Here is a 115,343-nt window from a genome sequence, read left to right on the forward strand (position 1 = left end):
GGGCGAAGCGATCGCCGCGGTCGCGGCAACGCCGCACCTGTTCATCAATGCGACGCTGACCGGCGACCGGCTTGGCTACCCCGAGCTTTCGGGGCTCGACCTGCTCGAACTCTTCGCGTTCCTCTACCCCGCGCGCTTCGCGGTTCCGACCCCGGCCGGTATTGCGGCGGCGGTCGGCATCGCGGCGCCAAAGGCAGAGGAGGAAATCGCCGCATTCCTGCCGCTCGCCGCCGCAGCGATGCTGACCAGCCTTGGCGATCCCGACTGGCCCGAACGCGAGGGCTCCTGGCACGCCCTGCAGGCGCTGGCCCGCCAGCGCTGGCCGTGGACGCCGCTGGTCCAGCCGGCGCTCGCGGCGCCCGACAAGGCCGACCGCTGGCTGTTCGCCCGTCTGCCCGAGTGGGAAGAAGTTCCGCCACGCGCGCAGCCGCGGCAGGTGCGCATCGCCGAGGGCGATGTCGCGGCGCGGCTCGACCGGCTGACCGGCGACGGGGCCGAACGGCGGCCGGGACAACAGGATTATGCGCGCGCGACCGCCGCGATCTTCGAACCGCGCGATCGCAAGGACGCACCGCAGATGCTCGTCGCCGAAGCCGGGACCGGGATCGGCAAGACCCTGGGCTATCTGGCCCCGGCAAAGCAATGGATCGACCAGTCGGCGGGCGCGGTCTGCATTTCGACCTTCACCAAGGCGCTGCAGCGGCAATTGGCGCGCGAGACCGAAAAGCTTTACCCCGACGCCGCGACGCACCGCGAAAAGGTGGTCGTGCGCAAGGGGCGCGAAAATTACCTCTGCCTGCTCAACCTCGAGGATGCGCTGCAGGGCGGCTTTTCGGGCCGCGCCGCGATCCTCGCGCAGCTTGTCGCACGCTGGGCCGCCTATACGCGCGACGGCGACATGATCGGCGGCGACCTGCCCGGTTGGCTGCCCGCGCTGTTCCGCCGCAACGGCACCACCGCGCTGACCGACCGGCGCGGCGAGTGCATCTATGCCGGCTGCCCGCATTTCCGCAAATGCTTCATCGAACGCTCGGCGCGCGCCGCGACGCAGGCCGACATCGTCATCGCCAACCACGCGCTGACGATGGTGCAGGCGGCGCGCCCGCGTGATGCCGGGGCGGCGGCGACGCGGCTGATCTTCGACGAGGGGCATCATCTGTGGGATGCCGCCGACAGCATGTTCGCGGCGGCGCTGACCGGGCAGGAAGCCGTCGAGATCCGCCGCTGGGTGCTGGGCCCCGAGGGCAAGTCGCGCGGACGGCGGCGCGGGCTTGCGGCGCGGCTCGCCGATGTCGCGAGCTATGACGAGGCGGGCGACCGCGCGATCCAGGCGGCGATCGCCGCCGCGGCGGAGCTGCCCGGCGACGGCTGGCTGGGCCGGCTCGGCGAGAATGCCCCGTGGGGCGCGATCGAACAGCTGCTCGCCGAGGTGCGCGGGCAGGTCTATGCCCGCGCAGTCGACACGCGGACCGCCGACAGCGGCTATGGCCTCGAAACCGAACTCGCCGACCCCGACGCATCGCTCGTGACGGCGGCCGCGGGCGCGAGCGATGCGCTCGAAGCGCTGCTGCGCCCGTTGATGACGCTCGGCAAACGGCTCGACGCGCTGATCGAAGATCCGCCCGACTGGCTCGACGGGCAAGCGCGCGCGCGCGTCGACGGCGCGCGCCACAGCCTCGGCACACGGATCGATACGCTGGGCGGGTGGCTGTCGCTGCTCGGGCGTGTCGGCGGGCCCGCCGATCCCGATTTCGTCGACTGGCTGGCGGTCGACCGCTTCGACGGGCGCGAATATGATTGCGGCCTGCACCGCCACTGGCTCGACCCTGCGCGGCCGGTCGCCGAGGCCGTCTACCGCCCCGCGCAGGGCGTGCTGGTGACCTCGGCGACGTTGCGCAGCGGCAGCCATGCGGGCGGCAACGAGGGCTGGTCGGAGGCCGACATCCGCACCGGGGCGCGGCATATGGACGGGCCCGTGCATCATTTCGCGGTGCCGAGCCCGTTCGACTATGCGCGGCAATCGGAGGTGCTGATCGTCACCGATATCGCGCGCGGCGACCTGCCCGCGCTCGCCGGTGCGTACAGCCGGCTGATCGAGGCGTCGGGTGGCGGGGCGCTGGGGCTGTTCAGCGCGATCCGGCGGCTGCGCATCGTCCATGCGCGCATTGCCGACCGGCTCGCGCGTGCCGGGCTGCCGCTCTATGCCCAGCATGTCGATCCGCTCGACACCGGGACGCTCGTCGACATCTTCCGCGCCGATCCGCACGCCTCGCTGCTCGGCACCGATGCCCTGCGCGACGGCGTCGATGTGCCCGGCGATTCGCTGCGGCTCGTCGTGATGGAGGGGGTGCCCTGGCCGCGCCCGACGATCCTCCACGCTGCGCGGCGCGCGGCGCAGGGCGGCAGCGCCTATGACGATATGGTGATCCGCGGCCGCATCGCGCAGGCCTTCGGGCGGCTGATCCGGCGCAGCGACGATTTCGGGCAGTTCGTGATGCTCTCGCCCAGCTTCCCGTCACGACTGCTCGGCGCCTTTCCCGAGGGCACGCCGATCCGCCGCCTGCCCCTCGACGAGGTGGTCAATCATGTCGCCGCCGCGAACGTCGAACGGCGAAAAAGCGCTTTTGCCGCCTTTTCACCGTCATAAGTTTCCGGCACAAGGCGGCGAATTACCAAGCATCAAGTAGAGCGGTGGGGAAGATTTTGAAGAGTTTGACGATCCTGCGCCATGCCAAGTCGGGCTGGGACGCCACCGTGGAGCGCGATTTCGACCGGCCGATCAATGTTCGCGGCCAGCGCGGCGCCGAATTGATCGGGCAATGGCTGAAGCGCCAGAAGCTGCCCGTCGACCGCATCATCGCCTCGCCCGCGGTGCGCGTGACGCAGACGCTCGACATCTTCCAGCCCGCCGCCGACCTCGACGCCCTCGAACCGCAGTGGGACCGGCGTATCTACCTCGCGTCGGCCGCGACGCTGATCGACGTGATCCGCGACATCGGCGGCGATGCGACGAACCTGCTGATTTCGGGGCATAATCCGGGGCTGGAGGATCTGATCCTGATGCTCGTTCCCGAATCGGCGGACGATGAACTGCGCGCGCAGGTCGAACAGAAGCTGCCGACCTCGGCGCTCGCCCGGCTCGAACTCGATATCGACGACTGGCACGCGCTCGACACCGGCAGCGCCCGCTTCGCCGCGTTCATCCGCCCGCGCGATCTCGACCCGGCCCTGTCGCCGGCGATGGACGAGGATTAAAGCGCGATCGGGATTAACCGAGCGCCGCCGCGAGCCGCTCACGAAGCGCGACGAGCGCCTCGACCGGAATCGCCGCACTTTCTCGGGAAATCGCCTCATTTTCCGGCATCGGCGCGGCAACGGGAACCGGCTCGGCCAGTTTCGCGTCAGCGCCCGACAGCGCCTTGCGCGCGCCCTCGACGGTGAACCCCTGGACGTGCAGCAGATGGTGGATGCGCTCGGCGAGCGCGACATCCTCGGCGCGATAATAGCGGCGGCGGCCCGAGCGCTGGAGCGGCTTCAACTGCGGAAAACGCGTTTCCCAATAGCGCAGCACATGCGTCGGGACGCCGATGCGGTCGGCGAGTTCGCCGATGGCGAGCATGGCGCCGGCGCTCTTGCCGCCGCCATCTCCCGAAGTGTCGAACTCAGCCATGGCCGAAGCCCGGCCTATTTGCCGGCGACGCGGGCGCGCATCGTCTGGCTGGCGCGAAAGGTCATCACCCGCCGCGGCAGGATCGGCACCTCGATGCCGGTCTTGGGGTTACGGCCGATCCGCTGCGCCTTGTCGCGCAGGACGAAAGTACCGAAACCCGAAATCTTCACATTCTGACCGTCCGCCAGCGCGTCCGACATATGATCGAGAATCGATTCGACGATCGTCGCCGATTCGTTGCGCGACAGCCCGATCTGCTGGTTGATCCGGGTCGCGATATCGGCGCGCGTCAGTGTCCCTGCAGTCATGATCTTCCCTTCCCCCTCCTGAAGCGGATGCATGTGGAAATCCCCCGACAGCCCCCACCGTCACGAGTCCCAGATGCATCTTGTAACAAAAGCGAATTAATCCGCCAAACTGAAACGGATGGAGCGAGAAGTTGACGCGACGAATTTGGCCGCGCCGGACTCTACCGAACTCTAGACGCGAAGGACCGCGGCACCCCAGGTGAAGCCGCCGCCCATCGCCTCGAGCACGACGAGGTCGCCGCGCTTGATCCGCCCGTCGCGCACCGCGAGGTCGAGCGCCAGCGGCACCGACGCGGCGGACGTATTCGCATGCTGATCGACCGTCAGCACCACGCGTTCGGCGGGCAGGCCCAGCTTCTTCGCGGTCGCGTCGATGATCCGCTTATTCGCCTGATGCGGGACGACCCAGTCGATTTCCTCCGCCGACAGGCCGACTTCGGCCATCACCTCGCCGAGCACAGATGCGAGGTTGGTGACGGCATGGCGGAACACTTCGCGTCCCTGCATGCGGACATGGCCGACCGTGCCGGTCGTCGACGGCCCGCCGTCGACATAAAGCATGTCGCAATATTGACCCTCGGCATGCAACCGCGTCGCAAGAATGCCTTGGTCGTCATCGACATGCTTCGCCGACAGGACCACCGCACCCGCACCGTCGCCGAACAGCACGCAGGTCGTGCGGTCTTCCCAGTCGAGGATGCGGCTGAACGTTTCGCTGCCGATCACCAGCGCATGTTTCGCGGCGCCCGTGCGCAGCATCGAATCGGCGACCGACACTGCGTAGAGGAAGCCCGAACAGACCGCCGCGACGTCGAACGCGATGCAGTCGGGCGCGCCGAGTAGCGCCTGCACCTTGGTCGCGCTGGCCGGGAAGGTGTTGTCGGGGGTCGCGGTCGCGACGATGATCAGGCCGATGTCGGCGGGCTCAAGCCCCGCAGCCGCCAGCGCTTCCTTCGCCGCAGCCGCGCCGAGAGTCGCGGTCGTCTCGTCGGGTTCGGCGATATGGCGGAACCGGATACCGGTCCGCTCGACGATCCATTCGTCGCTGGTATCGACGCGGTCGGCCAGTTCGGCGTTCGAGACGCGGGTGCGCGGCAGCGCCGAACCGGTGCCGGCCAGAATCGCGCGCAGCGTCATTTCGCCGCCCCGTTGCCGAAATTGGCGAGATCCTCGGTCACCTGACGCGTGATATCCTTTTCGATCAGCTCGGCGCAAAGATGCACGGCCTTTGCCACGCCCTTCGCATCGGCGCTGCCATGGCTTTTGAGCACCACGCCGTTGAGGCCGAGGAACACCGCGCCATTATGATTATTGGGGTCGAGATGGTGACGCAGCAATTCGGTCGCCGGGCGCGAGATCAGGAAGCCGATCTTCGAACGCACCGACGAGGTGAAGGCGCGGCGCAGCAGGTCGGTGACGAAGCGCGCCGTCCCTTCGATCGTCTTCAATGCGATATTGCCCGAAAAACCGTCGTGGACGATCACATCGACATCGCCGCGCGACAATTTGTCGCCCTCGATAAAGCCGACGAACTCCATCGGCAGGCCCTGCGCTTCGCGCAGCAGCGCCGCGGCGTCGCGAATCTCGTCGGTGCCCTTCAGTTCCTCGGTGCCGATATTGAGCAGGGCGACGCGCGGGCGTTCGAGACCCATCGCTGTGCGCGCATAGGCTGCGCCCATCACCGCGAACTGGGTCAGGTTGTTGGCGTCGCATTCGGTGTTGGCACCGAGGTCGAGCATGACGACATCGTTGTCGCCGAGCGACGGCAGCAGCGCCGCGAGCGCCGGCCGGTCGATCCCCGGCATCGTGCGCAGCGCCAGCTTGGCCATCGCCATCAGCGCGCCAGTGTTGCCCGCCGACACGGCGCCGCCGGCATCGCCGCGCTTCACCGCGTCGATCGCGAGCCCCATCGAGCTGTTGCGTGCCTTGCGCAGCGCCTGGCTGGGCTTGTCCTCGCCCGTCACGACGCCGTCGGTGTGGATGATATCCGACGCTGCGCGCAGGTTCGGGTGGTTTTCCAGCGCCGCCTTGATCCGCGTCTCGTCGCCGACGAGCAGGAAGCGGAGGCCGTCATGCTGATGGCGCGCCATCGCCGCGCCGGCGCACATCACGCGCACGCCGACGTCACCGCCCATCGCATCGATTGCGATTCGCGGTGTCAGGCTCATGATGACGCCCTCCGGCTAATGATTAAGCGCCGACCGACACCACTTCGCGGCCATTGTAATGGCCGCAGGCGTTGCAGAGGTTGTGCGGGCGCTTCAGCTCGCCGCAGTTCGGGCATTCCTGGAAGGCTTCGACCTTCAGGCTGTCGTGGCTACGACGCATGCCGCGCTTCGAGGGCGAGGTTTTTCGCTTGGGGACGGCCATGATATTTCCTGCATTATCAAATGTTCATACGAATCGGCGAACCCGGACTTGTCATTTCCGTTGCCGGAAACGACTGGCCCGCCCGCCGTGCCGAAGCATGTTTCCTGCCCAAAAAGGCCGGAAAATCTTCCGCCGGAAGGTGCCTCAACGCCAGATGGTGTCGGGTGCCGGATCGGGCGCGGCTATAGCGTTTTTGCCCGTAAAGGCAAGCCCCGGCGGCTCGCCGCGTGAATAAGAAGCGAGGCCGCGCCCGAAACCCCGGGGTGGCATTCATATCACTATCGGCTAGAGCGTCTGCACTCGGGCTCCAGCAACAATCGCGGCGGGAATGATGAAGGTTCTACTGACAGGCGGCGCAGGATATATCGGCAGTCACGTTGCGGTATCGCTGGCGGCGGCCGGGCACGAGATCGTCTGTTTCGACAATCTTTCGAACAGCCGCGCCGATGTGATCGACCGGATCGAGTCGATCACCGGCAAACCCGTGCCGCTCGTCGTCGGCGATATCCGCGACCGCGACGGGGTGCGCGAAGCGATCGCAAGCCATGGCGCCAACGCCGTGATCCATTTCGCCGGGCTGAAGGCGGTTGGCGAATCGGTGACCGATCCGGTCAGATATTATGACAACAATGTCCGCGGAACGCTGTCGCTGATCGAAGCGATGCGCGATTGCGATGTCCGCACGCTGGTCTTTTCATCCAGCGCGACGGTTTATGGCGAACCGCAGTATCTGCCGCTCGACGAAGCCCATCCGACCTCGGCGACCAACCCCTATGGCCGCACGAAGCTGATGATCGAGGAAATGCTGGGCGACATCGCCGCCGCCGACCCCGCGTGGCGCATCGCGGTGCTGCGCTATTTCAATCCGGTCGGCGCGCACGACAGCGGCCTGATCGGCGAAGATCCGGGCGGCACCCCCAACAATCTGATGCCTTATATCAGCCGGGTCGCGGCGGGGCGCCTGCCCGAGCTTCCCGTGTTCGGAAACGATTATGCGACGCCCGACGGCACGGGCGTGCGCGATTATATCCATGTCGGCGACCTCGCCGACGGCCATGTCGCCGCGCTCGACCGCATCGGTGCCGCGACCGACCCTTTATCGGTCTGGAATCTCGGCACCGGCCAGGGATATTCGGTGCTCGAGATGATTTCGGCCTTCGAACGGGTCAACGACGTTCCCGTCGCCCACCGCATCGAACCGCGCCGCCCCGGCGACGTCGCCAGTTGCTACGCGAGCCCCGCACGCGCACGCGACGAACTGGGCTGGGAAGCGAAACGCGGGCTCGACGACATGTGCGCATCGACCTGGCGGTTCGAACGAACCGCCGCGATGCGCAACGCCTGACTTCGCCGCTAGCCGATCAAGCCCGCGGTCTGCGCCAGCACCCAGAGGCCGATCACGAGGAACAGGCCCGCCGCGACCATCCGCACCTTGGCAAGGTCGACGCGCTTCAACAGTTCGTGGCCGAGGAAAATCGCCGGGACGTTGGCGATCATCATCCCCAGCGTCGTGCCGGTCGTGACCGCGAGGACGTCGTGATATTGCGCGCCGAGCGCGATCGTCGCGACCTGCGTCTTGTCGCCCATCTCGACGAGGAAAAAGGCGACCAGCGTCGTCATGAAAGCCCCGAAACGCGGCTTCGGCGCCTCGTCATCCTCAAACTTGTCGGGAATCAGCGTCCACGCCGCCATTGCGACGAACGACAGGCCGATCGCATAGCGAAAGACCGGGCTGTCGAGGAACGCCGCCGCCTGCGCGCCGAGCAGCGCCGCGAGCGCATGGTTGGCAAGCGTCGCGACAAGGATGCCGAGGATGATCGGCACCGGCCGGTTGAAGCGCGTCGCGAGCAGGATCGCGAGCAGTTGCGTCTTGTCGCCGATCTCGGCGAGCGCGACGACCGCGGTCGAAGTCAGGATAGCGTCCACAAATTTTCTCCGGGGCCAGGCGGCGAGCAAGTTCCAACGGTCATCGCTCCCCGCCGCCCGGCCCGGACGAAAGGTGCGATGCCATTGGTCTCGCCCAAGCGGTAATCCCGCTTCCACCGCGCCACGGCCTCTCGACCGAGTATGTTGACGCGGCGGCCCGTCCTTGCGGACGGCTGGCTACTCCCCAGATGACGCAGGCTGGTTAGACGCGAAGGCGGCTCATGGCAAGCATTGCCGCATCGTCTTCGGTCACGCCGCCTGACGCCGCATCAACGTGCTGTGTTTCAGCGCGAGGGCAGGCTTTTCGACGAACCGCCATGACATGAGCGCAAAGACGGCCACGGCCGCGATGGCGAGCCAATTCGCCGCCGCGCCGCGGTCCGGCCACATCACCAGCACGAAATTGAACACCGGCATGTGGTAGATATAGAAGCCGTAGGAAATGTCGTTCCGCCGCAAAAGGCGATCGGCCAGCCAAGGCGCGGTAAAGGCGCCGGACAGGACAAGCCCCGCGATCATGACGACCCACGGGAAGGCGATCGTGTTGCCATGCGCCCCGATATCCCACGTCATATCTACAAGCGCGACGAGCACATAGGCCGCCAGCCACCACGCGAACCGGCCTTCGAACAAGCTCCGCAACCTGTCCCAGTGAAGACTGATCACGGCACCAAGAAGGAACATGTAAAACCACGGCAGGAAGGTGACCTCCACAAGCTTGATCACCACTTCGGGCAGGCTGGATTCATCGGCGAAGGGAAGGGCCGCGTTGATGGCCGCGAACGCGACGAAGGCCACATAGAACAGCCATCGCACGCGCATGAAAATCAGGACGAAGATCGGCGCGAGGACATAGAATTGCATCTCGACGGGAATGGTCCACAAGCTGCCGTTGACGACGCCGACACCCCATTCGCGCATGAAATCCGGATTGTAGAACTGGACGAAGGATAGCTGGGCGGCCGCCCAGAGCGCGAAATTCCCCGCCGGCGGCGGATTGCTCGCGAAATATCCGCTGACGGCGATCAGAACGATACTGACGAGAAAGCAGAGCCATAGCGCGGGAAACAGGCGCAGTGCGCGATTGCGGCCATAATCCCACAGCGACTTCGACCGGACGTAGGATTGCGTGATCAGGAACCCGCTGATCACGAAGAAGACCGGAACGCCGGGGAAGCTGTCCAGAAACGGCGCCGTGACCTCGTGGAACGGCAGCCGCAGGCCGAGATGGGTGGTCGCATGATGGATCGCGACCTGCGCCGCAGCGAGCAGTCGCGCGATATCGAAATTATTGAGGTGGAGTGCCGCTTTCGCAGCGGAAGCCGGGCTTTCCAGCCCCTTCGCCGGCAATGCTGTATCGGTCATGCCGGGCGACTAATGCAAAAGCCGGCCACTGACCAGCCATTCCATGCGGCCGGCCACGCGGTGCCGTCAGTCGTAGGCAGGCTCGGCCTCGCCCGCCGCGGCGTTGGCCCTGTTCGCCTTTTCGGCCGCGCTGATTTCGGCGTCCATCGCCTTGGCGCGCGCCTCGATTTCCTTTGCGGTCGCGTCATAACGATCGTCGAAGGCGGGCTCGCGCTCGCAGGCAGCGAGCAGCAGCAAGGGGGCGAGGATCAAGACACGATGCATCAATAATCCTTTCGATAACGGATGCTGAGGTTCGATTGCCCCGACCCGCCGGCCTGACTGAGGATCGAAAGGGCTTTCGACAGGCTGATTTCGAGCTGCGTCGCGGTGTAGCCGCGCGCGTCGGTGATCACCTCGAGATAGATGTCCTTCGAGATATATTGCCCGGCCGCCAGCGCGGTGCCGCGCCCGACGGCATCGTCGGGGCCAAGGACCCGCAGCCGGTCGATCCCGGTCGCCGACTGGAGCGCGCCGAGCGGGCTCAGTCCCCCGCCCCCGCCGCGCAGCGTGTTGAGCGACGAAGCGAGCTGCACCGCCTGCAGCGGCGACAGCGAGGTGATCGAATCGCCGAACAGGATGCGCGATACGATTTCGTCCTGCGGGAGGCCCGGAACGCTGGAGAAAGTGATCTGCGGGTTCATCGCACGGCCGGAGACATTGACGTTCACCGTCACCGTCTCGATCGTCTCGCTCGCGACGAGGCGGATCGACGGATCAAAGGCATCGCCGGTCGGGAAGGTTACGCGGCCTTCCTGCAATTCAAACGAACGTCCGGCAAATCCCAGCGTGCCGCGCACCAGTTCGACCTCGCCAGCAACGCGCGGGGCCTCTGTCGTCCCGGTTAGCGTGACGTCGGCCTGCCATTCGGATTCGAGCCCCATGCCGCTGACATAGATTTCGTCGGGGGCACGGAGGCGGACATTGAGCCGGATAAGATCGAACAGGCTGCCGCCGACCGCCGCAAGCCCGTCGCCGCTGACCCGTCGCCGCCCCGTGGGTGGCTTGCGCCGCACGCCGGTGAGGACGGGAACTTTTGCCGCGCCTTCGAGCACGACCTTGTAGCGCGTTTCGGGAAGCCGGAGGTCACCCGACAGCAGCGCCGCCTGCCCCGCGACCTTTTCGAGCGTCAGCGTCCCCGTCGCGCGCGCCGCGATATTCTCGCTCCGCGCGAGGCGGGCGTTGTCGAGCGTCGCCGAGATATTCATCGGATAGCCATCCGCTGACGCAAGGCTGATGTAGCCCTTGGCCTGAATGCTGCCGTCGCCGGCGGTCGCGGTGAGCTGTTCGATCTCCAGCCGGTTGCCGGTGAAGCGGCCGTTGACGGCCATGTTGGTCAGGCGGGTACCAAAGGTCTGGTTTTCATAGACCATGTCCTTGCCGCGCACGACGCCATTGAGGCACGGATCGGCAACGCTGCAACTGAAGTCGGCGGCGACCGCGATCGGCCCCGTCACATGCTGGTCGGCGGGGCCGAAGAAGGAATAGAGGGTGTCGGCGGGGCCGTTGTAGCGGATGCCACCGCCGAGCGGCGCGGCCTGCAGCCGTTCCATCCAGCTTCCGGCGCCGGGTCCGAGAGGACGCAGTGAGGCCTGCAGACGCCCGATCACGCTGCCGCGCTTGCGCATCACGGCACGCGCCTCGCCACCGTCGGTGAGCAGTTTGCCGACGAAATTGACGTCGACGGGCTGGCTGACCGACGCGGCAGTGGTGCGCGTAAAATCATCGATGGCCAGCCGCGCGTCGGCCCGAGGAAAGGCGTCGGGATTGGCCTGTTCGAAGTCGAGACTGCCCGTGGCGCGCCCGCCCAGCCCCATGTCGGGGTAAACAGTGTTGAGGATCGCCATATTGACCCGGTCGAGGCGGCTCTGAATCATGATCCCGTCGCCGAAGCGTCCTGCGACGCGCGCGTTGCTGCCGCGGCCGAGGTTGATGTTGGTCGGCAGCAGTTCGTATCCGTCGGCGCCGGGGATGATGCGTGCGGGCGAAGTGGTGCGGAAATTGATGCCGGTCGCGCGGCCCTGAACCGATGCACGCCACAGTTTCGGTTGCAGGTCGGCGTTGGCGGCGATCCGGAACGGCACGCCGCTCGTTCCCTCGACCAGCGCCTGCGCCTTGCCGCTGCCGTCGCGATAGTCGATCTTCACCCGCCCGACAGCGATATCGTAATCGCGAATTCGGGTGTCGGCGATCTGGATGTCGGCGACGATGTGCGGTTGTTCGTAGAGCGTGACGTCGGCATCGACGATCGCCGATCCGACCGCGAGCTTTGCCGGTCCCGGCAGCACGACATTATTGGCGCGCACATTGATCGCCGCCGCCTGATATTTTCCGGCTGCGCTCAGGCGGACAAGGCCGCCGAGGCCCTGCCCCGACGCATTGAGCTGCCCGGTGAAGGGCCCTGCGGCGCTCTGGACGAGGCGGCCGTTGAAGCCGATTCCCGACAAATCGCCGCGCTCGATATCGATCGTCAGCGGCCCGGCGGCGGTGAGCAACACGACATCGGCGGAGAGCGGACCGTAATCGGTGTCGCCCGTCGCGGCGAGGCGGTAGCCGTTCGGCGCGCCGTTGATCCGCGCGACGAGATTGGCGAGCCCAATGCCAAGCCCCGGCCTTGCGGCAGTGACCACCGCGCGCGGATCGCTGATCGTCCCCGCAAGCTGGAGGCCGACGGGGCCATAGTCGGTCGAATTGGCGCGCGCCGCGAGCTGGATCTGGCCGTTGGGCGAATAGCTCCCCTGCCCGCCGGTGACGCGCAGGCGCGGTGCGGTGAGCCGCAAATTGGCAAAGCGGATGATCCCGTCGGTGCCGTAACGCACGTCGCTCGACGCGGTGGCATTGCCGCCGAGGAAATCGCGCACGCCCGAATTGAACAGCCGCGTCGAGCGCGCACGGACGCGGCCGACGATCTCGAACCCGCCGCGCGGCGCGGTCTTCAGATCGGCGTCGGTGTCGATATCGAAAATGCCGACGCTCTCGATCCGGTAATCGTTGATCCGCCCGTCGATCGCGCCGGTATAGAAGCCCTTGTTCAGATCGGCGATGACGATTGCTTTGGCATCGATCCGCGGCGAACGCAGGCGCAGATTGTCGCTGAGAATGCGGCCATTGCTGTATGCAAGGTCACCGTCGAGCCGCACCTGCACCAGCCTGCCGCCCGCGACGGTATCGAGCCCGCGGATCCGCGCGGCGCGCCCGGCGACCGGAATGACGATCTGGTCGGCATCGACCCGCGCCTTGCCCGCAAGGCTCAGGCTTTCGACGATAATATCGTTGACAGCAAGGCTGTTGGCGTTCGCCTGATATTCGACCGTCGGCAGCGCGAAAGCACCGTCGAGCTTCGCGGTCGCGCGCAAGCCGTTCGCGCGTACCGCAGGCGCGATCGCACCGGGGCGCAGGATGTTCACGGCGAGTTGCAGGCCGTCGTAGCGGTTGGTCGCGAGGTCGATGCCGCCACTGATCCCGAGCCGCGCCGCATCCGACGACAGGCGCCCGTCGATCGCCGCCTTGCGCTCGGCGAGCCGCGCGGTGAGGTCGATCGCCGTTTCGGTGCCCAATATCTCCGCCGTAGGACCGGTGAGGAGCCGCGACGCCTGCGCGGTGCCTTTGATTGCGAAAGTGCCGTCGCGCGCCGTCAGCGCCAGCCGCGCGAGCGGCGCCGCGCCGAGATTGGCGGTGAGGTTGCCGTTCCACGCCTTCCAGTCGCCGCGCCCGTCGAGCTTGGCGGTCAGCGGTTCCTTGAAGCCGCCCATCGCGGCGAGCACGCCGCCTTGCGGGGCGTTGACGTCGAGCGTCATCGCGAGCCGGTTCGCCTCGGGCACCGCGTCGAGCAGCAGTTTCAGCGTATCGCCCTTGGCCTTCGCGCCGATCGTCTCGGCATCGGCGGTCACCTGCGCCCTCCGGTCGGCAATCGCGATCTTGCCGTTCAGGCGCGCCTCCTGCCGCTCGCCCGCAACGGCGGGCTCGAAGACGAAGCGGTCGACCCGCAGGGTGCCGACATCGATATCGATGTCGGGCAAGAGCGGCTCGCCGGTATCGGGAACGACCTTGAAGGCCGGTATCCGCTGCATGGTGATTGTCTGCGCGGTCGCCGAACGGACGTCGATATGGTTGGCAAGATAGCGCAGCGGCCGCCAGTCGACCTTGACCTCGGGCGACGCGAGGAAGACGCCCTTGGGATCGGACAGGGTGAAATCGCGGATCGTCATCGCGCTGAACAGCGACCCGTCGAGCCGGCCGATGCCGATCTTCATCCCGTTTTCGAATTCATATTTCTCGATCTGGGTGACGACGAACCGCCGTCCGGCGTCGCTGTTGAGACCCACGAGGAACAGCGCGAAGAGCAGGACGATGCCGAGCAGCGCAAGACCGATCCAGCGCAGGATGCGAAGCGGCCAGGATTGCGGCGGCGCCTTGTCGCTCGTGGCGATTTCGGGCGCGTCGTCGTCGGCCATCAGAACGCCTGCCCGATCGAGACATAGACGGCGACGAGCGCCTCGCCCGGCTTGCGGCCGATCGGCGTCGCGACGTCGAGCCGCATCGGCCCGAAATTGGTGTAATAGCGCGCGCCGATGCCGGCACCGAAGCGGAGGTCGGAGAAGGTCGGCGTCGATCCGCGATAGACCTGCCCTGCGTCGACGAAACCGACGATGCCGAAATTGCCGAAGCGATAGCGCGCTTCGAAGGCCGCCTCGTTGACGCTGCGCCCGCCGATCGGATCGTTGTTCGGATCCTTGGGGCCGAGCTGCTGGTAACCGAAGCCGCGCACCGACCCGCCGCCGCCGGCATAGAAGCGCCGCGACGGCGCGAGCCGTTCGCGCGCGGCGCCGAGGATCGAGCCGACCCGGACGCGCCCGGCGAGCACGATGCTGTCGGTCACCGGATAATAGCCGCTCGCGTCGATGCGCAGCCGCCCATAGGGCGAGAAGCGGCCGGCGAGCGAGCCTTCGGGCTGGATCAGCGTGGTGACGCGGAAGCCCTTGGTCGGATCGAGCAGGCTGTCGGTGCGGTCGATGCCGACCTGCCCCGTCAGGCCGAGGATCGTGTAGAAATCGCGATTGCGCCGGCCGAGGTTGAAATCATAGTCATCCTCGCTCGTCGCGATGAGTTCGGCGCCATAGGCATAGGTCAGCTTCTTCTGCCAGATCGGCGTCGAATCGCGGCTGACGCGGAACCCGACCCGACCGGTCAGCGCCTCGAACGCGTTGTAATTGCTGCGCGTCGCTTCGGCGACGATTTCGAAGGTGCGGTCGCGCTTGCCGGCATTCGAGCGGCGGAAGGTCGCACCGATACCCTGTTCCTGCGTCCCCAGCACGGCGCGGCCGATCAGAGCGCCTTCGGGCGGGAAGAAGTTGCGGTGGGTCCAGCTTCCCTCGATCCGGATCCCCTCGCCCGTGCCGTAACCGGCGCTCGCCGCGAGCGTCCGCGGCGGTCCCGCATCCTGCGTCACCAGCATCGTCACATATTCGGTATCGTCGCCCGCGCTTTCGCCTGTCGGCTGGGGCTCGGCGGCGATGCTCGAAAAAAGCCCGGTCGCGACGAGCGCTTGCCGGAGATCGTCGACCTTGCGGCTGTCGTAGAGATCGCCGCGCTTGAATCGCGCCAGCACATCGACATGCTCGGCGTCGAAGGCAAGGTCACCCGTCGTCTCGATGCCGCCGAAGCGCGACCGCTTCCCGATCTCGACCGGCAGCGTGTAAACCGCGTCGCCGGTCGCGCCGTCGAGCAATATGTCGCGCTGCCCGACCTTGGCGAAAGGATAGCCCTCTTCGGGGAGCTTGAGCGCGATCGCCGCTTCGGCACCCTGAACGCGGTCGGCGACGATCGGTTCGCCGACGGCAATCGGGAAATTATCCTTGATCAGCCCCGGCGGCACCGTCGCCGCGGCGTTGATGATGACGTCCGAGAATGTGTAACGTTTGCCGGGGACCACATCGATGACGGCGACCAGCGGCCCGCGATTGCCGCGATTGCCTCCCGCGCCCGCCTGCGCATTGCCGCCTTCGCCCTCGGCGCGCGCGGTGCGATCGATCCGCGTATTGACCGTGGCGTCATAATAGCCCTCGGACGACAGGATGCGCTGCATCAGTTCGCCGTCGGCGCTCAGCCGGGCGCGGACCATCGCCGCATTGTCGGCCTTGCCATCGCCGTCGTAGAGCGCCGACAGGTCGCCGAACAGATCGGCAAGATCGACGTCGGTGCTGTCATCGGCGGGCGCTAGGCCGTTGACCTGTACCGTATAGGCAACCTCGCGGTTGGCGTCGGGGTCCTCGGCCTCGGCAAAAACGACCGGTTCGACGTTGAAATTCTCGAGCGGCGGCAGCGGCGCGGCAAGTTCGGTGTCGGTGATCGGCGCGTCGCCGATGGGCTCGACGGTGTCGCCATCGGCCAGTGCCGGCAAGGGAACGCCGTCGACGAAGGGCGACTGCGCCTCGACGGTCGACGTGGCGGCCGCGTCGGCCGGCTTCTTCGCGGCCTCGGCCGCTTGGCGCTGCTCGAATTCGGCGATCGATTCGAGCGGGCGGTCGAGTTCGGGGTCGTCTTCGGCGCCGATCGGCGGGATCGCCTTTTCGAACTCGTCATCCTCGATGATCGGTGCGACTTCGGGCAGTACGGCCTCGGGCGGCGGCGGGCTCGGCACCGCGATCGGGCCGGCCGCCGGCGCCTCGACGGTCGGGACGACCTTTGGCGGTTCGACGTCCTGCGCCGCGGCCGATGCTGTCCAGCCGGCCGAAAAAAGCGAGGTCGAGATAATCAACAGACTGCGCAGGCGCGAAAATCGGCGCGGGTGCAATTGACGAGATTTTTCAGAAATTTGCATCTGTCCACAGCCGATGGCGCACTTGTGGCCTCGGCAGCGCTGCGGCGCAACCGGATTTTGAAAGGGACTTGTCCCGAAAACTACTCATGTCGCCCGATCCGCCCCTGCCCGGCCCATGCCCCTTCTCCCAACGACGCGGGACGCGATCAGGTTCCGCAAAAGGTTGTATAAGGCGCAGAATCTTTTGGCGCCGGCTCGGCAAACGTCTCCCACCCGGCGCGCGCGACATAGGGCTGGCGCACGACTTCGAGCAACGTCATCCACGGCGCCATGTCGCCGGCCTCGGCCGCCGCCAGCGCCGCCTCGACGAGGTGGTTGCGCGGAATATAGAGCGGGTTGACCGCATCCATCGCCGCCGCCCGCTCGACCGGCCCCGTGGCCTCGCGTTCCAGTCCGGCCCACCAGTCCGCGATCCAAGCCGCCATCGCATCGGGCTCGGGCAACAACGCTTCCATCATCGCCGCGTCGCCGCGCAGCAGCATCGCGAGAGCGCGGAAGAAGGAGGTGAAATCGACGTTCAGCCGTTCAATCTCGCCGAACAAGCCGTCGATCAGATCGGCGTCGGCTTCGTCGGCGCTGGCGAGGCCGAGCTTCAGACGCATCCGCGCGAACCACGCGGCGCGGAACCGCTCGGGGACCGCCGTCACCAATTCCTTCGCGCGTTCGACATCCTCCGGATCGACCGCATGGATCGCGGGCAGCAGCGCCTCAGCGAAGCGCGCCATGTTCCAGTGCATGATCTGCGGCTGGCGCCCATAGGCATAGCGGCCGTTAGCGTCGATCGAACTGAACACCGTATCGAGCGCGAAGCGGTCCATGAAGGCGCAGGGACCATAGTCGATCGTCTCGCCGCTGATCGCGACATTGTCGGTGTTCATCACGCCGTGGATGAAGCCGAGCCCCAGCCAGTGCGCGACCAGTTCGCATTGCAGGCCGATGACGCGGTCGAGCAGCGCCAGATGCGGGTTCGGCGCGCCGGCGAGCTCGGGAAAATGGCGGCGGATGCAGTAATCCGAAAGCTGGACGACATGGTCGGCACCGAAATGTGCAGCAAAGAACTGGAAGGTGCCGACGCGGATATGGCTGCTCGCAATGCGCGTCAGCACGGCGCCGGGGTGAGCGCGCTCGCGCTGCACCCGGTCGCCGGTCGCGACGGCCGCGAGCGAGCGTGTCGTCGGCACGCCCATCGCTGCCATCGCCTCCGACACCAGATATTCGCGCAGCACCGGGCCGATCGCCGCCTTGCCGTCGCCATTGCGCGAGAAGGGCGTCGGGCCCGATCCCTTGAGCTGGACATCGAATCGCGCCCCGTCCGGCGCCACGATCTCGCCGAGCAGCAGCGCGCGGCCGTCGCCGAGCTGCGACGAGAAATGACCGAACTGGTGCCCGGCATAGGCAAAGGCGAGCGGATTGGCGCCGCCGGGCAATAATTGCCCCGAAAAGATGCTCGCCAGCACATCGTCGCCCGCACCCGCAGTCTCCAGCCCGAGAGAGGCCGCCAGCGCATGATTGAAAATCAGCAGCTTGGGCGCGGGAGGGACCGCCGCCTCGGCAGGCGCGTAAAAGCCTTCCATCGCGGTGTAGAAACTGTTGTCGAACGCAATATCCACGCGGGGCTCCCCTAGGGTCAGGACCCTCGGGTCCTGACTTCAGCGGCCTTATGTCGAGGCTTCGCGGCGCGATTGCAAGTTTGCCGATTGCAGCCAGGCCACGCTTTTGCTAGCGGCCCGCCCCGTGACCTCAGGTTCCCCGGCAACGGGGATGAAAAGGGAAGTCCGGTGCAATCCGGCGCTGCCCCCGCAACTGTAAGTCGGCGAGGTGGATGCGACATAGCCACTGGGGCCCACGCCCCGGGAAGGCCGCATTCCCCAGTGACCCGACCAGCCAGGAGACCTGCCCGAGCGTCGCCGTTATCTGTCGCGGGCGGGGTGTACCGGCGGCAGGCGAGGTTCCTCGCGTGACGGCAAAGCCGTTACGTTGGAGGGACTATAATGAATATTGCTGTTTATCGTGCGAGCCTGTCGGCGCTCGCCATCGCCGCGGCATCGCCCGCATTCGCCCAGTCGAACCCCGACCTCGCGACCACCGACGAAGCCGGCGATACGATCGTCGTCACCGCGTCGCGCTCGGGCGAAGGCGCCCGCGTCGACCAGCTCGGCTCGTCGGTCACCGTGCTCGATGCCCGGACGATCGAAAACCGCCAGACGCGGGTGCTGTCGGACGTGCTGCGCGACGTGCCGGGCGTCGCCGTCAGCCGGCTTGGCGTGATCGGCGGGCAAACGCAGCTTCGCATCCGCGGCACCGAGGGCAATCATGTCCTGACGCTGATCGACGGCATCGAGGTGTCCGATCCGTTCAACGGCGAATATGATTTCGGCACCCTGATCGCCTCGCCCGCCGCGCGGATCGAGGTGCTGCGCGGCCAGCAATCTTCGCTTTACGGGTCGGATGCGATCGGCGGCGTCGTTCATTATATCACGCTGACCGGCGCCGAAGCGCCCGGGATCAGCGCCCGCGCCGAAGGCGGTTCGTTCGAGACCTTCTCGGGCGACGTGCGCGTCGCCGGCGTCGCCGGCGATCTCGATTATGCGGTGTCGGGCGCCTATCTCCATACCGGCGGATCGCCCACCGCACGCTTCGGCACCCGCGACATCGGGTCGGACAATGTCGGGGTCAGCGGCAAGCTGATCTGGTCGCCGTCGGAGAGCTTCAGGCTGACCGGGGTCGCGCGTTACGGCTATACCGACGCCGACTTCAACAACAGCGAGTTCGACGGCACCAGCCCGCTCTATGGCATGATCGTCGACAGCCCGGGCGCCTATTATACCAGCCAGTCGTTCCACGGCCTGCTGCGCGCCGAATTCACCGCGCTCGACGGCCGCTGGACCAACGCGCTGACCGGGCAGGTCACCGACACGGTGCGCAAGAGCTATTCGGCTTTCGGCCGTGACGGCGGCAGCGAAGGCCGACGTTACAAGGGCTCGTTCGAATCGAGCCTGCGCTTCGGCACCGATACCGTCGTCCACCGGCTGACCGCGGCGGTCGATGTCGAACGCGAGGAATTCCGCAACACCACCCCCTCGCCCTTCGTCTTCCAGGGCAAGCGCGACACCGACAATATCGGCTTCGTCGGACAATATGAGCTGCTCGCGGGCGACGCCTTCGCGCTCGGCGCCTCGGTGCGTCACGACGAGAACGACCGGTTCGACGACGCGACGACCTTCCGCATCCAGTCGAGCTACAAGCTGCCGACCGGCACGCGCATTCGCGGCGCCTATGGCACCGGCGTCAAGAACCCGGGCTATTACGAGCTTTACGGCTATTCGGACGGCGTGTTCATTGGCAACCCCGACCTCCGCCCCGAAAAATCGAAGGGCTGGGAAGCCGGGATCGAACAGACGATCGGAGACAATCAGGCAACGATCGGCGCCACCTATTTCGACAACAAGCTTAAGGGCGAAATCTACACGACCTACCCCGCCCCCGATTTCATCGCGACGCCCGCGAACCGCACGACGACGTCGAAGCAGCGCGGCGTCGAAGTGTTTGCCTCGGCGCGCCCGATCCCGCAGATCGAGCTCGACCTTGCGTACACCTGGCTGAAAGCGCGCGAGAATGGCGCGGTCGAGGTGCGCCGGCCGAAGCATGTCGCGAGCTTCAACGCGACGATCTTCAGCAAGGACGAGCGCTTTTCGACGACGCTGACGCTGCGCTATAACGGCCGCCAGACCGACGTCGCCTTCCTCGACCCGATCTTCTTCGCGCCGACCACCGTGTCGCTGAAGGAATATGTGCTGGTGAATCTCAACGCTAACTACAAGCTGACCGACGCCATCTCGGTCTTCGCCCGCGTCGAAAATCTCGCGAACGAGGATTATGAGGAGGTGTTCAGCTACCGCACCCAGGGCCGCGCGGCCTATGGCGGCGTGCGCGTCAGCTTCTGATGCGATCGGCGGCGGCTCTCGCGATGCTGGCAGTCCTCACGGGCTGTCAGCAGCGCGCGCCGCTGCCCGAACGCCGCGGCGTCGTCAGCATCGATTTCTGCGCCGACCAGATGGTGCTGGGATTGCTGCCGCGCGAGCGGGTGCGCGCCGTGTCGTTCGAGGCGGAAAGCGACGCCGGCTTCGCGGCGCCCCGCGCTCGCGGTCTCCCGCGGCTGCGCCCGCAAATCGAGGATATCGCCGCGCTTCGTCCTGCAATCGTCGTTCGCTCCTTTCGCGGCGACGCGCGGCTCGACCGGCAGCTTCGCGCGATGGGAATCCGCGTCGTCCAGCTCGGCTACGCCGGGACGCTCGGCGACGTCGCGACCGACATGCGGCGCGTCGCCGCCGAACTGGACGCGGAGACAAAGGCGACGGCGTTGCTTGCCGGCTATGATGCAGAGCTGGCGGCGGCGCGCAGCGCGGCGGTACCGACACGGAGCGCGCTCTATGTGACGCCCGGCGACGTCACCACCGGCCCGGGTTCGTTCGTCGCAGATGTCATCGCCGCTGCGGGACTGAAGCCCTATCGCGAACAGCCGGGGTGGGGCACGCTGCCGCTCGAGGAGATGGTTCGCCGTCCGCCCGATGTGGTCTTCCGTGCCTTCTACGACAGCGCCCGTTACCGGCAGGATCGCTGGTCAGCGTCCCTCCATCCCGTCGTCGCCCAAGCGTCGCGTCGGGCAATAGAGGTCGAAGTGCCGGGAAGCTGGCTCGCCTGCGGCAACTGGCTTGCGGGTCATGCCGTCGCAAGGCTCGCCGAAGCGCGAAAGGGAGGCTGATGCGGCGCACCAACATCCTGCTCGCGGCGCTGCTCGTCTTCATCGCCATGACGGCGCTGATGACCGGCCCCGACGGGCTTGCGCCGCGCCTACTGTTCGACTGGGCGACGGGAAGCGACCCGGCAGCAGCAACCATCGTCGCCGACATCCGCCTGCCCCGGGTGCTGAGCGCGGCGATCGTCGGAGCCGCACTGGCGGTTTGCGGCGCCGCGCTGCAAGCGCTGACGCGCAATCCGCTCGCCGAACCCGGCATCCTCGGGGTGTCGTCGGGTGCGACGCTCGGCGCGACGCTGACGCTCTATTTCGGCCTGTCGGCGCTCTGGTCGTGGGCGCTGCCGATGGGCGCGATCGTCGGCGCCGGGCTGGTCACCGCGCTGCTCGCGTCGGCGGCGGTGCGGACGCGCGGCATGGCGACACTGATCCTGATCGGCGTCGGCCTGTCGAGCCTGACCGGGGCACTGATGGCGCTGATCCTCAACTTCGCGCCCAATCCCTTTTCGCTGTCCGACCTCGTCACCTGGACGCTCGGTTCGGTCGCCAACCGCTCGCTGTCCGATCTCGGGCTGACGGTGCCCTTCATGGCGGCCGGGATGGCGCTACTCCTGACCCAGCGCCGGCAGCTCTCGCTGCTTTCGATCGGCGAGGAGGCCGCGATCGCGCACGGTCTCGACTTTCGCCGCACGCAGCTCATCGTCGTCATCGCCACCGGCCTCGCGACGGGAGCGTCGGTCGCGCTTGCCGGGTCGGTCGGCTTCGTCGGGATCGTCGCCCCGCATCTCGTGCGGCCATGGGCCGGACACGATCCCGGCCGGACGCTCGTCCCCGCGGCGCTGGCCGGCGCAATCATGCTGATCGCTGCCGACATGCTGGTCCGGCTGCTCCCGACCGACACCGAATTGCGGCTCGGCGTGGTTGCCGCGCTGGCCGGCGCACCGATCTTCCTGCTCATCGTGCTGCGACGGGGGAATGTGCGCCATGACTGATCTTGCCGCACGGAACGTCGCGATTGCCGGGCGGCTCGGCAGCACCGACTTCACCCTGTCGCCGGGGGAGCTGGTCGCCATCGTCGGCCCCAACGGTTCGGGGAAGAGCAGCCTGCTTCGCATTCTCGCGGGCCTGCTGCGCCCGGACAGCGGGACGGTTTCGCTAGACAATCTGGCCCTCGACAGCCTCGATCCGCTGACACGCGCACGCGCGCTTGCCTATCTGCCCCAGCGCGCCGAAGTGGCGTGGCCGATCCTCGTCGCCGATATGGTCGCACTCGGCCGCTATGCCTTCGGCGCGGAGGACATGAAGCGAAATATTGCGCCGGGGCACTGGCTGGAGGAGGTCGGCTGCGAGGCCTTGGCAGGCCGCTCGACCGCGACGCTTTCGGGGGGCGAATTGGCGCTGGTCGCACTTGCCCGTACATTCGCTGCCGAAACGCCGCTGTTGCTGCTGGACGAGCCGACCGCCGCGCTTGACCCCAAACGCCAGATCGACACGATGGCGCGACTTGCGAAGCGGAGCCGCGAGGGCCGCGGAATCGCCGTTGTGCTCCACGATCTCAACCTTGCCGCGCAGTTCGCCGATCGGATCGTCTGGATGAAGGACGGCCGCATCGAGGCCGAAACGCCGCCCGAACCCGCGGCGCTGACGGCCAACGCGGCAGCTATATTCGGCATCGAAGTGCACGTCGAAGTCGCTGACGACGAACGAGTCCGCTCCGTCGCGATCTGTGGCGGCTCCCGGAACGACTGAGCTCATAGCGCCTTCAAATAATCCGGCCGACTGTGCGCGAGATCACAGCAACGAAGCAATCACCATCTCATGACGATTCTACGAAACGAGGATCGGGCAGGAATTATTTCGCGGCAACGTACCAGAGGCGGGATCGTTTGCCCCCGTCGCGAGTTATACGTGCCGCAGAAGGCGATTGGGATGCGGGGGCAAGGTTTACCGTTACTTATTGAGTTATGTTACCGTGCCGTTTATGGGACGGGCATTGTTCGTCGTGAACTTGTCTCGATTTAACGCAGGGTCGCCGCAGGGAAATATGCCTGCAATCTGCTGTACTCTATCTCGCGCCTTCTGGCAGGGATCCATAGAAAGCGGTTGGCGATAGATGATTTCGGCAAAAGATGATCGGTGGCGCGACTGGCGCGCGAAGATGCTGGCCTTCGTGGTCGACCGGCCGCGTATCCAGCGCCAGATGGCCGCCGTCGCCATCGACGGATCGCTTTGCATCGCGGCAGTATGGATCGCCTTTTCGCTCCGGCTCGGCGTCTGGGAGCTGTTTTCCCAACCGATCCTGACCTTCGCCGCGATCGCATTGCTATTCTGGTATCCCATTGCCTGGAAAACAGGCGTCTATCGCTCGCTGATCCGTTTTTCCGGCGCGCGGACGATCGCCGACCTGGCGATCGCCTGCGCGGCGCTGGCGGTGCCGCTGTTCATCGTCTGCGTCGTCTTCCGCCTTCCTTCCGTGCCGCGCACGCTCTCGATGCTGCACCCGATCATTTTCCTGCTTCTGCTGGGTGCCAGCCGCATCGCCATACGCTTCGTGCTTCTCGACCTGTTCAAGGTTGTGTCGGTCAATGCCCGCCGCGTACTCGTTTACGGCGCGGGCCGTGCCGGACAGCAATTGGCGCTGTCGCTTCGCCATGAATCGCAGGTCCATCTCGTCGGCTTCGTCGACGACGACCTGCGGCTCGACGGCCAGCGCCTCGACGGCGTCCCTGTTTTCGGCGCCAACCGCCTGAAAGAGCTGCTCGAAGATACCGATATCGACGAGGTGCTGCTCGCCATCCCCAGCGCTTCGCGCGCACGCCGCCGCGAGATCATCGACACGCTGAAGAATGAAGAGGTCTATGTCCGCTCGCTTCCCAATCTGACCGGCGTCATCGAGGGGTCGGTGACGGTCAACGATTTGCGCGAAATCCAGATCGAGGAGCTTCTCGGCCGCGAAACCGTCGCGGCGAACCAACTGCTGATGAGCCGCACGACGGCCGGAAAGATCGTTCTCGTGTCGGGTGCCGGCGGCTCGATCGGCAGCGAGCTATGCCGCCAGATCCTGCGGTGCCGCCCGGCGCGCCTCGTGCTGCTCGAACAATCAGAATATGCACTTTATGCGATCGAGCAGGAGTTGATCGAACTCATGCGCGAACTGGCGATCGACGTGCCGCTCGTGCTCGAACTCGCGAGCGCGTCCGAACGCTCGTCGATGTCCCGCATCTACAACTATCACAAGCCCGAAACTGTGTTTCACGCGGCCGCCTACAAGCATGTCCCGCTGGTCGAGGCGAACCCGATCTCCGGCCTGCGCAACAATATCATGGGGACGCTGCACAGCGTGGCCGCCGCCGAGGCGGTCGGTGTCGCCAACTTCATCCTGATCAGCACCGACAAGGCGGTGCGGCCGACCAACATCATGGGCGCGTCGAAGCGCGTCTGCGAACTGATCCTGCAGGCGCGGGCCGAGCGGCCCGACGTCAAGACCGTGTTCAGCATGGTCCGCTTCGGCAATGTGCTGGGATCGAGCGGTTCGGTCGTTCCGCGGTTCAAGGCCCAGATCGAGGCTGGCGGCCCCGTCACGCTGACGCACAGGGAAATCACGCGCTATTTCATGACCATCCCCGAAGCCGCGCAACTCGTCGTGCAGGCGAGCGCGATGGCCAAGGGCGGCGAGGTGTTCGTGCTGGACATGGGCCAGCCGGTCAAGATTTTCGACCTCGCGACCAGCATGATCCACCTGTCGGGACTGAGCGTGCGCTCGGCCGACAATCCCGACGGCGACATCCAGATCATCGAGACCGGCCTGCGTCCGGGCGAGAAACTCTACGAAGAGCTTTTGATCGGCGACAATCCCGAAAAGACCAAGCATCCGCGCATCATGCGCGCCCGCGAGGGCCTGTGGCATTGGGAAGAACTCGAACGCGAGCTGCAGGAACTCGACGCGACGATCCGCGGCACCGGCGACAGCATCGCCGCCGTGCAGACGATCAGCCGGCTGGTGCCCGAATTCGTGCCCGATGCAGGGTGGATCGAACGGTTGAGCGCCAACAACGGATAGGCGGTGCCGCACCCCGCTCTCGCGGAAAGCGCGCCCGCCTGCCGATCCAGCTAGGCGACGCCCTCGCCGGCGTGCGCCGCGCTAGCGGCGGCGATGACCTCGCGGCTGACCTTGGCGGTCAGTTCGATCTGCTCCTGCGTCAGCGTCGGGTGAACGAGCCACATCAGACTGGTATCGCCCAGTTCGCGCGCGGCCGGCATCCGCTGCAACGGCCGCCAGCCGGTGCCGTCGAACGCCTTTTCCAGATAGACCTCTGAACAGCTTCCCTGAAAACAGGGCACGCCGTGCGCGTTGATCTCGGCAACGATGCGGTCGCGGTCCCAGCCCTCCGCAAGCCGGTCGGGGCGGACATAGGCATAGAATTTATACTCGGCGTGCACATTCCCCTCGCCGCCCAGCGTCGGCGTCCGGACAAGTCCGTCCGGCCCCGAAAAGGGCGCCAGCGCATCGCGAATGGTGGCGGCATTGCCGGTCCGCGCCGCGGTCCAGTCCTGCATGCGGCCGAGCTGGATGCGCCCGATCGCGGCCTGTATCTCGATCATCCGCCAGTTGGTGCCGAAGCTTTCATGGACCCAGCGGAACCCTGGCGGATGCTGGCGTTCATAGACCGCCTCCCAGCTCTTGCCATGATCCTTGAACGACCACATGCGCGACCAGAGTTCGCGGTCGTCGGTCGTCACCATGCCGCCCTCGCCGCCCGTCGTCATGATCTTGTCCTGGCAGAAGGACCACGCCGAAACATGGCCGATCGACCCGACGCTGCGCCCCCGATAGCGCGCGCCATGCGCCTGCGCACAATCCTCGATCACCTTGATGCCGCGAGGTTCGGCGAGCGCCATGATCGGGTCCATGTCGGCCGGCCAGCCGCCGATGTGGACAACGATGATCGCACGGGTCCGGTCGGTCAGCACGGGAGCGATCGTCGCCGCTGAAATATTGCCGCTGTCGCGATCGACGTCGGCGAAAACCGGGATCGCACCGGCGTTGACGACGCAGCTTACCGACGCAAGGAAGGTCCGCGGGGTAACCACCACCTCGTCAGTCGGCAAACCGCCGTTGACCGCGCCGACGCCCAGCCCGTGCAGCGCAAGGTCGAGCGCGACCGTCCCGTTGGTGACGGCGATGGCATGGGCGCTGTCCGCCCAGTCCGCGAATTCGCGTTCGAACGCCCGGCATTCCTCGCCGGTCCAGTAATTGACCCGGTTCGAACGCAGCACGGCGGTGACCGCGTCTGCTTCTTCGTCGGTGAAACTGGGCCAGGGAGCAAAGGGGGTGTTGAGCATGTTATTTCTATTTCTTTTCCAGAGGCCGTGCGGGATTGCCAATGACGGTTGCGCCTGGCGGGACATCCTTGGTGACGACGGCCCCCATCCCAACGACAGCCCCCGCGCCGATGACTAACGGCTTCTCCGGCGTACCCTGCTTCAGGATTGCACCGGTACCGATATATGCCCGGTCCCCGATATGTACATTGCCGTTGCACATCACACGCGGCGCAAAGGTCACAAAGTCCCCGACGACACAATCATGCGCGACGTAGCTGTAAATATTGGCATGAAAACAGCGTCCTATCACTGCATCGGACGTAAGCGTGACGAAAGGCTGCAATATTGAGCCGGCACCGACCGAAACCCGATCACCGACGAAGATATTTTGGGCGATGACATCGCACATGGGAATTCCCGCAGCGGCGCAGCGATCATGAAGCAATTCGCGTATTCGCGCATCCGCGATCGCGATCGTGACCGTCTTTTGGCTAGCCGGACGGGCCAGAAACGCGTCCCAATTCAGAACCTCATGCGGCATGTCATGCTGGCCCGTCAGCGCACCATCGTCGATAAAGACTATTTCCGCGCCTTGGGCTTCGGGAGATGCACGCAACACGGGCATAACTTCTCGACCGAAGCCGCTTGCACCATATATCCCTATCAGCTTGCTCATGTTTCCGTTCCCTTGAATGCCGCCATTGTTGCTTCTCCTTCCGCACTAATACCGTCTCGGACCAGCACCTTTCGAATTGTCAGGAACAGGATTTTGACGTCGAGCGCTAGCGTGCGATTGTCGACATACCAGACGTCCAGCGCAAATTTCTCTTCCCATGACAACGCGTTTCGCCCATTGACCTGCGCCCAGCCGGTAACGCCCGGTCGAACCTCGTGCCGTCTTGCCTGTTCGGGACTATAGAGCGGAATATAGCTCATCAAGAGTGGGCGAGGGCCAACAAGGCTCATGTCGCCTTTCAACACGCTCCACAGACCCGGCAATTCGTCGAGGCTGGTCGAGCGCAGGAACCGGCCGAGCGGGGTCAGCCGTTCGGCGTCGGGCAGCGGCTGTCCGTCGGCGCCGACGGCGTTACGCATCGTGCGGAATTTCATCATCTCGAACGGCTCGCCATGCAGCCCGGGACGGACCTGCCGGAACAGCGCCGGCGGCCCCATCTGACGCCGGATGAGCAGCGCGAGCACGATCAGCACCGGCGAAAACAGCAGCAGCGCGCCGCCCGCCAGCAAGATGTCGAGCAGGCGCTTCACGCCTTGCGCCCCTCGGTCACCCAATCGACCCATTGATCGGCGAGCTGCGACCGGTCGAAGCGCCGCTCGGCAAGTGCGGCCGCCCGGCCGCCCTTCGCCTTCAGCGCGGCGCGATCGGCTGCCGCCCGCTCGAGCGCGTCGGCAAAGGCCGGTGCATCGTCGGGTGGCACGGCGAAGCCGCAATCCTCACCCTCGATCATGTCGGCCAGCCAGCCGGGATAATTGTTCAGCACCGGCAGGCCCGCGGCGATATAGTCGAAGAATTTGTTCGGCGACGTGCCGTAATAGAAGGCGGGAATATTGGAGAGGATCTGGAGCCCCAAATCGGCGCCCGCCATCAGTCCGGCCAGCCGTTCCTTGTCGACCGGCGGATGGAACAGGACGTTGCGTAGCCTTTCCTGTTCGGCACGCGCCTGCAGCCCCGGCTTCAGCTTGCCTTCACCGACGAGCAGCAGCTTGATGTCGTCGCGTCCGCGATCCTGCAGCACGCGCGCCGCGTCGAGCACCGCGTCGAGGCCGTTCGCCATGCCGTGCGTGCCGGTGAAGACCGCCAGCAGGTCGCTCGCGGCGACGCCTTCGGGACGCCACGCGACCGGCTGGTTGCGGAAAATGCCGATATCGCAGCCGTTCGGGATCGTCGCGACGCGCGCTTCATCGACGCCGCGGCGCATGATCCCTTGCGCGATGCCGGGCGAGAGGCCGATGCAGCGCACCGCGCTGCGATAAGAGGTCCACTCCAACGCCGACAGCGCGGCGAGCACCGCGGGATTGGTGATCACGCCCATTTCGCGCGGCAGTTCGGGCCACAGGTCACGCACCTCGAACACGAACGGCTTGCCGCGCAGCCAGCGCGCGAAGATCGCGGGTATCCCGGCGGTCAGCGGCGTGGTGGTGGCGAAGGCGAGATCATATTTCTCTGTCATCGCGATCTTCAGGCTGTGCCAGGCATATTTGGCGAAGGTCGCGCTGCGTTTCAGGAAACCGTCGCGGTTCGAATAGGAGAGGTCGAGTTCGACGACCTCGATCCCGTCGACCGTTCCCCGCCGCACGCCCGCAGTGAAGGGACCGTCCAGCCCGGTCTTGCCGAGGCCATAACTGCCGCAGACCATGGTGACGCGATGTCCGCGATGCACGAGCCGCCGCGCCATTTCATAGGACCGGATGCCCGCGGCGCCGCGCGGCGTCGAAAAATGCTGATGGAAATAGAGGATATGCATATCAATATTCTATGATTGTCCGGATTGCCGAGGGAACCGGCACCCGGATTTCCAGGACGGGAAGCGAGGTCTTGCGGAGATAATATCGGGATTCGGCGCCTTCCACTATGCGGAGTTCGGCCGTCCCCGCTTCGCTTTCGACCGTCAGACGGCACATGCCGTCGCCGATCCGGTTGCCGTCGAGCTGCCAGTCGCCGGGACGGAGCCGCCAACGCAGGACGGCTTCCTTGGCATTACCATCGAGTTCGTCGCTGCAAATCAGCCTGTCTCCGTGCAGTTCCACCGTTCGCCTGTGTTCCGCACCCCAATGGTCGCGATAACCGGCCGCAGCGCGGCAGATATTGTCTTCGCATGACACCGGCGCGACATCGCGCGCCGCCGGCCAGCCGCCGAACAGGAAGCGGCCGAGACGCGGCATCTGGTCGCGCCCGTCGAACTGCACCGTGTTGTGCGACGCGACGCCGCCGAAATAATCGAGGTCGTCGTTCGACGAATTATAGCTATAGGTCCCGCCGTCGCGGAGGAGGTTTTCGCCGCCGACCCACAGGTCGAGATGAAGCAGGTCGCCTTGCCCCGGCCGGAAACGGAAGCGGGGATAACGCAGATAGGCCACCGCCCTGCCGGCGCGGAGAATGTGCAGGCCGCCCTCGCCGAACGTCCGGCTTTCGGGTGCGGACAACAGGGCATCGGGCGGCGGAATGAAGAGCCATTCGAGCTGGCGGTCCCATGGCCCCGGGCCGAAGGCGCGTGCGTCGGCGAACAGCACACTCGCCCACTGGAGCGACGGCCGGAAATCGCGATAGCCGCCGTCGGTCAGCACCATCAGCCTGGCGCCATCGTTTGCGCCCAAATTCGGCGTATCGCCCGTCCCCGGGTCGACCATCTGCTGCATCCATCGGACCGCCAGCCCCAGCCGCTCGCGGAGCCCGGCCGAAAAATCGGGCAGGCCGAACCGGCGGCGCCAAGTCTCGGCCAGCGAATAGGTGTCGAGCATCACGCGGTGATAGACGACCGAATATTGGCTGAAGGTTCCGTCGGGCTCGATCAGCGCGCGCGCCCGGTCCTCGAGCCATTTGCGCCCGGTCGCCGCCCAGCCCTGCCCCGCCGCGTCGCCCGTCGCGGCAAGCCAGCTTCCGCCGATGAAAAGCGCGGCGGCTTCGGACGTGCCGTGGTTATTCTGCTGGCCGATCGCATAGCTCATCGTCGGCGCGATGCGCGCGAGGTGCAGTTTCACGAGCGCGAGCAGCCCGGCTTCGGGCCGCTCGGCCTGCCCCAGCAGCAAGGCCGCGAGCGCCAGGTGCATCACCCGGATCGATGCCTCCTGCCCGCACTTCCAGTTGACGCCGCGGTAGGGCGGATTGTGCCGCGCCCAGTCGGTCAGCCACAGGTTGAGGCGATCGAGCTCGCCGCGGTCGCCCGACGCCGCCCGCTGCGCCATCGCCAGCAGCCAGTCGAACCGCGACGCCTCCCACACCGTCTTGATGTCGCCAAGTTCGGGGTCGAAATCGCCGATTTTGAACCAGTCGCGTTCGCCGTCGGCCCTGGCCCCCGAAAAGGGGTTGCGATGCCAGTCGGGCGGCGAAGCCGACGGAAAGCGGTGCGCGCCGAACCATAGGCCATCGGCCTGCCAGTCGGCTCGGGGCTCAATCCCGGCGGACGCGGGTGCGGGACCGCCGAAAAAGGGCGGCGACGGCACCGCCGCCGCCAGACGCAGCACCGGATGCACGCCCGCACGCAGGCCAAGCCGGTACAGCGCGACGCGTGCGAGATTGCCCGCGCCGAGCGCCGCATAGGTCCGCAGCTTGACGCTGGCCGCGCTCATTTCTGGTCGCGGAGCTGACCGGCCGCTTCGATCGTGACGCGCGCGACCTCGAAAAGCTCTTCGGGTGCGATGGGCGACGGCCCGCCCGCTTCGACGGCGCGCAGGAATGCCGCCGCGCATTCCGACTGCCCCTTGTCCTGCCGCCACAGCTTCTGCTTGCGGAAGCCCGGCCAGTTGAAGCCGCGCAGCGCGAGGAAATTGTCGAGTTGCAGCGTCCGCCCGCCGACGAACACCTCGACCCGCTCCTTGGGGAAGGATGCGCCGCCATTGGCAAGATAATGGATCGTGCCGAACGACCCGTCGGCAAAACCCAGCGTGATGCTCGCCTTGTCCTCGGTCAGCGGCTGCGCCTCGTTGTCGCCCATCCGCCGGGCGGTGATCGACGTAATCGGCGATCCCGCGAGGAAGCGCATCAGGTCGATATAGTGACAGGCTTCGCCGATGATACGCCCGCCCCCGACCGCCGGATCCTGCGTCCAGTGATCCGCCGGGATGGCGCCCGCATTCATCAGCATGACAAAGGCCTTGGGTTCGTGGGTCCCGCGCAGCAGGCGCTGCATCCGCTCGACGAGCGGCGCGAAGCGGCGGTTGAAACCGACCATGAGCTGCCTCCCCGATGCAGCATGCGCCTCCTCGACGAGCGCCAGTTCGTCGAGGTCGAGCGCGAGCGGCTTTTCGACGAAGACATTCTTCCCGGCACGCAGCGCCTCCGCCGTGAAGCGGGCGTGGCTGTCGTGGCGCGTCACGATGGCGACCGTGTTGATTTCGGGGTTGGCGATCAGTCCCGCCGCATCGGACGTCGCATGATCGAACCCGGCGCGCTGGCCGTGAATGACGCCGCTCGTTCCGCCGGCTGAGGCAATGCTGTGCAGCCGCGCGCCCGCGGCCTTGAACGCCGGGATCAGCATGCGCGACGCATAGTTTCCGGCGCCGATCACGCCGATGACCGCCTTGCCCGCCGGAACAGCGGTCGCATCGCCGAGCGGAACCGACGCGATATGCCGGGGCGCGACCGCATGTCCGTAATCGAGGATGATACCAAGCGCGCTCTTGTCGTCGGTCAGCGTGGCATAGGCATCGACCGCATCTTCGAAAGCGTGGCGATGCGTGACCAGCGACGCGACGTCGATCTGCCCCCCCGCCATCAGGTCGAGCACCGCCTCGAAATTCCGCTGCTCGGTCCAGCGGACGAAGCCGATCGGATAGTCCTGCCCCTTGTCCTCATAGGCGGGATCGTACCGCCCCGGACCATAGGAGCAGGACACCTGGAAACTCAGTTCCTTTTCATAGAAGTCGGCGCGATTGAGTTCGAGCCCCGTCACCCCGACGAGCACGATCCGCCCCCGCTTGCGGCACATCCGCGCCGCCTGCGTCACCGGGTCGGAGCTTTTGGTCGAAGCCGTGATGATCACGCCGTCGACGCCCTTGCCGCGCGAAAAGGCAAGGCCTGCGGCGACCGGATCCTCGCCGGCGCCCGGATTGCAGGTTTCGGCGCCGAACCGCTTGGCGAGTTCGAGCTTCGCCGCGTCGAAATCGATCGCGAGCACGCGGCAACCCTGTGCGCGGAGCAACTGGACCGTCAGCAGCCCGATCAGCCCGACGCCGGTGACGACGAAGGATTCGCCGAGCGTCGGATTGGCGAGGCGCAGTCCCTGCAGCCCGATTGCGCCGACGACCGTGAAGCTGGCCGCTTCGTCGCTGACATTGTCGGGAATGCGCGCACACAGATTCTGCGCGACCGAGACGACATCGGCGTGGGGTCCGTTGGACAGGACGCGATCGCCGACGGCAAAGCCGGTGACATTGGCGCCGACGGCGCAAACCCGGCCGACGTTCGAATAGCCGAGCGGTATGGGCTGCCCGAGTTTCGAACGAACGGCATCGACGGTAGTCAGCAGGCCGTCGGTCTTCACCTTGTCGAGCACCTGCATCACCTTTTCGGGCTGCTTCCGCGCCTTGGAAAGCATGCTCGCGCGCCCGAAGTCGACGAGCATGCGTTCGGTACCGATCGAGATCAGCGAAACGCTGGTATCGATGAGCAATTGGCCCGCGCGAACGCCGGGAGCGGGTGCTTCGACCAGTCGCGTCGCGCCGGAGGAGAGATCCTGGAGAATTTGTTTCATTGGAATATTTCCGGATTATCGGTGGATAATTGCCGCTTGCCAGTGCCGACGGGCACGGCGCGAGGCGCTAGCTTATTTTGGAACGCGACGCCACCGCCGACATCCGGTCCACCAGCGCATCCATGTCGGGATATGGGAACAGGACGCAGCGCGGGTCGCGCGGGGTAACGTCGCTCGCGATCACGGTGCAGCCGAAGTCGAGCGCTTCCTCGACCGAAATGCTCCAGCCGTCGGTGCTGGTCAGCCGCAGATAACAGTCCGCGCGCGCGAACACCGGCCACAATATCTTCTGGCCCGTTTCCCATATCACCGCATCCGCAACGCCAAGGCGCACGGCCTCGGCCTGGAAATGATGCAGCGCCTCGGGATCGCTCGTGTCGGCGACAAAGGCGATCAGCCGCGCGCGGCGCCCCGTCGCGATCAGGCGCGCCAGCGCCTCCAGCGCGAGGTCGAAGCCGTAAAGGTCGCGGCCCTGTTCGCGGACCAGCTTGTACGCCGACGTCAGGAACAGCGGACCGCTCTCGTCCGTCGCCCCCTCCATCACGCCGCGCAGGCGGTCCGAATAGGTCGCGACGACGGCGTCATGGTGCCGCGCATCGGGGCGGATATAGGGATTGATCCGCCTCGTCCTCGTGCCATGCCCAATCTGGCGGTGATGGGGGTCGAGATGCGGCGACACGATCCAGATGGCATCAAAGGTCGACAGCAGCAGGCGATAGACCGGCACCAGCACGCGGCCGCGCAGGCCCCCCGCAGCGGCGAGCGCGACGACTTTCCGGCTGTGGTTATGGTCGACGAGGATCAGCTTGGTACAGGGGAAAAGCAGCCGCGACACGATGAGGCCGAGCAGATTGACCGTGTTGAGGATCACGAAATCGGGGCGGCGCGCGGCAGCCCCCATCAACCTGGGAAGTTCGGCCGGGCGTTGCGGATTGACCACCGTCACGCTGGCGCCGCGACGGACGAGCCGGTCGCTGAAGCGCTCGACGAACGTCGTCACGCCCCCGATAGGCGGCGGCACCGATCCCAGGATGACCCACGAGGTCATCGGCGCGCGTCGACCCACTGGCGGCAACGGGCGATCAGTGCTTCGGCAAGCGGGACGTGCCGCGTCGGGTTGGACGGCGGGGCACGGAAATCGATGTCCTCGATCCGGTAATAATCGCTCTCGAACCCGTTTTCGGGCATGTCGCCGTCAAAGTCGATGACGTTCATCAGGTCGATAATGCCGCGGAAGCGGTACATGTTCGATTTCGATTTCTGCCCGTATTTGATGAACAGGACGGGCGTTCCCATGGCGAGACACGGCAGCGCGGCGTGGATACGCGACGTGATGACCAGCGATGCGCGCGAATATTGTTCGAGCCGCGCCCGTGCGAGGTCGAGCCGCGCCTGCGTGCTGACGCCGTCGCCGGGCTGGAGGTTGCCGAGCACCTTCACGCGATCGCGAAGGTCGCTAGGCACCGCGCGGATCAGCTTGCGGATCAACCGGTTCGCTCCACCGACGTGCAGGATCGAACCCGAACGCAAGTGCGAAAGCTTTGATCGGACCGGCGCTCTTAAAAAACCGCCGAGGCTTGGCACGGCGTGCGCGACGTCGACGAGCAATATGTCGCCGCCTTGCGGGTCCGGCTTATGCTGTACCGTCTGTCCAAGCGTCAGCGTCAGACAGCCGCTATAATAGGCCGGGACGCCGCGTTCGTTGAGGATCGACGCGGTGCGGATATCGCGGCAGCCGATTTCGGGAAAACGCCGAAAATAGTCGAGCGACGCTGGGCTGGTCAGCGCCGCCTCGAAGGGCCGGTTGATGTGGAATGACACGAACAGCGGGTCGATGTCGTTCGATGGCGGCCATTTCTGCGGCCGGTGCATGAACCAGCCGTTGAGGATCATCGACAGCGTCTCGCCGCGATAATCCGACAGCGCCTCGCGCGAGACGAATTTGTCGACCGCGGGCAGATACTGCAGCGCGGCAAGGCTCTGGATATAATCCCCCTCGTTGTACAGGCCGTCAAGGGGCTCGTAATCAAGCAACGCAAAGGACATTATCGGGCTCCGGGGAAAAGTCGCATGGAAAGATATCGGTGAACATATAGGGTCAGGATGGTCCGGTAGACGGCCATCGCGATCACCGACGACCAGGCCAGCCCGAATATCCCGAACGCCGGGATCAGCCAGGTTGCGGCGACGGTAAACTGGATGCCGATCGCCACCATCAGCGAAAGCGAGAGGATCAGCCTGCTGTTCTCCTTCGAATGCATCAACAGCAATATCTCCGACGGGCCGAGCAGCACCGCGATGAAGGGAACGAAGAGCAGAACGACGAGAAGATCGGCAACGCCGGCGAAAGAGTCGGGCAGCACCAGCCCGAAAGCCCACTCGCCGAACAGCCATATCGAAGCAATGACGAACAGCGACATCATCGCCATCTTGACCGAAAAAGATGACAGTTTGCGGCCGAGCGACGCCTGATCCGGATTGCCCAGGCCGGCCGCGATGATTTTCGGCAGGAACACGTTCGAAAACTCGACGAAGATCGAACAGGCAAGCGTCATGCGGCGCGCGGTGCCATAGATCGCGATGTCGGCCGGGCTGAGATACAGCGACGCGAGCAGTATCTCCAACTCGGTGAACACGACGAAGAGCATCGAATAGGAAAAGGAGTACCACGATTCGGACCGGTAATAGGACGGATTGGCGGTTACCATGCCGCGGACCCATTGCCCCATCGACACGCTCCGGCACAGCACGACCGCCACCAGCACCGCGAGTAGCGAGGCGACGAGATACAGGTTTACGTAGCTCGAAATCCCCATCTGCTCCGTATAATGGTAGAGCGAGACGACCATCGCGATGAAGATGAAGTTCAATATCGACGACTTCACCAGGCTCGAATAGACGATCAGCGCGCGCACCTTGGAAATCTGGTACAGATAGACGAGCATCGATGTGCCCAACGATATGGCGAATATCTGGGGAAGGCTGTCCTCCAGAAACTTCAGGTTTTCGTCATTATACCATCCCGACAGATCGACCGACCACAGCACCGTCTTCGCAAGCGCGAGAAGGAGCAGGCAGTTGATCAGCAGATATTTGGTCGCCTGCCCGAAAGCCTTGGAATCCCACGCTTTCGCCTTATCGACTTCGGTTTCGATCGCCGATTGGCGGAAAAGGACATATTCGCCGCCGAACCGCATGACGACGCTGAGATAGGTCGTCGCGCTGATCATGATGTAAAACTGCCCCAGCGTGTCCACGGACAGGAAATGCGGGAGGATCAAGGCAATTCCGAGCCCGATCGCCGCGGCCGCCCCGCGCCCCGCGCCATAGAGGATCATGCCGGAGCCGATCGAGGCCGGGCGGAACAGTTTCAGCAAGCGCATCCTGGTTTTCCGCAGCAATCTGTCAGAAAAAATCCGACAGCGGATAAAGGTCGGCAAAAAGGAAGGGGAATATCAGCAGGATGAACAATACGACCAGCGCGTTGTTCCGTCCGGCGATCATACGGGAAAATTCGACGATGAAATAGCCGAACAGGAAATAGTCGGAAACGCGTCCTAATCGTCCCGCAAGGTGCGTGTTGTAAAAGAATACGGCGTTAACGACAAAGCTGAATATCACGAAAATGACGACGACGTCGAATTCCTTCCGCGTGGACAGATCCTTCCACCGGATCGCCAGAAGCGCCGGAAAGAACACCAGCGACAGGATCGACGTGGCCCGGAAGCCCTCGGATTCCACCGACAGATAGCGCGTCTTCGAATTGATCAGCTCATATGACGGAATGAAGTCCAGATAGGAAATGAAGCTGGTGATCATCAGCGCCATGGTGATCGTCACGACCGATATCCCCGCGATGACCGGCAAGGAAACGCGGGTCAGCGAATTGCGGTTCTTTTCGATCAGCAGCATCACACCATAATATAGCCCGCAGAAGATGATGAAGAGCCCGTACTGGCTGTGGATCATCGTCGCCGCCACCGCGAATAGGACGGCAAGGATGAAATTGCCCTTCCTGAGATATGCGAGAAAGAGGAAGGTAAACCCCAGCGGCAGCGAAGAGCGGGGCGACCAGAAATAGATGATGAGGAACTGGACCGGTATCATCAGCGCGATGATTTGCGACGTATACTCGTCCTTGAGGCCGAATTTCCGGAAAGCGATGATCGTCAGCACCATCGTCAGGCCGAAGTTGATGGCGAGAAAGGTCCGGAAATCGCTCGTGATGAAGCTCACGAGCCCGGTGTAGAGGAACCACCCCGGTTCGGCCGTCAGCGGGCTTCCCGACCTGAAGAACAGCGGCGCATTGGGTTCGAAAAAGACCGATTCATACGCAAGTTGATAGTGCGCGAAATCATAGCCGGTTTCGGGCAGGAGATAGAGAAAGAACGGATAGGACAGCAGAAAGAGGACGAAGAAGGATTTCAGCCCGAACCTGCTGACCACATACATGACGAGGTTGTAGAAATAATAGGCAACCATCTACATTCTTTCAGCCTGCCGCCACGGAACGGTCCGGGTTTCGGCTCTTACCGCCACACGCCGCGGGCGTCGATCACTTCCCCTTCGGGAACGTCACTGCCGCGGAACTGATGATGATCGACCAGCATGACATGAACGTCCGCGGCGGCGCGCGCTTCGTCAGCGCCGACCAGCCGCGCATGCCCCAGTCCCGCCGGCAGCGTTTCGATGTTCGGTTCGACCGCCAGCAACTCGCCCTTGTGGCTTCCGGCCAGAGTGCGCACGATTTCCAGCGCGGGACTTTCGCGCAGATCGTCGATATCGGGTTTGAAGGCGAGCCCGTAACAGGCAATCACAACCTGCCCCGCATCTTTTGCGGCGTGCGCATCGAGGTGCGCGGCCACTGCCCTGTCGACCTTCGCCAGGATGTGATGCGGCTTGTCGTCGTTCACGACCCGCGCGGTGCGGATCAGCCGCGCCTCGTCGGGCGCGCTCGACACGATGAACCACGGATCGACCGCGATGCAATGGCCGCCGACACCGGGGCCCGGCTGCAGGATATTGACCCGCGGATGGCGATTGGCGAGCGCGATCAGCTCCCACACGTCGATGTCGAGCTTGTCGCAGATCACCGACAGCTCGTTCGCGAAGGCGATGTTGACGTCGCGAAAACTATTCTCGGTCAGCTTGGCCATTTCGGCCGTCCGGGCATCGGTGACGACGCATTCGCCTTCGACGAAAATCTTGTAGAGCGTCGTGGCGACGGCCGAACAGGCCGGGGTCATCCCGCCGATCACCCGGTCGTTATGGACCAGTTCCTGCATCACCTTGCCGGGCAACACCCGCTCCGGACAATGCGCGATCCGGATGTCCGACGCCTCGCCCGCCTGCTGCGGAAAACTGAGATCGGGCCGCGCTTCCGCGAGCCAGGCCGACATCTGCTCGGTGGCACCGACCGGCGACGTCGATTCGAGCACGACGAGGTTGCCGGGCCGGAGCACCGGCGCGATGGCCTTCGATGCGGCCTCGATGTACCCGAGATCGGGATCGTGGTTGGCGCCCTTGAACGGCGTCGGCACCGCGATCAGGAACGCATCGGCCGGCTGGGGGGTCAGCGTCGCGGAAAGAAATCCCTCATGCACCGCCTGATGGACCACCGTATCGAGGTCGGGCTCGACAATGTGGATAGCGCCGCTGTTGATCGTATCCACCGTCGCCGGGCTGACATCGACGCCGATGACCTCCATCTTGCGCGATGCGAACATGGCTGCGGTCGGCAGGCCGATATAGCCGAGACCGATAACCGAAATAACCTCAAACTGCTGCGTCATCTGTCGTTGTTCCGTTTCAAAGGGGGCGCGTGGCCGCGGCCCACTCGCGAATGGCGGCCACGATGCGCTCGGCCGCACGGCCGTCGCCATAAGGGTTGTGAGCAAAGCTCATCTTTTCATACGCCTCGCGATCGTCGAGCAGTTGCACGACGCTGTCGACGATGAGATCCGGGTCGGTGCCGACCAGTTTGACCGTCCCTGCTTCCACCGCCTCGGGCCGCTCGGTCGTATCGCGCATCACCAGCACAGGCTTGCCCAGCGACGGCGCTTCTTCCTGCACGCCCCCGGAATCGGTGAGGATCAGATAGGCCCGTTTCATCAGATAGACGAACGGCAGATAGTCCTGCGGCGTGATCAATTTTACGTTGGGTAGTCCCAGCAACAACCGCTCGACCGGGCCCTTCACATTGGGGTTGAGATGCACCGGATAGACGATCTGGACGTCGTCGCGCTCCGCGATCCGGGCGAGCGCATCGCAGATATTCTCGAACCCCTTGCCGAAACTTTCGCGCCGATGCCCGGTCACGAGGATCATCCGCCGCTCGGGATCAAGGTCGAACCGCCCCGCGAGGTCGCGATCCAAAGCCGCATCGCCGTCGATCTTCGCCACGACGTCGTGCAGGGCGTCGATCACCGTATTGCCCGTCACATGGATATGCCCGGCAGGGGTATTTTCCGCGAGCAGATTGGCCTGCGATTTTTCGGTCGGGGCAAAATGCAGGCGGGTTATCGTGCCGGCTACCCTGCGGTTGATTTCCTCCGGCCACGGCGAAAGGATATTGCCGGTGCGCAGGCCTGCTTCGACATGGCCAACGGGAATGCGCTGATAATAGGCAGCAAGCGACGCCGCGAGCGTCGTCGTCGTGTCGCCATGGACCAACACGAGGTCGGGCTGGAATTCGGCGAGGATCGGCCGCAATCCGGTCAACACATTGGCCGTGATATCGGTGAGGTCCTGCCCCGCCTTCATCAGGTCGAGATCATGTTCGGGCTTGATCGCGAACAGGTCGAGCACCTGATCGAGCATCTGCCGGTGTTGCGCCGTCACGCAAACGCGGACCTCGAGATCTTTCGCCTCCGCCAGCGCGTGGACGACGGGCGCCATCTTGATGGCTTCCGGCCGCGTGCCGAAGATTGTCAGGACCTTGATATTCGAAGCCATAAATCCCCTATTCGCTTTATTCGGGACGATGCAAGCCTTGGCTCGCCGTCAGCCAGCCACCGCCGAAGCCCCGGTAAACGGCGCGGCTTCCGTGCGAAGCATGGGCTGGCTCTGACGCATCGGCGCGATCTCCGTTCATTGTTATCGGGTGGGGCAGTCGGCAGGCTGGCGAGGCTATGGCAAAAAGGTCGCGGCGACCTTTCCCGCCTGTCACCGCAAGTCAAGAAGAAGTAGGTTACACCTGTGTGGCAGAAGAGATAAACCGATCCGGATTATCGACCTTGGCGTCGCAACGATGCCATGAGGCTACGAAAAGCTATTTGGCATAATAGCTGCGGAACCAGTCGACAAACTCCGCAATTCCTTTCGCGACCGGTGTGTGCGGCTGATAACCGGTGAGCCGTTGCAGAAGCGAGGCATCCGCCCATGTCGCCGGCACGTCGCCCATCTGCATCGGCATATAGTTCCGGATGGCCTTCATCCCGAGTTCGCGTTCGATCGCGTCGACGAAGTCGAGCAGGCGTACCTTGTCCGAGTTCCCGATATTGACGACGCGGAACGGCGCCACCGGCGACAGGCTGTCGCCATCGGCGATGTCCTCGCGGCTGGCGGGCCGGACGGGCGGAACGTCGATCAGCAGGCGGATCGCGCGGACAAGGTCGGTGACATAGGTGAAATCGCGATACATCTCGCCGTGGTTATAGATATCGATCGGCCGGCCATCGAGGATCGCGTCGACGAATTTGAACAACGCAAGGTCGGGCCGCCCCCACGGACCATAGACCGTGAAGAAACGGAACATCGTCGTCGGCAAATTCCAGAGATGGGCATAGCTATGCCCCATATTCTCGTTCGCCTTCTTGGTCGCGGCATAGATGGTCAGCGGCGTATCGGCCTTTTCGACCTCGGTGAACGGCATCTCGACATTGGCGCCATAGACCGAAGAGGTCGACGCCATCAGCAGGTGATCGACTTCCAGCTTGCGGGCCGCTTCCATCACGTTGAACGTGCCAACGACATTGCTCTCGATATAGGCGCGGGGATTTTCAAGGCTGTAGCGCACCCCGGCCTGCGCCGCGAGGTGGACGATGATATCGGGCCGGAAGTTTTCGGCGACCTCCCATAACCGGGCGTCATCCTCGATCAGTGCCTCGGTTGCCGCAAAGGCCGGATGCTGGAGCAGCATCTGGTGACGCCGCCGCTTCAGATTGACGTCATAATAGTCCGACATGCCGTCATAACCATGAACGAGGAAGCCCTCGTCGAGCAGCAGCCGGGCCAGGTGGAAACCGATGAAGCCCGCCGATCCGGTGACGAGCACCCGGCGCGGGGCCGACCGGTCACCGGAACCGTCGATACGGCCGGGCGCCTCCGTCACGCGCCGTTGCCCGCCGAGCGGGTCAGGGAAATGGCAAGCAGCGACGCGTCGAAGCCGGACGCATCATCCGCCACGCTGACATTCACCGAGAACCAGTACCAGCGGCACGGCGACGGTGCGATCGAGAATGTTCCGGCTTTCCGCCCTTCCTCCAGCGCGATCGACTGCGCGTTCTGGCCGGCCTGCCCTCGCTCGGCGCAGGTCAGACGGATCGTCGCCTCGCTTCCCCGCATGTCGGCGTTGCTCGTCAATTCCCAGCCGACATTATAGTTGCCGGGTACAAGCTGGACGATCTGCCGCGCGACATAACCGTTGGCGCCGGCAATGGCCGATATCGCCAACCGGTCATCCTGCGGGCTGATCGAGGCGCCAAGGCTGCCCGATGTGGCCAATTGCCAGTCGATTGGCGGCAGCACAGGCTGGCGAGCGAAATCGCCGTTGTTCAAAAGATTGGCCCTTGCCGAAGCAAGCGGCTGCGCTTGTCCGAGCCCGACACCCAGCTGGTGCGCCGCGTCGAACTGTCCGGTGCGCGCCAGCGCCTCCGCGAGGCGGCGGTCGGTCGTCCTGACATCCCGCTTGCCCCAGGGAGCGGCAGCGATAGCCGTGCGAAGCTTCGCAGCATTGGCGAGGCTGTTCGGCCGCGAAAGGACGGCGCGCCAATAATATTGCGACCAATCGGGATCGGTGCCCAGCACCGGCGTCAACGCCGCCACCGATCCGTTTCTGGCCGTCGCTTCGGCCATCGCCCCGACATAGGCCGACCGCAGTTTCGTGTTCGTGAGCATGGCCCGCGAGAGCCACAGGAAAAAGGTCTTGTCGTCGCCGCGGAGACCGGCGGCATTGATCGATTCCGAAGCGATCAGCGAACTGCGCCGCGTCAGCTTCCCGGCGGACCGAAGCAGCGATTCACGCAAGCCGGCGTCCGCTTTCCCGGTCTTCGACGCGATGATGAGGCCGATCGCCGAGGAAGCAAGCGGCTCCGACTGATAGGCATCATAGGCCATCGCATATTCGGTTCGGCTCACCGCGGCGTTGGCGTCCTGCTGCCGGCGCATCGCCAGCGATGCGAAGGCAGCATTGGCCGCCGCCGTGGCACCGGGCGGAAAACCCACCCCGTGCGCGGCGAGAGGCGATCTCACCTGATTGGCCACGACATAGCTGGACACCGCAACGAAGATGGCTGCGACGGCGGCTGCCAGCCAGCCCAATAGGCGAAACACCTTCATGCTATTCAATCAGCCAGTCTGTGGTCACAACGGTTCGGATGGGTCAATCTTTGTCCCGGTCGGCACCGTAGGTGTAGCCATAGCCATAGCGGTAGCCATAGCCATAGACCTGATTCTTTTCGCCGACCTTGGTCACGATGGCGCCGAACAGCTTGGTGCCCGACATCCGCAGGCGACCCAGAGCGGCCTCGACCACACGGTTCTTGGTCGAGTTCGCTTCGATCGTGAACAGCACGCCTTCGACGCGGCGCGCGATCAGCGGAGCATCCGCGAGGCCGAGCAGCGGCGGGGAGTCGATCAGCACATGATCATAGCGTTTGAGCAGCGTATCCACCAACAGGCTCAGCCGTTCGCTGCCGAGCAGTTCGGCCGCGTTCGGCGGCATCTGCCCCGCCGTCATCACCGAGAAACCGTGCTTCGGCATCTCGATCAGCAACCCGTTCAGATCGTCGTCGCCCGAAAGATAGTGGCTGAGACCGCGCTTGTTGGGAATGTCTAGGTAGATGTTCTGCGACGGGTTGCGGACGTCGCCGTCGATCAGCACGACGGATTTGCCGGTCGCGGCCAGCACGGTCGCAAGGCAAAGCGACGAGCTGCTCTTGCCTTCGCGCGGTCGCGACGACGTCAGCATGATCGAACGCGGCGCTCCATGTTCGGTCAGGAACGTCAGGTTGGTCATCAGCGAGAAATAGGCTTCGTAGATCGCCGATTTCTTGTCGAGAATCGCCTGCGTGACGTCCTGCTCGACCGATTCCGGAATCGCGCCGAGCAACGGCAAGCCGAAGCGGGTCACTTCGCCCGGATCGCGAACCGAACTGTCCATCTTTTCGAACAGGAAGACGAGGCCGGCCGCCAGCCCTACCCCGGCCAGCAACGAAAGGACCAGGTTGAACGGCAGGTTCGGACTCGACGGGCTGGTCGGAACCTTCGCCTGGTCGACGACCGAGATATTGTTCGCACCGACGCCCGCGTCGCCGATCTCCTTGTAGCGCTGGAGCAAGCCGTCATAGAGCTGGCGGTTGGAATCGACCTCACGCTGCAGGATCGCCATTTGGATCGAGTCACGTTGCTGCGAATTATATTTGCCGGTCAGATCGTCCAGTTCGGCCTGCAATTCGCGCTCGCGCTTGACCGCAGCATTATAGGCTTCGCGATTGCCCTGCGACGAACGACCCGTTTCGGTGCGGATGCTGCGGTCGAGGTTTTCCACCTGCGCGCGAAGCGAAACGACCGACGGATAATCCTCCTCGAAAAGCGTCCGGAGGCGCGCCAGTTCGGCTTCGGCCTCGGCGCGCTTCTGGCGCAGTCCGCTGATCGTCGGCGCGTTGATCTGCGCGCTGCCAGTTAGCGTATTGGCCAGTTCGGCCTCGGCAGCGATCCGCAGCTGCCGCGCATTGGCGAGGCCCTTGCTGATTTCCGCGATGTCCGACCCGACGAGTGTTTCGGTTTTCGTCTTGCCGCTCGCATCGGTATCCGCCGAAACGGTCACAATGCCCTTCGACACCGAGTAATTGATGAGCGCCCGTTCGGACACTTCCAGATTCTGACGCAGGCGCTCAAGGCGCGATTCCAGATATTTGCGCGCATCCGACGTCGCAGCGAAGCGGCGATCGATGCTGGCCTGCACGAACTGCTTGACCCACAGATTGGAAAGCTTGGCCGACAAGGCCGGCGACGGGGTCGAAAAACTGATGTCGACAAGGCTGGAGTTGCGCACCGGTTCGACCTTCAACCGGGCGAGCAGCACATCGACGGCATCTTCCGAAAGGTTGCGGCGCTCGGCGCTCGTCATATCGGCATCGGGGCTGTCGAGCTTGAAAGCTTCGGCGAATTCCTTGTCCGCCACCAGATTGCCGGCGCGCACCACCCGTTCCGCAAGCGAACGCGATTGCAGCAGCGAATATTGCGTATTGTAGAAGGCGATTTCGTTCGTCAGCGCCCGCTCGGGCTGGCTCTCGACCGAGGTTGCAACCGGTGAATCGGGCAGGATTTCGATCCGCGCGCTCGACGTATATTGCGGCGTCGCCAGAAACGTCGCCAGCAATCCCAGCAGCAGCGCCGTGACGATCGCCCCGATCACCCAGTTGCGATGATTGAGGACCGCCGCCAGCACCTGCTCGAACGCCGGCAGCGTCGATGCGGGCTTGCCGGCTTCATACTCGCCGTAGCGGGAGGGAACGAGATCGGCCGTCCCCGACGATCCAGAACCATTGCTCATCATATTATTCATTGTGCGATCGGCCCTGACTCAAAGTTCTCTGACCAGCAGGATCATCGGCGAAAGCAGCGCCGGGATCGTCTGCAGGATATCCTTGAACGCGCGCCGTTGCGGCGAATCGCCGACAATGACGATGTCGTTCGGGAAAATTTCCGGATCTGGATAATTGCCGCGGCGAATGCCTTCCAGATTATAGATGCCGACATACTGCTTCGACCCGACATTCCGGAACACGACCACATCTTCAAGCTTGGCGAATTCGTTGGTACCGCCTGCCAGCGCCACCGCGCGCATCAGCGTCACGCGCCCGACGACGGGATAGGAGCCCGCCCTGTTGACCTGTCCGTCGACCGTCACCGACATCGACTGGAAAGCCAGCGGATTGCTCGACGATTTGAAATTGACCGACACCTGCGGGTCGCGGACGTACCGTCCCGCGAGCCTGCCGCGGATTTCTTCGGCAATGACGTCGGTCGTCTTGCCCGCCGCGGCGATCCTCCCGGCCAGCGGGAAGGAAAAATTGCCCTCTCCGTCGGTCATGATGTCGCGCTGCATTTCGGGAACGCCGAACACTTCGACGCGCAGTTCCGAAAAGGGACCGATGAACGACGACCGCGTCGAGCGAACGACGTCGCCCGCCTCCGGCTGCGGCAGTTCCGGCAAAACGGTCACAGGACTGTTCGGCGCGCTTCCCACCGGCGGCGGATCTTTCGCGCAACCGGCAACGAGCGTGAGAGCGAGAACAATCGGGATATGAAATGATTTCATGAGCCAACTTTGACAGATTTTCAAACGATGGGAGGTATAGACCCTATTGAGGGGCCCGCAAGTCAATCCCGCCGCATTGGCGCAGGACTGTTACAATAGAACATTGTTATCAGCATGATAGCCATCACCTGAATCGAGGGGACCCGCAATGGGTAATCGACGAAGCTTGCAGCGGCGAGAAGCAGCAACATGACCATCATCGCCAGACGCGGGTCACCGCGATAACCTTTGACGAGATGGCGCCTGTCTTGCGTCACAATCTTGCGGCCCAGCCAGACGATCAGCGCCAGGATGATCAGCACAAACGGCAACCCTCCGCCGATGATCGCTTCTACCCAATCATTGTGGGCCCGGTTGAAATATTGGGGGCGCAGCAGGGCATCAGGCTCGAATATCTGGAAAACCTCCGGAAAGGAGCCAAGGCCGCTGCCCGTCGTCCAATATGTTCCGACCATTTCGCGAACCGTCGGCCATGCCTGGGCGCGCAGATCTTCCACGGCGCTTTGATCGAGAACCCGGTTCAGCGACGTCGTACGCGCCGAAAACTGCAATATGGTGACGAGCAGCGCCGCGAGCAGCACGGGCGGCGAATATTGCAATATGGTCGAGATGCGGGTCGGCGCCGGGGCCGTACGCACGCCCCTCTTTGCATTCGCATTGTCGCGCCATGCCGGCACGATCATCGCATAACCGACCGTGAAGGCCGCGACGCCCGCGACGAAGCCGGCTCGCGATCCGATCAACGCGGTCATCGCGGTCAACAGGACGAAAGCGAAGCCGAGGAAAAGGATTAACTGCTTGCTCTGGCGCTTGCGCATCAACTCGTCGCGCAGCATCATCGCGCTGACCAGAACCGCGCACGCCTGGAAAATGGCGTGATGATTGCGGTTGGCGAACAGCCCGACCATCATGCCCGAATTCGTGATCCGGTAAGGATAAACGCCGCTACCGATGCCCGACAATATCTGGATCATCGCCAACAATGCACTCACACAGGCGATGATGACGATAGCCAGCATCAATTGCGGATAATCTTCGCGGTTCAGGCGCATCGCCAGCAACAATGCGGCAAAGGGCACGGTCATCGCCAACAGGCTGTTCCAGGTGAGCGACGGCGTCAGCGACACGGGGCGCCAGATGTCGCCAAGCCCGAGCATATGATCGATCTCGACGATCGGTTCGCGTCCCGGCAGGCTTTGCCACACACCGGGGGGCAACGGGACGAGCTGGATCGCCGTCCACAAGGTCAGTGCGGAAAGCAGCAGCAAGGGCGTACGGATGCGCTCCCATTCCGCCTTCGTCGCGCCGATGGCGGCCCAGAAGGCAAAGAGCAAGGCCGATCCACGCAAGAACGGCAGCGACGCGATGTCGCTACGAGAGCCGCCGCCGATCAGGAAAACGAGGGCCAGAAACAGAATCGGTACCGAAACGGGAAAGGTAAATCCCGATCGAGGGCGCGAGAGCGGCACGGGTTTTGATTGTCTGCTCATTAAATCCGGGGCTCATCGCATTGTTGACAAAAAGGAAACACCCCTCTTTGCCGAAGGGTCGCTTAGACGCTCGGGAAAGGGCTTACAAGCTATAGAAAGTTAGACCGTGCCGAATTGAAAATGGGCCGTTTCGGCCTTCGCGCCGCGCGGTTATTCAGGCGGCATCCTCCGCGCATTCGGCATTTGCAAACAGGAACCAGCGCTGATCGCCTTCGAGCGCCAACGCGGCAAGCGAGCCACTGCGAAAGGCCCCGATGTCGATTCCGATGCGATTGGCCTGTTCGTCGGGCTGGGCCGTGATGGTGTGGCCGTGCACGATCATCTTGCCGTGGTTGCTGAGGTCGTCGAGGAAATCGTCTCTGATCCATCGCAAATCGGTCAGCGACTGCTTTTCCAGCGGCACACCGGGACGGATTCCGGCGTGAACGAACACATAATCGCCGATTTCGATGACATCTTCGCCCATGCCGAGGAAACCGACATGCTCGGCCGGAACCATGTCGGGCAAGCGTTCGGCGATCTCGTCGAAATCGCTGTCGGCGAAACTGTCGTTGTCGTTCCAATAGCTGCGCACCGTCGCCTCGCCCCCGATACGCATGAAATAGCGCAGCCGGCGGACGTCGCCGGTCAATGCTGCCAGAAAACATTCCTCATGATTGCCGATCAGCAGCCGCGTATCGGGAAATTCGCTGCGCAAAGCCATGGCCCGCTCGACCACCTGCGCCGATTCAGGCCCGCGATCGATCAGGTCGCCCAGCAGGACAAGCGTCGTGCGAGCAGGGTCCCGGCGTGCATTATCGGCGCGGATCAGGTCGATCATCTGGGCGAACAGGTCGTCGCGGCCGTGGATATCCCCGATCGCATATACACGCTGCCCTTCGGGAACGGCAAAACTGCCGCCCGCCTGCTGTACTGGCTTGCTTTTGCGCTTCCAGAACATAAACCTGTAAACCCAATCTCTCATCAAAGCTGCGGTATGGCGGACCGCGATTCCGTGCCGGGAGCCGGTCAGCGGCCTCCTAGTCGTCCTGTTTCGCGGTGACAATATACACCTGACGCCCCCGATCGTTGCAGCCTTTCGTACTTAAAGGCCTTTATCAGGCATGAGGCCAGCGCGAGGCCGCAATCCGCTCCCCTTGCGGCCCGCCGGGCGATCTCCCATATCGCGGCGCATGAACGACCAGAACACGCACCGTGCCGCGCCCTGGCACGGCACCACCATCCTCTCCGCGCGCAGCGAAGACAAAGTCACCATCATCGGCGACGGCCAGGTCTCGATGGGCCAGACGGTGATGAAGCCCAACGCGCGCAAGGTGCGCCGCCTCCACGACGGCAGCGTGATCGGCGGCTTCGCGGGCGCCACCGCCGACGCCTTCACGCTGTTCGAGCGGCTCGAGGCCAAGCTGGAACGCCATAACGGCCAACTCCTCCGCGCCGCGGTCGAACTCGCGAAGGACTGGCGCACCGACAAATATCTGCGCAACCTCGAGGCAATGATGATCGTCGCCGACAAGGAGGTCACGCTCGTCATCACCGGCAATGGCGACGTGCTCGAACCCAAGGGCGGCATCGCCGCGATCGGTTCGGGGGGCAATTTCGCGCTCTCGGCGGCGCGCGCGCTGGTCGATTACGAGAAGGACCCCGAAATCCTAGCGCGCAAGGCGATGGAAGTCGCGGCCGACATTTGCGTCTATACAAACGACCAGTTCACCTTCGAGACCATCGACATCAAGAACTGACCGCCTATGGTCGGCGCGTGATTCATACGCTGCCCCGCCGCCATTTCGTCGCCGCCTCCGCGGCGCTTGCCCTGCCCGGCTGCGCCACGACCGCGGCGCGCACCGTGGCCGCGAAGCCCGCGTGCCTGCATCCCGTCGATGCCGCGCCCGACCGCGTGATTCGCACGGCGGCCGGGCTCCGTCCCTATCGCCGCAGCGGCTTCGTCGTTCGCGCCGACGCGCTCGGTACGAAACGGCTCGTTCACAACTACGGCCATGGCGGTTCGGGCATCACGATGAGCTGGGGCACGTCGAAGCTCGCGGTCGACATGGGGGTCGCGGGGCATAGCGGCCCGGTCGCGGTGATCGGCGCCGGCATCGTCGGCCTGTCGACCGCGCGGCTGGTGCAGGAAGCCGGTTTCCCGGTCACCGTCTATGCCAAGGCGCTGCCGCCCGACACGACCTCGAACGTCGCCGGCGGACAATTCCACCCCTTCGGCCTGTTCGACGACGATGCCGTCACACCCGAATGGCGGCGCCAGTTCGCCGCCGCGCTCGACTATAGCTGGCGGCGCTTCCAGATCATGGTCGGCGACGATTATGGCATCCGCTGGCTCACCACCTATGTCGAGGGCACGCCCGAAGAGCCCCTGATGGCGACCTTCCCGCCCGCGGCACGGACCGTTCGAGCCGAAGAGCACCCCTTCCCTGTCGAGCGATTGTGGCGTTACGATACGATGTATGTCGAAACCGGACGCTATCTCCGCCAGATGATCCGCGACATCGAGGGCGCCGGAGGCCGCATCGCGATCCGCAGCTTCGCCGCGCCCGCCGAGATTGCGACGCTGCCCGAAACCCTCGTCTTCAACTGCACAGGACTCGGCTCGCACAGCCTGTTTGGCGACACCGAGCTCACGCCGATCCGCGGCCAGCTCGCGATCCTGTTGCCGCAACCCGATGTCGATTACGCCTTCAATGGCCGCGCCGGATATATGTTCCCGCGCGCCGACGGCATCGTCCTCGGCGGCAGTTTCGAGCGCGGCGAATGGCTCGCCGAGCCGCAACCCGAACGCATCGCCCGGATCGTCGCGGCGCATCAGGAGCTGTTCGGAGGCTTTTGCTGTCCCGCCTGAGCCCGGCGCTTGACTTGCACCGGACCGCTCCCATCTAGCGGCGACATGACTTTCTCTGTGGAACCCTCCGACATATGAACAAGGATTTGACGCCGAAGGCGATCGTTGCGACGCTCGACACCCACATCATCGGCCAGGACGCGGCGAAGCGCGCGGTCGCGGTGGCGCTGCGCAATCGCTGGCGCCGCCAGCAACTGTCCCCTGACCTGCGCGACGAAGTGAGCCCGAAGAATATCCTGATGATCGGCCCGACGGGCTGCGGCAAGACCGAGATTTCGCGCCGCCTCGCCAAGCTCGCCGACGCACCGTTCATCAAGGTCGAGGCAACGAAATTCACCGAGGTCGGCTATGTCGGCCGCGACGTCGAACAGATCGCCCGTGACCTCGTAGAGGAAGCCGTGCGTCTCGAAAAGGACCGCCGCCGCGACGCCGTGCGCGCCGCCGCCGAAGAGGCCGCCATGGAACGGCTGCTCGACGCGCTGACCGGCAAGGGCGCCAGCGAGGCGACCCGCCAGAGCTTCCGCCAGCGCATCCGCGAGGGTCATCTCGACGACAGCGAAGTCGAGATCGAGGTCGCCGACGCACCCGGCATGCCGTTCGACCTGCCCGGCCAGCCGGGCCAGATGAGCATGATCAACCTCTCCGACATGCTCGGCAAGGCGATGGGCGGCATGCCGAAGAAGCGCCGCAAGCTGAAGGTCATCGATGCCGCGACGCGGCTGATCGAGGAAGAGCAGGACAAGCGCCTCGACCAGGACGATGTCGCGCGCGTCGCGCTCGCCGACGCCGAAGCCAACGGCATCGTCTTCCTCGACGAGATCGACAAGATCGCGGTCAGCGACGTACGCGGCGGCTCGATAAGCCGCGAGGGCGTGCAGCGCGACCTGTTGCCGCTGATCGAGGGCACGACGGTCGCAACCAAATATGGTCCGATGAAGACCGACCATATCCTGTTCATCGCGAGCGGCGCCTTCCATGTCGCCAAGCCCAGCGACCTGCTCCCCGAACTGCAGGGCCGCCTGCCGATCCGCGTCGAACTGGGCGCGCTCAGCGAAGCCGATTTCGTGCGCATCCTTTCGGAAACCAAGGCGGGCCTGCCCGAACAATATGTCGCGCTGCTCGGCACCGAGGGCGTAACGCTGAACTTCAGGCCCGATGCGATCGCGCGCGTCGCGAAGCTTGCCGCCGAGGTCAACGAAAAGGTCGAGAATATCGGCGCGCGGCGGCTCCAGACGATCATGGAGCGGCTCGTCGAGGAGATCAGCTTCACCGCCGAGGATGCGCCCGGCACGACGCTCGATATCGACGCGGCCTATGTCGATCGCCAGCTCGCCGATGTCGTCGGCGACACCGACCTCAGCAAATATGTGCTCTGATCGGCGGTCTGCCGTGCCGTCTTTCGGACGGACCGAATAGCGCCGCATTATCAGTCGTTCGTTCGCCGAACTCCATTTGACTTTCGCGCATCGTCAATGCGATGAACAGTTCATACACGGCCGAACTGGGTCAAACGGCTGGCACGGAGACAGTAATGGCAGACGAAGAGGTCGCCGAGCAGGGCGAACTGGCGATCACGCGCACCGGCGATCGGCTTCGCTTGGCCCGCGAGGCGGCGGGGCTGTCGCTCGCCGACGTCGCGACGCGGACGCGCATTACCCAGCGCCACCTCAAAGCCATTGAAAAATCCGATTTTTCGGAGCTTCCGGGTCGGACTTACGTGACCGGATTCGCGCGCGCCTACGCCCGCGCCGTCGACCTTCCCGAGGCCGAAATCGGTGCCTCGGTCCGCCGCGAGCTCGAAGAGGACGAATATGGTTCGCGGCCGCTTTACGAGGCCTATGAGCCGACCGATCCCGACCGCCTGCCGACCGCCCGGCTGACCTGGACTTTGGTCATCGTCACCGCCCTGCTCGCTTCGGCCTATGGCGTCTGGCGTTTCCTGTCGGTCGAGCCCGACGAGGCGCTGATTGCCGCTCAGAATCAGGCGGCGGACGCATCAGAAGCACCGGCAGCGGATGCCGGCCCGGCGACGCCAGCCAAGACACCGACAGGCACGGCAGTCGCCGCCGATGCGCCGGTGGTGCTGACCGGGATTTCCGAAGTGTGGATCGGCTTCGACGACGCGAACGGCAAGACCGAGAATTGGCGCACCCTCGACGCCGGCGAAACCTATCAGGTACCGCCCGCCTATATCGAACAGTTCACGCTGCGCACCAGCATTCCGCAAGCGCTCAAGGTCACCGTCGGCGGCCGCGACGTCGGGGCGATCGGCCCCGCCGACACGCTGGTCAAGGGCATCTCGCTGAAGCCCGCCGACCTTGTCGCGCGGGCCGGCGCGAGTGCACCCGCGACGACGCCCGCACCGAAAACCAACCGCTGAACATAGGGATATTCGACCGGCGGGAGCGGCAGCGCGCCGAAATGGGTTTGCGCAGCCGCGCCTTGCGGCGCTATGGTCGGAACGATAGAATGGTTAATAGGTGGGGGCCGACAGGCAGATGACAAAACGCCATATTATTTCCCTTGGAACCGCCGCGCTGGCGCTGGGCGCCGCCGTGCCCGCCGCGCAGGCGCAGGACGCCGAGATCGGCAAGCGCGTCGACCGGCTGGAAAAGGAAATGCGGGCGGTCCAGCGCTCGGTGTTCCCGGGCGGCAGCCCCGCTTTCTTCGAAGGCGAGATCGCGCCCGACAACACGCCCGGCGAGCGCGTCAAGAGCACGGCGCCGGTCGCCGACCTGACCGCGCGTGTCGATGCGCTCGAGGCGCAGCTCCAGACGCTGACCGGCCAGACCGAACAAAACAGCTATCAGCTGCGCGAGCTCGAAAAGCAGTTCGCGGCCTACAAGGCCGAAATGGACAAGAGGTTCGCGGCCCCCGCGGCCGACGTCGAAGCCACCCCCGCCAGCCTGACGCCGGTTCCTGCGGCAAGGCCGCCGGCAGCGACGCCGACCACCGCCGCGGCGACCTCGGTCAAAAAGCCCGCGACGCCCAAGCCGGCGACAGCGGCGGCCGCGACCCCCGACGCGGCGCGGTTGGCGCTGGTCAAGAAGGTCGAAATTCCCGCGACAGGAAACGAGACTGAAGACGGCTACAACTATGGCTTTCGGCTGTGGCAGGCCAAACTCTATCCCGAGGCGCAGGCGCAGCTCAAACAGGTCGTCACCAAATGGCCGAAGAGCAGCCAGGCGAGCTACGCGCAGAATCTGCTCGGCCGCGCCTATCTCGACGAGGGAAAGCCTAGCCTCGCCGCGGTCGCCTTTTACAATAATTACAAGGATCGCCCGAGCGGAGCCCGCGCGCCGCACAGCCTGATGTATATGGGCGTCGCGCTCGACAAGCTCGGCCGCAAGGCCGATGCATGCAAGGCGTTCCGCGAATTCGACGAAGTTTACGGGGACAAGGCCCCGCAGGATGTCCGCACCGATGCTGCCGCCGCAAAAACAAAAGCAGGCTGCTGACACCGACGCCGTCGAACGGCTCGGTCGCGACCTTTCCGCGCTGCTCGGCCCCGACTGGCAACGGCTCGATTATGGCGTCGCCGTTTCGGGCGGTCCCGACAGCATGGCCTTGCTGTGGCTGATGGCGTCGCTGCTGCCCGGACAGGTCCGGGCGGCAACGGTCGATCACGGGCTGCGCAAGGGCTCCGACGAGGAAGCACGCATGGTATCGGGCTTCTGCGCGCGCGAGCATATTCCGCACGCGACGCTCGTGCTGCCAGCACCGCTCAAGGGATCCTTGCAGGCTGCGGCCCGCGCCGAACGCTACCGGCTGCTCGAAGAGTGGCGGCAGGCGAACGCGCTCGACCATATCGTGACTGCGCATCATGCCGACGATCAACTCGAAACGATCGTCATGCGGCTCAACCGCAGCAGCGGGGTCGGCGGGCTCGCCGCGATCCGCGCCCGCAACGGGGTGGTGCTTCGCCCGCTCCTGCACTGGCGCCGCGCGCAGCTTGTCGAACTTGCGCTCGAAAACGACCTGCCCTTCGTCGACGATCCGTCGAATTGCGACAACCGCTTTGACCGCGCCCGGCTCCGCCATGCGCTGCGGTCGCAGACCGCGCTCGATCCCGAAGCTGCGGCACGCTCGGCGGGCTGGCTCGCCGAAGCCGACGACGCGATCGACTGGGCTGTCGAGCGGCTGATCGCCTCTTGGCCCGACGCCTCCGACATCGCGGTGATCCGTGACGAGCGATATCCGCCCGAAATCTTCCGCCGCATCGTCACCCAGCGGCTGCGCGCCAACGACCCCGGGCTGGCGCTCCGCGGCGCATCGCTCGACGGCGTCATCGCGGCGATGAAAGGCGGGCGCCGGGCGATGGTCGGCGCGCTGCTGATCGATGCGGTTCGCGGGCTCGAAGGCACGATCTGGCGCATTTCGGCGGCCCCGAGGCGAAAACCGCGTAAATAGCCGCCATTGGCTCATTGTCATTTAACCGGATTATCCTATCTTGTCCGGGTAAGGCCGTGCGCTCGCGCGGCGATTGGGAAAGATTCCGCATGCAGGACGACAAGGAACCGCAGGGCAACCCCTGGATGAAGAGCGTGATGATCTGGAGCGGCATCCTGCTGGCCATGCTCCTCGTCGCCTCGATGTTCGGCGGCGCTTCGCAGCCCGCGGGCAATCCGCTTGCCTATTCCGAGTTCCGCCAGAAGGTCGAGGAAGGCAGCGTCAAGGACGTCGTGCTGTCGGAGGACAAGGTCACCGGCACGCTGTCGAACGGCGACCGCTTCACCGCCAATGTCGTGCGCGATCCCGACCTCCTCAAGATGCTCAACGACAATGGCGTCAAATATGACGGCAAGCCGACCGAAGTCCCCAATTTCTGGATGTATCTGATCGTCCAGTCGCTGCCCTTCCTGCTGATCCTCGGCATCGCCTTCTTCGTCTTCCGCCAGGTCCAGAAGAACAACGGCTCGGGCGCGATGGGCTTCGGCAAGTCGCGCGCGAAGATGCTCACCGAAAAGCAGGGCCGCGTCACCTTCGACGATGTCGCGGGGATCGACGAGGCGCGCGAGGAGCTCGAGGAAATCGTCGAATTCCTGAAGGACCCGACCAAATTCTCGAAGCTCGGCGGCCAGATCCCGAAGGGCGCACTGCTCGTCGGCTCGCCGGGTACCGGCAAGACGCTGCTCGCCCGCGCGATCGCGGGTGAAGCGGGCGTCCCCTTCTTCACCATTTCGGGTTCGGACTTCGTCGAAATGTTCGTCGGCGTGGGCGCATCGCGCGTCCGCGACATGTTCGAACAGGCGAAGCGCAATGCGCCATGCATCGTCTTCATCGACGAAATCGACGCGGTCGGCCGCCACCGCGGCGCGGGGCTCGGCAACGGCAATGACGAGCGCGAGCAGACGCTGAACCAGCTTCTCGTCGAAATGGACGGCTTCGAGGCGAACGAAGGCATCATCATCGTCGCCGCGACGAACCGCCCCGACGTGCTCGACCCCGCTCTCCTCCGCCCCGGCCGCTTCGACCGCCAGGTCGTCGTGCCGCGCCCCGACATCGAAGGCCGCCAGAAAATCCTCGAGGTCCACACGCGCAAGAAGCCGCTCGCACCCGACGTCGACCTCCGCCGCATCGCGCGCGGGACGCCGGGCTTCTCGGGCGCCGATCTGGCTAATCTTTGCAACGAAGCGGCGCTGCTCGCGGCGCGCAAGGGCAAGCGCCTGATCGCCTCGAACGAGTTCGAGGAAGCCAAGGACAAGGTCATGATGGGCGCCGAGCGCCGGTCGATGGTCATGACCGAGGACGAGAAGAAGGCGACCGCCTATCACGAGGCCGGCCACGCGCTCGTCTCGCTCCACGTCGAGCATAATGATCCGCTGCACAAGGTGACGATCATCCCGCGCGGCCGCGCACTGGGCGTCACCTGGAACCTGCCCGAGCGCGACCGCTATTCGCAGAATATGAAGCAGATGAAGGCGCGTCTCGCGCTCTGCTTCGGCGGCCGCATCGCCGAGCAGCTCATCTACGGCAAGGACGAGCTCAACACCGGGGCGTCGAACGACATCCAGCAAGCGACCGACATGGCGCGCGCCATGGTCATGGAATATGGCATGTCGGAAAAGCTCGGCTGGCTGCGCTACCGCGACAATCAGGACGAGGTGTTCCTCGGCCACAGCGTGTCGCGCGCCCAGAACATGTCCGAAGAGACCGCGAAGCTGATCGACGCCGAAGTCCGCCGCCTCGTCGAGGAAGGCGAAAAGGTCGCACGCAAAGTGCTCACCGACAATATCGACGAACTGCACCTGCTCGCCGGCGCGCTGCTCGAATATGAGACGCTGTCGGGCGAGGAAGCGAAGCGCGCGATCAAGGGCGAGGATATCGGCCGCGAGAACGATCACGACAAGTCGGGAGGCCCGGTATCGGGTCATGCCGGCGGCATGCCCCAGATCAAGCGCAAGCCGCGCCCGTTCGGCGACGCCAATCCCCAGGGTGCGTAGGTTCTGATCCGCACCGGCGATTCAGCACAGGTTCAGCGGCCGGACGCGATTTCCTTCGCATGATCAGGGGGATATCCAGACGCGCTGCAACTGCCGCGCTCGCGGCCGGCGCCGGCGCCCTGCTTTGCGGCATGGCGCCGGGCGACATGAATATCGCCGCTTTCCTCGTACGCGCCGATTCCGTCTCGCGGCTCGGTCCGCTCGCACTGGCCACGCCCGAAGGCAACCGGCTGAAGGGCGAAGTCATCGCGGCCGGCAAGCGCTACAAGGCGCGCATCGACGCGCAGCGCAAGGCGGGGCTCAGAACGACAAGCTGTCCGCCGGAATCGGGCGACCTCTCGCCCGACGAATGGCTTGCCCATCTGCGCAGCTATCCGGCCAGCCAACGCCGGTCGGTGTCGGTCTATTCGGCCTTCGACGCGCTGATGAAGAAACGCTATCCCTGCCGCAATTGATGCGCCAGACAAGGGACGGACCGAAGGAGTTGGGGCGATGAGGATTGGCTTTTCTGGCGCGATGACATTGGCGGCAGCGTTGTTTGCGACCGTCCAGCCGGCAGCGGCACAGGGCGGCGGTGCCCTGACCTCGAAGATCGAACTTCAGAAGGTGGTGCCGGGAACGGGCACCGATAGACATGCGGAACTTTACACTTTTGTCGCACCAGATGTCGTCGTCCCCGGCGACCGCGTTCGCGTTACGCTGACGTTCGCAAACAACAGCGATGCGCCCGCAACGGGTCTCGATATAACCAATCCCATTCCCGAGGGCCTTATCTTCAACGGTTCGGACGACGACACGGATTTCAGCGTGTCCGTTGATGGAGGCAAGAGTTTCGGCGCGCTGGCCTCTCTTCGTGTCCCGGTGGAAAATGCGGCACCGCGTGCTGCTGGCTTACCGGATGTTACCCACGTGCGCTGGCTTTGGACCCAGCCAGTGGCGCCGCACAAAAGTCGCTCGGTGGCATTTTTCGCACTCGTCAAATGAGCGGACGTCCCGAGGCATGACCATCTATTGCGATGAATCGGGCGGGCTCAACACCGGCGTCATGACCTTTTCGGCGGTGATGCTGACCCCGCAGGCGGCCGCCGACATCCATAGTCGTTTCCGCTGCGTGACCGGGCTGCGCGGCGAACTCAAGGGCAGCCGGATCAGCATTGTCGAGCGCGCGTACCTGCTCGAACTGTTCGACCGCGCCGGCGGCCGCGCATGGGTTGCGGTGGCGAAACGCGAAACGCTGGCGCAGAACCCGGGCGGCACGCTGCCCAGCGACCTTGCGCTCTACGCAGCCCTGCTCAACAGCGCGATCGGGCACTGGCTTCCCGAAACCGGCGGCGTGTGCACCGATGTGGTGATCGACGACGGCCGCTACGATCCGAAAATTCTCTCACACGTCCGCGAAGAAATCCAGGCCGGGCTCGGCCAGTGGGGCCGCGCGTCACTCGCCGACAGCCGCCGCAGCGACGGTGTTCAGATCGCCGACGTCATCGCGAACAGCCTGTTCAACACCGTGATCGGGTCCCCCCGCGCGCCGCGCATCCAGCGCATCATCGACCCGCTGCTTGCATCGAAAGCCATCCGCATCGCCGAGTTGACGCACATTCCCTGACGGGACGCGTCAGAGCGAAACCGTGATCTTGCCCATATGCGCGCCCGAGAGCTGGTGACGAAAGGCGGCGCCGAGTTCGGCCAGGGGAAAGTCGCGGTCGATCACCGGGCGAATCGCGCGCGCTTCGACGAAATGCACAAGGTCGGCGAGATGCGCGACGCTGCCGACCGCCATGCCCCCGATCCGGATATGCCGCATCACCACGTCGCGTAGCGGCAGTTCGGGCGCGCCGTTCGAGGTCGACCCGACGACGAGCAGGTGTCCGCCCATGCGACACGCCGCGACCGAGCGCGCAAAGGTCGACTGGCCGCCGATATCGAGCGCGAGGTCGACGCCCCTTCCCCCGGTCAGATCGCGAACGGCGGGCGCCCAGTCGGGAATACTGCGGTAATTGATGCCATGATCGGCGCCGAGCTCTTTCAGCCGCGCCAGCTTGTCGTCGGACGAGGAGATCATCACGGTGCGGATGCCGATCGCCTTTGCGATCTGGAGCATGAACACCGACAGCCCGCCCGATCCCGGCAACAGCGCCGTTGCGCCCGCCTCAAGGCGTCCCTCGACGCGCAGCGCGCGCCACGCCGTCAGCCCGGCGCACGGCAGCGTCGCCGCCTCGGCGAACGACCAGCCCGCCGGCATCGCCGACAGCGAATGCGCGGGCACGACGACATGATCGGCGGCGAAGCCATCGACGGTCTCGCCCGAAATCGCCGCATTGTTCGCGTCGGTCGGCGGACCGTCGACCCAGTCGGGGAAAAAGGCGCCCATCACGCGGTCGCCGACCCGCCAACCCTCGACCCCGGTGCCGAGCGCGGCGATTTCGCCGGCGCCGTCAGACATCGGAACGCGCCCCGCGGGCTGCGGGATAAAACCGGCGACCACCAGATAGTCATGATAGTTGAGCGACGTTGCCCGCACGCGGAGCAACACCTCGCCCGGCCCCGGCACGGGAACCGGCCCCTGCGTTACCGCGATATTGTCGAGGCTTGGCCGTTCGGCGAGCCCGATGAAGTTGCGCACGTCTGTCATCGTTTCACCAGCGTTTCGGCGCCGTCGAGGTGACTCGCGCCATCGAGGATACGGGTAAAATTGGGCATGCCGGTGTGCGCGACCCCGCCCCCGTCGACGACCAGGTTGTGGCCGTTGACATAGCTGGCATCGCCCGAGGCGAGGAAGGCGATCGCCGCCGCGACTTCGGCAGGCTCGGCCGGCCGCCCGAGCGGCAGGCCGTCGGTCCATGCCGCCATGATCGCTGGATTTTCGGTCAGGCCGGTCGCGAGCGGGGTGCGGGTCAGTCCCGGGCTGACGACATTCACCCGCACGCGCGGCGCATGATCGAGCGCCATCGCCCGCGTCAGGTTGATCACCGCCGCCTTCGCGGCGTTATAGGCGGCAAAGCCATAATCGCCGCCGATCCCCGCGATCGACGCGACGTTGACGATATTGCCCCCGGTGCGTTCGAGGTGCGGCATCGCCGTCCGGCTGGCCCACATCACGCCTTCGACGTCGACCCCCATCACCTCGCGCCAGTGGGCGAGGTCGATGTCGGTGACCTTGCCGAACGAGCCGATCCCGGCATTGTTGACGAGAATGTCGAGCCGGCCGCAGCGGGCGACGGCCGCGGCGATCATCGCCTCGATATCGGCGGCGTCGATCATGTCGACGCGGTGGCCGACGATCCGGTCGCTATACAGCGACGCGGCCAGCGCATCGATCGCCTCCTGGCGGATGTCGGCGACGACCACCGTCGCCCCCTCCCCGTGCAGGCGCCGTACCGTTGCCTCGCCGATCCCCGACGCACCGCCGGTGACGATCGCGACCTTGCCGTCGAACCGCCCGCTCATCGCGCCGTATATCCGCCGTCGACGGTCAGCAGCGCGCCGTTGACGAAGGAGGCGCGGTCGCTGAGCAGCCAGCACGCCGCCTGCCCGACCTCCTCGGGCTGGCCGAAGCGGCCGATCGAATGGCGTTCGACCATCGGCGCGACCTGCGCCTCGAACGCCGGATTGCCGAGCAGCCGCTCCTCGACCATCGGGGTCAGGATCAGCCCGGGCAGCACCGCATTGACCCGCACCCCCGTGTAACGCGTCTCGCACGCTGCGGCGCGGGTCAAGCCGACCACGCCATGTTTCGTTGCGACATAATCGCTGGCGTAGGGCGCGCCGATGATACCGTCGCCCGACGAATTGTTGACGATCGCGCCGCCGCTTCCCTTCATCGCCCGCGTCTGATATTTCATGCACAGGAAAACGCCGGTCAGGTTGATGCCCATGATCCGCGCCCATTCGGCGGCGTCGAGGTCGGGCACCAGCTTGTTCGCCATCTCGATCCCGGCATTGTTGAATGCGCCGTCGAGCCGGCCGAACGCCGCGACCACCCCGGCAACGGCCTCCGCAACCGATGCTTCGTCCGCCACGTCGCAGGTCCACGCCCGCGCGCTGCCGCCGATCAGGTCGCGCGTCTCTTCGTTTCCACGCGGATCGCGGTCGAACAACGCAAGCTGCGCACCGTCCTCGGCAAACACCCGCGCGGCGGCGCGGCCGATGCCCGACCCGGCGCCGGTGACGATGACGACCTTGCCGTCGAGAAGGGGGGAGGTGCCGCTCATGCGGGGTGATGGATCGTCTGCGGGACGGTGAATTCGAGCAGGCCGTCCATGCCGTTTTCGGCGCCGATGCCCGATTGCTTGTGTCCGGCAAAAGCCGCAAACGGGGTTAGGCCCTGCGCCGAATTGATCCAGACCGTGCCGGTTTCCAGCCGCGCAGCAACTTCGGCGGCGGCGTCGGGATCGGACGACCACACCGACCCGCCGAGCCCATATTCGGACGCATTGGCGCGTGCGACGGCTTCGTCGATATCGTGATAGCGCAGCAGCGGCAGCACCGGCCCGAACGCTTCTTCGGCGACCACCCGCGCCTCGTCGGGCGGATTGTCGACCAGCGTCACCGGCACGAAATAACCCGGCCCCTCTCCCGGCTCGCCGCCGGTCAGGAAGCGGTGCCCCGCGTCGCGGCTGTCGGCGATCATCGCCTTGACGCGCTCATATTGCGCCCGGTTCTGGACCGGGCCCAGCGCGCTGTCGGGATCTGCGCCGTCGCCGATGCGGACACGGCCCGCGATCTCGACCAGCGCCGCCGACAGCTCGTCATAAATGCTGTCGTGCACGAACATCCGCTTCGCCGCGACGCACACCTGCCCGCTGTTGGTGAAGGCGGCCCAGAACAGCGGTTCGGCAATATCGGCGACCTTGGCGTCCGGCAGGACAATCGCGGCATCATTGCCGCCGAGTTCGAGCGTCAGCCGCTTGAGGTTCGCCGCCGCGCTGGCCATCACCCGCCGTCCCGTCGCGGTCGATCCGGTGAAGCTGATCTTGTCGATGTCGCCATGCTCCGACATCATCGGGCCCAGCGCATCGCCGCCCGACACGATATTGAGCACCCCCGGCGGCAACACGCTTTGCAGCAACTCGCCGAGTCGCAGCGTCGCGAGCGGCGTGAAGGGCGAGGGTTTGAGCACCATCGTATTGCCGGTGAGCAGCGCCGGGCCGATCTTCCAGATCGCGAGCAGCACGGGAAAGTTCCACGGCACGATCGCCCCGACGACGCCGAGCGGTACGTGCCGCGTCACGCTGCGCTGCCCGGGCATGGCGTCGCTGACCGTTTCGGGGAGCTGCTGGTCGGCGACGACGCCGATCCACCATGCCGCCGCCTGGATTTCCGCCAGCGCCGCGGCGTGCGGCTTGCCCTGTTCGGCGGTGAGCAACTGTTTCAGTTCCTCGGCATGTTCGGCGACCAGCGCCCCGATCGCCCGCAGCGCCGCCTGCCGGTCGGCGTAGGACGTCGCGCGCCAGCCGGGAAAGGCGGCACGCGCCGCGGCGACCGCCCGGTCGAGCTGCACCTGCGAACAGTCGGGAATCGTCGCGACCACCGCTTCGGTCGCGGGATTGACCACCGCGATCTGGTCGGACGAATTTTCGGGGCGACCGTCGATGGTCATGTTGAAAGCGGCGTTGATCATCATTCACTCCCGGAGCAGGGACAGGGCATCATGGTCGAGCACGTGGCTGACGTGGCGATCGAGCATGGTCAGGAACATCTGATCGCCGCGCTCGGTGCGCTGGACCAGCATCGCGGCGCCGACCGCGACATTGATGCCGGCGAAGGTGAAGTGGCGGTAATCGGCTTCGAATTCCGCGCGCGAATAGCCGGTCACCCCCTGCTCGCCCAATTCGTCGAGATAGGCGTCGATCAGCCCCGCTTCGACGGCGCGCCGCGCTTCGGGCGCATATCCGCCGCCGATCAGATAGGCGACGTCGACCGCGCCGGTGCCAAGCGCCACCGACTGCCAGTCGACGACCACCAGCCGGTCGTCGTCGAACAGCATGTTATCGGGCCGGAAATCATTGTGCGTGATGCAACGCGGGCGGGGGCGCGGACGATCATAGACGTCGTACCCCTTGGCCAGTGCGTCGCAGACCTCTCTTTGCCGGTCGCTGAGTAGCCCGTCGTAGCGATCACGAAAGCCGGGCCAGGTCGACCGGAATATCCCCGGCGTATAAAAGGGCTGCGCGCCCGCTTCGGTGCCGAGCCAGCCATATTCAGCGCCCTCGCCCTGCTCCCAGAAGGCAGCGTGGAGCCGCGCCGCTTCGCGCACCGCGCGCTCGGCATGGCGGTCCGACAACCCCTTGAACTGATCGCCCGGCGCGGCGGGGGCGAGGTCTTCGAGCAGGAGGGCAAAGCCGCCGGCCGCGTCCATCTGTGCGCCATAGCAAAGGGGCACGGCGATCCGTGCCTTCGCGGCAAGTTCGCGATAGAAACGCACCTCGCGCGTGTAGAGCGACCAGGCAGCGGCGACGTCGAGGCTGGTCGGATCGGTCGACGAAAATTTGCCGATCAGCGTCGCAGGCGCGGCATCGCTGCCGGGTGCATAGGTCAGACGGAAGCGCGCCGTATCGCCGAGCTGTCCGGTGCCGATCCGTTCGACCGAGAGCGCGGCAACCGCAACGCTATATCCCGCCCCCGCCAGCATGGTTTCGATCCAGGCGGCGTCGACATTCTCCGGTCGCGGAACCGGGCGGTCCGCGACAAGACCCGCGGGCGCGTTGGCAAGGCTCACTCATTCTCTCCCGACGCCGGTTTCTGGACCTGTTCCGGCATGTCCGGGGCAAGGATGCGGAGCCACCGGGTCAAAGTCCAATCGGCCTTTGCCGCCGACCTATTGGCGGCTCCGATGGATGATGCCGCCGAAACAATTGGTATCGCCTCACCGGCCGCGGGAAGATGACGCGCTCGCCGGGAGAGGAAAGCCATGACCAACGACCGCACGCAGCACGCGCTCGCCATATTGGCTGCGATCGGCACCGGGACAGTCCCGCTCGATCCGTTCACGTCCGACGCACGCTGGTGGTGGAACGGCGGGCTCGACCTGCCGGTGGCGGAGTTTGCCGCGCTCCTCGCCACGCTGCACATACAAACCGAAAGCGGCATCGCCATCACGACCGGCCTGATCATGGCGCAGGACGACAGCGTCATGATCGAGGCGACATCGGCGGCGCGGCTGACCAACGGCCGCATCTATGACAATCGCTATATCTTCCTGTTCCACTTTCGCGGCGACGCCATATGCGAGGTGCGCGAATATAGCGACAGCGCGCACGTCAACGCAACGTTCGACCTTGCCGCTTGATCAGCCGAAGGAAGCGATCGGCAATCGCTCGACGCTTTCGCCCGCCGCCTCGCGCCCGGCTTGCCACCGCTCGGCAAACTCGAAGAAGCGCCGCGCCGCCTTGTTCGGTGCGGTGCCCAGCACGACCGAAAAATCCATGAAGAAATTCATGCCCTCGACCGGCCGCAACACCAGCCCGGCCGGGGTCGGAAACCAGCCGATACCGATGCAGCAATTGCCGCTGCGCAGCGCATAGCGTTCGATCGCCAGCGCATTGCCTTCGGACGGTGCGAGCGGGATCGCGCCGTGCGACAGCATGAAACTGACCATCGGGTTGATAAAGGCGTCGCCATGCTCGCCGCTCAGCATCGCGACCCGGCGTCCGGCGAGCGCGGCGCCGGGGATCACGTCCATCGCCGCGAGTTCGCTCTCTTCCGGAACCAGCAGCCCGATCTTGCGGCGACACAGCACGACGCGTTCGAGGGCATCGGGATACTGCACCTCGTTGACGATATGGCCGAAGGGCACGTCGCGGGTGAATTCACTCGCCGGCGTGTCGGTCGCGATTCCGAGCAGCAGCGCGGCGTCGAGCCGGTCGGTCAGCAGGTCGCGGATCTGGTCCGACTGCAAACGGTTGTCGATTGTGTGCCGGATTTCGGGACGCGCCGCGGCAAAGGCGTCGAGCAGGTCGATGCGATCGGTGAAGTCCATCGTGTACATCGCCGCGCCCAGCCGGAATTGCGTTGTCGTCGCATGCTGCATTTCCTCGGCGTCGCGGCGCACCTCTTCGGCGCCTTCCAGCAACGCCTCGACCTTGGGCAGCAGCCGCGCCCCCTGTTCGCTGAGCGTCACGCTGCGCGAGGTGCGGTGGAACAGCACGAACCCCAATATCTGTTCGAGTTCCTTGATCTGTCCCGACACCGTCGGCTGGGTCAGGTGCAGCCGCTCGGCCGCCCGGGTGACCGAGCTTTCGCGGGCAACCGCGGCAAAGCTGCGCAGCAGCTTGAGATCGAGATGCTGCATATCCTCTAACCCAATCGCTCTGTCGGCAATTGCCGCCGAGCATAGCAGATCGATTGGCGGGGTCTATCGATTCACCGCGAAACCCGATTGGACGCGCCCCGCCCCGGCTCCCTACCAAGGCGCCGGAGAGGAGAACCAACGTGGCCCCTATGCTCGCGGACAATATCGACGAGATCATCACCGATCCGGCAACCTACGCTGACGAGGCGCTGTATCACCGGACCTTCGCCGCGCTGCGCAGCGCCGATCCGGTACACTGGTGCACGCCGGCGCAATATCACCCCTTCTGGGCGGTGACCCGGCACGCCGACATCATGCGGGTCGAACTGGATGCGGCGAATTTCCGCAACGAGCCGCGCCAGTTCCTCGTCACCATCGACGACCAGAGGATGATGGAAGAGCAGACCGGCGAAAGCAATTTCGCGCGCAACCTCGTCGCGATGGATAACCCCGATCACAAGGCCTATCGCGCGCTGACCGCCGACTGGTTCGGCGCCAAAAGCGTCCGCGCGCTCGAGGAGAAGATCACCGAACTGGCCCGCGAAACCGTCGACCGCATGGTCGCGATGGGCAGCACCTGCGACTTTGCGAAGGAAATCGCCGCCTGGTATCCGCTGCGCACGATCATGATCGTCCTCGGCGTGCCGCGCGAGGACGAGCCCTTGATGCTCGAACTGTCCCAGAAAGTGTTCGGCGGCAGCGATGCCGACACGGGCGGCGGCGAAGGCATGGCATCGATGCTCGAGGCCTTTGCCGCGTTCAACGACTATTTCGGCCGCGTCGTCGCCGACCGGCTGGTGAACCCGCAGGACGACGTCGCGACGTTGCTGTCGACCGCGACTATCGACGGCGCGCCGATCGGCGAGGCCGAACGCAACGCCTATTTCCTGATCATCGCGGCGGCGGGGCACGACACCACCAGTTCGGCGATCTCCGGCGGCCTGCTGGCGCTGATCCGCAATCCCGACCAGATGGCGAAGCTGCGCGCCAACCCCGATCTGATGCCCCAAGCGGTCGACGAGTTCATCCGCTGGACGACACCGGTAAAACATTTCTTCCGCACCGCAGTGGCGGATTGCGAGGTCGGCGGACAGGCGGTGAAGGCCGGCGACAGCCTGATGATGTGCTACCCCTCGGCGAACCGCGACGAAGCGGTGTTCGACGATCCGATGGCATTTCGCATCGACCGCAAACCCAACCGCCAGCTCGCCTTCGGCTATGGCCCGCACGTCTGCCTCGGCCAGTTCCTCGCCAAGATGGAAATCCGGATTCTCTTCGCCGAGCTGCTCGCGCGCATCGACGCCATCGAGCTCGCCGGCGAGCCGGCATGGGTGAAAGCCAATTTCGTGTCGGGGCTCAAACGCTTGCCGATCCGCTATCGCTGCGAGGGAGCAGCGTCCGTCACCGATGGATGACGGAAATCAGTCACGCTATCCGCCGCGCGATCCTGGCTAGAGAGAGGCAGATAATAGCAGGCTTTCCATGCCTTTTCCCAATGGATCGGCGAACAGTCTCGATTGGACAGGACATGGGTGTGGGTGGGACACAGGAAACAAGACCCGCGGCCACGAAGCTGCGGTGACAGAATCGATGGGATGGAGGACCTTATGACAGCATTTCGCGTATTTTCGGCTGCCCTGCTCGGCGCGACCGCGCTGGCCTCGACGCCGGCATGGGCGCAGGACAGCGGCGGTGAGACGCCCGCCGAAACCGAAGCTTCGGGCGGCATCGTCGATATCGTCGTCACCGCGCAGCGCCGCTCGGAATCGCTGATGAAGGTCCCGGTCGCCGTCTCGGCGCTCAACACCGAAGACCTGACGCGACAGGGGATCACGTCGAGCTTCGATCTCAGCGGCTCGGTTCCCTCGCTCCAGGTGACAAGCGCGTTCGGCGAGGCGCAGCCCAATTTCACGATGCGCGGCATCGGGGTGGGCAACGAATATGGCGCCAACCAGGTGTCGCCGGTTGGCGTCTATACCGACGACAATTACCTCAGCGCCCGCACGATGCACGGCCTCCAGCTCTACGACCTCGAACGCGTCGAGGCGCTGCGCGGGCCGCAGGGCACGCTCTACGGCCGCAACACCACCGGCGGCGCGATCAACTTCATCTCGAACAAGCCGAACCTCGAGCCGGGCGCGCGCGGTTATGTCGAGGCAGGCTATGGCCGCTTCAACGAGGTCCGCGGCCAGGGCGCGATCGAAGGCACGCTGATCGACGACGTTCTCGGCTTTCGCGCTGCGGTCAATTATGTCGAGGCCGACGGCTATGTGAAGAACATCTTCCCCGGCCAGCCCGACGCCAATTCCAAGGATTCGATCGCCGGCCGCCTGATCATCCGCGCCAGGCCCAGCGAAAAGCTGGACATGATGCTGAAGTTCACGGGCAGCAAGGGCAAGCCGACGCAGGCCGCCGCCTTCCACCGCAATGACGGCACCGGTACCTCGACCTATTTCCGCTCGAACGACAACCTCAGCTTCTTCGAGACCAACCAGCCCGACCTCGGCTTCAACGACGTCAAGAATGCGGGCGTCCAGTTCAACATCAATTACGAACTGACCGACAGCCTCTCGCTCCAAACGCTGACCGCCTATGACTGGTCGAAGCAGGCGCTGTCGCAGGAAGGGTCGGGCACGCCCGTCGTCGGCTTCCTGCAGACCAATTACGGCGATGTTTATAAGCAGTTCAACCAGGAAGTGAAGCTGGCCTACAGCGGTGACAGCACCAATGTGCAGGCCGGCGTCTATTACGGCTGGGACAGCATCAACAACGTCGACAAATATCGCCTCGTCAGCACGCTCTATTTCTACCAGCACTACCGGCAGGAACGGAACAGCTACGCCGCCTTCGCACAGCTTGACCAGGACATCGGCGACCATTTCGGCTTCACCCTCGGCGTGCGCTACACGAAGGACAGCAACCATCATTATGATGCCTATTCCTTCCTGACCGCCTTTGCCGATCCGACGACGTCTCCGGCGTTCGGCACCTATGATTTCGATCCGACCGATCCCGACGCCGCGGCGATCACCTTCACCCACGGCAGCATCTCGCCGACCGGCGTGATCACCCCCGAAGCGTCGAAGCGCCGCAAGAGCAGCCGCGTCACGGGCAAGGTCGGCATCGACTACACTTTCGACAGCGGATCGATGCTCTACGCCAACTATAGCCGCGGCTATCGTGCGGGGTCGTTCGCCAGCCAGTTCTACGGCGGCAACCCGATCGATTTCGTGCCGCCCGAACAGGTCGATGCCTATGAAATCGGCGCCAAGACCCGGTTGTTCGACGGGATGGCGACCTTCACCACCGCAGCGTTCCTGACCAAATACAAGAACCAGCAGCTGAACGAGGTTATCGGCACCACCGGTTTTATCCGCTCGGCGCCGGGTTCGACGATCAAGGGGGTCGAGGCCGAACTCAATATCCGGCCGGTCTCGTCGCTGACCGCGAACCTTTCGGTGACCTGGCTCGACGCCACCTATGACAAATTGACGCTTTCGGGGGTCAATCTCGACGGCAACAACCTGCCCAATGCGCCGACATGGACGATCAACGCCGGGGCCGACTGGACGATCGGCTCGATCGGATCGGGCGAAGTCGTCTTCTCGCCAAACCTCGTCTACACCAGCAAGCAGTTCTTCTCGCCGTTCAACAACGAGGCAGGCAACCAGTTTCTCAATTCGCCCGGCCATGTGCTCGCCGACGCGACACTGGGCTGGGAAGGCGAGCAATTGTCCGTCCGCCTCTGGGCGACCAATATCTTCAACAAGAAATATTTCATGTACGGCCTCAACCTGCGCGATGCCTTCGGATACGACTATCTCCTCCACGCACCGCCGCGCATGTATGGCGTGACCGCACGCTACAAATTCTAGGAAAAAGGGGAGCGGCCGGCGGGATCTTCGGGTCCCGCCGGTTGCCGTTCCCGTAGAACGACCGATGAATAGGACGACCGACAAGCCGACATCCGAACGCACCACCGGCGGCTGCCTCTGCGGCAGCGTACGTTACAGTTTCGGCGGTGCGCCTTTGCTCACCGCCATTTGTCATTGCCGCAACTGCCAGCGCCAGTCGGGCAGCGCCTTCGGGATCGTCGCGGCGGTGCCCGAAGCGGATTTCGACCTGCAAGGCGAAACCCGGACCTTTCACGACAGCAGCGACAGCGGCCGGCCGGTCGCACGCGTCTTTTGCCCCGCCTGCGGATCGCCGATCCTGTCGACGATCGAACCGATGCCGGGCATCATGCTGATCAAGGCAGGCACGCTCGACGACCCGGCCGGGCTCCAACCCGCGATCGAGGTCTATTGCGACCGCGCCCTGCCCTTCCTGCCGGCGCTGGCCGGAACCGAACGCCATGCGGGATCGAACATCTAGGACAATCGAATGAGCACAATCCTGAACCTGGACGGCAAGGTCGCCGTCATCACTGGCGCCGCATCGGGCATCGGCCGCCAGACCGCCACGCTGTTCCATGCCCTCGGCGCGCGGTTGCTGCTGACCGATATCGATACCGCGGGGCTGGAGGCGTTTGCCGCCGAGCTCGGCGGCGACGTACTGACAGCGACGCATGACGTCACCAGCGCCGACGCATGGCACGCGGTGTTCGGGCAGGCGGGCGCGGCATTCGGCCGGCTCGATATCCTCGTCAACAACGCCGGCATCATGATGTCCAAACCCTTTGCCGACGCCGGGATCGACATTCTGCGGCGGCAGATGGCGATCAATGTCGAGGGCATCTACATGGGGATGCAGGGCGCGTTGCCGCTGATGCGCGCCGCGATCGCCGCGGGCGCGGGAACCACCTCGATCGTCAACATCTCTTCGGTCTATGGCAAGGTCGGCGGCGCGCAGTTCGCGGCCTATAGCGCGACCAAGGGTGCGGTGCGCGGGCTCAGCAAGGCGGTGGCGATCGAACTCGCGGAAACGGGCATCCGGGTCAATGCCGTGCTGCCGGGTCCGGTGGCGACGAATCTTGGCGCGACGTGGGATCCGCCGACCGACGCCGAAGGCAACCCCCTCACCCCAGAGGCCGCGCTGGCCGCGTGGACGAAGCTCATTCCGATGGGACGCCTCGGCGATGCCAACGACATCGCGCCGCTGATTGCGTTCCTCGCCAGCGACGCCGCGGCCTTCATCACCGGTTCGGAATTTATCGCCGACGGCGGCTATACCGCCGCCTGACCGGCGTCAGGGCATCGCGCGTTCGAGCTCGGCAAGGTCGAAATAGTCACGCCAGGCAACGATACGACCGCTGCCGTCGATTTCGAAAATCCCGGCAGCGCGCACCGACGTCCAGTCCTTTCCCGCAAAACGGAAACGATCGTCGCGCTCGGTGAAGACGATGTTGCCGTTCGCCGCGATGGCGAGGATGCGCCAGTCGATCGCCTCGGCCGCCAGAAACGGCGCCAGCATCTCCATCGTCGCCGCGCGGCCATGCGCCGGTTCGAGCGGGATACCCGCGCACGCGACATCGTCGGCGAGTAATCCGGCGATGGCCGTGGCATCGCGGCGGTTGAACGCAGCCACCAGCGCCTCGACCACCGCGACCGGACCGGCCGTCACCCGAGCGGAACCTGCGTCGGCTGACCCGAACCGGCGCTGACGCCGCCGTCGGCGACGACGATCGACCCGAACATGAAACCTGCCTCGTCGGAGGCGAGGAAGGCGGTCAGGTTCGCAATCTCCTCCGGCCGCCCCGGGCGCTGGGCGGGAATTTCCTTGATCCAGCGGTCGAGCAGGTCGGGCAACGCCTTGAACGCGTCGGTGGCCGGGGTCTCGATGAACCCCGGACAGATGGCGTTGATCCGCACGCCCTCGCGCGCATGATAGACCGCCATCGCCCGCGTCAGCTGGATGACCGCCCCCTTCTGGGCCGAATAGGATGGATAGGCACCTTCGCCGCCCAGTCCCGAAATCGACGCGATGTTGATGATCGTGCCCTTCGTCTTGCGCAGGTGCGGGATCGCGGCGCGCGAGGAGAAGAAGACCGAGTCATAATTCACCGCATTGCTGCGCCGCCAATCCTCGGTGCTATGTTCTGGGATCAGCGCCACCGCGGCTACCGCCGCATTGTTGACCAGGATGTCGAGGCCGCCGAACAGTTCGACCGCATGCGCGATCAGCGCCTCGACGTCGCCCTCTTCGCCCACGTCGGTCGCCATGAAATGCGCGTCCGGGTTTGCGAGGCGCCGCAGCGCCTCGTCGCCCCGTGCCTGCGTCCGGCCGCAGAACAGCACTTTCGCCCCGTCGTCGAGCAGCCGGCTGACGATGGCGTAGCCGATCCCGTCGGTGCCGCCGGTGACGATAGCCGTCCTGCCGCTCAATTTTCCCATCGGATCAGTCCTTGTCCCAGCGCGTGATGTCCATCGCGCTCTCGACGCCCAGCGGCGCATAAGCACCAAGGATCGCCTGTTCGAACGTGCCGATCGTTTCCTCGACCGTGCCGTCGGGCTCGGTCATCCGGACCCGTGACAGCCGCTGGACGTGCAAATTCTCAAGCTTTGTCGGGTCGAGATCGGCAACCGCGAAATCCTCGCGCTCGACGCGGAGCGCACCATGGTAATTGCCGTGGAACCATTCGCTGTGGAAATAGCCGATGCCCTTCATCTGCATCCGGTGAAACGGCTCGAACTCCAGCCGGTAGGGACCTGTGCCGTAATCGACGGTCAGCACGCCGCTCTTCGGCCACAGCGTGCCGGGTTCCAGAACCGTTTCCATCTCCGCATTTTCGGTTTCGAGGAAGGATTCGGGGCCGGTACCGTCGGGGCAGAGCACCGACCTTTTGTTCCACACATGCCCGCTCGGTTCGGCGGCGATGTGGAAGAAGAAGCTCTTGTCCTTGAAATTGAGCGGGGTCCATTGCCAGAAATAGCCCTGCTCGCCCGCCAGCGGATTGGGCTGCGGGTCCGACATGCCGATCGGACGCGTGCCCCACGACCGGTCGCGGGTGCCGGTGCACAGCGGGCTCAAATCGATGCGTTTGCCGTCGATGCTGATCCAGCCGGTCCAGTGGCCGTTCTGGGTCAGGCGGGTGTAGTCGAGGAAACCCTTGGTGCCGACGCGGCGCATGAAGCGCGGTTCCTCGATCGGAAAGGCCCGGCCGGTGATCGTGATGTCGGCGGCGATGCCGTCATGTTCGTCGACGACGATGCGGAGCTTCTGGAGCGGTTCGACCACCTCGATGCGGATCGGGCCGACCGACGTATCCATGCGGTCGGTCAGGACGCGGCTGCCGCGCAGGCAATGTTGCACCCCGTCGACCTGGATCGAAATGCCGCAGTCGATGATATTGAGGTGCGGATAGATGCCCATGCCGGCCAGGAAGAACAGCGAGCCGTCGGGCTCGTAACCGTTGAACCAGTAACGGTCATAGAAATTGCGGTCGGTGCCCGAATAGGCGATCGGCTCGGGCGTCTGGTGGATCGCGAAATCGTCGGCGGCGGTCAGCATGTGTATCTCCAATATGGGGAGGGGTCAGAAATTGGCGGAGGCAATCCGGCGGCGCTCGACCGAGCGCGCGAGTTCGCGCCAGATGTCGGTGTCGAGCGCGCGCGCTTCGTCATCGTCGCGGGTTTCGAGCGCGGCCTGCAAGTCGATGAGCGCCGCGCGCAAGCGGTCATTCTCGGCTTCGAGTGCCGAAACGCGAAGGTCGGGCTTCGCAGGCGCCGCCATCGCGACGCCCCCAAGCTGCAACAGCGCGCGCACCGAGTCATTCTCTTCAAACAATCGCGCCGCGGCGCGGTCGAATTCCTCGGCGATCATGTCGATCATCGCCGACCCCATCGCGACATTGTTGGCGCGAAAGCCGGTGAGTTCGGGGACGATTTCGGCGCGCAACCGCGCGGCAAGGTCGCTCGCGGCGACCGGGATCGACGGTTTCATAAATGCCCCATCAGTTCGAGGATCGCGCGGTCCTGCGCGTTGCGCAGCCACCAGGCGGCATAGGCGTGGATCACCTCGCGCTCGCCGCTCGTCGTCGTCCAGGCGTGGGCGCAGCTGTTCCAGATGCCCTGCCCCTTCACGCAATTGAGCAGTTCCCACCAGTGCAAGGCCTCGGGATCGGCGGTGAGCCCGCTCGCCGCCTCCCAGATACGGATCGCCTCTTCGCGCGGCGCGATGCCGCTGCGCCGCTCGTCCTTGCCGAAGGAAAAGACGCGTCCCAAGCTCCACGCCAGATCCTCGAGGGGGTCGCCGCGATGCGCCATTTCCCAGTCGAGCACCGCGATCAGATTGCCGCCGTCGTCGTAGAGGAAGTTGCCGGCGCGAAAATCGCCGTGGACCATCGCCAGCTTCTGCGCCGGCGGCGGCGGATTGCGGCGGAGCCAGCGGATCGCGGCGCGGGTGACCGGCTCGGGACCGACATCATTCTTGTCGAGCGTCGCTTCCCAGAAATCGAGCTCCTGCATCGCCGTGCTCTCCGGCGTCGCCGGGACCATGAACTCCAGATCGAGTTTTTCGACCGGCACCGCGGCGAGGCGCCCCATCGTGCCCCACATCTGCTCGGCGATATACGGCAGCTTGTCCCGCCACGCCGGTTCCTGAAGCTGATATTCGCTGTTGTGATACCCCCGCATATCCTCGGCGATCGAGATCGCTCCCCCCATCGGGCCGGGGTCTTCCTCGAGCAGGATCATCCGCGGCACCGGAATGCCATGGCCATGGATCGCGCGGTACGAACTATATTCGTGGTGGCGGTCACTATCGACATTGCTGACCGGCGGGTCGCGGCGGAGGATCAGCCGGTCGCTGTGCGCCCCGGCGCCGTCGCGATAGGACAGATCGAACCGGTAGGTCTCGCGCGAAGCGCCGAGCGGCAGCCGGTGCAGCCCGTCGATCCGGACATCCTGCCAGTCGGGAAAACGCGCCGCGAGATAGGCGGTCATATCGGCTTCGGTCAGCGCTTTCATGTCGGTGTCACCATCAGCTTGATGTCGGACCCGCCCCCCGACAGCGACGCAAAGGCGCGATCGACATCGGCGAGGCCGACCGACCCGGTGACCATCGGCGCGAGGCTGTCGGGATCGGCCGAAATCATCGCGAAGGCGTCGGCAAAATCGGCGGGCGAATAGGCAAAGACAAAGCGCAGTTGCAGCGCCTTTTGCAGGAAGAAGGCAGGCTCGATCGGGTCGGTTTCCATGCACGTGCCAACGACGGTGATCGTCGCGCCCACCGGCGCCGCGGCGCCGATCGCCATCAGCATCCCGGGCTTACCAACGCAGTCGAACAGGATCGCCCGCTCGCGCTTCTTCAGCTCGGGCGCCTGCGCCATCGCGTCCGACAGGCCGAGCGGCAGGCCAAGGTCGTTCCACCACCCCTCGCCCGCCGCATCGCCGGGCGCGAGCACGGCGTCGGCACCCAACCGCGCCGCCATCTCGCGCCGCGCCGCATTGGGTTCGATCGCCAGCACCGGCCCGAAGCCGAGCGCCTTCAGCCGCCTGATCACGAACAAGCCCACCGGGCCGCAACCGAAGACAGCAAAGGCTGCGTTCGCATTGGCGCCGCTTTCGGCGACCGCGTGGACGGCGACCGACAGCGGTTCGGTCAGCGCCGCGATATCGGTCGGCACATGATCGGGCACCGCGAAGGCCGCATCGGCCTGGAGCAGCATCTGTTCGGCGAAGGCCCCATTGAAGCGGTTCGAATAGCCGATCAGTTCGACGCCGTCGGGTCCGGCGATGAACGGCTGCGCGACGACGCGCTGGCCGCGTGCAAAACCGCCGCTGTTTTCCAGCACTTCGCAACAATATTCATGCCCCATCACGACGGGCTTCGCGGGGTCCATAAAGCCGCGGAAACCCGCGCGGTGGAGCAGGTTGCACAGATGATCGCTATGATCCTTGGCATGCAGGTCGCTGCCGCACACGCCGCACACCAGCGGCCGGGTGAGCAATTGCCCGGCGCCGGGCACCGGCTCGGCGATATCGGTCAGGGCGAGCGTGCCGCCATCGAGGACCATGGCCTTCATAGACTTCCATTCCCAATCGTCCGCGTTCCCGAAAGGCGCTGCGGATCATGGGAAGAGGCTATGGTCCGGCGCGCGTCATCGCCAGTGACGGAAACCCGCTATTGCCCTCAATGCCCGCCGAAAATCTTGGCCGTCATCGCCGCGCGATTATGGACATCGAGCTTGCGGTAGATACGCCGGAGGTGGTTTTCGACGGTGAATTCGGAGATGCCGGCGATAAAGGCGACCTGCTTGTTCTGCTTTCCCGCACCGATAAGCTGGGCGATCTGCAACTCGCGCGACGACAGTTTCGCCGCGACACCGCCGGCGGCGGGTCCGCTGTCGGAGAGCGCGGCCTGCAACGTGCCGCGGCCCCCGGCGCCCACCAGGATATCCTCGAACAACTGGCTGACCACCATCTGCGAAATCGCCGCGCTTTCCCGTTCGAGCAACCCGTGCGCGACGTCCGATTTGCGATGCCCGTCCGGGTGGCAATGCGCGCCGATCAGCAGGTAGAAATCGGGCAGCACCTGCTGCACCCAGGCACCGACGACATCGACCGAATGGCAGTTGATGAACTGGCGATATTCGGTCGCACCGTCGGCGACGCGGTCGAGCCGGTCCTCGCCCCAGCGGATCATCCGGCCGCAACGGTCGGTGCGATCGATCACCCGTGTGAAGGGGTCTTCCTCGAACACCCGGCCGTCCTTGTACGCATGCTGCGCCTCTTCGGAGACGCCATGGTGGAACAAATAGGTCAGGTCGGTCGCGCCCTGTGACTGCGCCGAAAAGAAGATCGACAGACTGTCGAGACCGCACGATGCGATCATCTGGTCGGCCCGGGCCGCAATATCGCGTGAAACCAGCATGTTTCCTCGCTCCTCTCCCTTCACGCGCGGCTTTTGCCGCGTCGTCCCGTTCAAAGCTTCTTTGAACGATTTCGTCCTACCATGACCGCGCGACAGGAGTCCACAGGCTGGCAGACGACGGACGCAAAGGGAACCCGGCCTCCCCTTTGCGTCCGCCGCGACGAACCGTCAGAAGCGATAACCGAGCGTCACGCCATAGGTCGCCGGCTTTGCCGCATAACGGACGACAGTGTCCTGTCCCGCAACGACGTTGGTCCAGTAATAGGTGCCGGTGACATTCTTGCCCCACAGCGTCGCTTTCCAGCGACCGTCGGGTTCCTCGATCCCCAGTTGCAGGTCGAGCAGCGCATAATCGTCGATCTTGTACAGCGGCGTTTCGCCGACTATCGCGTTGGTCGCGCTGCGATAGGTGAGCTGGACGCCGCCGAACAGGTTCAGCCCGCTGCTGAGCGGAATGTCGGCGCGCATGTTCGTCGCGGCCTGCCACTTCGGCGTGAAGGGCACCCGCGTGCCCGCGAAGTCGGCGGTAACGCCGCCGGCATTGACGCCGGTGTAGCGATCGATTTCGGAGTCGACATAGGTCAGCGCCGCCCCGACGCTCAGCCCCTGCGTCGGCCGTGCCTGCAGTTCCAGCTCGAACCCCTGAAGATGCGATTTCGGGATATTGATGATCGCATCGAGAATGCCGAAGGTGCCGTCGATCAGTTTCGAGCGCAGCTGCTTGTTGCGATAGTCCATATAGAAGACCGCACCGTTCAGCGACACGCGGCGATCGGCGAACTGCGCCTTGAAACCGCCTTCGTAATTGAGGATCGATTCCTGGACCGCCGGCGTGAACTGCGCGGTTGACGAGGCGTTGATGTTGCCGAAGGTCCCCGCCTTGTACCCCTTGGACACGTTGGCATAGAGCAGCAGGTCGCTCGACGGCTTGAAATCGACGCCCGCGCGCCACGAGATATTGTCCTCGTTGAGCTGGCTCTTGAACTCCGGCCCGTTGAAGAAATTCTCGTCGAGCACGAAACAGTCGGTCGGGCCCAGCGCCGGCCGGGTCGGGTCGCCCGACAGCAGGCGCGAGAAGAAGGTAAACAGCGCCGAGGTCAGGCCGTCGCCGCCATCGCGGTTACAGATGGTCGCGCTGCGCCGCGCGTCGGTATAGCGGATGCCGCCCTTGACGGTCAGCTTGTCGCCGATGTCGAACTCGACATTGCCGAAAGCGGCAAGGTTGCGCATCCGCTGGTCGCTGTAATTCTCGCTGGTCGTGATCCCGAAATTGTAAAAGGCCGACGAGTCCCCATAGAGCAGGTTTTCGATGTAATAGACCTTGTCGCGGCTGTAATTGCCGCCGACGATGAAGCGGACGCGACTGGCGGGGTCGTTGGCGATCCGCAATTCCTGCGACAGGCTCCGGATGCGCCCGGCAAAGGCGCGCAGGTCGATATCCTGCAGGTTCATCCCGTCCTGATCGAGGGCGCCGCGCTGGTTGAACCGGCTGTAGGCGGAGATCGAAGTCAGCGTCAGCCCGCCGCCCAGTTCGATATCGCCGCGCAGCGAAGCCTGCGCGAACTTGCGGTTGATGAACATGCCGTTGTCGGTCGACCAGTCGGCGGCCCGCGACGTCAGCGGCGAGCGCGGATAATCGCGGACGATCTGGGTGTTCGACACCGCCTGTTCGTTGAAGGCGAGATATTGCACCGCAAGCGGGTCGCTCTTGTCCTGCCAGCCGTTGATGTTGAGCTGGAAGCTCATGGTGTCGCTCGGTTCCCAGTCGAGCAGGAAGCGGCCCGCGAGTTCGCGGACGCGGCCGTTTTCGTCGTCGCGGGTATAGCTTTTCTGCCAGGGCCCGCTGCGCGCGCCGCGAATGGCGACACGGGCGCGGAGCGTCTCGCTCAGCGGACCGCTGATATAGGCATTGCCGATGAAATGATTGAAGCGGCCATAGCTCGCCTCGACCCCCGCCTCGAAATCGGCGGTGGGCTTGGCGGCGATATAGTTGATCGCACCGCCGGTGGAATTCTGCCCGAACAGGGTGCCCTGCGGCCCTTTCAGCACTTCGATGCGCTCGAGGTCGAACGCGGTCAGGGTGGTCAGGACCGGGAACGGCAGCGGCACCTGGTCGAGATAGACGCTCGCGGTGGGATAGGAGCCGAGCGAGGTGTCGTAGAAGCCGACGCCGCGCAAGGTGAAGACCGGCGTGTTGTTGGCGCTGTTGGTATAGCTGAGGCCGGGGACCGCCTGCGCAATATCGGCGGCGGAGGTGATCTGGCGCTCGCTGAGGTCGTCTGCGCCGACCGCCTTGATCGTCAGGCCGACGCGATTGATCGATTCCTCGCGCTTGTTCGCGGTGACGATGATCTCGTTGCCGTCGAACCCGCTCGCCGCGGGCGCGGCCGGACCCGCTTCCTGGCCGTAAGCGGCGGCCGGCGCAGCCCCCAATGCCAGCATCGAACAGCCGATTGAAATGGCGACACGCATGGAACCCATCGATCCTCTCCTCCCGTTGCGGCCCGCATTTTCGCGAGTCCGTCTCCCGGCGAGGACGCCCCGCCGGACGTCTTCATTTCACATTGACGGACATCCGTCAATATCGTTCGACGATTTCGTGTGATGACAGCGTAAGACGGTTTCGAAGACAGATGATGGACGCCGGGCGCCGCATAAGTTACATGCGGGGCAATCAGGGGCAGGAACCGAAATGGCGACAAATATGAAAACGGCGCGAAAAAGTGCGGCGGCGGACGAGGCGACGGAGGCAAAGACGGCAAGCGACGGATCGGTCGCCAGCGCCGCCGACCGCGTTTCGGAATCGATCTTGCAGGGCATAAGGTCGGGGTCTTTCGTGCCCGGACAGCACCTGCTGGAACCCGATCTGACGCGCAGGCTCGGCATCAGCCGGGGGTCGTTGCGCGAAGCACTCAAGCACCTCGCCGCCGCCGGGATCGTCACCCTCAACCGATTTCGCGGCGCCTATATCAGCACCCTCGACCGCAAATCGGTGCTCGACCTGCTCGACACGCTCGAACCGCTGGCGCGCTTGGGCGCGCGACTCGCCGCCGAAAATTGCGGCACCGAGGCGCAGCGCCGCCGCATGCTGGCCGCCGCCGCGAACATCGACACCGCGACGAGGGAGCGCAATCGCGGGCTCTACCTCGATCGCCGCCGGCAATTCTATGACGCGATGATCGACATCGGCGGCAATATGGAACTCGCGCGCGCGATGCCGCTCAGCCGCACCGACCTGTTCCGCGCGCAGGTCGAGACGATCCAGACCGAACGACAGCGGATGCTGCACGCCTCGGGCTATGCAAAAATCACCAAGGCGATCGTCGAAAATGACCCCGCCGGAGCCGATCGCGCGGTCAAAAAACACTTCGATGGCACGCGAAAAACGATCCACGAACTGCCGTCTCACGCCTTCCCATCGTTGGAAATCTAGGGATTTTTACGTCTAACAGCCACACGCGCCCGCAATGCGTCTATTAAAATCACTGGACGAAATCGTCCGACACGTTTAGCTCCTTCTCAACGAGCCGCGACGAATCGCGCGCCGCGGGAGAGGTGGGTCATGCTGTGCATCACAGCCATTTATCCGAACGAGCCGGGTAGCCGGTTCGACGCCGGCTATTACCAAAGGTCGCATGCAAGGACCGCGCAGGCGCTGCTGGCGCCGCACGGGCTGACCGCCATTCGCACCACCATCGGCACCGCCGCGCTCGACGGATCGCCGCCGCCCTTCTGGGCGGTCAGCGAGATGCATTTCACGTCGCGCGCCGCTTTCGACGCCGGCATCGCCGCCGAAGGCGCGGCGCTGTTCGCCGACATCCCCAATTACACCAATGTCACCCCCATCCTGCAGGTCAGCGAACTGGCCGCAGCCTAAACCCACCCAGGAGAGCGACGATGTCCGGTTACAATCCCAACACCCCCTATGTCCGCAACGCGATGAGCGACATCGGCTATATCACCGCGCTCGACGAGGTTCTGAACCACCAGATTGTCGATACCTTCTCGACCGTTTCGACCTCCGAACAGAGCTGGACCGAGAAGATCTGGTCGGCGATCGTCCGCAAGGACGGGACGATGGGGATCGATTTCGGGCTCGGCCGCTATCATAATCGCGGCGTCCTCGACGGCTGGGCGGCGGTATCGCGCGGGTCGGAGCAATGGACGGTGCGCGCCAACCGCGAACTGCGCGACGATCCCTCGATCACCCAGGTCGGCCCGCTGACCTACGAGATCATCGAACCGCTACGCAAGGTCCGCTATGCGCTCGCCAAAAACGACGCGCAGCCGATCAGCTACGACATCGTCTTCACCGCCGAAATGCCGCCCTTCTTCGAGGATCGCCACAAGCAGCGCGAACGCGACGGCTTCCGCGTCGGCTCCGACGTCGTGCGCTATCACCAGATCGGGGTGCCGTCGGGCTGGGTCGAGATCGAGGGCGAACGCTTCGAGGTCAATCCCGAAGAATGGACCGAATATCGCGACCATAGCTGGGGAACCCGGCTCGACGTCGGCGCGCACAATGCCGACGTCCGCCCCTCGTCCGATTTCGGCGACGTCAAGTTCGGCGAAGGCGAGTTCGTGCTCGTTTGGAGCCCCTTCATGCTCGAAAGCCCGAACGGCGAGCGCTCCTCCTTCCATTTCTATCACATGTCGAAACAGGGCCACATCTTCTACTCGTCGGGCTATCGCAACCTGCCCGACGGCACGCAGGAAAAGGTCGCGCGCGTGCGCCCCGAGCTGCGCTATGACGACAAGACCCGGCGCCTGCTTGGCGGCACGGTCCATTTCGACATGCTGCAGGGCGGTACCCACAGCGTCGAGGTCGAAGTGATGGGCACCGCCGGCGTCCACCTCGGCCCCGGCCTCTATCTGGGCTTCGACGGCCGCAAGCACGGCAGCTGGCATGGCCCGCTGACGATCGAGGGCGAATATTTCCCCGACACGATGGACGTCGAGACGCTGAAGCGCATCCGCCAGCTCCGCGACTGCCCGATCCGGGTGCGGCAGGGCGACGCGGTCGGCTACGGCATCATGGAAACGATCATCCACGGCGCGCATCCCGAAATGGGACTGACCGCCGCCAATTCGATCGTCTGATCCGATGGCGCGCGACACCGACCAGCTCGCCGCCGGCCTGCGCGATTACCTGCCGCGCGGCGCCGGGATCACCGGGGTGACCACGCTGTCGGCGGGGCATTCGAACGAGACCTATCTGGTCGACGGCATCGGCGAGGTGCTGCGCATGCCGCCGTCGGAGGAAGGCCTGCTGCCGCCCTATGACATGGCGCGGCAGCACGCCGTCCTGTCGGCGGTCGCAAATTCCGCGCCCGGTGTCCCGCTGCCGCCCGTTCTCGAACTCTGCACCGACCCGTCCGTCCTCGGCGACGAATTTTTCCTGATGGGACAGGTACCGGGCGAGGCGTTCGAATATGCGGTTCCCGACTGGCTCGCCGCCGATCCGGACGCCGGTGCCGAAAGCGTCTGCCGCCAGTGGTTCGATGCCCTGCTTGCGCTGCACAACATGCCCGCCGCCGCGATGCCGCCGGGCGAACGGACGGTGCAGCAGGAGGCGCAGCACTGGCTCGACGTCGCGCGCGGCGCGGAATCGATGCCCGTGCTGGTCGATATCCTCGAGGATCTGGCGAAGCGCCCGCCGCGCACCAGCGGCGCGCCGACCCCGGTGCACGGCGACCCGAAGCATGGCAATTGCCTGTGGCACGAGGGACGGCTGACCGCGCTGCTCGACTGGGAGATGGCCGAGATTTCGGAGCCTTTGCTCGATCTCGGCTATGTGCTGATGTTCCACGATCAGGGCGAGGCCTCGCTCGCCGACGCGGGCTTTTCCCTGCCCGGCTGGTGGTCCGCCGAGCGGATGATCGCCGAGTGGGAAAAGGGCACCGGCCGCACCGCCGTCGATGTCGCGCGCTATGCGGTGCTGGGGCAGGCCAAGGTGGCGGCGATCATCTCGGTCGGCGCTTTCCTGTTCAACAGCGGCCGTATTGCCGATCCTCGTTTTCAGGCTTTTGCCGGTGTGTTGCCCGCTTATGTAGCGCTGCTCGAAAAGCGCGCGATGACGGCGGGGTAAATTACCCCGTCATTGCGAGCGAAGCGAAGCAATCTCCAGCCGTCGCCCTTGAGTTTCGATGGCTGGAGCTTGCTTCGCTTCGCCCGCAATGTTAAATTCCAGGTCGAGCAAAAGCTTCAGGCGCTTTCGATCCGCACCAGTGGCGCGCCATATTCGACCAGATCGCCGTCGCTCGGCAGGATTGCCGCGACGCGGCCCGCGGTCTCACTGACGATGTCGGTCGCCTCGCCGAGCTTGTCGACCTGCCCGATCACCGTCCCCGCTTCGACCTCTGCCCCCGGCGCGACACGCGCGGAGAAGATGCCGAGATGCGGCGCCGTGACGTCGCGCAGCGCTGCAACGGCTGCAGCAACCGCCTGCCCGGCGCGCGCCAGCATGGGATTGGCGCCGCCATCGGCCTTCGCCATGAACAACGACCAGCCGCCGCTGCGGAAATGCAGGTCGCGCCACGGCGAGGCGGTAAAGCTGGCGAGCAGCGCGCGAACTTCCTCGATCGTCGAACTCATGCCGCATCCCCGATCATCGTCAGCAAGACCGGCAGCACCGGTTCGGTAACGATCGTCGTCGCCCCCGCGCCGCGCGCGATCCGTGCAATCTCGTCGTTGGCGAGCGCATGGCCGCGCACGACGCTGGCGCCGCCGATCGCCCCCGCCAGCGCCTCGGCATCGCCGGCCGCCAGCGCGCGGTCGACATCGAACCCTTCGGGCCCGGCCGCGAAATCGATCACCGCAACGGGGCTTGCCGCGCGCGCCCATTCGATAAGCTGGCGGAGCCGGGCGTCGGCCTGTTCGTTCGGCGCTTCGGTCGCAAGCGTGCCAGCGTACACCAGCCCGCCCGCGCCATCGACCGTCACCACCGTTCCCGATTTCGCGACGGCGCCGTCGCCGACCCCGACGACGCACGGCCGCCCGAGCGCGCGGCTGACCACCGCGGCGTGCGAGGTCGACCCGCCTTGCTCGGTCACCACCGCGCGCGCCGCGATCATGCCATGGACGTCGTCAGGGCTCGTCGTCTTGCGCACGAGGATCACATCCTCGCCCGCCGCGGCGCGGCGTTCGGCCTCATCGGCGTCGGCGACCAGCACGCCGGTCGCGGCGCCCGGGCAAGCCCCCTCGCCCGTCGCAAGCACCGCCGCACCATCGGTCGCGCCGTCGCTGAGCCGCGGCAACAGCAATGTCCGCACCTGTTCGGCGCTCACCCGCGACAGCGCGGTGGCGGGGTCGATGCGACCCTCGGCAACCATGTCCACCGCAAAGCGCACCGCCGCCGCCGGCGCGCGTTTCGCGGCGCGCGACTGGAGCAGGTAGAGCTGCCCCGACTGGACGGTGAATTCGATATCCTGCACGTCGCCATGCTCGCGTTCGAGCCGGTCGCTCGCGGCGAGCAGCGCGGCATGCGCCTCGGGCTCGGCCGTCGCCATGGCATCGAGCGGCAGCGGGGTGAATTTCCCCGACACGACATCCTCACCCTGCGCCCGCGGCAGATATTCGCCATAGGGTTCGGCCTCGCCGGTCAGCGGGTTGCGGCTGAACAGCACCCCGGTGCCGCTCCGCTCGTCGAGATTGCCGAACACCATCGCCTGGATCGTTACCGCGGTGCCGAGGTCGTGCGGGATGTCGTTATGCTCGCGGTAGCGCCGGGCGCGGCGGGTGTTCCAGCTTTCGAACACCGCGCGCACCGTCGCGAGCAACTGGTCGCGGACATTCGCGGGTACCGGCCCGCCCGCCGCTTCGACTGTGCCGCGCCAGTCTCCGGGCGGGGCATCGCCTGCGAGTTCGACCGGCGCCTTGAGCACGATCGAGGCATAAAGTTCGAGGAAGCGCCGATGCGTATCGCGCGCGAAGCCGGCGAGCCCCGTTTCCGCCGCCAGCGCCGCTTCGCCCGCGTCGTCGATGCCGAGGTTGAGCACCGTGTCCATCATCCCGGGCATCGAGATAGCCGCGCCCGACCGCACCGAGAGCAACAGACGCTTCTCGCCCGCGCCGAAGCTGCGACCGGTTTCGCTTTCCAGCCACGCCAGCCCGGCGTCGATTTCCTCCGCCAGCCCGGCCGGAAAATCGCCGCTCTCGAGAAAGGCGAGGCATGCCTTCGTCCCGATCACGAACGCCGGCGGCACGGGCAGGCCGAGCCCGCGCATCCGCGCGATTGACCACGCCTTGCCGCCCGCCGCTTCCTTCGTCGGCAGGTCGCTCCCGTCGAGCTTGATCGTCCAGCCGCTCATTCGTCGCGCTCCGTGCCCATGATGCGCAGCAGCTCTTCGTGCAATTCGAACCAGACGGTGTGGTAGGAGTCGCGGCGGATATCGCTGACCCATCCGATATCGCCGTCCTCGGCCGCCTCGAGCGCTGCGATCAACTTGTCGCCATAAATCTTCAGCCGCGGCAATCCGCGCGCAAGACCCGCCAGGATCGGTTCCGCCTGTTCGTGCAGCGCGCCGAGCCGGTCGACGATCTTCGCGTCATAATCCTTGTCGCGATGATCATTCGCGACCTTCTGCCCGCCGACGTCGAGCGTCTGCCAGTCGGTGATGATCTGCTTCAGCGTCCGGTTGATCCGTTCGAACCCGTCATAGGCCGAACGAAACCCCGCATCGTCGCGCAAATGCTGGAAATGCAGGCCATAGCGCGACTGCAACGCCACCCCCGCGAGCGGGGTCAGCGCATAGGCACCCTTCGCCTCGATCGCGCGGCCGGTCGCGACGGCTTCGGCCAGCAACGCGGCCGCGCACTCTTCGCTCAGGCCAACCAGCTCGCCGATCGCCTTGGCGGGCGCGTGGCGCTTGATCGCGGCGCCGTGCAGCGCCAGGTCGCGGTCGTTCACGCCCCCTCTCCTTCCAGCAACCAGACGCGGCCGACACGTTCGACCCCGTCCTGATAATCCTCGGTGGTCTTTGCGGGCGCGCTCGCCTCGATCACCACCGTATCGCCTTCGCGGATGCCGCTGATCTTCGCGTTCATCAGGCACGGAATATTATATTCGCGGGTCAGGATGCCGAGGTGCGAGCGCACCGTTCCGCCGGCGCAAATGACGCCCGCAAACTGTTCGATAATCGGCGCCGTCAGCGTCCCGCCGCTGTCGTCGATCACCGCGATCGTTCCCGGCGGCACGCCGTCGGTGAGATAGGCGAGCACGCGGTCGTTCGAGCGGATATAGCGCGCCGTGCCGCTAATATTCCGGGCGTGCTGGACGACATTGTCGCCGACCCCGCGCAGCGCCCGCCCCTGCGCATCGGCCTCGCCCGACGGAGCATCGGGATGGGCGAAACCGGCATCGGTCGCGGCATCGTCACCGGCCGATTTATAGGCTTCGGGCCGTTCGGCAACCGAAATGCTGGCCGACCAGTCGAAGCGGTGCCCGCTCGCCAGCAACCGCGCCTCGATCGCCGCAAAATCCTCCTTGGTCAGCAGGTCGTCGGCGCCAGCCATGGTGAAGGCGTCCCAGTCCCGCCCCGATTCGCGAAACCGGTGGCGCACCAGTTGCTGCACCAGCCCCAGCGTCGCCTCGACCAGCGGCGATGCCGGCGGCTTCACATGAAGTGCATTGTCGATAGGCAGCTTGGCCAATCCTCATCCCCTGACGTCGTTTCTTTGTCCGCTAGGTGACCGAAGCGCGCCCTGATGTCAATAAGCATTGGGCAAAATCGTCGAACGATATTGACCAATGAACCAACTTTCCCCTATGACGATCCAACAGGCGATATTGGGGAAGGATGAGGACGATGGGCTTGAAGGCAAACCCGCGGATCTTGGTAGTCAACGACGACGGCATCGACGCGCCGGGAATCGTGCTGCTCGAAGAGATCGCGCGCCAGTTCAGCGACGACGTCTGGGTCGTCGCACCCGACGAGGAACGATCGGGCGCGGGCCATTCGATGTCGATCAGCCACCCGGTGCGCGTCGTCCAGCGCGACGAACGCCACTGGGCAGTCCGCGGCACGCCGACCGACTGCGCGCTGCTCGGCATCTATGAGTTCATGACCGACAAGGCGCCCGACCTGATCCTGTCGGGGATCAATCGCGGGCCGAACCTTGCCGAGGACATCACCTATTCGGGCACCGCGTCGGCGGCGATGGAGGGCGCGGTGCTCGGCATCCCGGCGATCGCGCTCAGCCAGATCATCCGCTATCAGAGCCCGATCCACTGGGACACGGCGCGCAAATATGCGCCGATCGTGATCCGGCAATTGCTCGAACTCGACTGGAAGCCAGGGCTTTTCGTCAACGTCAATTTCCCCAATTGCCCGGTCGACGAGGTTACCGGAATCCGCGCGACGACGCAGGGCCAGCGCCCCTCGGGCTGCTTCCGCCCCGTCCGCCGCGTCGACGAACGCCACGTTCCTTATTACTGGATCAAGATCGGCTTCCCCGAAGGCGGCGACGACGACGGCAACGACCTGCACGCCGTGCTCGACAACAAGGTGTCGATCACGCCGCTGCAACTCGAAATGACCGCGCATGCGGTGGTGCCGGAGATTGCGGCGCTGTTCGCCGATGCGGATGCCGTAACGAACTGACGAGCGAGCGACGGCCTCGGGGTGGCGAGCGGACGTCGCCCCCATTTTCGTCATCCCGGACTTGATCCGGGATCCACCGCAGCGCCGATAGTCATGGACCCCGGATCAAGTCCGGGGTGACGATCAAGGTGACAACCATCTTCAGCCGCAAGCCTCCATCGCCTGACGCGCCAGCGACGCGAGCCGGGGAAAGGCTTCGGCGCGCTCGCGGGCGTGGGCGCTGTTCGCGCTGCCGCGGATCACACGTCCCTTGATGCCGTGAAAGATCGCGGCAAGGCGGAAGAAGTTGAACGCGACGTAGAAATCCCAGCCGGGAATTTCGCTGCGCCCGGTGCGCCGGCAATAGGCATCGACATAGGCTGCCTCGGTCGGCAGGCCGAGCGGCACCGGGTCTGCGCCGCCAAGCCCCGCGACGATATCCGGCGGCATGCGGTACATCAGCGCGTGATAGGCAAAATCCGAGACCGGGCTGCCGAGCGTCGACAACTCCCAGTCGAGCACCGCGACGACACGCGGCTCGGTGGGGTGGAAGATCATATTGTCGCACCGGAAATCGCCGTGGACGATGCCGCTGTCTTCGTCGGCGGGAATATTCTGCGGCAGCCATTCGACGAGCGCATCCATGTCGGCATTGCGGCCCGCCGCCTCGTCCTCCAGATATTGTTTCGACCAGCGCCCGATCTGGCGCGCGAAGTAATTGCCCGGCCGCCCGAAATCGCCGAGCCCGACGGCCTCGGGATCGACCCGATGCAGCGCCGCGATCACCGTGCTCATCGCGTCGAAATAGGCCGCGCGCTCGCCGACCGGCACGTCGCCGAAGGACGCGTCCCAGAAGATGCGCCCTTCGACCAGCGCCATCACATAAAAAGCGCTGCCGACGACCGCATCGTCGTCGCAAATCCCCAGCACCTCGGGCACCGGCACCGCGGTCGGCGCCAGCGCCGACAGGACGCGCGCCTCGCGCAGCACGTCGTGGGCGCCCTTGACGAGCGCGCCCGGCGGCTTGCGCCGCATCACATAGGCGGCGTGCGGCGTCGTCAGCCGATAGGTCGGGTTTGACTGGCCGCCCTTGAACTGCTCGACCGTCAGCGGCCCCCGATAGCCGGCGACATTCGCCTCCAGCCAGGTCTCGAGCGCCGCCGCGTCGAGCGCGACGCGGACTTCGCCCGCGCCGATATTCGCCGATGCGTCAGTGGCCATGCGCATTCTTCCAGTCGCGCTTGATCTTCTTGGCGAGGCTCCACTTGTGGACCTCGGTAGGACCGTCATAGATGCGGAAGGCGCGAACCTCGCGGAACACCTGCTCGACGATCGTCTTGTCGGTGACCCCGGTACCGCCCATCACCTGAACGCAGCGGTCGGCGATGCGCATCAGCGCTTCCGACACCGCAACCTTCGCCATCGAGCTTTCGGCGGTGCCGAGATCGCCGGTGTCGAGGATTTCGGCGCACCAGCGGATCATCAATTCGGCCTGCTTGAGGTCGATCAGATTCTCGGCGAGCATGAAACCGACGCCCTCATGATCGACCAGCGGCTTGCCGAAGGCATGGCGCCGGTTGGCATAGTCGGTCGCGATCTCGAGCGCGCGCTGGCAGGCGCCGTGCCAGCGCATGCAGTGCGACAGCCGCGCGGGGCTCAGGCGCACCTGCGCATATTTGAACCCCTCGCCCGCTTCGCCCAGCATCTGGTCGGCGGGAATGCGCAGATTATCGATGACGACGGTCGCATGGCCGCCGGGCATCGAGCTGTCGATCGTATTGGGCACATGTTCGATGCGGATCGCCGGATCGGGCAGATCGACGAGGAACATGCACGCACCGCCGCCGGCCGCAACGTCCTCCGCCTTTGCCATCACGATGCCGACCTTTGCGCCGTCGGCGCCGGTGATGAAGCATTTGCGGCCGTTGATGACCCAGTGATTGCCATCCATCCGGCAGCTGGTCTTCATCATCGACGGGTCAGACCCGGCGCCGCCCTCTTCGGCGGGCTCGGTCATGAAGAAGGCCGAACGGGCCTCGCCCCGCACCAGCTTGTCGAGGAAGCGCGCCTTGAGTTCGGGACTGCCGACCTTGCCGAGCAGATACATATTGCCCTCGTCGGGCGCCGCGGTGTTGCACGCGAGCGGACCGAGCGGCGATAGCCCGGTCTTCTGCAGTACATAAGCCGTTTCGACCTGCGTCAGATGATCGCCATCCGCCAAGATATGCGGCGTCAACACCCCCGCGGCGCGCGCTTTCTCCTTCAGCTCGTCGACCAGTTCGTCGGTCGGCGCGCCATGATGGTCGCGGCGCGGATCGCTCTCATAGGGAACGACGATATCGCGAACGAACGCTTCGACGCGCTCGCCGATCGCGCGGGCCCGGTCCGACGCGCTCATCGCGGCGCCATCCGGATCGCGCCGTCGAGGCGGATCGTTTCGCCGTTGAGCATGGGATTCTCGACGATGCTGCGCACCATCTGCGCATATTCCTCGGGCTTGCCGAGACGGCTCGGATGCGGGACCTGCGTGCCGAGGCTGTCCTGCGCGGCCTGCGGCAGCCCCATCAGCATCGGGGTCAGGAAAATGCCGGGCGCGATGGTGACGACGCGGATCCGGTGCTGCGCGAGGTCGCGCGCGACCGGCAGCGTCATGCCGACCACGCCGCCCTTCGACGCCGCATAAGCCGCCTGCCCGATCTGACCGTCGAAGGCCGCGACCGACGCGGTATTGACGATCACGCCGCGTTCCTCGCCGACCGGCTCCGCCGCGGCGAGGCGCGCCGCGAACTGGGCGATCAGGTTGAAGCTGCCGATCAGATTGACCTCGACGGTGCGGCGAAACGCATCGAGCGGATGTGCCTTGTTTTCCTTGCCGACGGTCTTGATCGCCGGCGCGACGCCGGCGCAGTTGACGAGGATGCGCGCCGTGCCATGCGCGGCCTCGGCGGCGTCCAGCGCTGCAGCGACGCTTGCCTCGTCGGCGACATTGGCGGCGACGAACAGGCCGCCGATCGTCTTGGCGTGCGCGGCGCCGACCTCTTCATTGAGGTCGAGTATCGCGACCTTGGCGCCAAGCTCCGCCAGCATCGCGGCGGTCGCGCCGCCCAGCCCCGACGCGCCGCCGGTCACGACGGCCGCCAATCCTTCGATCTTCATTTCCAGCTCCTTGATTTACAATATCTGCATCGGGCCGCGAAAGGCCCCGTCATCGACCGGCACCCCGGAAATCGGGCGCGCGTTTGGCAAGGAAGGCGGCAATCCCTTCGCGGCTTTCCAGCCCCGCACCGGCCTTCGCAATCGCATGTGCCTCGTCTTCAAGCTGGGTCTCGAGACCGTTGACGAAGCTCCGCTGCAGCAGACGGCGCGCCGTCCCGAGGGCATTCACGGCCGAGGCGGCCAGACGCTCGGCCGTTTCGGCGCCTTCCTGCGCCAGCGCCTCGTCATCGACGACGCGCGTCACGATCCCGATCGCCTCGGCTTCGTCGGCTTTGATGCGACGGTTGGTCAGGATGATCTCCTGCGCCTTGCGCAGCCCGACGAGCCGCGGCAGCAGCCAGCTCATACCCCCGTCGGGGGTCAACCCGATCGCCGAATAGGCGGCGGTGAAATGCGCCGAACGTGCGGCGAGGACGATATCGCCCGCCAGTACCAGGCTCAGCCCCGCGCCCGCCGCAGGCCCGTTGGCGAGCACCACCATCGGGCATGGCATGCGCGCGAACCGCGCGACCGCCATGTGCAAGGTTCCCGCGAGCAGGCTGAGGTGGGCGCCCGCGCCCTCGCCGGCCGTCGCAAAGCCACCGACATCGCCGCCGGCGCAGAACAGCCGCCCTGTCCCGGTCAGCACGACGCAGCGAATCGACCGGTCAGTTTCGCAGCGGATCGCGGCGTCCACAAGCGCATTCGCCATCGCGAGATCGATGGCGTTCCCCGACGCCGGACGGTTGAGCGTAATCGACGCGATTCCGTCCGAAACGTCGAAAATTACCGGCTGCTCGCTCATGCCTGTCCCGCCATTTCTGCTGCACGGCGACCGTCGCCCGCCCATCGAGCCGCAACGTCGCGCATTGAAACCAACGCGTAAATTATATACTTACGAGTATATGGAATGCTTCACCCTTTCCTGTCAACGGGAGTCCGTGCCTTGCCAAGCCGCCGCATGACCCCGATTGCGTCCGAGCCCTCGCCTTTCCGCAGCCGCGAGGAGAAGCTCGCCGAGCGCGCGGAAAAACGCGAAGCCGTGCTGCGCGCCGCGGTCCGCATGTTCAACGCGCGCGGGTTCCACGCCACCTCGCTCGACGACGTCGCGGCCAGCCTGCATGTCAGCAAGCCGACGATCTACCATTACCTCGGCAACAAGGAACAGGTGCTGCTCGAATGCGTGAGCCGCGGGCTCGAGATGCTCGACGCCGCCGCGGCGAGAGCACGGCTCCAAAGCGGGACCGGGCTCGACAGGCTACGCGAATTCCTGCGCAGCTATGCCGAGGTCAACATGGACGATTTCGGCCGCTGCGTGATCCGGACCGGCGACGAAGTTCTGTCGGCCGAGGGCGCCACGCGCTTTCGCGCGCTGAAGTCGCGAATCGATGCCGCCTTGCGAAGCCTGATCGAAGAAGCCGTCGCCGACGGTTCGATCGCCGCCACCGACATCAAGCTCACCGCCTTCACGCTGGCGGGCGCGCTCAACTGGCCGGCGCGCTGGCACCGCCCCGACGGACCGATGCCGGCGGACGACATCGCGATTGCGGTGGTCGATATCCTGACGGCAGGACTGGCGCCGCGAAGCGCGGCGGACGACGCGCCCCAGCCTTTATGACGTGCCCCTGACGACAAGGTTCGTCGGCAACAGAAGATCGCCGTCGTCCGGCCGGCTCGCATCGGCGATGATGCTGACCGCGCGAAAGGCAAGATCGGCAATCGGTTGATGGACGGTGGTCAGCGGCGGCCACATCAGTTCTGCGATATTGCTGTTGTCGAAGCCGGCGACCGCGATATCGCCGGGGACCGACAGTCCCAGCTCGCGGATCGCGGCGATCGTACCGACGGCGATTTCATCGTTGAAGGCAAAGATCGCATCGGGCAGCGTCGCCGCGCTCCGCAGCAGTGCCAGGCTCGCCTCGCGCCCCGCCTCGGATATGCTTTCGTGCAAGTCGATGCGGGTCAGCAATATGCTCGCCGGATCGCACCCCAATTCCGCCAACGCCTCGCAAAAGGCCTGCTCGCGGACCATCGCCGCCGCATGGTCCGCGGGTCCGGCAACGACGGCGAATCTGCGGCGCCCGCTGCCCCACAAATGCCGGGCCAGTTCTCGCACCCCCTGCCGCTCGTCCGCCGCAACCGCGATCGAGCGGCCGGCCTGTTTGCCGGGCGCGATCCGCACATAGGGCAGGCCGTCGCGATCGAGCGCGTCGAGCAGCTTCTCGTCGTCACAGACCGGCGGCGTCAGGATCAGCGCATCGCAATGTGCGCCGCGCAGCCCCTGTTCGTAGCGGTCGACGATGCTGTCGACGCCATGGTCGAACTCCTCGAGGACGAGGTGATAGCCATATTGGCGGCACGCCTTTGCAGCGCCCCGGAAAATCTCCGCGAAATAATAGGACGACAGGTGCGGCATGAACGCGCCGATCAGAAAGGAGCGCGACGCCGCCAGCGAGCGGGCGGCCTGATTGACGCGATAGCCGGTCTCGCGGATCGCCGCCTCGATGCGCTCGCGCGTTGCAGCGCTGACATTGGCATTGCGATTGACGACGCGCGACACGGTCTTTGCCGACACGCCGGCGATCGCCGCGACATCATCGAGGGTGGCAGGCTTTTTCACGCCAGTGACGATAGGTTTCATCGCGCCTTGTTAGCCACCGAATACGTATCCAGTCCAGTCCTGATGTCAGCGCTGACATTTTCGATTGTCAGCGCTGACATGATTAGATAGCTAGCGATTCGAGAACAGAGATAAATGGGAGAGTTTCATGGGACCGTGGCTGTGCCGCGTAGCGCTTTTTGCCGCCTGTTCGCCTTTGGCCGTCGCCTCGCAGGCGCATGCCGGCGATACAAACAACGACGCCGACCGGCGTGCCGCGACGACCGAAGCGGCGATGACCAATGAAGAACGGGTGACGCTTCTCAACGGCATCCTCGCCATGCCGCTCGGCGATACCAAGATTCCCGAAGGCGCCCCGCTCGGCGCGGGCTATATTCCCGGCATCGAGCGCCTGGGTGTGCCCGCGCTGACCGAAACCGACGCCAGCCTTGGCGTTTCCTATATCGGCGGCCTGCGCGGCGACGGCGCCACTGCCCTGCCGTCGGGCATGGCGATGGGGTCGACGTGGAGTCCCGAGCTGATGCAGAAGGGCGGCGCACAGATCGCCGGCGAAGCGCATGCGAAAGGCTTCAACGTGCTGCTCGCGGGCGGCATCAACCTCGTCCGCGACCCGCGCGGCGGCCGCGCTTTCGAATATCTCGGCGAGGATCCGCTCCATTCGGGCCTGCTCGGCGGCGCGGCGGTTGCCGGCATCCAGTCGCGGAGCGTGATTTCGACGATCAAGCATTTCGTGCTCAACCCGACCGAAATCGGCCGCCAGTTCCACAACGGCATCATCGACGAAGGCGCGCTGCGGATGAGCGATCTGCTCGCCTTCGAAATCGCGATCGAAAAGGGACAGCCCGGTTCGGTCATGTGCGCCTATAACAAGGTCAACGGCGCGCAGGCGTGCGGCAACGACCGGATGCTGAACGGCATCCTCAAGGGCGACTGGGGTTACAAAGGCTGGGTGATGTCCGACTGGGGTTCGGTGCGGGCGACCGATTTCGCGCTCACCGGGCTCGACCAGCAATCGGGGTCGCAACTCGACGGCGCGGTATTTTTCGGCCAGCCGCTGCTCGACGCCGCCAATCGCGACAAGCGCTACCAGCGCCGCATCGCCGACATGAGCCGCCGCATCCTGCGCTCGATCTACGCCGTCGGGGTCGATCGCAATCCGCCGCGCAAGGCTCCGATCGACACCGCCGCGGGCGCCGCGGTCGCGCAGGAGATCGCCGAGAAGGGCATCGTCCTGCTCCAGAACCGCAGCAACATCCTGCCGCTCGCCGCCACTGCAAAGCGCATCCTCGTCGTCGGCGGCTATGCCGATTCGGGTGTGCTGTCGGGCGCCGGATCGTCGCAGACGCAGGGCGAAGGCGGCCCCGCCGTGTCGCTGCCGACGATGAAGGACGGGGTATTTTCGGCGCTGATGGCGCAAAATTATCATCGCTCCTCGCCACTCGATGCCATTCGCGCCCGTGCGCCGCAGGCCGAGGTTGTCTTCCGCGACGGCCGCTATCCCGCCGAAGCGGCGCTCGCGGCGAAGAACGCCGACCTCGTCATCGTCTTCGGTACCCAGTGGATGACCGAAGGGCTCGACGTCCCCGACCTGTCGCTGCCGCAGGGACAGGACGCGGTGATCGCCGCGGTGGGCAAGGCCAATCCGAACACCGTCGTCGTCCTCGAAACCGGCGGGCCCGTGGCAATGCCGTGGAAGGACGATGTCGGCGCGATCGTCGAAGCCTGGTATCCCGGCGCGCGCGGCGGCGAAGCGATTGCCGCGGTGCTGTTCGGCGACGTCAATCCGTCGGGCCGCCTGCCGGTGACCTTCCCGGCATCGGTCGCGCAACTGCCCCGCCCCGCCCTGCCCGGCGCCGAAACGGTCGAGCCGAGCTTCGCGGGTCATGGCAAGCCCGGCCAGACGCTCGACATCGACTATGATGTCGAGGGCGCCGACGTCGGTTATCGCTGGTTCGCCCGCAAGGATGAAAAGCCGCTTTATCCCTTCGGCTACGGGCTGAGTTACACCAGCTTCGAACGTTCGGGCCTCGCCGTATCGGGCGGCGCCAGCCCGACCGCATCCTTCACGATCCGCAACAGCGGCGCGCGCGGCGGCGCCGATGTCGGACAGGTCTATCTGATCGAAACCCCCAAGGGGAAGGCGCGCCGGCTCGCCGCCTTTGCGCGGGTCGAGCTGAAACCCGGCGAAGCGCGCACCCTCGACGTGCCGATCGATCCGCGCCTGCTCGCCGAATGGGGACCGAAGGGCTGGACGATCGCGCCCGGCACCTACCGCTTCGCGCTCGGCGCATCGGCCGAGGAGTTGATCGAGGAAACCGCCGTCACGCTCGCCGGCAAGACCTGGGGTTACCGCAAATAAACGACAAGACAGGGGGATTGAGATGAAGAAGATTTGGACTTCCGCTATCGCGCTCACCGCCGCGCTCGCAGCCGCCGCACCCGCCGCGGCGCAGGATGCGGCGGCGGCCGACGAACAGAGTGGCGGCTTCGGCGAAATCATCGTCACCGCGCAGAAACGCGCAGAGAATTTGCAGGACGTGCCGATCTCGGCCACCGTCCTCAGCGCCGACCAGCTTGCGTCGCGCCAGATTTTCGATCCGTCGCAGCTCCAGCTCGTCGCGCCCAGCCTGCAGGTCAAGAGCTTCAACGCCGCGCTCGGCGCCTCCAATTTCTCGGTGCGCGGCGTCGGGACATTAAGCTTCTCGAACACCATCGAAGCGAGCGTCACCTCGGTGATCGACGGCGTCGTCATGGGCAATCCGTCGCTCGGCTTCATGAATTATCTCGACCTCGCGCAGATCGAGGTGCTCAACGGGCCGCAGGGCATGTTGTTCGGCAAGAACGCGTCGGCCGGCCTCGTCAACATCACGACACGGCGCCCCGAACTCGGCCGCTTCGACGGGCAGGTGATGGGCGAGATCGCGCAGATGAAGGTTCCGGGCGACGGCTTGCTCTATCGCCTGCAGGGTATCGTCAACGTCCCGCTCGGCGACAATGCCGCGCTGCGCGTCAGCGCGTCGCAAACCCACACCGATCCGGTGATCAAGAATCTCGTCGCCGTCCCCGGCAGCCAATATGGGCAGGACCAGACCAGCCTGCGCGCCAAGCTGCTCTGGGAACCGACGTCGCAGCTCAGCATCTTCATCGCCGGCGACTATGCCCATTCCTCGGGCGTCGGCTCGGGCGGCAGCGCCGACCGCATCGTCCGTCCGACCAGCCGCTTCGCCGCCGAAAACGACGATCTCGGCATCGTCGCCGGACCCGACAATTTCTTTTCGAGCTATGGCGCCCCGACGCGCGCAACCTTCGACGTCGGCGGGTTGCAGGCGAATATCGATTATGAATTCGCCAGCGGCCACACGCTGACCAGCATCACCGCCTGGCGCAAGTTCGATGCCGACAATCTGTTCGATTCCGACAAGCATCGCATTAACCTGCTCGACACCAACCACCAGCTTTCGAAGATCAGCCAGTTCACCGAAGAGCTGCGGCTGGCGTCGCCGGTCGGCCAATTCTTCGAATATCAGCTCGGCCTCTATTATTATGATTCGAAAAGCGATTCCGACATCACGGCGGCCGGCGCCAACGGGCTGACGACCCCGCCGCCAGCCGGATTCGAGGCATGGGTGGGGACGCGCTCGACGGGGTCGATGACCTCGAAAAGCTATGCTGCCTTCGGGCAGGGCACGCTCAACCTCAGCGACAGCTTCCGCTTCACTTTCGGCGGACGCTACACCTCGGACAAGCTCAAGCTGCGCTCGGTCAGCGATGCGTCGGACTTCGTGATCCCGCTCGGCGCCGCGGGGTCGCGCGACCAGCGGATCAGCGAGGAGAATTTCTCGTGGCGCGTCGGCGCGCAATATGACCTGACCGACGACGTCATGGCCTATGCCTCCGTCGCGCGCGGCTACAAGGGGCCGGGCTTCAACCTGACGATCGATCCGCGCGCGCCGCTCATCATGCCCGAAATTCCGACCTCCTACGAAGCGGGGATCAAATCGACGCTGCTCGACCGCCACCTGATCTTCAACATCTCGGGCTACACCTCGACCTTCAAGAACTTCCAGGCGCAGGCGTTCGATACCGCCAGCAACGGCTATGTCCTGCTCAACGCGGGCGCCCTCAAGTCGCGCGGGTTCGAGATCGAGGCTTCGGCATTGCCTGCCGAAGGGCTCGTCTTCAACCTCGGAGTCAGCTACGTCGACGCCTTCTTCTCCGATTTCCAGGCCGACCGCTGCTATCCCTTCCAGCCCGATTGCCGCGCCAACGGCACGGTCGATTCATCGGGCAACCGGCTGCCGAACGTGCCCAAATGGACGGTCAGCCTGACCGGCCGCTATGAAACGCCGGTCAGCGAAAGCCTCGCGGTCTTCCTGCAGGGCGCACTCTATGCCCGCACCAAGTCGAACTTCAGCTCAACCGAGGATCCGAACACCAACCTGCCGGGCTATGCGCTGTTCGATGCGAGCATCGGGCTCAAGCAGATCGACGACAAATACAAGCTGACCCTGTTCTGCCGCAATTGCTTCGACAAGCGCCAGCCGACCTTCATCAACTCCAACTCGCAGTCGCGCGGCGACTATTACCATATGTTCGGGCTCAACTCGTTCCGGACGCTCGGCCTCGCACTCGAAGGCCGTTTCTAAAGAGCCAGCAGCAGGTGCCGGACCACCGGGGGGATGGTCCGGCACCAAAACCGGAGTTTGGGCAGGATGAAGAAGTGGATCGCAGCAACGGCCGGCAGCATCGCTCTGGCGGCGATGAGCTCGGCGCCCGCGGCCGCCGAAGAAAGCCCGACGCCGAAGCTGGTCATCCTGATCTCGATCGACCAGTTCTCGGCCGATCTGTTCGGTGCGAACCGCGGCGAATTTCGCGCCGGTCTCGCGACGCTGGCAGAGGGCATCGTCTATGCGAACGGCTTCCATGCGCAGGGCGTGACCGAAACCTGCGCGGGTCACGCGGTGATCGCGAGCGGCCGGCACCCGAATGCGACGGGTATCATCGCCAACCAATGGTTCGACCAGCGCGGCGGGGTCGACCGCTATTGCACCGACGACGGCGTCCATGTCGCGGCGCGTGCGACCCGCAAGCTCGGGGTCGGGCCCGGGATGCTTCGGGTGTCGACCCTCGGCGACTGGCTGAAAGCCGCCTCGCCCGCCAATCGCGTCTTCTCCGTTGCGGGCAAGGACCGTTCGGCGATCATGATGGGCGGCCATCGCCCCGACGGCGCCTTCTGGTTCGACGGCAAGCAGGGCTTCGACAGCTGGGGCAAGGATGCCGCAGAAGCGCAGCACCGCCTGTCGCCGCTAGCCGGTATTAACGCCAGACTCGCGCAGCGGCTGAGTGCGCCCCCGCCCGCCTGGACCTATCGCCGCGAAAGCTGCGCTGCCCGCGAAGCCGTCATTCCCCTGCCCGGCGGCAAAAGCTTCCACGCCCATCTGCCGTCCGATCCGGCGGCGTCGATCCCCGGCCAGCCGCCCGCAAGCGGCCCGGCGCTACCGCCGTGGTTCTACGATCAGGTCACCGTCGATGCCGCCATCGACCTCATCGACAATCAAAAGCTTGGCCGCTCATCGGGAACCGACCTGCTCGCGGTCGGCCTGTCGGCGACCGACATGGTCGGCCACGCCTATGGCACGCAGGGACCGGAGATGTGCGACCAGATGGCGCGGGTCGACGAGGAAGTCGGGCGGCTGCTGAAACGGATCGGCGATCTTCACATTCCTGTGCTCATCGCGCTGACCGCCGATCATGGCGGCGGCGATATTCCCGAGCGACTGGCGGCGCGAGGCTATCGCGATGCCGGGCGGATCGACACCGCAGCGCTGCTCACCGACCTCAACGCCGCGGCGCGCGCCGCGACGGGCATCGGCTGGGACCCGCTGCGTCCCGCCTATTTCGACCCGACCCAGCTCGTCGTCGTCGATGCCGGCGGGCGATCGCTCGGCGACGCCGGACTGAAGAACCGCATTGCCGCGGCAACAGCCGCGCGCGCTCTCACCCGGCCGGGCATCGCGGGCGCATGGACCGCGGCGGAGTTGCGGACGCGCAAACCCGATGCGCACCAGTCGCCCGACCTCATGCCGGTCGCCGATCGCATGGCGCTATCCTTCTATCCCGACCGCAGCGGCGACGTGCTGCTCGCGACCGATCCGCTGAAAATCGCCGCGCCGCCGCTGCCCGGCCTGTTCATGATGGGCCATTCGGGACCAAGCGACTTCAACCGCCGCGTCCCCATCCTCTTCTGGTGGCCCGGCGTCGTTTATCAGGAACGTGCGCTGCCGGTGCGCGTCGCCGACGTCGCGCCCACCCTCGCCGCGGCGATGCGGGTTGCGCCGACCGATGCGGTCGATGGCGAATGCCTCGAACTCAGCGATCCGGGCTCGGCGTGCCCCGCTTTGCCCGCTCCCTCGCGATAGCTTTGAAAGGACAGAAATGCGCATATTCCCTGCCATCGCCCTCGCGCTGACAATCGCATCGCCCGCCGCCGCTGCGGAGCAGCCCGTCGTCGAGACCCGCAGCGGTGCCGTCGAGGGTGTCGCCGAGGGCGAAAGCACCGCCTATCGCGGCATTCCCTATGCCCAGCCACCGGTCGGCGATCTGCGCTGGCGCGCGCCGCAGCCCGCCGAGTCCTGGCAGAAGCTTCGCGTTGCCGACAGCTTCGGCCCCGATTGCATGCAAATACCGTACAAGGCCGATGCCGCACCGCTGGGGGTCAAGCCGTCGGAGGATTGCCTCTATCTCAACGTCTGGACCCCGGCCGGACAGCCGCGCCAGAAATTGCCGGTAATGGTCTGGATCTATGGCGGCGGCTTCGTCAACGGCGGCAGCTCGCCGCCGGTCTATTCGGGCTGCGCCTTCGCCGAATCGGGGGTGGTCTTCGTCAGTTTCAACTACCGGCTCGGCCGCTTCGGCTTCTTTGCCCATCCCGCGCTCAGCCGCGAGGCCGCCGGGGCGCCGACGGGGAATTATGCGATCCTCGACCAGATTACGGCGCTCAAATGGGTGCAGGACAATATCGCGGCGTTCGGCGGCGATCCCGGCAACGTCACCATCTTCGGCGAATCGGCGGGCGGTATGTCGGTGCATGCGCTAACCACGACCCCGCTCGCGAAGGGGCTGTTCCACAAGGCCATCAGCATGTCGGGCGGCGGGCGCGACCTGATGGGGCCGCTCAGGACCGCGGCCGAGGCCGAAGCGATCGGCACCGGCTTCGCGCAAGCGAAGGGAGTCACAGGCGACGGCGCCGATGCAGCCGCGGCGCTCCGCGCCCTCCCCGCCGACAGCGTGATGAGCGGCCTCAACTTGATGAGCCTGTTCGGCGCGAAGGATTTTACCCCGCTCTATGCGGACGGGCAAATCGTGCGGCGGTCGGTCGATGCGGCCTATGCCGCCGGCGACGGCGCCGCGATCCCGATGATGATCGGCGCCAACGACGCCGACGGCTTCTTCTTCGGCGGCGGGATCGATCAGGCCTATGCGCCGCTGGCGGCGGTGCGGGCGGATGCCGAACAAGTCTATGATCCCGCCGGCGGCAAGGACGCAATGCGCGTCGGGGTCGCGGTCTCGGCCGACATGATGTTCCTCGAACCCGCGCGGCATGTCGCACGGATTATCGCCGCGCGCGGACAACCGGTATTCACCTATCGCTTCGGCTATGTCCCCGAATATCTGCGCGCCAAGGTGCCGGGCGCTTTCCACGCCAGCGAACTGCCCTTCATCTTCGACACCGTCGACGTCCGCCATGGCGCCGTAACGGCACCCGCCGATCGCACCGCCGCGCGGCTGGCGCATGACTATTGGGTCAATTTCGCGAAGAACGGCGTGCCCTCCGCAAATGGCGGGGGGGCCTGGTCGCCTTATGCTGCGGCGACCGACAACGTCATGATCTTCGATGCCACGGGCGCGCATGAAACGGCTGATCCGATCCGCACCCGGCTCGATTTCGTCGAGCGGGTCGTGACCGCCAAGGCACCCTGACCAAATGGCGGGAGTTATCTCGATGCGCTTTTTGCCTTCGCTCGCGGTCCTGCTCGGCTCGCTCCTGTCCGCACCATCGGCAAGGGCGCAGGTCCCGGTGGTCGCGATAGAAAGCGGCGAACTCACAGGCGCGGTCGACGATGGCATTGTCCGCTTCCTCGGCATCCCCTACGCCGCCCCGCCGACCGGCGACCGGCGCTGGGCCGCACCCGAAGCACCGCTGCCGTGGACCGGCCGCCGCACGGCAAACAGCTACGGCCCCGGCTGTGTCCAGGCGATCACCCCCGACGGCTTCGGTCCGTGGACGCGCGAATATGTGGCGCCGCCGCCGGTTTCCGAAGATTGCCTGACCCTCAACATCTGGGCGCCGGCGAACCCCGACGGCAAGCCGCTGCCGGTGATGGTCTGGATCCATGGCGGCGCCTTCATGTCGGGGTCGAACGCCGTACCGATCTACGATGGTGCCGAACTGGCGCGGCAAGGCATCATTGTCGTGTCGATCAACTACCGCCTTGGCGTCTTCGGCTTTGCCGCCTTTCATGATCTCGCGGGCGACCCCGGCGGCGGCACCAATTTCGGGCTGCAGGACATGATCGCGGCGCTCCGCTGGACGCGGCGCAATATCGGGCGCTTCGGCGGCGACCCCGCGCAGGTGACGATTGCGGGCCAGTCGGCGGGCGCCATGGCGGTGCATATGCTGCTCCTGTCGCCACAGGCTGACGGGCTGTTCGCGCGCGCAATCGCGCAGAGCGGCATCGTAGAGGTGCCGCTGCCCGAACGCGGCGAAGCGGATCGTCGCGGCGCCGACCTGCTGGCGCGCGCGAGGCTGTCCGATGTCGGGGCGTTGCGCCGGCTGCCCGCCGATCGGGTGGCCGCGCTGCTCGATGCGGGCCCGCTGGCCGGGGCCGGCGAGGTCGGCGGCATGCCGCTGCTCGGCCCGGTCGTCGATGGATCGATCCTGCCCGCACAGGTCGCGGCGATGGAGGCGGCGGGCCGGCGCCGCGCCGTGCCGGTTCTCGTCGGACTGAATGCCGACGAAGGCGTACTCAACCCCGCCTATTTCCGCACCACCGCCGCCGAGGTGCGCGCCCGTGCGACGCGGATGATGGGCGAAACGGGCACCGATATCCTGCTGGCGGGCGATCCGCTCGACAGCGAAGCGGCGATATTGGCGACGGGCCGCAAGCTGACGCGGCGCTACGGGCTCGCCTCGCTCGCCGACTGGGCGCGCGCGCATCGCGCACCCGCGTTCGCCTATTACTTCACCCATGCCGAACCCGGCCCCGGATCGGACCTGTTCGGCGCCTTCCATTCGGCCGAAATCCCTTATGCCTTCAACAACTTGAAAGTAGCCCCCGACCGGCCCTTTACCGACCGCGATCGCGACATCGCCGCAACCATGTCGAAATACTGGGCCAATTTCGTCAAGCACGGCGACCCCAATGGCCCCGGCCTCCCGACCTGGCCGGCCTTCGTCGGACCGGCCCGCAACATCATGGAACTGGGTGAAAACTTCGCGCTCTGGCACGCCGATCACGCAAAGATCGAGATGCTGCTTGACCGGTTGCCGCATGGCCCCGGGCGATCGGTCTTCGGCATCGACAGCTTCGCGGAAACGCCGCGCGATCGGTGATCGGGCCGTGACCCGATCCTTTTCGCATTTCAGGAAAGACAATATGGCCATTGCATCCCCCGGCGTCGACGCATCCGATCAACCTTCGGCCCCGATCGATGCGCCCGAACTGCGCCTGTTCGTGATGGGCCTGTTCTTCATCTTCGGCGGTATCACCAGCCTCAACGACGTGATCATTCCAAAACTCAAGGAATTGTTTACGCTGAATTATACGCAGGCGATGCTGGTCCAGTTCTGCTTTTTCGCCGCCTATTTGCTGGTCGGCATCCCCGGCGCGAAGCTGGTCAAGAAGATCGGCTATATGCGCGGCGCCGTCGCCGGGCTGCTGACGATGATGGCCGGCTGCCTGCTCTTCATCCCGGCGTCGCAGAGCGCGACCTATGGACTGTTCCTGTTCGCGCTGTTCGTGCTCGCCAGCGGGGTGGTGATCGTGCAGGTCGTCTCCAATCCGCTGATCTCGCTCCTCGGCAAACCCGAAACGGCGCATAGCCGCCTGACCTTTGCGCAGGCCTTCAATTCGCTCGGCACCACCGTCTTTCCCTATGTCGGCGCAACGCTCATTCTCGGCAGCCTCGCGGCGATCAGCGCCGACCAGCTCTCGGGCGTCGAACTCGACGCCTATCGCACGGCGGAAACCCAGGCGATCGTCCACGGCTATCTCGGCATCGCGGCGGCGCTTGCCGTCGTCGCCGCAGCGGTCTGGATGTTCCGGGGCCGGCTGCAGGGCGAACGACATGGGGAAAGCGCCGGGCTTGCCGGGCTCGACCTGCTGCGGCGACCGCGCTTCGGCTTCGGCGCGCTCTGCATCTTCCTTTACGTCGGCGCCGAAGTGTCGATCGGCTCGCTGATCGTCAATTACCTGATGCAGCCCGGCGTCATGGCGCTGCCCGAGCAGGCGGCGGGCAAGCTGATCGGCCTTTATTGGGGCGGCGCGATGATCGGCCGCTTCATCGGGTCGGGGCTGATGCGCATCGTCAGCCCCGGCAAGCTCCTCGCCGGTGTGGCGGCCGGCGCGATCGCCCTGATCCTTGTTTCGACCGCGTCGACAGGCGCGCTATCCGGTTACAGCCTGCTGGCGATCGGGCTGATGAACGCGATCATGTTCCCGACGATCTTCAGCCTCGCCTGCGAGCGGCTGGGCAGCCGCGCCGCAGACGGGTCGGGGATCATCAATGTCGCTATCTTCGGCGGCGCCGTCGTGCCGCTCGCTACCGGTGCGCTCGCCGACGTCACGGGCAGTCTGGCGATCGCCCTCGCGCTCCCGGCTGCCTGCTATGCCGTGATCGCCGCCTTCGGCGTCTACGCCCGCAAACCTGCGCAATAAGGGAAAACACCGGCTGGCTGGGGCGGCAGGATTCGAACCTGCGAATGGCGGCATCAAAAGCCGCTGCCTTACCACTTGGCGACGCCCCAACGGGCCGGTGCGAGCGCGTCTATAGCGCCTGACGGCCGCTTGGCAAGCGAAGGGTCAGAGCCGCGTGACCCAGCCGTGCGGGTCTTCGGCGCGGCCGCGCTGGATGTCGACGAGCTTGCTCTTGAGCATCTCGGTAACCTGCCCCGGACCGCCGGCGCCGATCGTGAAGCTTGTCTCGCCGCGCGTCACCTTGCCGACCGGCGTCACCACCGCCGCGGTGCCGCATGCAAAGCTTTCGGTCAGGCGGCCGCTTTCCGCATCGGCCTGCCACTGGTCGATCGCATAGGGCTCTTCGCGTACCGTCAGGCCGGCATCGCGCGCCAGCGTGATGATCGCGTCGCGGGTGATCCCGGGCAGGATCGTGCCGGTCAGCGGCGGCGTCACGATGCTGCCGTCCTCGAAGACGAAGAACATGTTCATGCCGCCCAGTTCTTCGATCCAGCGATGCTCGGCGGCGTCGAGGAAAACGACCTGGTCGTGCCCCTTGGCGATCGCTTCGCGCTGCGCGATGAGGCTGGAGGCATAGTTGCCGCCGCATTTCGCGGCGCCGGTGCCGCCGGGCGCGGCGCGCGTATAATCTTCCGACACCCACAGCGAGATCGCCGGCGCCCCCGACTTGAAATAATTGCCGACGGGCGAGGTGATAACGAGGAACTGATATTCGGACGCCGGCTTGACACCGAGGAACACCTCACTCGCGAACATGAAGGGGCGCAGGTACAGCGCGCCGCCGTCGACCGGCGGGAACCAGTGCGCGTCGGCCGCAACCGCTTCCTTCACCGCCGCGATGAACATTTCTTCCGGCAGTTCGGCCATCGCCATCCGGCGCGCGCTGGCATTGAAACGCGCGGCATTGGCTTCGGGACGGAACAGCGCCATCGAGCCGTCTTCAAGCCGATAGGCCTTCAGCCCTTCGAAGATCTCCTGCGCATAATGGAGCACCGCGGTCGCCGGATCGATCGCCAGCGGCCCGCGCGGCATCACCTGCGCATCGTGCCAGCCCTTGTCGTCCGAATAGCGGATCGACACCATATGGTCGGTGAAAACGCGCCCGAACGCCGGGTCCGCGATCGCCGCCGCGCGTACATCGTCCGCAGTCGGGTTGGGATGCGGCAGACGGTTGAAGGCGGGAGCGAGCATGGCGTAGATACCTGTTGGCTGGGGTTGAATGGTGCGCGCCTCTTGCCAAAGCACGGCCTCGCGCGCAACGGTAGCGACTATGCCGGATGAAAATTTTCTTTCACAAGTTCCTGCCGCCTCTGCCCTTTTCTTGCGCGAGGAGGAAGTGCGCCGGGGTATCGAATATCTGTTCTTCGCCCATGGCGCGCTGTGGCGCGCGATCGACGCGCGCCTTGCCGAAAACGAGCTTGGACGGGCGCATTACCGGGCGCTTTATTTCATCGCGCGTCAGCCCGGGCTGACGATCACCGACCTTCTGACCTTGCTTGGCATCACCAAGCAGTCGCTTGGCCGCGTGGTCAAGGAACTCGAAGCGCGCGAGATGCTGGTTACGCGTCCGGGCAACCGCGACCGGCGGCAAAAGGAACTGCGCCTGACTGAAGCAGGCCGCGCGCTCGAAAAATCGGTTTTCGCGCTGCTCCGCGACGCGATGAGCCGCGCCTATACCCACGCCGGGCAGGCAGCGGTGACCGGCTTCTGGCAGGTCAGCGAAGCGCTGGTTCCCGCGCGCGAGCGTAGCCGGATCGCGGCGCTGGGGCGCGAGCCCGGCTAAGGATCAACTGTCGCCGCGCGCGATGTCGGCGAGTTCGCGGCCGCGATCGCGCGCCGCACGCAGCACATTGGTCATCAGCGCGACGAGCTGCCCGCCCTCGTCGAGCACGTCGAGCCCGGCCTGCGTCGTCCCGCCCTTGCTCGCGACCTGCGCCGCTAGCGCGCCCGGTTTCTCGCCGCTGCTTTCGAGCAGCGCGGTCGAACCACCGAACGTCGCGGTCGCCAGCCGCAGCGAATCGTCGGCCGAAAGGCCGAGCCGTTCGCCCGCAGCGGCATAGGATTCGATCAGACGAAAGACGAAGGCCGGACCGCTGCCGGTGAATGCCGTTACGAGGTCCATTGTCGAATCGTCGGCGAGCGCGACGACGGTGCCCAACGGCTTCAGAAGCGACGTGATCGCCGCCTCGTCGGCCTTACCTTGGCTGGCGACCGCGGATACCCCGGCGCCGATGCGCGCAGCGAGATTGGGCAGGATACGGACCTGCGCCTTCGCACCGGGAAAGCGCGCGGCCAAATCGGCAAGCGAGACGCCGGCAAGAATCGAGAGCAGATGTGTATCGCCCTGCACGACCGGCGCGAGGTCGCCCGCGACTTCGCCGAGCTGCTGCGGCTTCATGCCCAGCATCACCCATTCGGCGGCCCCGTCGGCCGCCGACCAATCGGCGAGCGATGCAAAATGCGCGATCCCTTCACGCGGCGCTGCAAACGGATCAACGATCGCGACCTGCGCCGGATCGAGTCCCGCCGCGAGCCAGCGGTCGAGCATGGCCCCCGCCATATTGCCGCAGCCGACCAGCAGCATGCGCCCCGCAAATTTCCCCAATGTTTTCGTCATGGTCCCTGTCTTCTTGTCCGTTTTCTTTTATGTTTCTCTACCGGCAACTGCTTTCGGGCCCCGAAATCAGGTCGAGGCAGCGCCCGTCGATCTTGCTCGCGTCGACCGTCAGGCCGATCAGCGATGCCAGCGTCGGCAGGATATCGACCGTCATCACCGCGTTGCTCTGCTCGAAACCGGCAAGGCCCTTGCGCCAGAACAGCATCGGCACCCGCCGGTCATAATCCCACACCGACCCGTGCGTCGCAACATAGCGGCTCGTATCGGCGATCGGCGTCACGCGCGGCTTCAGCACGACGATAAAGTCGCCCGACCGCTGCGCATTATAGGAGGCGCGCAGCTTGTCCAGCATGCTCCAGCTATCGGGTGCTTCTTTCGAGATCGGCCGTGCCGCAAGTTCCTCGCCCGTCACCACCGCCTCGACCTGCGGAAAGGCCCGGAAGCGCGCGATGAATTCGGCCATCGCCGCCTTACGCTGCGCCGCGGTCAATGTCTTCGCCAGATACATGTCGCCGAACGGTCCGTCGCTGTAGAGCAGCGGCTGCGGCAACCCGAGCTTTTCGGCGACCGATTTGGCGATCGCATCCGGATTGATCGCGGTATCGACCCGCGTGGCGGCGGGCCAGCCGTTCTGGCGATTGCGCTCGGGAATATCGTGCCCGCCATGATCGGCGGTCAGCGCCACGACATAGTCGATCCCCGTCGCATCGAGCCGCGCAAAGAAATCGCCGAGCTCGCGGTCGAGGCCCATGATCTGCAGGCACATTTCGGTGCCCTCGGTCCCGAAACCATGGCCGACATAGTCGGTCGCCGACAAGCCGAGAATCAGGAGGTCGGTCGTGCTCCCCTCGCCCAGCCGCCGCGCCTGACGCAGGGCCGCGCCGGCGGCGAGCACGGCGCCGTCGGCCTCGGGCGAGGCCAGGAACCTGCGGAAATCGCCGCCATCGCGGGCGAGGCGGCCGTTGCCGAGAATACGGTCGCCGACCGGGATCGCGATATCCTGATCCGCGCAGTCGGCCGGAAGCGGCAGTCCCTGACGCGGCTGGGCGATGGCCGCCACAATCGCCGCGCCGGCCTGCGTCGCGGTCGGCGACAGCGTCGTCCCGCGATCGCTGGTAAGCCCGGTCGGCGCGAGCCACACCAGTTCGTCGGCCTTGCGCCCGCCCATCATGATCGCGGCGCGATCCTTGCCCGCGACCGACACCACCTGCGCGTTCGGATCGCGCGCCTTCATCAGGTCGCCGAGCGTCGGCACGAGGAGGTGATCGACCGACGGCGCGTATTTGCCGCTGCCCGAACTGGTGCCCGGCACCGTTTCGTCCTCGGCGCAATAGAGTCGCTTGTCCTCGCGCGCCGCCGACAGGTCGAAATAATTGTTCGCGATGATCCCGGTGTGCGCCGGATGATTGCCGGTCAGGATCGTCGAATGGCCGGGGCACGTCTCGGTCGCGCCATGCGCCTGATAGCCCGACGGGAAGACGACGCCCGACGCGAGCCGCGCCAGGCCACCGGTGAAATGGCCACGATATTGCGCGAACAGGTCGGCCGAGAACTGGTCGACCGAGATCATCACGATCAGTTTGGGTGGCGGCGTCGCCGCGGTGACCTTCTGCGCCGGCGGCGCTGCGTCCTGCGCCAGGCCTGCGCCGGGACCCGCGACACAAAGCACGGCTGCCAACGCAGTCGTCAGATATTTGAGCTTCACGGACGGCGTCTCCATTCGGGGGGGTGTCAGCGCGGGCTGTCCTCTCGACGAAAGCCGCCTATATGGCAAGCCTCGAACTACGGGCAGGCGCGGGTTGAGCATGGAACGCAGGCAAGACGGATTTGTGACAATGGCGTGGCGCGGCGCGCTCGCGCTGCTGGCACTTGCCGTGGTTGCATGGACGCCGGCGGCCGCCCGTTCGACGCATATCACGCCAAAGCTGGTGGCCGAATCGGCGGCGCCGGCCCCCGGCGGTACGACGACGCTGGCGCTGACCATGGTGCCCGAAAAGACCTGGCACGGCTATTGGTCGAACGGCGGCGACGCCGGTTTCGGCCTGCAGGTCGAATGGAATGCGCCCGAGGGCGTCACCGTCGAGCCTTTTCGCTATCCGGTCCCCGACGCGCTGATTCTCTTCGGCATGATGAACCATGTCTACGAGCATCCCTATGCGCTGCTCGCCGACGTGCGCATCGACAAAAGCGTCGCGCCGGGCACCGACCTCACGCTGTCGGGCGTCGCCAACTGGCTCGCCTGCACTGACAAGGTTTGCGTCCCTGAAAAGGCGGTGATTTCGGTTGCGCTGAAGGCCGGTGACGGCAAGGTCGCTGCCTCCGACCGTGAGCGCTTCGACGCATGGCGCGCGCTGCTCCCGCAGCCGCTCGACCGCCATGGCACTTGGGAACCCCGCGGCGACACGGTCCGCTTCGCCATCCCCCTGCCCGCGAGCACCGCGATCGATGCGCCGCACCTGTTTGTCGAGACGCGCAATCTGGTCGACTATGCGGCCACGCAAAATTTCAGCCGCAACGGCAATCATATCATCGTCGAAACGCGCACCAAGGGCGACGCTGCCGGGACGATCACGGCGCTGCTCAAGCTTGGCAGCGGACGCGGGCTTTCGCTACAACTCGACCCCGGCGCCGTACCCGCCGCAGGCAAAGCCATTGCCGGGCCCTCCAGCGGGATCGATATGGCGCTGTTCTGGACCGCGCTCGGTGGCGCGATCCTCGGCGGCCTCATCCTCAACCTGATGCCCTGCGTCTTCCCGATCCTCAGCCTCAAGGCGCTCAGCCTCGCGCGCTCGGGCGGGGACGTGCGCGCGGCGAAGGTCGAGGCGCTGGCCTATACGGCAGGGGCCGCCCTCACCGCGCTGTTACTCGGCGCCATCCTGCTGGGGCTGCGCGCCGCCGGCGAGCAGGTCGGCTGGGCATTCCAGCTCCAGCATCCGCTCAGCGTCTTCCTGCTCCTCCTGCTCGCCATCGCCATCACGCTCAATCTTGCCGGGGTCTATGAGCTGCCGTCGTTCGGCGGCGGCCAGCGGTTGGCGGATCGGGGCGGCGCAGCGGGCGGCTTCTGGACCGGCGCCCTCGCCGCCTTTGTCGCGACACCATGCAGCGGGCCGTTGCTTGGCGCCGCGCTCGGCGCGACACTCGTCCTGCCGGCATGGGCCGCGCTACCGATCTTCGGCGGCCTTGGTTTCGGCATTGCCCTGCCCTTCCTCGCCATCGGCTTCGTTCCGGCACTCCGCAACCGCCTGCCCAAGCCCGGACCGTGGATGGCCCGTTTCCGCAAATGGATGGCGGTGCCGATGGCGCTGACCGCGCTCGCGCTCGCGGTGCTGCTGTGGCGGCAAATCGATAGTGGCTGGCAGGATCGCGGCGCGCAAACTGCGGCCTCGGCAAATAGCTTTTCTCCCGCAGCACTCGTCAAGGCTCGCGCCACCGGCAAACCCGTCTTCGTCTATTTCACCGCCGACTGGTGCCTGTCGTGCAAGGCGAACGAGGCTGGCGCGATCAACCGCGAGGCCGTGCAGGACGTCTTCAAGGACAAGGGCGTCGTCACGCTCGTCGGCGATTGGACGAACGGCGATCCCGTCATCACCCGCACCCTCGCCGAACATGGCCGCAACAGCGTGCCGCTCTACCTCTGGTACGCGCCGGGCGCGGCAAAGCCCGAAATCCTGCCGCAGATCCTCACCCCCGGCCTGCTCACCGACAAGGCGGGCGGCTGATGGCGAAGCAGCGCGCCGACCAGTTGCTCGTCGACCGCGGCCTCGCCGAAAGCCGGACGCGGGCGCAGGCATTAATCCTCGCCGGGCTCGCCTTCGTCGGCGACCGCAAGATCGACAAGGCAGGGCAGCAGGTCGCCGAGGATGCCGAGATCAGTGTCAAGGGCCGCGACCATCCGTGGGTGTCGCGCGGCGGCGTCAAACTCGACCATGCGCTGAGCCACCTCGGCTGGGACGTGACGGGCGCGGTCGCGATCGACGTCGGATCGTCGACCGGCGGCTTTACCGACGTGCTGCTCAGCCGCGGCGCGGCGCGCGTCTATGCCGTCGATTCGGGCACCAACCAGCTCGCGTGGAAATTGCGGCAAGACGGGCGCGTCGTCGTCCACGAACAAACGAGCGCGCGTATCCTGACGCCCGCGCATATCCCCGAACCCGTCGATCTGATCGTCTGCGACGCCAGCTTCATCGCCCTGTCGAAAGTGCTCCCGGTGCCGCTGTCCTTCGCGAAAGACGGCGCCCGCCTTGTCGCGCTGATCAAGCCGCAGTTCGAGGCCGAACGCCACGAGGTCGGCAAAAAGGGCGTCGTGCGCGATACCGCCGTCCATGCGCGCGTCTGCGCCGAAGTTCGCGGCTGGCTCGAAAGCGAAAACTGGCGCGTCGCCGATCTGGTTGAAAGCCCGATCACCGGCCCCGAGGGCAATGTCGAATTCCTGATTGCGGCCACAAAATCTGCGGCTTGACGCTGGGCACGCCAGCCGCGACACCTCATCCGTTGGGAATCAAGATATTGGTGGGGTCGCGTCGATGAGTGAAATCGCCACTGCGGGGCAACTGCGCCTGTCCTATCTGCGCTGGGCGCTCGTCACCGTACCCGCGATCGTGCTGATCGGCAGCCTGTCGGGCGTGCTCTCGAACAGCGGTTACGGCAACCGCTGGTTCGACGCCCTCGACCTGCCGCCGATCACCCCCGCGGGCTGGGTATTCGCGACCGTCTGGCCAATCCTCTATATCTGCCTTGGCCTGTCGCTGGCGATGGTGCTGCACGCGCGCGGCGCGAAAGGGCGCGGCTTCGCGCTGCTCCTCTTCTTCGTCCAACTCGTCGCCAACTTCGCCTGGTCGCCGCTGTTCTTCGGCGCGCATCAGGTGACCACCGCGCTGTACCTGATCATCTTCATCCTGATGGTGACGATCGCGACCGCTTTCGCCTTCGCCCCGATCCGCAAGGCGGCGGCATGGCTGCTCGTCCCCTATATGGGGTGGCTGTGCTTTGCCGCGATCCTCAATTTCCAGATTGACCAGCGCAATCCCGACGCCGAAACCCTTGTCCCGCACGCCGCGAGCACCCAGATATAGGCCGGCAAGGGGCACTCCCCCGACGAAGGAATTTGAAATGCAGAGCGAAAACCGCTTTTTCGACGATCTCGCCAAGATGGTGAACGGCATCGCCGGAACCGTCGCCGGCGCCGGCCGCGAGGCCGAGTCCGCGATGCGCGAGCGCGCGAAGGAATTTGTCGGCCGCATGGACTTCGTCAGCCGCGAGGAATTCGAGGCGGTGAAGGAAATGGCCGCAAAAGCCCGCGCCGAAGCCGAAGCGCTGAAGGCCCGGCTCGACAAGCTCGAAGGCGCGGCAAAGCCCGCGGCAGCGCCGAAAGCCGCCGCGAAGCCCGCTGCCGCTCCGAAAGCGGCGAAGCCGGCCGCCAAACCGGCGGCGCGCAAGCCAGCCCAAAAAAAATGATCGTCACCCCGGCGAAGGCCGGGGTCTCGACCTAGCATCCGGACGCCCCGTTGAGATCCCGGCCTTCGCCGGGATGACGATCGATGGGTTGGTTTGCGGACTCGCGTGCGACCGCAAGAACGTCTAGGACAATGGTCATGAGCGACGATATTTACGACGATGACGACGGCCAGGAAGCGGCACCGATGGAGATGCTGGCATCCTATTTCGCCGCGCACGACTGGCCGCACGAAATGGTCGGCGAGGACGAGATCGTCGCGACGGCGCAGGGTAGCTGGACCGCCTATGAGCTGCGCGCAGTGTGGCGCGCCGACGACGGCGTCATCCAGTTGCTTGCCTTCCCCGACATCCGCGTCGTCGAGGACAAGCGTGCCGTCGCGCACGAGGCGCTCGCGATGATCAACGAGCAGCTATGGCTCGGCCATTTCGAACTGTGGTCGAACAGCGGCACCATCCTGTTCCGCCACGGCATGCTCGTCGGCAGCGACGCCGCGCTGCCGCTCGACCTCACCGAAACGCTGATCGAAAGCGCGATCGACGAGTGCGAGCGCTTCTATCCGGTGTTCCAGTTCGTGCTGTGGGGCGGCAAGACCCCGGCCGAAGCGCTCGCTGCATCGCTGATCGAAACGCGCGGCGAGGCTTAAGCCCCTCGTACCCCCGCAAAGGCGGGAGTCCAGAGCGGTCCGCAACGGGGATAGCGTGAGGACGCTCTGGGTCCCCGCCTTCGCGGGGACACAAATTTAGCGCTTCTCGAACTTCGTCAGCCCGGCGCCCAATTCGTTGGGCCCGATCGCCAGCGCTTCGCCGCTCCAGTCGGCGACGAACACGGTCTTGCCCGACAGTTCGGCCGGCACGCTGGCGCGGTTGCCGGTGATCGACAGGCCGCGCGACGGGTTCTTGCGTTCCTCGGCCGCGACCGCGATCAGCGCCGAATGATTTTCCTTGTCGCGGCCCTGGATGATCAGGTTGTTCGCGATCCGCCCGGTCGAGCCCGACGGCAGGTCGATCGCATAATTGGTCGCTTTGCCCTGGGTATCGTCGAAGCTGTTGTCGCTGATGTCGACCTGCACGCCGCGCGTTTTCAGATAATGGCCGCCGCTGCCCTTCTCGAAACGCGAACGGGTGACGGTGACGCGGCCATAGACGCCGGTATAGACGCTGTGCGCGCAGCTCAGACCCCGGTCGCAGCGGCCAAGACGCGAGAAGGTCGAACGGTCGATGGTCAGCGCCGCCCCTTCATCGTCGCCAGTCAAAATGCCCTCTTCGCTGTTGCGGAACAGGCTGTTGACGATGTCGAGGTTGCTCTTCTCCAGCCGGATGCCCGCGCCGTTGCCGTCGGGCACGCGGATATTCTGGAACACGATGCCGTCGACCTTCGCGCCGTCGCCGCGCAGCACCAGCGCCGCCTTGTCCTCGCAGGCCACGCCGTCGAAGATCGCCCGGCCGGGTTCTACAGCGACAAAGGCGATGCGGCCTTCGGTCTGCACCGCACAATCGCGGTGATAGCCGGGCGCGATGCGGATCGTGCCGCCACCCTCGCCGATCGCGTCGACCGCGTCCTGCAGCCGCCCGAAGGCGCGGCCCGATTCGGCCACCACATAGGGGCCGCTGCCCGCCTGCGCCGGCAGCGGCGCGGGGGCGAAAAGCAACGGAAGGGCGAGCAGCGGCAGCAACGGCCGGCGGAAAAGAGACTGTGCCATGAAGGGCTTATAGCCGATCCGGCGCCCCCAGTCGTGTCCAAGGCTGGTTAACCGCGCGGCCGTCCCTTTTTCGGACAGCCGCGCGCGGCAAAGTTAATCGAGGTTGGGGCGCAGCCAGCGCGTCGCGGTTTCGATATCGACCCCGCGCCGCTGGGCATAATCCTCGAGCTGGTCGCTGCCGATCCGCGCCACCCCGAAATACTGGCTTTCGGGATGCCCGAAATAAAAGCCGCTGACCGCCGCAGTCGGCAGCATGGCAAAGCTTTCGGTCAACACGAGCCCGGCATTGTCGCCCGCCGCGAGCAGATCGAACAGGATCGGCTTCAGGCTGTGGTCGGGGCACGCTGGATAGCCGGGAGCCGGCCGGATACCGCGATATTCCTCCTTGATCAGCGCCTCGTTGGTGAGCTGCTCGCCCGGCGCATAGCCCCACAGCGTCGTGCGGACATGCTGGTGCAGCCGCTCCGCGAACGCCTCGGCGAAACGGTCGGCGAGCGCCTTCAGCAAGATGTCCGAATAATCGTCCTTGTCGGCGCGGAAGCGCTCCGAATGGGGTTCGATACCGTGGATGCCGACGGCGAAGCCGCCCATCCAATCGCCCGCCGGGTCGATGAAATCGGCAAGGCACATGTTCGCCCGGTCGCGGCTCTTCTTGATCTGCTGGCGCAGGAAGGGCAGCGTCACATGCCGCTCCTCCTCGGCAAGATGGATCGTCACGCTGTCGCCGTCGCGCGCGCACGGCCAGAAGGCGCAGACGCCTCGCGCGGTCAGCCATTTCTCGGCGATCAGCTTGTCGAGCATCGCATCGGCATCTGCCTTCAAGGCCTGCGCCGTTTCGCCGACGACATCGTCGTCGAGGATCGACGGGTATGTCCCGTGCAATTCCCATGCGCGAAAAAAGGGCGTCCAGTCGAAGCATTCGCGCAGGTCTTCGAGCGACCAGTCGTCGAAGCGGTGCAGCCCCGGCTGCAGCGGCGGCGCGGGCTTGTCACTGAGGTAAGCGTCGTAAAAATTGGCACGCGCCTCCTCGAGGGTGTGGAGAACGCTCTGTCCCTTGCCCGCGCGCACGTCGCGGATATGCTCATAATCCTGCTTATAGCCGCCAACGAAGGCGTCGAACCCGGTATCGCTGACGAGCGCCGTCGCGACCCCGACCGCGCGGCTCGCGTCGAGGACATGGAGCACCGGCCCCTTATACGCCGGATCGATACGCAGCGCGGTATGGACCTTCGACGTCGTCGCGCCGCCGATCAGCAACGGCATCGTCATCCCAGCGCGCTGCATCTCCTCGGCCACCGTCACCATCTCGTCGAGCGACGGCGTGATGAGGCCCGACAGCCCGATCATGTCGGCGTCATTCTCGTTCGCCGCCTCGAGGATCTTGCTCCACGGCACCATGACGCCGAGGTCGACGATCTCGAAGCCGTTGCACTGGAGCACCACGCCAACGATATTCTTGCCGATGTCGTGCACGTCGCCCTTGACGGTCGCCATCACGACCTTGCCCTTGCCCTTCGCGCCCGGTTCCTTCGACGCCTCGATGAAGGGGAGCAGGTGCGCGACCGCTTTCTTCATCACGCGCGCCGATTTCACCACCTGCGGCAGGAACATCTTGCCCGATCCGAACAGGTCGCCAACGACGTTCATCCCGTCCATCAGCGGACCTTCGATCACCTCGATGGGGCGCGGCATCAACAGGCGCATTTCCTCGGTATCGTCGACGACATAGGCGTCGATACCCTTGACCAGCGCATGTTCGAGGCGCTTCGCGACCTCCCAGCCGCGCCATTCCTCGGCCGCCTTTTCCTGCGCCGGGTTGCTGCCCTTATAGCGTTCGGCGAGCGCGATCAGGCGTTCGGTGGGGCTTTCGGCTTCGCCCTCGACCTTGCGGTTGAGCACAACATCCTCGACCGCCTGCCGCAGTTCGGGATCGATCGTGTCATAAACGTCGAGCTGCCCCGCGTTGACGATCGCCATGTCGAGCCCGGCGGGGATCGCATAATAGAGGAAGACGCTGTGCATCGCGCGGCGCACGACCTCATTGCCACGAAAACCGAAGCTGAGGTTCGACAATCCGCCCGAAAAATGGACATGCGGACAGCGGACGCGGATTTCCTTCACCGCCTCGATGAAGTCGACCGCATAATTGTCATGCTCTTCGAGCCCCGTCGCGACCGCGAACACATTGGGATCGAAGATGATGTCCTCGGGTGGAAAACCGATGCCCATGAGCAATTTATAGGCGCGCTCGCAAATCTCGATCTTGCGCGCCTTGGTGTCGGCCTGTCCGACCTCGTCGAACGCCATCACCACGACTGCGGCGCCATAGGCCATGCACTTGCGCGCATGCGCAAGGAACGGCTCCTCGCCTTCCTTCATGCTGATCGAATTGACGATCGGCTTGCCCGGCACGCATTTGAGGCCCGCTTCGATGACGTCCCATTTCGAACTGTCGATCATCACCGGCACCCGCGCGATGTCGGGCTCGGCGGCAATGAGCTTCAGAAAGGTCGTCATCGCATATTCGGCGTCGAGCAGACCCTCGTCCATGTTGACGTCGATAACTTGCGCGCCGTTCTCGACCTGCTGGCGCGCAACCTCGACCGCCGCAGTATAGTCGTCGGCGAGAATCAGCTTCTTGAAGGCGGCCGATCCGGTGACGTTGGTGCGCTCACCGATATTGACGAAGCTGGAAGACGCGGCGGTGGTCATCGGATTATCCTGAGCATGAGCATTAGGCGGCGAGCGGGCGGGCAAGCACGAGATC

The 115,343-nt window shown here is 65.5% G+C and carries 99 protein-coding genes, 1 tRNA gene and 1 riboswitch (2 of these 101 only partly in view); of the genes, 41 read left to right on the forward strand and 59 right to left on the reverse strand.

Annotation, left to right across the window (positions count from 1 at the left end; translation table 11 throughout):
• Both V6U71_RS11985 and V6U71_RS11990 read left to right on the forward strand, forming a co-directional pair.
• A protein-coding gene (locus tag V6U71_RS11985; protein ID WP_411338678.1) for an ATP-dependent DNA helicase crosses the window boundary here: on the forward strand, positions 1–2,647 show its 3' portion. 95 nt of this gene lie to the left of the window's left edge; only the last 2,647 of its 2,742 coding nucleotides appear in the window; its start codon lies off the left edge, out of view; it ends in the stop codon at positions 2,645–2,647.
• A gap of 56 nt (positions 2,648–2,703) precedes the next feature.
• Entirely contained in the window at positions 2,704–3,255 is a 552-nt protein-coding gene (locus tag V6U71_RS11990; protein ID WP_411338679.1) for a SixA phosphatase family protein, read from the forward strand.
• A 13-nt stretch (positions 3,256–3,268) separates the two neighbouring features.
• Here V6U71_RS11990 and V6U71_RS11995 read toward each other — a convergent pair whose 3' ends face one another.
• From V6U71_RS11995 to rpmF, 5 genes are all read right to left on the reverse strand, one after another.
• Positions 3,269–3,670, reverse strand: coding sequence for a MerR family transcriptional regulator (locus V6U71_RS11995; RefSeq protein ID WP_411338680.1), 402 nt, complete (start codon positions 3,668–3,670; stop codon positions 3,269–3,271).
• 14 nt (positions 3,671–3,684) lie between these two features.
• Entirely contained in the window at positions 3,685–3,978 is a 294-nt protein-coding gene (locus V6U71_RS12000) for an integration host factor subunit alpha (protein WP_054733622.1), read from the reverse strand.
• A gap of 171 nt (positions 3,979–4,149) precedes the next feature.
• Complete coding sequence (locus tag V6U71_RS12005; RefSeq protein ID WP_411338681.1) at positions 4,150–5,115, reverse strand: beta-ketoacyl-ACP synthase III; 966 nt, start codon at positions 5,113–5,115, stop codon at positions 4,150–4,152.
• Entirely contained in the window at positions 5,112–6,146 is a 1,035-nt protein-coding gene (plsX, locus tag V6U71_RS12010; protein ID WP_411338682.1) for a phosphate acyltransferase PlsX, read from the reverse strand. The genes V6U71_RS12005 and plsX overlap by 4 nt, the downstream gene beginning before the upstream one ends.
• A gap of 22 nt (positions 6,147–6,168) precedes the next feature.
• Entirely contained in the window at positions 6,169–6,348 is a 180-nt protein-coding gene (rpmF, locus tag V6U71_RS12015) for a 50S ribosomal protein L32 (RefSeq protein ID WP_011541714.1), read from the reverse strand.
• 331 nt (positions 6,349–6,679) lie between these two features.
• Here rpmF and galE point away from each other — a divergent pair, with 331 nt between their 5' ends.
• Positions 6,680–7,693, forward strand: a complete 1,014-nt coding sequence (gene galE, locus V6U71_RS12020; RefSeq protein ID WP_411338683.1) for a UDP-glucose 4-epimerase GalE — start codon at positions 6,680–6,682, stop codon at positions 7,691–7,693.
• A gap of 8 nt (positions 7,694–7,701) precedes the next feature.
• Here galE and V6U71_RS12025 read toward each other — a convergent pair whose 3' ends face one another.
• From V6U71_RS12025 to V6U71_RS12050, 6 genes are all read right to left on the reverse strand, one after another.
• Entirely contained in the window at positions 7,702–8,274 is a 573-nt protein-coding gene (locus V6U71_RS12025) for a TMEM165/GDT1 family protein (RefSeq protein ID WP_411338684.1), read from the reverse strand.
• Between the two features lie 249 nt (positions 8,275–8,523).
• Positions 8,524–9,639 (reverse strand): acyltransferase family protein, encoded by a 1,116-nt coding sequence (locus V6U71_RS12030; protein WP_411338685.1) that lies wholly within the window; start codon positions 9,637–9,639, stop codon positions 8,524–8,526.
• A 66-nt stretch (positions 9,640–9,705) separates the two neighbouring features.
• Entirely contained in the window at positions 9,706–9,903 is a 198-nt protein-coding gene (locus tag V6U71_RS12035) for a hypothetical protein (RefSeq protein ID WP_411338686.1), read from the reverse strand.
• Positions 9,903–14,132, reverse strand: coding sequence for a translocation/assembly module TamB domain-containing protein (locus tag V6U71_RS12040; protein WP_411338687.1), 4,230 nt, complete (start codon positions 14,130–14,132; stop codon positions 9,903–9,905). Before V6U71_RS12040 ends, V6U71_RS12035 begins: the two co-directional genes overlap by 1 nt.
• The gene (locus V6U71_RS12045; RefSeq protein WP_411338688.1) at positions 14,132–16,498 is read right to left on the reverse strand and encodes an autotransporter assembly complex protein TamA; all 2,367 of its coding nucleotides are present in this window, start codon (positions 16,496–16,498) and stop codon (positions 14,132–14,134) included. Before V6U71_RS12045 ends, V6U71_RS12040 begins: the two co-directional genes overlap by 1 nt.
• 146 nt (positions 16,499–16,644) lie before the next feature.
• Positions 16,645–18,108, reverse strand: a complete 1,464-nt coding sequence (locus V6U71_RS12050; RefSeq protein WP_411338690.1) for a protein adenylyltransferase SelO — start codon at positions 18,106–18,108, stop codon at positions 16,645–16,647.
• 115 nt (positions 18,109–18,223) lie between these two features.
• Positions 18,224–18,414, forward strand: a riboswitch (cobalamin riboswitch).
• Positions 18,415–18,489: 75 nt separating this feature from the next.
• Between V6U71_RS12050 and V6U71_RS12055 the strand changes: the two genes are divergently transcribed.
• The 5 genes from V6U71_RS12055 (at position 18,490) to V6U71_RS12075 (ending at position 25,311) form a co-directional block, all read left to right on the forward strand.
• Complete coding sequence (locus V6U71_RS12055) at positions 18,490–20,442, forward strand: TonB-dependent receptor plug domain-containing protein (protein WP_411338691.1); 1,953 nt, start codon at positions 18,490–18,492, stop codon at positions 20,440–20,442.
• 23 nt (positions 20,443–20,465) lie between these two features.
• Positions 20,466–21,260 (forward strand): ABC transporter substrate-binding protein, encoded by a 795-nt coding sequence (locus V6U71_RS12060; protein WP_411338692.1) that lies wholly within the window; start codon positions 20,466–20,468, stop codon positions 21,258–21,260.
• On the forward strand, positions 21,260–22,243 hold the full coding sequence (locus V6U71_RS12065) for a FecCD family ABC transporter permease (protein ID WP_411338693.1): 984 nt from the start codon (positions 21,260–21,262) through the stop codon (positions 22,241–22,243). The genes V6U71_RS12060 and V6U71_RS12065 overlap by 1 nt, the downstream gene beginning before the upstream one ends.
• Positions 22,236–23,000 (forward strand): ABC transporter ATP-binding protein, encoded by a 765-nt coding sequence (locus tag V6U71_RS12070; RefSeq protein ID WP_411338694.1) that lies wholly within the window; start codon positions 22,236–22,238, stop codon positions 22,998–23,000. The genes V6U71_RS12065 and V6U71_RS12070 overlap by 8 nt, the downstream gene beginning before the upstream one ends.
• A gap of 364 nt (positions 23,001–23,364) precedes the next feature.
• Positions 23,365–25,311 carry a polysaccharide biosynthesis protein gene (locus V6U71_RS12075; RefSeq protein WP_411338695.1) on the forward strand — a complete coding sequence of 649 codons (1,947 nt, stop codon included), beginning with the start codon at positions 23,365–23,367 and terminating at the stop codon, positions 25,309–25,311.
• 50 nt (positions 25,312–25,361) lie between these two features.
• Here V6U71_RS12075 and V6U71_RS12080 read toward each other — a convergent pair whose 3' ends face one another.
• From V6U71_RS12080 to V6U71_RS12165, 18 genes are all read right to left on the reverse strand, one after another.
• Positions 25,362–26,594 carry a DegT/DnrJ/EryC1/StrS family aminotransferase gene (locus V6U71_RS12080; protein WP_411338696.1) on the reverse strand — a complete coding sequence of 411 codons (1,233 nt, stop codon included), beginning with the start codon at positions 26,592–26,594 and terminating at the stop codon, positions 25,362–25,364.
• 7 nt (positions 26,595–26,601) lie between these two features.
• The gene (locus tag V6U71_RS12085; RefSeq protein WP_411338697.1) at positions 26,602–27,252 is read right to left on the reverse strand and encodes an acetyltransferase; all 651 of its coding nucleotides are present in this window, start codon (positions 27,250–27,252) and stop codon (positions 26,602–26,604) included.
• On the reverse strand, positions 27,249–27,842 hold the full coding sequence (locus V6U71_RS12090) for a sugar transferase (protein ID WP_411338698.1): 594 nt from the start codon (positions 27,840–27,842) through the stop codon (positions 27,249–27,251). The genes V6U71_RS12085 and V6U71_RS12090 overlap by 4 nt, the downstream gene beginning before the upstream one ends.
• A complete protein-coding gene (locus V6U71_RS12095) occupies positions 27,839–29,059 on the reverse strand; it encodes a glycosyltransferase family 4 protein (RefSeq protein ID WP_411338699.1) in 1,221 nt (406 codons plus the stop codon). The genes V6U71_RS12090 and V6U71_RS12095 overlap by 4 nt, the downstream gene beginning before the upstream one ends.
• Position 29,060: 1 nt before the next feature.
• Entirely contained in the window at positions 29,061–30,881 is a 1,821-nt protein-coding gene (locus tag V6U71_RS12100) for a heparinase II/III family protein (RefSeq protein ID WP_411338700.1), read from the reverse strand.
• Positions 30,878–33,004 carry a bi-domain-containing oxidoreductase gene (locus V6U71_RS12105; RefSeq protein ID WP_411338701.1) on the reverse strand — a complete coding sequence of 709 codons (2,127 nt, stop codon included), beginning with the start codon at positions 33,002–33,004 and terminating at the stop codon, positions 30,878–30,880. The genes V6U71_RS12100 and V6U71_RS12105 overlap by 4 nt, the downstream gene beginning before the upstream one ends.
• A gap of 67 nt (positions 33,005–33,071) precedes the next feature.
• Positions 33,072–34,052 (reverse strand): glycosyltransferase, encoded by a 981-nt coding sequence (locus tag V6U71_RS12110; RefSeq protein WP_411338702.1) that lies wholly within the window; start codon positions 34,050–34,052, stop codon positions 33,072–33,074.
• Positions 34,049–35,050 (reverse strand): polysaccharide pyruvyl transferase family protein, encoded by a 1,002-nt coding sequence (locus V6U71_RS12115; RefSeq protein ID WP_411338703.1) that lies wholly within the window; start codon positions 35,048–35,050, stop codon positions 34,049–34,051. Before V6U71_RS12115 ends, V6U71_RS12110 begins: the two co-directional genes overlap by 4 nt.
• A complete protein-coding gene (locus V6U71_RS12120; protein WP_411338704.1) occupies positions 35,050–36,387 on the reverse strand; it encodes a lipopolysaccharide biosynthesis protein in 1,338 nt (445 codons plus the stop codon). The genes V6U71_RS12115 and V6U71_RS12120 overlap by 1 nt, the downstream gene beginning before the upstream one ends.
• A gap of 22 nt (positions 36,388–36,409) precedes the next feature.
• Positions 36,410–37,486, reverse strand: coding sequence for an EpsG family protein (locus tag V6U71_RS12125; RefSeq protein ID WP_411338705.1), 1,077 nt, complete (start codon positions 37,484–37,486; stop codon positions 36,410–36,412).
• A gap of 47 nt (positions 37,487–37,533) precedes the next feature.
• Positions 37,534–38,796, reverse strand: a complete 1,263-nt coding sequence (wecC, locus tag V6U71_RS12130; protein ID WP_411338706.1) for a UDP-N-acetyl-D-mannosamine dehydrogenase — start codon at positions 38,794–38,796, stop codon at positions 37,534–37,536.
• A 16-nt stretch (positions 38,797–38,812) separates the two neighbouring features.
• On the reverse strand, positions 38,813–39,958 hold the full coding sequence (wecB, locus tag V6U71_RS12135) for a non-hydrolyzing UDP-N-acetylglucosamine 2-epimerase (protein ID WP_411338707.1): 1,146 nt from the start codon (positions 39,956–39,958) through the stop codon (positions 38,813–38,815).
• A gap of 316 nt (positions 39,959–40,274) precedes the next feature.
• Entirely contained in the window at positions 40,275–41,336 is a 1,062-nt protein-coding gene (locus tag V6U71_RS12140; RefSeq protein WP_411338708.1) for an NAD-dependent epimerase/dehydratase family protein, read from the reverse strand.
• The gene (locus V6U71_RS12145) at positions 41,333–42,556 is read right to left on the reverse strand and encodes a hypothetical protein (RefSeq protein WP_411338709.1); all 1,224 of its coding nucleotides are present in this window, start codon (positions 42,554–42,556) and stop codon (positions 41,333–41,335) included. Before V6U71_RS12145 ends, V6U71_RS12140 begins: the two co-directional genes overlap by 4 nt.
• Positions 42,557–42,605: 49 nt before the next feature.
• Complete coding sequence (locus V6U71_RS12150) at positions 42,606–44,780, reverse strand: GumC family protein (RefSeq protein ID WP_411338710.1); 2,175 nt, start codon at positions 44,778–44,780, stop codon at positions 42,606–42,608.
• Positions 44,781–44,810: 30 nt separating this feature from the next.
• The gene (locus V6U71_RS12155) at positions 44,811–45,452 is read right to left on the reverse strand and encodes a polysaccharide biosynthesis/export family protein (protein WP_411338712.1); all 642 of its coding nucleotides are present in this window, start codon (positions 45,450–45,452) and stop codon (positions 44,811–44,813) included.
• A gap of 158 nt (positions 45,453–45,610) precedes the next feature.
• Positions 45,611–46,705 (reverse strand): O-antigen ligase family protein, encoded by a 1,095-nt coding sequence (locus V6U71_RS12160; protein ID WP_411338713.1) that lies wholly within the window; start codon positions 46,703–46,705, stop codon positions 45,611–45,613.
• 487 nt (positions 46,706–47,192) lie between these two features.
• Positions 47,193–47,978, reverse strand: coding sequence for a metallophosphoesterase family protein (locus V6U71_RS12165; protein WP_411338714.1), 786 nt, complete (start codon positions 47,976–47,978; stop codon positions 47,193–47,195).
• 232 nt (positions 47,979–48,210) lie between these two features.
• Here V6U71_RS12165 and hslV point away from each other — a divergent pair, with 232 nt between their 5' ends.
• The 10 genes from hslV to V6U71_RS12215 all read left to right on the forward strand — a co-directional run bounded on the left by hslV (position 48,211) and on the right by V6U71_RS12215 (position 57,938).
• Entirely contained in the window at positions 48,211–48,777 is a 567-nt protein-coding gene (gene hslV / locus V6U71_RS12170) for an ATP-dependent protease subunit HslV (protein WP_411338715.1), read from the forward strand.
• Positions 48,723–49,889 (forward strand): FAD-dependent oxidoreductase, encoded by a 1,167-nt coding sequence (locus tag V6U71_RS12175; protein ID WP_411338716.1) that lies wholly within the window; start codon positions 48,723–48,725, stop codon positions 49,887–49,889. Before hslV ends, V6U71_RS12175 begins: the two co-directional genes overlap by 55 nt.
• Positions 49,890–49,963: 74 nt before the next feature.
• Positions 49,964–51,265 carry an ATP-dependent protease ATPase subunit HslU gene (hslU, locus tag V6U71_RS12180; RefSeq protein ID WP_411338717.1) on the forward strand — a complete coding sequence of 434 codons (1,302 nt, stop codon included), beginning with the start codon at positions 49,964–49,966 and terminating at the stop codon, positions 51,263–51,265.
• A 155-nt stretch (positions 51,266–51,420) separates the two neighbouring features.
• The gene (locus V6U71_RS12185) at positions 51,421–52,269 is read left to right on the forward strand and encodes a helix-turn-helix domain-containing protein (protein ID WP_411338718.1); all 849 of its coding nucleotides are present in this window, start codon (positions 51,421–51,423) and stop codon (positions 52,267–52,269) included.
• 118 nt (positions 52,270–52,387) lie between these two features.
• On the forward strand, positions 52,388–53,347 hold the full coding sequence (locus V6U71_RS12190) for a tetratricopeptide repeat protein (RefSeq protein ID WP_411338719.1): 960 nt from the start codon (positions 52,388–52,390) through the stop codon (positions 53,345–53,347).
• The gene (gene tilS, locus V6U71_RS12195) at positions 53,301–54,299 is read left to right on the forward strand and encodes a tRNA lysidine(34) synthetase TilS (RefSeq protein ID WP_411338720.1); all 999 of its coding nucleotides are present in this window, start codon (positions 53,301–53,303) and stop codon (positions 54,297–54,299) included. The genes V6U71_RS12190 and tilS overlap by 47 nt, the downstream gene beginning before the upstream one ends.
• Before the next feature lie 89 nt (positions 54,300–54,388).
• Entirely contained in the window at positions 54,389–56,332 is a 1,944-nt protein-coding gene (gene ftsH / locus V6U71_RS12200; protein ID WP_054588169.1) for an ATP-dependent zinc metalloprotease FtsH, read from the forward strand.
• A 59-nt stretch (positions 56,333–56,391) separates the two neighbouring features.
• Positions 56,392–56,787 (forward strand): hypothetical protein, encoded by a 396-nt coding sequence (locus tag V6U71_RS12205; protein WP_411338721.1) that lies wholly within the window; start codon positions 56,392–56,394, stop codon positions 56,785–56,787.
• A 37-nt stretch (positions 56,788–56,824) separates the two neighbouring features.
• A complete protein-coding gene (locus V6U71_RS12210) occupies positions 56,825–57,316 on the forward strand; it encodes a hypothetical protein (protein ID WP_411338722.1) in 492 nt (163 codons plus the stop codon).
• 16 nt (positions 57,317–57,332) lie between these two features.
• Positions 57,333–57,938, forward strand: a complete 606-nt coding sequence (locus V6U71_RS12215) for a DUF3800 domain-containing protein (RefSeq protein WP_411338723.1) — start codon at positions 57,333–57,335, stop codon at positions 57,936–57,938.
• Positions 57,939–57,947: 9 nt separating this feature from the next.
• Here V6U71_RS12215 and V6U71_RS12220 read toward each other — a convergent pair whose 3' ends face one another.
• The 5 genes from V6U71_RS12220 to V6U71_RS12240 are packed head-to-tail and all read right to left on the reverse strand — an operon-like array spanning position 57,948 to position 63,050.
• The gene (locus V6U71_RS12220) at positions 57,948–58,964 is read right to left on the reverse strand and encodes a zinc-dependent alcohol dehydrogenase family protein (RefSeq protein WP_411338724.1); all 1,017 of its coding nucleotides are present in this window, start codon (positions 58,962–58,964) and stop codon (positions 57,948–57,950) included.
• Positions 58,961–59,779: an SDR family NAD(P)-dependent oxidoreductase gene (locus V6U71_RS12225; protein WP_411338725.1), complete on the reverse strand. Its 819-nt coding sequence runs from the start codon at positions 59,777–59,779 to the stop codon at positions 58,961–58,963. The genes V6U71_RS12220 and V6U71_RS12225 overlap by 4 nt, the downstream gene beginning before the upstream one ends.
• Positions 59,776–60,543: an SDR family NAD(P)-dependent oxidoreductase gene (locus V6U71_RS12230; protein WP_411338726.1), complete on the reverse strand. Its 768-nt coding sequence runs from the start codon at positions 60,541–60,543 to the stop codon at positions 59,776–59,778. Before V6U71_RS12230 ends, V6U71_RS12225 begins: the two co-directional genes overlap by 4 nt.
• On the reverse strand, positions 60,540–61,955 hold the full coding sequence (locus V6U71_RS12235; RefSeq protein ID WP_411338727.1) for an aldehyde dehydrogenase family protein: 1,416 nt from the start codon (positions 61,953–61,955) through the stop codon (positions 60,540–60,542). Before V6U71_RS12235 ends, V6U71_RS12230 begins: the two co-directional genes overlap by 4 nt.
• Entirely contained in the window at positions 61,956–63,050 is a 1,095-nt protein-coding gene (locus tag V6U71_RS12240; RefSeq protein WP_411338728.1) for a phosphotransferase family protein, read from the reverse strand. It abuts the gene before it with no gap.
• A 192-nt stretch (positions 63,051–63,242) separates the two neighbouring features.
• On the opposite strand from V6U71_RS12240, the gene V6U71_RS12245 reads away from it, so the two are divergent.
• Positions 63,243–63,620 (forward strand): nuclear transport factor 2 family protein, encoded by a 378-nt coding sequence (locus tag V6U71_RS12245; protein ID WP_411338729.1) that lies wholly within the window; start codon positions 63,243–63,245, stop codon positions 63,618–63,620.
• Here V6U71_RS12245 and V6U71_RS12250 read toward each other — a convergent pair whose 3' ends face one another.
• Entirely contained in the window at positions 63,621–64,622 is a 1,002-nt protein-coding gene (locus V6U71_RS12250) for a LysR family transcriptional regulator (RefSeq protein WP_411338730.1), read from the reverse strand. It lies immediately after the preceding gene.
• 149 nt (positions 64,623–64,771) lie between these two features.
• On the opposite strand from V6U71_RS12250, the gene V6U71_RS12255 reads away from it, so the two are divergent.
• From V6U71_RS12255 to V6U71_RS12270, 4 genes are all read left to right on the forward strand, one after another.
• Positions 64,772–66,037: a cytochrome P450 gene (locus V6U71_RS12255; RefSeq protein WP_411342350.1), complete on the forward strand. Its 1,266-nt coding sequence runs from the start codon at positions 64,772–64,774 to the stop codon at positions 66,035–66,037.
• Positions 66,038–66,229: 192 nt separating this feature from the next.
• Positions 66,230–68,497 (forward strand): TonB-dependent receptor, encoded by a 2,268-nt coding sequence (locus tag V6U71_RS12260; protein WP_411338731.1) that lies wholly within the window; start codon positions 66,230–66,232, stop codon positions 68,495–68,497.
• Positions 68,498–68,561: 64 nt separating this feature from the next.
• Positions 68,562–68,996 (forward strand): GFA family protein, encoded by a 435-nt coding sequence (locus tag V6U71_RS12265; protein WP_411338732.1) that lies wholly within the window; start codon positions 68,562–68,564, stop codon positions 68,994–68,996.
• 9 nt (positions 68,997–69,005) lie between these two features.
• Positions 69,006–69,803, forward strand: a complete 798-nt coding sequence (locus V6U71_RS12270; RefSeq protein ID WP_411338733.1) for an SDR family NAD(P)-dependent oxidoreductase — start codon at positions 69,006–69,008, stop codon at positions 69,801–69,803.
• 6 nt (positions 69,804–69,809) lie between these two features.
• Here the strand turns inward: V6U71_RS12270 and V6U71_RS12275 are convergent, their stop codons facing one another.
• From V6U71_RS12275 to V6U71_RS12310, 8 genes are all read right to left on the reverse strand, one after another.
• Complete coding sequence (locus V6U71_RS12275) at positions 69,810–70,184, reverse strand: limonene-1,2-epoxide hydrolase family protein (RefSeq protein WP_411338734.1); 375 nt, start codon at positions 70,182–70,184, stop codon at positions 69,810–69,812.
• Complete coding sequence (locus V6U71_RS12280) at positions 70,181–70,954, reverse strand: SDR family NAD(P)-dependent oxidoreductase (protein ID WP_411338735.1); 774 nt, start codon at positions 70,952–70,954, stop codon at positions 70,181–70,183. Before V6U71_RS12280 ends, V6U71_RS12275 begins: the two co-directional genes overlap by 4 nt.
• Before the next feature lie 4 nt (positions 70,955–70,958).
• A complete protein-coding gene (locus V6U71_RS12285) occupies positions 70,959–72,071 on the reverse strand; it encodes a hypothetical protein (protein ID WP_054588185.1) in 1,113 nt (370 codons plus the stop codon).
• Between the two features lie 24 nt (positions 72,072–72,095).
• Positions 72,096–72,503: a hypothetical protein gene (locus V6U71_RS12290; protein WP_411338736.1), complete on the reverse strand. Its 408-nt coding sequence runs from the start codon at positions 72,501–72,503 to the stop codon at positions 72,096–72,098.
• Positions 72,500–73,528 carry a phosphotransferase family protein gene (locus V6U71_RS12295; RefSeq protein WP_411338737.1) on the reverse strand — a complete coding sequence of 343 codons (1,029 nt, stop codon included), beginning with the start codon at positions 73,526–73,528 and terminating at the stop codon, positions 72,500–72,502. The genes V6U71_RS12290 and V6U71_RS12295 overlap by 4 nt, the downstream gene beginning before the upstream one ends.
• Positions 73,525–74,586 (reverse strand): zinc-binding dehydrogenase, encoded by a 1,062-nt coding sequence (locus V6U71_RS12300; protein WP_411338738.1) that lies wholly within the window; start codon positions 74,584–74,586, stop codon positions 73,525–73,527. Before V6U71_RS12300 ends, V6U71_RS12295 begins: the two co-directional genes overlap by 4 nt.
• A gap of 107 nt (positions 74,587–74,693) precedes the next feature.
• The gene (locus V6U71_RS12305; protein ID WP_411338739.1) at positions 74,694–75,434 is read right to left on the reverse strand and encodes a helix-turn-helix transcriptional regulator; all 741 of its coding nucleotides are present in this window, start codon (positions 75,432–75,434) and stop codon (positions 74,694–74,696) included.
• Positions 75,435–75,602: 168 nt separating this feature from the next.
• Positions 75,603–77,915, reverse strand: coding sequence for a TonB-dependent receptor (locus V6U71_RS12310; RefSeq protein ID WP_411338740.1), 2,313 nt, complete (start codon positions 77,913–77,915; stop codon positions 75,603–75,605).
• Positions 77,916–78,138: 223 nt separating this feature from the next.
• Between V6U71_RS12310 and V6U71_RS12315 the strand changes: the two genes are divergently transcribed.
• The 4 genes from V6U71_RS12315 (at position 78,139) to V6U71_RS12330 (ending at position 81,522) form a co-directional block, all read left to right on the forward strand.
• Entirely contained in the window at positions 78,139–78,867 is a 729-nt protein-coding gene (locus V6U71_RS12315) for a GntR family transcriptional regulator (RefSeq protein ID WP_411338741.1), read from the forward strand.
• A gap of 129 nt (positions 78,868–78,996) precedes the next feature.
• Positions 78,997–79,311 (forward strand): EthD family reductase, encoded by a 315-nt coding sequence (locus tag V6U71_RS12320; protein ID WP_411338742.1) that lies wholly within the window; start codon positions 78,997–78,999, stop codon positions 79,309–79,311.
• A gap of 20 nt (positions 79,312–79,331) precedes the next feature.
• Positions 79,332–80,534, forward strand: a complete 1,203-nt coding sequence (locus tag V6U71_RS12325; RefSeq protein WP_411338743.1) for a hypothetical protein — start codon at positions 79,332–79,334, stop codon at positions 80,532–80,534.
• A gap of 4 nt (positions 80,535–80,538) precedes the next feature.
• Positions 80,539–81,522, forward strand: coding sequence for a phosphotransferase family protein (locus V6U71_RS12330; RefSeq protein ID WP_411338744.1), 984 nt, complete (start codon positions 80,539–80,541; stop codon positions 81,520–81,522).
• Between the two features lie 116 nt (positions 81,523–81,638).
• Here V6U71_RS12330 and V6U71_RS12335 read toward each other — a convergent pair whose 3' ends face one another.
• The 4 genes from V6U71_RS12335 to V6U71_RS12350 are packed head-to-tail and all read right to left on the reverse strand — an operon-like array spanning position 81,639 to position 85,085.
• A complete protein-coding gene (locus V6U71_RS12335) occupies positions 81,639–82,028 on the reverse strand; it encodes an acetyl-CoA carboxylase biotin carboxyl carrier protein subunit (RefSeq protein ID WP_411338745.1) in 390 nt (129 codons plus the stop codon).
• A complete protein-coding gene (locus V6U71_RS12340) occupies positions 82,025–83,743 on the reverse strand; it encodes a pyruvate, phosphate dikinase (protein WP_411338746.1) in 1,719 nt (572 codons plus the stop codon). The genes V6U71_RS12335 and V6U71_RS12340 overlap by 4 nt, the downstream gene beginning before the upstream one ends.
• Entirely contained in the window at positions 83,740–84,342 is a 603-nt protein-coding gene (locus V6U71_RS12345) for a hypothetical protein (protein WP_411338747.1), read from the reverse strand. Before V6U71_RS12345 ends, V6U71_RS12340 begins: the two co-directional genes overlap by 4 nt.
• Positions 84,339–85,085 (reverse strand): PEP-utilizing enzyme, encoded by a 747-nt coding sequence (locus tag V6U71_RS12350; RefSeq protein WP_411338748.1) that lies wholly within the window; start codon positions 85,083–85,085, stop codon positions 84,339–84,341. Before V6U71_RS12350 ends, V6U71_RS12345 begins: the two co-directional genes overlap by 4 nt.
• Positions 85,086–85,240: 155 nt before the next feature.
• On the opposite strand from V6U71_RS12350, the gene surE reads away from it, so the two are divergent.
• A complete protein-coding gene (gene surE / locus V6U71_RS12355; RefSeq protein WP_411338749.1) occupies positions 85,241–86,035 on the forward strand; it encodes a 5'/3'-nucleotidase SurE in 795 nt (264 codons plus the stop codon).
• A gap of 141 nt (positions 86,036–86,176) precedes the next feature.
• Here the strand turns inward: surE and V6U71_RS12360 are convergent, their stop codons facing one another.
• The 4 genes from V6U71_RS12360 to V6U71_RS12375 are packed head-to-tail and all read right to left on the reverse strand — an operon-like array spanning position 86,177 to position 90,014.
• The gene (locus V6U71_RS12360) at positions 86,177–87,235 is read right to left on the reverse strand and encodes a phosphotransferase (RefSeq protein WP_411338750.1); all 1,059 of its coding nucleotides are present in this window, start codon (positions 87,233–87,235) and stop codon (positions 86,177–86,179) included.
• Positions 87,225–88,412, reverse strand: a complete 1,188-nt coding sequence (locus V6U71_RS12365; RefSeq protein WP_411338751.1) for an acyl-CoA dehydrogenase family protein — start codon at positions 88,410–88,412, stop codon at positions 87,225–87,227. Before V6U71_RS12365 ends, V6U71_RS12360 begins: the two co-directional genes overlap by 11 nt.
• Positions 88,409–89,170 carry an SDR family NAD(P)-dependent oxidoreductase gene (locus tag V6U71_RS12370; protein ID WP_411338752.1) on the reverse strand — a complete coding sequence of 254 codons (762 nt, stop codon included), beginning with the start codon at positions 89,168–89,170 and terminating at the stop codon, positions 88,409–88,411. Before V6U71_RS12370 ends, V6U71_RS12365 begins: the two co-directional genes overlap by 4 nt.
• A gap of 49 nt (positions 89,171–89,219) precedes the next feature.
• On the reverse strand, positions 89,220–90,014 hold the full coding sequence (locus tag V6U71_RS12375) for an enoyl-CoA hydratase/isomerase family protein (RefSeq protein WP_411338753.1): 795 nt from the start codon (positions 90,012–90,014) through the stop codon (positions 89,220–89,222).
• Positions 90,015–90,170: 156 nt separating this feature from the next.
• Between V6U71_RS12375 and V6U71_RS12380 the strand changes: the two genes are divergently transcribed.
• Positions 90,171–90,827 (forward strand): TetR/AcrR family transcriptional regulator, encoded by a 657-nt coding sequence (locus V6U71_RS12380; RefSeq protein ID WP_411338754.1) that lies wholly within the window; start codon positions 90,171–90,173, stop codon positions 90,825–90,827.
• On the opposite strand, the gene V6U71_RS12385 is transcribed toward V6U71_RS12380, so the two are convergent.
• Positions 90,822–91,850, reverse strand: coding sequence for a LacI family DNA-binding transcriptional regulator (locus V6U71_RS12385; RefSeq protein WP_411338755.1), 1,029 nt, complete (start codon positions 91,848–91,850; stop codon positions 90,822–90,824). The genes V6U71_RS12380 and V6U71_RS12385 overlap by 6 nt on opposite strands.
• Positions 91,851–91,977: 127 nt before the next feature.
• Here V6U71_RS12385 and V6U71_RS12390 point away from each other — a divergent pair, with 127 nt between their 5' ends.
• The 6 genes from V6U71_RS12390 (at position 91,978) to V6U71_RS12415 (ending at position 102,766) form a co-directional block, all read left to right on the forward strand.
• Positions 91,978–94,188, forward strand: coding sequence for a beta-glucosidase family protein (locus V6U71_RS12390; RefSeq protein WP_411338756.1), 2,211 nt, complete (start codon positions 91,978–91,980; stop codon positions 94,186–94,188).
• 22 nt (positions 94,189–94,210) lie between these two features.
• Positions 94,211–96,475: a TonB-dependent receptor gene (locus V6U71_RS12395; RefSeq protein ID WP_411338757.1), complete on the forward strand. Its 2,265-nt coding sequence runs from the start codon at positions 94,211–94,213 to the stop codon at positions 96,473–96,475.
• 66 nt (positions 96,476–96,541) lie between these two features.
• Complete coding sequence (locus tag V6U71_RS12400; RefSeq protein ID WP_411338758.1) at positions 96,542–98,248, forward strand: alkaline phosphatase family protein; 1,707 nt, start codon at positions 96,542–96,544, stop codon at positions 98,246–98,248.
• A gap of 16 nt (positions 98,249–98,264) precedes the next feature.
• A complete protein-coding gene (locus V6U71_RS12405; RefSeq protein ID WP_411338759.1) occupies positions 98,265–99,809 on the forward strand; it encodes a carboxylesterase/lipase family protein in 1,545 nt (514 codons plus the stop codon).
• A gap of 22 nt (positions 99,810–99,831) precedes the next feature.
• A complete protein-coding gene (locus V6U71_RS12410) occupies positions 99,832–101,442 on the forward strand; it encodes a carboxylesterase/lipase family protein (protein ID WP_411338760.1) in 1,611 nt (536 codons plus the stop codon).
• Positions 101,443–101,485: 43 nt separating this feature from the next.
• Positions 101,486–102,766, forward strand: coding sequence for a sugar MFS transporter (locus V6U71_RS12415; RefSeq protein WP_411338761.1), 1,281 nt, complete (start codon positions 101,486–101,488; stop codon positions 102,764–102,766).
• A gap of 14 nt (positions 102,767–102,780) precedes the next feature.
• Here the strand turns inward: V6U71_RS12415 and V6U71_RS12420 are convergent.
• Positions 102,781–102,855: transfer RNA gene (locus V6U71_RS12420), tRNA-Gln, on the reverse strand.
• Positions 102,856–102,910: 55 nt separating this feature from the next.
• Complete coding sequence (locus tag V6U71_RS12425) at positions 102,911–103,996, reverse strand: branched-chain amino acid aminotransferase (protein ID WP_411338762.1); 1,086 nt, start codon at positions 103,994–103,996, stop codon at positions 102,911–102,913.
• A 79-nt stretch (positions 103,997–104,075) separates the two neighbouring features.
• Here V6U71_RS12425 and V6U71_RS12430 point away from each other — a divergent pair, with 79 nt between their 5' ends.
• The gene (locus V6U71_RS12430) at positions 104,076–104,588 is read left to right on the forward strand and encodes a MarR family winged helix-turn-helix transcriptional regulator (RefSeq protein ID WP_411338763.1); all 513 of its coding nucleotides are present in this window, start codon (positions 104,076–104,078) and stop codon (positions 104,586–104,588) included.
• A gap of 3 nt (positions 104,589–104,591) precedes the next feature.
• Here the strand turns inward: V6U71_RS12430 and proC are convergent, their stop codons facing one another.
• Together proC and V6U71_RS12440 are read right to left on the reverse strand one after the other, a co-directional pair.
• Positions 104,592–105,422: a pyrroline-5-carboxylate reductase gene (gene proC / locus V6U71_RS12435; protein WP_411338764.1), complete on the reverse strand. Its 831-nt coding sequence runs from the start codon at positions 105,420–105,422 to the stop codon at positions 104,592–104,594.
• A 37-nt stretch (positions 105,423–105,459) separates the two neighbouring features.
• A complete protein-coding gene (locus tag V6U71_RS12440) occupies positions 105,460–107,142 on the reverse strand; it encodes an alkaline phosphatase family protein (protein WP_411338765.1) in 1,683 nt (560 codons plus the stop codon).
• A gap of 85 nt (positions 107,143–107,227) precedes the next feature.
• On the opposite strand from V6U71_RS12440, the gene V6U71_RS12445 reads away from it, so the two are divergent.
• From V6U71_RS12445 to V6U71_RS12465, 5 genes are all read left to right on the forward strand, one after another.
• On the forward strand, positions 107,228–109,141 hold the full coding sequence (locus V6U71_RS12445) for a protein-disulfide reductase DsbD family protein (RefSeq protein WP_411338766.1): 1,914 nt from the start codon (positions 107,228–107,230) through the stop codon (positions 109,139–109,141).
• Positions 109,141–109,881, forward strand: a complete 741-nt coding sequence (locus tag V6U71_RS12450; RefSeq protein ID WP_411338767.1) for a TlyA family RNA methyltransferase — start codon at positions 109,141–109,143, stop codon at positions 109,879–109,881. The genes V6U71_RS12445 and V6U71_RS12450 overlap by 1 nt, the downstream gene beginning before the upstream one ends.
• 64 nt (positions 109,882–109,945) lie before the next feature.
• The gene (locus V6U71_RS12455; RefSeq protein ID WP_411338768.1) at positions 109,946–110,494 is read left to right on the forward strand and encodes a TspO/MBR family protein; all 549 of its coding nucleotides are present in this window, start codon (positions 109,946–109,948) and stop codon (positions 110,492–110,494) included.
• Positions 110,495–110,531: 37 nt separating this feature from the next.
• Positions 110,532–110,876, forward strand: a complete 345-nt coding sequence (locus V6U71_RS12460) for an accessory factor UbiK family protein (protein WP_411338769.1) — start codon at positions 110,532–110,534, stop codon at positions 110,874–110,876.
• 137 nt (positions 110,877–111,013) lie between these two features.
• Positions 111,014–111,520, forward strand: coding sequence for a YbjN domain-containing protein (locus V6U71_RS12465; RefSeq protein ID WP_054587356.1), 507 nt, complete (start codon positions 111,014–111,016; stop codon positions 111,518–111,520).
• Positions 111,521–111,616: 96 nt separating this feature from the next.
• Here V6U71_RS12465 and V6U71_RS12470 read toward each other — a convergent pair whose 3' ends face one another.
• From V6U71_RS12470 to V6U71_RS12480, 3 genes are all read right to left on the reverse strand, one after another.
• Complete coding sequence (locus V6U71_RS12470; protein WP_411338770.1) at positions 111,617–112,576, reverse strand: right-handed parallel beta-helix repeat-containing protein; 960 nt, start codon at positions 112,574–112,576, stop codon at positions 111,617–111,619.
• A gap of 93 nt (positions 112,577–112,669) precedes the next feature.
• Positions 112,670–115,288: a methionine synthase gene (gene metH, locus V6U71_RS12475; protein WP_411338771.1), complete on the reverse strand. Its 2,619-nt coding sequence runs from the start codon at positions 115,286–115,288 to the stop codon at positions 112,670–112,672.
• Positions 115,289–115,310: 22 nt separating this feature from the next.
• Positions 115,311–115,343 carry the 3' end of a GNAT family N-acetyltransferase gene (locus V6U71_RS12480; RefSeq protein ID WP_411338772.1) on the reverse strand. 492 nt of this gene lie beyond the right edge of the window, so the window shows 33 of its 525 coding nt (coding positions 493–525); its start codon lies beyond the right edge, outside the window — the gene reads right to left on this strand; its stop codon occupies positions 115,311–115,313.

Origin of the sequence: Sphingopyxis sp. J-6 (assembly GCF_046603995.1) — a bacterium.
Classification (GTDB): Bacteria; Pseudomonadota; Alphaproteobacteria; order Sphingomonadales; family Sphingomonadaceae; genus Sphingopyxis.

What these genes read in the sequence shown, in the direction of transcription:
- V6U71_RS11995 (WP_411338680.1), bottom strand. Translation starts at nt 3,670, where the DNA reads ATGGCTGAGTTCGACACTTCGGGAGATGGCGGCGGCAAGAGCGCCGGC.
- V6U71_RS12000 (WP_054733622.1), bottom strand. Translation starts at nt 3,978, where the DNA reads ATGACTGCAGGGACACTGACGCGCGCCGATATCGCGACCCGGATCAAC.
- V6U71_RS12005 (WP_411338681.1), bottom strand. Translation starts at nt 5,115, where the DNA reads ATGACGCTGCGCGCGATTCTGGCCGGCACCGGTTCGGCGCTGCCGCGC.
- plsX (WP_411338682.1), bottom strand. Translation starts at nt 6,146, where the DNA reads ATGAGCCTGACACCGCGAATCGCAATCGATGCGATGGGCGGTGACGTC.
- rpmF (WP_011541714.1), bottom strand. Translation starts at nt 6,348, where the DNA reads ATGGCCGTCCCCAAGCGAAAAACCTCGCCCTCGAAGCGCGGCATGCGT.
- galE (WP_411338683.1), top strand. Translation starts at nt 6,680, where the DNA reads ATGAAGGTTCTACTGACAGGCGGCGCAGGATATATCGGCAGTCACGTT.
- V6U71_RS12030 (WP_411338685.1), bottom strand. Translation starts at nt 9,639, where the DNA reads ATGACCGATACAGCATTGCCGGCGAAGGGGCTGGAAAGCCCGGCTTCC.
- V6U71_RS12035 (WP_411338686.1), bottom strand. Translation starts at nt 9,903, where the DNA reads ATGCATCGTGTCTTGATCCTCGCCCCCTTGCTGCTGCTCGCTGCCTGC.
- V6U71_RS12040 (WP_411338687.1), bottom strand. Translation starts at nt 14,132, where the DNA reads ATGGCCGACGACGACGCGCCCGAAATCGCCACGAGCGACAAGGCGCCG.
- V6U71_RS12045 (WP_411338688.1), bottom strand. Translation starts at nt 16,498, where the DNA reads ATGCAAATTTCTGAAAAATCTCGTCAATTGCACCCGCGCCGATTTTCG.
- V6U71_RS12055 (WP_411338691.1), top strand. Translation starts at nt 18,490, where the DNA reads ATGAATATTGCTGTTTATCGTGCGAGCCTGTCGGCGCTCGCCATCGCC.
- V6U71_RS12060 (WP_411338692.1), top strand. Translation starts at nt 20,466, where the DNA reads ATGCTGGCAGTCCTCACGGGCTGTCAGCAGCGCGCGCCGCTGCCCGAA.
- V6U71_RS12065 (WP_411338693.1), top strand. Translation starts at nt 21,260, where the DNA reads ATGCGGCGCACCAACATCCTGCTCGCGGCGCTGCTCGTCTTCATCGCC.
- V6U71_RS12070 (WP_411338694.1), top strand. Translation starts at nt 22,236, where the DNA reads ATGACTGATCTTGCCGCACGGAACGTCGCGATTGCCGGGCGGCTCGGC.
- V6U71_RS12075 (WP_411338695.1), top strand. Translation starts at nt 23,365, where the DNA reads ATGATTTCGGCAAAAGATGATCGGTGGCGCGACTGGCGCGCGAAGATG.
- V6U71_RS12080 (WP_411338696.1), bottom strand. Translation starts at nt 26,594, where the DNA reads ATGCTCAACACCCCCTTTGCTCCCTGGCCCAGTTTCACCGACGAAGAA.
- V6U71_RS12085 (WP_411338697.1), bottom strand. Translation starts at nt 27,252, where the DNA reads ATGAGCAAGCTGATAGGGATATATGGTGCAAGCGGCTTCGGTCGAGAA.
- V6U71_RS12095 (WP_411338699.1), bottom strand. Translation starts at nt 29,059, where the DNA reads ATGCATATCCTCTATTTCCATCAGCATTTTTCGACGCCGCGCGGCGCC.
- V6U71_RS12100 (WP_411338700.1), bottom strand. Translation starts at nt 30,881, where the DNA reads ATGAGCGCGGCCAGCGTCAAGCTGCGGACCTATGCGGCGCTCGGCGCG.
- V6U71_RS12105 (WP_411338701.1), bottom strand. Translation starts at nt 33,004, where the DNA reads ATGAAACAAATTCTCCAGGATCTCTCCTCCGGCGCGACGCGACTGGTC.
- V6U71_RS12110 (WP_411338702.1), bottom strand. Translation starts at nt 34,052, where the DNA reads ATGACCTCGTGGGTCATCCTGGGATCGGTGCCGCCGCCTATCGGGGGC.
- V6U71_RS12115 (WP_411338703.1), bottom strand. Translation starts at nt 35,050, where the DNA reads ATGTCCTTTGCGTTGCTTGATTACGAGCCCCTTGACGGCCTGTACAAC.
- V6U71_RS12120 (WP_411338704.1), bottom strand. Translation starts at nt 36,387, where the DNA reads ATGCGCTTGCTGAAACTGTTCCGCCCGGCCTCGATCGGCTCCGGCATG.
- V6U71_RS12125 (WP_411338705.1), bottom strand. Translation starts at nt 37,486, where the DNA reads ATGGTTGCCTATTATTTCTACAACCTCGTCATGTATGTGGTCAGCAGG.
- wecC (WP_411338706.1), bottom strand. Translation starts at nt 38,796, where the DNA reads ATGACGCAGCAGTTTGAGGTTATTTCGGTTATCGGTCTCGGCTATATC.
- wecB (WP_411338707.1), bottom strand. Translation starts at nt 39,958, where the DNA reads ATGGCTTCGAATATCAAGGTCCTGACAATCTTCGGCACGCGGCCGGAA.
- V6U71_RS12150 (WP_411338710.1), bottom strand. Translation starts at nt 44,780, where the DNA reads ATGAGCAATGGTTCTGGATCGTCGGGGACGGCCGATCTCGTTCCCTCC.
- V6U71_RS12160 (WP_411338713.1), bottom strand. Translation starts at nt 46,705, where the DNA reads ATGCTCGGGCTTGGCGACATCTGGCGCCCCGTGTCGCTGACGCCGTCG.
- V6U71_RS12165 (WP_411338714.1), bottom strand. Translation starts at nt 47,978, where the DNA reads ATGTTCTGGAAGCGCAAAAGCAAGCCAGTACAGCAGGCGGGCGGCAGT.
- hslV (WP_411338715.1), top strand. Translation starts at nt 48,211, where the DNA reads ATGAACGACCAGAACACGCACCGTGCCGCGCCCTGGCACGGCACCACC.
- hslU (WP_411338717.1), top strand. Translation starts at nt 49,964, where the DNA reads ATGAACAAGGATTTGACGCCGAAGGCGATCGTTGCGACGCTCGACACC.
- V6U71_RS12185 (WP_411338718.1), top strand. Translation starts at nt 51,421, where the DNA reads ATGGCAGACGAAGAGGTCGCCGAGCAGGGCGAACTGGCGATCACGCGC.
- V6U71_RS12190 (WP_411338719.1), top strand. Translation starts at nt 52,388, where the DNA reads ATGACAAAACGCCATATTATTTCCCTTGGAACCGCCGCGCTGGCGCTG.
- tilS (WP_411338720.1), top strand. Translation starts at nt 53,301, where the DNA reads ATGTCCGCACCGATGCTGCCGCCGCAAAAACAAAAGCAGGCTGCTGAC.
- ftsH (WP_054588169.1), top strand. Translation starts at nt 54,389, where the DNA reads ATGCAGGACGACAAGGAACCGCAGGGCAACCCCTGGATGAAGAGCGTG.
- V6U71_RS12205 (WP_411338721.1), top strand. Translation starts at nt 56,392, where the DNA reads ATGATCAGGGGGATATCCAGACGCGCTGCAACTGCCGCGCTCGCGGCC.
- V6U71_RS12210 (WP_411338722.1), top strand. Translation starts at nt 56,825, where the DNA reads ATGAGGATTGGCTTTTCTGGCGCGATGACATTGGCGGCAGCGTTGTTT.
- V6U71_RS12215 (WP_411338723.1), top strand. Translation starts at nt 57,333, where the DNA reads ATGACCATCTATTGCGATGAATCGGGCGGGCTCAACACCGGCGTCATG.
- V6U71_RS12220 (WP_411338724.1), bottom strand. Translation starts at nt 58,964, where the DNA reads ATGACAGACGTGCGCAACTTCATCGGGCTCGCCGAACGGCCAAGCCTC.
- V6U71_RS12225 (WP_411338725.1), bottom strand. Translation starts at nt 59,779, where the DNA reads ATGAGCGGGCGGTTCGACGGCAAGGTCGCGATCGTCACCGGCGGTGCG.
- V6U71_RS12230 (WP_411338726.1), bottom strand. Translation starts at nt 60,543, where the DNA reads ATGAGCGGCACCTCCCCCCTTCTCGACGGCAAGGTCGTCATCGTCACC.
- V6U71_RS12235 (WP_411338727.1), bottom strand. Translation starts at nt 61,955, where the DNA reads ATGATGATCAACGCCGCTTTCAACATGACCATCGACGGTCGCCCCGAA.
- V6U71_RS12245 (WP_411338729.1), top strand. Translation starts at nt 63,243, where the DNA reads ATGACCAACGACCGCACGCAGCACGCGCTCGCCATATTGGCTGCGATC.
- V6U71_RS12250 (WP_411338730.1), bottom strand. Translation starts at nt 64,622, where the DNA reads ATGCAGCATCTCGATCTCAAGCTGCTGCGCAGCTTTGCCGCGGTTGCC.
- V6U71_RS12255 (WP_411342350.1), top strand. Translation starts at nt 64,772, where the DNA reads ATGCTCGCGGACAATATCGACGAGATCATCACCGATCCGGCAACCTAC.
- V6U71_RS12260 (WP_411338731.1), top strand. Translation starts at nt 66,230, where the DNA reads ATGACAGCATTTCGCGTATTTTCGGCTGCCCTGCTCGGCGCGACCGCG.
- V6U71_RS12265 (WP_411338732.1), top strand. Translation starts at nt 68,562, where the DNA reads ATGAATAGGACGACCGACAAGCCGACATCCGAACGCACCACCGGCGGC.
- V6U71_RS12270 (WP_411338733.1), top strand. Translation starts at nt 69,006, where the DNA reads ATGAGCACAATCCTGAACCTGGACGGCAAGGTCGCCGTCATCACTGGC.
- V6U71_RS12280 (WP_411338735.1), bottom strand. Translation starts at nt 70,954, where the DNA reads ATGGGAAAATTGAGCGGCAGGACGGCTATCGTCACCGGCGGCACCGAC.
- V6U71_RS12285 (WP_054588185.1), bottom strand. Translation starts at nt 72,071, where the DNA reads ATGCTGACCGCCGCCGACGATTTCGCGATCCACCAGACGCCCGAGCCG.
- V6U71_RS12290 (WP_411338736.1), bottom strand. Translation starts at nt 72,503, where the DNA reads ATGAAACCGTCGATCCCGGTCGCCGCGAGCGACCTTGCCGCGCGGTTG.
- V6U71_RS12295 (WP_411338737.1), bottom strand. Translation starts at nt 73,528, where the DNA reads ATGAAAGCGCTGACCGAAGCCGATATGACCGCCTATCTCGCGGCGCGT.
- V6U71_RS12300 (WP_411338738.1), bottom strand. Translation starts at nt 74,586, where the DNA reads ATGAAGGCCATGGTCCTCGATGGCGGCACGCTCGCCCTGACCGATATC.
- V6U71_RS12305 (WP_411338739.1), bottom strand. Translation starts at nt 75,434, where the DNA reads ATGCTGGTTTCACGCGATATTGCGGCCCGGGCCGACCAGATGATCGCA.
- V6U71_RS12310 (WP_411338740.1), bottom strand. Translation starts at nt 77,915, where the DNA reads ATGGGTTCCATGCGTGTCGCCATTTCAATCGGCTGTTCGATGCTGGCA.
- V6U71_RS12315 (WP_411338741.1), top strand. Translation starts at nt 78,139, where the DNA reads ATGAAAACGGCGCGAAAAAGTGCGGCGGCGGACGAGGCGACGGAGGCA.
- V6U71_RS12320 (WP_411338742.1), top strand. Translation starts at nt 78,997, where the DNA reads ATGCTGTGCATCACAGCCATTTATCCGAACGAGCCGGGTAGCCGGTTC.
- V6U71_RS12325 (WP_411338743.1), top strand. Translation starts at nt 79,332, where the DNA reads ATGTCCGGTTACAATCCCAACACCCCCTATGTCCGCAACGCGATGAGC.
- V6U71_RS12330 (WP_411338744.1), top strand. Translation starts at nt 80,539, where the DNA reads ATGGCGCGCGACACCGACCAGCTCGCCGCCGGCCTGCGCGATTACCTG.
- V6U71_RS12335 (WP_411338745.1), bottom strand. Translation starts at nt 82,028, where the DNA reads ATGAGTTCGACGATCGAGGAAGTTCGCGCGCTGCTCGCCAGCTTTACC.
- V6U71_RS12340 (WP_411338746.1), bottom strand. Translation starts at nt 83,743, where the DNA reads ATGAGCGGCTGGACGATCAAGCTCGACGGGAGCGACCTGCCGACGAAG.
- surE (WP_411338749.1), top strand. Translation starts at nt 85,241, where the DNA reads ATGGGCTTGAAGGCAAACCCGCGGATCTTGGTAGTCAACGACGACGGC.
- V6U71_RS12360 (WP_411338750.1), bottom strand. Translation starts at nt 87,235, where the DNA reads ATGGCCACTGACGCATCGGCGAATATCGGCGCGGGCGAAGTCCGCGTC.
- V6U71_RS12365 (WP_411338751.1), bottom strand. Translation starts at nt 88,412, where the DNA reads ATGAGCGCGTCGGACCGGGCCCGCGCGATCGGCGAGCGCGTCGAAGCG.
- V6U71_RS12370 (WP_411338752.1), bottom strand. Translation starts at nt 89,170, where the DNA reads ATGAAGATCGAAGGATTGGCGGCCGTCGTGACCGGCGGCGCGTCGGGG.
- V6U71_RS12375 (WP_411338753.1), bottom strand. Translation starts at nt 90,014, where the DNA reads ATGAGCGAGCAGCCGGTAATTTTCGACGTTTCGGACGGAATCGCGTCG.
- V6U71_RS12380 (WP_411338754.1), top strand. Translation starts at nt 90,171, where the DNA reads ATGACCCCGATTGCGTCCGAGCCCTCGCCTTTCCGCAGCCGCGAGGAG.
- V6U71_RS12385 (WP_411338755.1), bottom strand. Translation starts at nt 91,850, where the DNA reads ATGAAACCTATCGTCACTGGCGTGAAAAAGCCTGCCACCCTCGATGAT.
- V6U71_RS12390 (WP_411338756.1), top strand. Translation starts at nt 91,978, where the DNA reads ATGGGACCGTGGCTGTGCCGCGTAGCGCTTTTTGCCGCCTGTTCGCCT.
- V6U71_RS12395 (WP_411338757.1), top strand. Translation starts at nt 94,211, where the DNA reads ATGAAGAAGATTTGGACTTCCGCTATCGCGCTCACCGCCGCGCTCGCA.
- V6U71_RS12400 (WP_411338758.1), top strand. Translation starts at nt 96,542, where the DNA reads ATGAAGAAGTGGATCGCAGCAACGGCCGGCAGCATCGCTCTGGCGGCG.
- V6U71_RS12405 (WP_411338759.1), top strand. Translation starts at nt 98,265, where the DNA reads ATGCGCATATTCCCTGCCATCGCCCTCGCGCTGACAATCGCATCGCCC.
- V6U71_RS12410 (WP_411338760.1), top strand. Translation starts at nt 99,832, where the DNA reads ATGCGCTTTTTGCCTTCGCTCGCGGTCCTGCTCGGCTCGCTCCTGTCC.
- V6U71_RS12415 (WP_411338761.1), top strand. Translation starts at nt 101,486, where the DNA reads ATGGCCATTGCATCCCCCGGCGTCGACGCATCCGATCAACCTTCGGCC.
- V6U71_RS12425 (WP_411338762.1), bottom strand. Translation starts at nt 103,996, where the DNA reads ATGCTCGCTCCCGCCTTCAACCGTCTGCCGCATCCCAACCCGACTGCG.
- V6U71_RS12430 (WP_411338763.1), top strand. Translation starts at nt 104,076, where the DNA reads ATGCCGGATGAAAATTTTCTTTCACAAGTTCCTGCCGCCTCTGCCCTT.
- proC (WP_411338764.1), bottom strand. Translation starts at nt 105,422, where the DNA reads ATGACGAAAACATTGGGGAAATTTGCGGGGCGCATGCTGCTGGTCGGC.
- V6U71_RS12440 (WP_411338765.1), bottom strand. Translation starts at nt 107,142, where the DNA reads ATGGAGACGCCGTCCGTGAAGCTCAAATATCTGACGACTGCGTTGGCA.
- V6U71_RS12445 (WP_411338766.1), top strand. Translation starts at nt 107,228, where the DNA reads ATGGAACGCAGGCAAGACGGATTTGTGACAATGGCGTGGCGCGGCGCG.
- V6U71_RS12450 (WP_411338767.1), top strand. Translation starts at nt 109,141, where the DNA reads ATGGCGAAGCAGCGCGCCGACCAGTTGCTCGTCGACCGCGGCCTCGCC.
- V6U71_RS12455 (WP_411338768.1), top strand. Translation starts at nt 109,946, where the DNA reads ATGAGTGAAATCGCCACTGCGGGGCAACTGCGCCTGTCCTATCTGCGC.
- V6U71_RS12460 (WP_411338769.1), top strand. Translation starts at nt 110,532, where the DNA reads ATGCAGAGCGAAAACCGCTTTTTCGACGATCTCGCCAAGATGGTGAAC.
- V6U71_RS12465 (WP_054587356.1), top strand. Translation starts at nt 111,014, where the DNA reads ATGAGCGACGATATTTACGACGATGACGACGGCCAGGAAGCGGCACCG.
- V6U71_RS12470 (WP_411338770.1), bottom strand. Translation starts at nt 112,576, where the DNA reads ATGGCACAGTCTCTTTTCCGCCGGCCGTTGCTGCCGCTGCTCGCCCTT.
- metH (WP_411338771.1), bottom strand. Translation starts at nt 115,288, where the DNA reads ATGACCACCGCCGCGTCTTCCAGCTTCGTCAATATCGGTGAGCGCACC.